Origin of the sequence: Mesorhizobium sp. B1-1-1 (genome assembly GCF_006442955.1) — a bacterium.
GTDB lineage: Bacteria > Pseudomonadota > Alphaproteobacteria > Rhizobiales > Rhizobiaceae > Mesorhizobium.
This window is the reverse complement of the sequence record NZ_VFWW01000004.1, coordinates 397233-512575: the sequence shown is the minus strand read 5'-3', so window position 1 is coordinate 512575 and position 115343 is coordinate 397233. Positions and strand designations below refer to the sequence as shown.

At 64.0% G+C, this 115343-nt stretch carries 102 protein-coding genes and 1 tRNA gene (2 of these 103 cut by a window edge); 47 read left to right on the top strand and 56 right to left on the bottom strand.

Features of this window, described 5'->3' with window-relative positions; all coding sequences use genetic code 11:
* The 12 genes from FJ986_RS10680 to puuE form a co-directional block, all read right to left on the bottom strand.
* On the bottom strand, positions 1-505 hold the 5' portion of the coding sequence (locus FJ986_RS10680) for a sigma-70 family RNA polymerase sigma factor (RefSeq protein ID WP_140512795.1). 62 nt of this gene lie to the left of the window's left edge; only the first 505 of its 567 coding nucleotides appear in the window; it begins with the start codon at positions 503-505; its stop codon lies off the left edge, out of view.
* Between the two features lie 126 nt (positions 506-631).
* On the bottom strand, positions 632-1471 hold the full coding sequence (locus FJ986_RS10675) for an alkaline phosphatase family protein (RefSeq protein WP_140558768.1): 840 nt from the start codon (positions 1469-1471) through the stop codon (positions 632-634).
* A gap of 81 nt (positions 1472-1552) precedes the next feature.
* The gene (locus FJ986_RS10670) at positions 1553-3136 is read right to left on the bottom strand and encodes an ABC transporter substrate-binding protein (protein WP_140633675.1); all 1584 of its coding nucleotides are present in this window, start codon (positions 3134-3136) and stop codon (positions 1553-1555) included.
* 114 nt (positions 3137-3250) lie between these two features.
* A complete protein-coding gene (locus tag FJ986_RS10665) occupies positions 3251-4906 on the bottom strand; it encodes an ABC transporter ATP-binding protein (RefSeq protein ID WP_140501254.1) in 1656 nt (551 codons plus the stop codon).
* Entirely contained in the window at positions 4906-5730 is an 825-nt protein-coding gene (locus FJ986_RS10660; protein WP_140512801.1) for an ABC transporter permease, read from the bottom strand. The genes FJ986_RS10665 and FJ986_RS10660 overlap by 1 nt, the downstream gene beginning before the upstream one ends.
* Before the next feature lie 11 nt (positions 5731-5741).
* Positions 5742-6701: an ABC transporter permease gene (locus tag FJ986_RS10655; protein WP_140512803.1), complete on the bottom strand. Its 960-nt coding sequence runs from the start codon at positions 6699-6701 to the stop codon at positions 5742-5744.
* A gap of 15 nt (positions 6702-6716) precedes the next feature.
* Positions 6717-8303, bottom strand: coding sequence for an ABC transporter substrate-binding protein (locus FJ986_RS10650; RefSeq protein WP_140512805.1), 1587 nt, complete (start codon positions 8301-8303; stop codon positions 6717-6719).
* 153 nt (positions 8304-8456) lie between these two features.
* Entirely contained in the window at positions 8457-10442 is a 1986-nt protein-coding gene (locus tag FJ986_RS10645) for a CocE/NonD family hydrolase (RefSeq protein WP_140650880.1), read from the bottom strand.
* Positions 10443-10534: 92 nt separating this feature from the next.
* Complete coding sequence (locus FJ986_RS10640; RefSeq protein ID WP_140650883.1) at positions 10535-11128, bottom strand: nucleoside deaminase; 594 nt, start codon at positions 11126-11128, stop codon at positions 10535-10537.
* A complete protein-coding gene (locus tag FJ986_RS10635; protein WP_140501180.1) occupies positions 11128-11631 on the bottom strand; it encodes an ureidoglycolate lyase in 504 nt (167 codons plus the stop codon). The genes FJ986_RS10640 and FJ986_RS10635 overlap by 1 nt, the downstream gene beginning before the upstream one ends.
* Positions 11628-12491, bottom strand: coding sequence for a bifunctional allantoicase/(S)-ureidoglycine aminohydrolase (locus FJ986_RS10630; protein WP_140567850.1), 864 nt, complete (start codon positions 12489-12491; stop codon positions 11628-11630). Before FJ986_RS10630 ends, FJ986_RS10635 begins: the two co-directional genes overlap by 4 nt.
* Before the next feature lie 10 nt (positions 12492-12501).
* On the bottom strand, positions 12502-13926 hold the full coding sequence (gene puuE, locus FJ986_RS10625; protein WP_140674217.1) for an allantoinase PuuE: 1425 nt from the start codon (positions 13924-13926) through the stop codon (positions 12502-12504).
* Between the two features lie 201 nt (positions 13927-14127).
* Between puuE and uraH the strand changes: the two genes are divergently transcribed.
* The 4 genes from uraH (at position 14128) to xdhC (ending at position 19402) form a co-directional block, all read left to right on the top strand.
* On the top strand, positions 14128-14502 hold the full coding sequence (gene uraH / locus FJ986_RS10620; protein ID WP_140674215.1) for a hydroxyisourate hydrolase: 375 nt from the start codon (positions 14128-14130) through the stop codon (positions 14500-14502).
* Positions 14503-14505: 3 nt separating this feature from the next.
* Complete coding sequence (xdhA, locus tag FJ986_RS10615) at positions 14506-15987, top strand: xanthine dehydrogenase small subunit (protein ID WP_140674213.1); 1482 nt, start codon at positions 14506-14508, stop codon at positions 15985-15987.
* On the top strand, positions 15987-18332 hold the full coding sequence (gene xdhB, locus FJ986_RS10610; RefSeq protein WP_140674228.1) for a xanthine dehydrogenase molybdopterin binding subunit: 2346 nt from the start codon (positions 15987-15989) through the stop codon (positions 18330-18332). The genes xdhA and xdhB overlap by 1 nt, the downstream gene beginning before the upstream one ends.
* A 62-nt stretch (positions 18333-18394) precedes the next feature.
* A complete protein-coding gene (xdhC, locus tag FJ986_RS10605; protein WP_140567843.1) occupies positions 18395-19402 on the top strand; it encodes a xanthine dehydrogenase accessory protein XdhC in 1008 nt (335 codons plus the stop codon).
* A gap of 13 nt (positions 19403-19415) precedes the next feature.
* On the opposite strand, the gene FJ986_RS10600 is transcribed toward xdhC, so the two are convergent.
* From FJ986_RS10600 to FJ986_RS10590, 3 genes are all read right to left on the bottom strand, one after another.
* Positions 19416-20672 (bottom strand): LLM class flavin-dependent oxidoreductase, encoded by a 1257-nt coding sequence (locus FJ986_RS10600; RefSeq protein WP_140633664.1) that lies wholly within the window; start codon positions 20670-20672, stop codon positions 19416-19418.
* Entirely contained in the window at positions 20669-21652 is a 984-nt protein-coding gene (locus FJ986_RS10595; protein WP_140633661.1) for an LLM class flavin-dependent oxidoreductase, read from the bottom strand. Before FJ986_RS10595 ends, FJ986_RS10600 begins: the two co-directional genes overlap by 4 nt.
* A gap of 108 nt (positions 21653-21760) precedes the next feature.
* Complete coding sequence (locus FJ986_RS10590; RefSeq protein WP_140501163.1) at positions 21761-22681, bottom strand: LysR family transcriptional regulator; 921 nt, start codon at positions 22679-22681, stop codon at positions 21761-21763.
* Between the two features lie 138 nt (positions 22682-22819).
* On the opposite strand from FJ986_RS10590, the gene FJ986_RS10585 reads away from it, so the two are divergent.
* The 4 genes from FJ986_RS10585 (at position 22820) to FJ986_RS10570 (ending at position 27399) form a co-directional block, all read left to right on the top strand.
* A complete protein-coding gene (locus FJ986_RS10585; RefSeq protein ID WP_140674211.1) occupies positions 22820-24037 on the top strand; it encodes a urate hydroxylase PuuD in 1218 nt (405 codons plus the stop codon).
* 2 nt (positions 24038-24039) lie between these two features.
* Positions 24040-25353 carry a guanine deaminase gene (gene guaD / locus FJ986_RS10580; RefSeq protein ID WP_140525601.1) on the top strand — a complete coding sequence of 438 codons (1314 nt, stop codon included), beginning with the start codon at positions 24040-24042 and terminating at the stop codon, positions 25351-25353.
* Between the two features lie 89 nt (positions 25354-25442).
* Complete coding sequence (locus FJ986_RS10575) at positions 25443-25949, top strand: heme-degrading domain-containing protein (RefSeq protein ID WP_140580611.1); 507 nt, start codon at positions 25443-25445, stop codon at positions 25947-25949.
* A 184-nt stretch (positions 25950-26133) separates the two neighbouring features.
* A complete protein-coding gene (locus FJ986_RS10570; RefSeq protein WP_140525599.1) occupies positions 26134-27399 on the top strand; it encodes a glycerate kinase in 1266 nt (421 codons plus the stop codon).
* Positions 27400-27408: 9 nt separating this feature from the next.
* Here FJ986_RS10570 and FJ986_RS10565 read toward each other — a convergent pair whose 3' ends face one another.
* From FJ986_RS10565 to FJ986_RS10545, 5 genes are all read right to left on the bottom strand, one after another.
* Positions 27409-28146, bottom strand: a complete 738-nt coding sequence (locus FJ986_RS10565) for a UdgX family uracil-DNA binding protein (protein ID WP_224647248.1) — start codon at positions 28144-28146, stop codon at positions 27409-27411.
* On the bottom strand, positions 28143-29528 hold the full coding sequence (locus tag FJ986_RS10560) for a glutamine synthetase family protein (RefSeq protein ID WP_140525625.1): 1386 nt from the start codon (positions 29526-29528) through the stop codon (positions 28143-28145). Before FJ986_RS10560 ends, FJ986_RS10565 begins: the two co-directional genes overlap by 4 nt.
* Before the next feature lie 47 nt (positions 29529-29575).
* Positions 29576-30949, bottom strand: a complete 1374-nt coding sequence (locus FJ986_RS10555; RefSeq protein ID WP_140558757.1) for an aspartate aminotransferase family protein — start codon at positions 30947-30949, stop codon at positions 29576-29578.
* A 98-nt stretch (positions 30950-31047) separates the two neighbouring features.
* Positions 31048-32022, bottom strand: coding sequence for a WD40 repeat domain-containing protein (locus FJ986_RS10550; protein ID WP_140525596.1), 975 nt, complete (start codon positions 32020-32022; stop codon positions 31048-31050).
* Between the two features lie 128 nt (positions 32023-32150).
* Positions 32151-33230: a GTP-binding protein gene (locus FJ986_RS10545; RefSeq protein WP_140501147.1), complete on the bottom strand. Its 1080-nt coding sequence runs from the start codon at positions 33228-33230 to the stop codon at positions 32151-32153.
* A 414-nt stretch (positions 33231-33644) separates the two neighbouring features.
* On the opposite strand from FJ986_RS10545, the gene FJ986_RS10540 reads away from it, so the two are divergent.
* Positions 33645-34115 (top strand): MarR family transcriptional regulator, encoded by a 471-nt coding sequence (locus FJ986_RS10540; protein WP_140501145.1) that lies wholly within the window; start codon positions 33645-33647, stop codon positions 34113-34115.
* A gap of 15 nt (positions 34116-34130) precedes the next feature.
* Here the strand turns inward: FJ986_RS10540 and FJ986_RS10535 are convergent, their stop codons facing one another.
* Positions 34131-35000 (bottom strand): AraC family transcriptional regulator, encoded by an 870-nt coding sequence (locus FJ986_RS10535; protein WP_140501143.1) that lies wholly within the window; start codon positions 34998-35000, stop codon positions 34131-34133.
* A 49-nt stretch (positions 35001-35049) separates the two neighbouring features.
* Here FJ986_RS10535 and FJ986_RS10530 point away from each other — a divergent pair, with 49 nt between their 5' ends.
* The 5 genes from FJ986_RS10530 to FJ986_RS10510 all read left to right on the top strand — a co-directional run bounded on the left by FJ986_RS10530 (position 35050) and on the right by FJ986_RS10510 (position 39076).
* The gene (locus FJ986_RS10530) at positions 35050-35457 is read left to right on the top strand and encodes a DUF2000 family protein (protein ID WP_140558756.1); all 408 of its coding nucleotides are present in this window, start codon (positions 35050-35052) and stop codon (positions 35455-35457) included.
* A 173-nt stretch (positions 35458-35630) separates the two neighbouring features.
* Positions 35631-36515, top strand: coding sequence for a DMT family transporter (locus FJ986_RS10525; protein ID WP_181165295.1), 885 nt, complete (start codon positions 35631-35633; stop codon positions 36513-36515).
* A 67-nt stretch (positions 36516-36582) separates the two neighbouring features.
* Positions 36583-37605 carry a LacI family DNA-binding transcriptional regulator gene (locus FJ986_RS10520; protein WP_140501249.1) on the top strand — a complete coding sequence of 341 codons (1023 nt, stop codon included), beginning with the start codon at positions 36583-36585 and terminating at the stop codon, positions 37603-37605.
* Positions 37602-38585, top strand: a complete 984-nt coding sequence (locus FJ986_RS10515) for a 2-hydroxyacid dehydrogenase (protein ID WP_140501139.1) — start codon at positions 37602-37604, stop codon at positions 38583-38585. Before FJ986_RS10520 ends, FJ986_RS10515 begins: the two co-directional genes overlap by 4 nt.
* Before the next feature lie 86 nt (positions 38586-38671).
* Positions 38672-39076, top strand: a complete 405-nt coding sequence (locus FJ986_RS10510) for a hypothetical protein (protein WP_140501137.1) — start codon at positions 38672-38674, stop codon at positions 39074-39076.
* Here the strand turns inward: FJ986_RS10510 and FJ986_RS10505 are convergent, their stop codons facing one another.
* A complete protein-coding gene (locus FJ986_RS10505) occupies positions 39077-39850 on the bottom strand; it encodes a gamma-glutamyl-gamma-aminobutyrate hydrolase family protein (RefSeq protein ID WP_140567890.1) in 774 nt (257 codons plus the stop codon).
* A 262-nt stretch (positions 39851-40112) separates the two neighbouring features.
* Between FJ986_RS10505 and FJ986_RS10500 the strand changes: the two genes are divergently transcribed.
* Entirely contained in the window at positions 40113-41222 is a 1110-nt protein-coding gene (locus tag FJ986_RS10500) for a TRAP transporter substrate-binding protein (protein WP_140525590.1), read from the top strand.
* A gap of 148 nt (positions 41223-41370) precedes the next feature.
* Here the strand turns inward: FJ986_RS10500 and FJ986_RS10495 are convergent, their stop codons facing one another.
* From FJ986_RS10495 to FJ986_RS10480, 4 genes are all read right to left on the bottom strand, one after another.
* Positions 41371-42399, bottom strand: a complete 1029-nt coding sequence (locus FJ986_RS10495; protein ID WP_140567815.1) for a zinc-dependent alcohol dehydrogenase family protein — start codon at positions 42397-42399, stop codon at positions 41371-41373.
* Positions 42400-42418: 19 nt separating this feature from the next.
* Positions 42419-44215, bottom strand: a complete 1797-nt coding sequence (locus FJ986_RS10490) for a TRAP transporter large permease subunit (RefSeq protein ID WP_181167623.1) — start codon at positions 44213-44215, stop codon at positions 42419-42421.
* Positions 44212-44796 (bottom strand): TRAP transporter small permease subunit, encoded by a 585-nt coding sequence (locus FJ986_RS10485; RefSeq protein WP_140501131.1) that lies wholly within the window; start codon positions 44794-44796, stop codon positions 44212-44214. Before FJ986_RS10485 ends, FJ986_RS10490 begins: the two co-directional genes overlap by 4 nt.
* A 291-nt stretch (positions 44797-45087) precedes the next feature.
* Positions 45088-45993 carry a branched-chain amino acid ABC transporter permease gene (locus FJ986_RS10480; RefSeq protein ID WP_140501129.1) on the bottom strand — a complete coding sequence of 302 codons (906 nt, stop codon included), beginning with the start codon at positions 45991-45993 and terminating at the stop codon, positions 45088-45090.
* 151 nt (positions 45994-46144) lie between these two features.
* Between FJ986_RS10480 and FJ986_RS10475 the strand changes: the two genes are divergently transcribed.
* The 10 genes from FJ986_RS10475 to FJ986_RS10430 all read left to right on the top strand — a co-directional run bounded on the left by FJ986_RS10475 (position 46145) and on the right by FJ986_RS10430 (position 58483).
* Positions 46145-46759, top strand: a complete 615-nt coding sequence (locus tag FJ986_RS10475) for a CGNR zinc finger domain-containing protein (protein ID WP_140658460.1) — start codon at positions 46145-46147, stop codon at positions 46757-46759.
* Positions 46746-47285, top strand: a complete 540-nt coding sequence (locus tag FJ986_RS10470) for a hypothetical protein (RefSeq protein ID WP_140658458.1) — start codon at positions 46746-46748, stop codon at positions 47283-47285. The genes FJ986_RS10475 and FJ986_RS10470 overlap by 14 nt, the downstream gene beginning before the upstream one ends.
* A gap of 220 nt (positions 47286-47505) precedes the next feature.
* Positions 47506-50982, top strand: a complete 3477-nt coding sequence (locus FJ986_RS10465; protein ID WP_140674209.1) for an indolepyruvate ferredoxin oxidoreductase family protein — start codon at positions 47506-47508, stop codon at positions 50980-50982.
* Positions 50983-51118: 136 nt separating this feature from the next.
* Positions 51119-53434: an EAL domain-containing protein gene (locus FJ986_RS10460; protein WP_140672528.1), complete on the top strand. Its 2316-nt coding sequence runs from the start codon at positions 51119-51121 to the stop codon at positions 53432-53434.
* Between the two features lie 340 nt (positions 53435-53774).
* Positions 53775-54542 carry a hypothetical protein gene (locus FJ986_RS10455; RefSeq protein ID WP_140501119.1) on the top strand — a complete coding sequence of 256 codons (768 nt, stop codon included), beginning with the start codon at positions 53775-53777 and terminating at the stop codon, positions 54540-54542.
* A gap of 114 nt (positions 54543-54656) precedes the next feature.
* Entirely contained in the window at positions 54657-54806 is a 150-nt protein-coding gene (locus tag FJ986_RS10450; RefSeq protein WP_140501117.1) for a DUF3096 domain-containing protein, read from the top strand.
* A gap of 209 nt (positions 54807-55015) precedes the next feature.
* The gene (locus FJ986_RS10445) at positions 55016-55240 is read left to right on the top strand and encodes an aa3-type cytochrome c oxidase subunit IV (protein ID WP_140501115.1); all 225 of its coding nucleotides are present in this window, start codon (positions 55016-55018) and stop codon (positions 55238-55240) included.
* Between the two features lie 87 nt (positions 55241-55327).
* On the top strand, positions 55328-56656 hold the full coding sequence (locus FJ986_RS10440) for a Re/Si-specific NAD(P)(+) transhydrogenase subunit alpha (protein WP_140580589.1): 1329 nt from the start codon (positions 55328-55330) through the stop codon (positions 56654-56656).
* Positions 56656-57081, top strand: a complete 426-nt coding sequence (locus FJ986_RS10435) for an NAD(P) transhydrogenase subunit alpha (protein ID WP_140512858.1) — start codon at positions 56656-56658, stop codon at positions 57079-57081. Before FJ986_RS10440 ends, FJ986_RS10435 begins: the two co-directional genes overlap by 1 nt.
* A 1-nt stretch (position 57082) precedes the next feature.
* Entirely contained in the window at positions 57083-58483 is a 1401-nt protein-coding gene (locus FJ986_RS10430; RefSeq protein ID WP_140512860.1) for an NAD(P)(+) transhydrogenase (Re/Si-specific) subunit beta, read from the top strand.
* 70 nt (positions 58484-58553) lie between these two features.
* Here the strand turns inward: FJ986_RS10430 and FJ986_RS10425 are convergent, their stop codons facing one another.
* The 3 genes from FJ986_RS10425 to FJ986_RS10415 all read right to left on the bottom strand — a co-directional run bounded on the left by FJ986_RS10425 (position 58554) and on the right by FJ986_RS10415 (position 63086).
* Positions 58554-59471, bottom strand: coding sequence for a hypothetical protein (locus tag FJ986_RS10425; RefSeq protein WP_140670747.1), 918 nt, complete (start codon positions 59469-59471; stop codon positions 58554-58556).
* A 227-nt stretch (positions 59472-59698) separates the two neighbouring features.
* Positions 59699-62170 carry a DNA topoisomerase (ATP-hydrolyzing) subunit B gene (gyrB, locus tag FJ986_RS10420; protein WP_140512864.1) on the bottom strand — a complete coding sequence of 824 codons (2472 nt, stop codon included), beginning with the start codon at positions 62168-62170 and terminating at the stop codon, positions 59699-59701.
* 346 nt (positions 62171-62516) lie between these two features.
* Positions 62517-63086: an NADPH-dependent FMN reductase gene (locus tag FJ986_RS10415; RefSeq protein WP_140497272.1), complete on the bottom strand. Its 570-nt coding sequence runs from the start codon at positions 63084-63086 to the stop codon at positions 62517-62519.
* A 231-nt stretch (positions 63087-63317) separates the two neighbouring features.
* Between FJ986_RS10415 and FJ986_RS10410 the strand changes: the two genes are divergently transcribed.
* Positions 63318-64688, top strand: a complete 1371-nt coding sequence (locus FJ986_RS10410; protein WP_140670749.1) for a cytochrome P450 — start codon at positions 63318-63320, stop codon at positions 64686-64688.
* Between the two features lie 21 nt (positions 64689-64709).
* Here the strand turns inward: FJ986_RS10410 and FJ986_RS10405 are convergent, their stop codons facing one another.
* The 7 genes from FJ986_RS10405 to FJ986_RS10375 all read right to left on the bottom strand — a co-directional run bounded on the left by FJ986_RS10405 (position 64710) and on the right by FJ986_RS10375 (position 70991).
* Complete coding sequence (locus FJ986_RS10405) at positions 64710-65684, bottom strand: complex I NDUFA9 subunit family protein (protein WP_140559777.1); 975 nt, start codon at positions 65682-65684, stop codon at positions 64710-64712.
* 279 nt (positions 65685-65963) lie between these two features.
* Positions 65964-66245, bottom strand: coding sequence for a hypothetical protein (locus FJ986_RS10400; RefSeq protein WP_140512869.1), 282 nt, complete (start codon positions 66243-66245; stop codon positions 65964-65966).
* A gap of 236 nt (positions 66246-66481) precedes the next feature.
* The gene (locus FJ986_RS10395) at positions 66482-67483 is read right to left on the bottom strand and encodes an Ldh family oxidoreductase (RefSeq protein WP_140564982.1); all 1002 of its coding nucleotides are present in this window, start codon (positions 67481-67483) and stop codon (positions 66482-66484) included.
* Positions 67484-67586: 103 nt separating this feature from the next.
* Positions 67587-68396: an ABC transporter permease gene (locus FJ986_RS10390; protein WP_140497262.1), complete on the bottom strand. Its 810-nt coding sequence runs from the start codon at positions 68394-68396 to the stop codon at positions 67587-67589.
* Entirely contained in the window at positions 68396-69061 is a 666-nt protein-coding gene (locus tag FJ986_RS10385) for an ABC transporter permease (protein WP_140497260.1), read from the bottom strand. Before FJ986_RS10385 ends, FJ986_RS10390 begins: the two co-directional genes overlap by 1 nt.
* A gap of 260 nt (positions 69062-69321) precedes the next feature.
* Positions 69322-70122, bottom strand: a complete 801-nt coding sequence (locus FJ986_RS10380) for a transporter substrate-binding domain-containing protein (protein WP_140512875.1) — start codon at positions 70120-70122, stop codon at positions 69322-69324.
* Between the two features lie 53 nt (positions 70123-70175).
* The gene (locus FJ986_RS10375; protein ID WP_140497256.1) at positions 70176-70991 is read right to left on the bottom strand and encodes an ABC transporter ATP-binding protein; all 816 of its coding nucleotides are present in this window, start codon (positions 70989-70991) and stop codon (positions 70176-70178) included.
* Positions 70992-71202: 211 nt separating this feature from the next.
* Between FJ986_RS10375 and FJ986_RS10370 the strand changes: the two genes are divergently transcribed.
* From FJ986_RS10370 to FJ986_RS10355, 4 genes are all read left to right on the top strand, one after another.
* On the top strand, positions 71203-72075 hold the full coding sequence (locus tag FJ986_RS10370) for a dimethylarginine dimethylaminohydrolase family protein (RefSeq protein ID WP_140559773.1): 873 nt from the start codon (positions 71203-71205) through the stop codon (positions 72073-72075).
* The gene (locus FJ986_RS10365; RefSeq protein WP_140497252.1) at positions 72045-72716 is read left to right on the top strand and encodes a TetR family transcriptional regulator C-terminal domain-containing protein; all 672 of its coding nucleotides are present in this window, start codon (positions 72045-72047) and stop codon (positions 72714-72716) included. Before FJ986_RS10370 ends, FJ986_RS10365 begins: the two co-directional genes overlap by 31 nt.
* Entirely contained in the window at positions 72716-74296 is a 1581-nt protein-coding gene (locus FJ986_RS10360) for a 5-guanidino-2-oxopentanoate decarboxylase (RefSeq protein WP_140674207.1), read from the top strand. The genes FJ986_RS10365 and FJ986_RS10360 overlap by 1 nt, the downstream gene beginning before the upstream one ends.
* 212 nt (positions 74297-74508) lie before the next feature.
* Complete coding sequence (locus FJ986_RS10355; protein ID WP_140512879.1) at positions 74509-75216, top strand: SDR family NAD(P)-dependent oxidoreductase; 708 nt, start codon at positions 74509-74511, stop codon at positions 75214-75216.
* A gap of 111 nt (positions 75217-75327) precedes the next feature.
* On the opposite strand, the gene rpsA is transcribed toward FJ986_RS10355, so the two are convergent.
* The 3 genes from rpsA to aroA all read right to left on the bottom strand — a co-directional run bounded on the left by rpsA (position 75328) and on the right by aroA (position 79501).
* Complete coding sequence (gene rpsA / locus FJ986_RS10350) at positions 75328-77025, bottom strand: 30S ribosomal protein S1 (protein WP_140497246.1); 1698 nt, start codon at positions 77023-77025, stop codon at positions 75328-75330.
* Positions 77026-77228: 203 nt separating this feature from the next.
* Entirely contained in the window at positions 77229-77879 is a 651-nt protein-coding gene (cmk, locus tag FJ986_RS10345) for a (d)CMP kinase (RefSeq protein ID WP_140497244.1), read from the bottom strand.
* Positions 77880-78142: 263 nt separating this feature from the next.
* Positions 78143-79501 (bottom strand): 3-phosphoshikimate 1-carboxyvinyltransferase, encoded by a 1359-nt coding sequence (gene aroA / locus FJ986_RS10335; protein WP_140580572.1) that lies wholly within the window; start codon positions 79499-79501, stop codon positions 78143-78145.
* Between the two features lie 207 nt (positions 79502-79708).
* On the opposite strand from aroA, the gene FJ986_RS10330 reads away from it, so the two are divergent.
* The 4 genes from FJ986_RS10330 (at position 79709) to FJ986_RS10320 (ending at position 81082) form a co-directional block, all read left to right on the top strand.
* A complete protein-coding gene (locus tag FJ986_RS10330) occupies positions 79709-80098 on the top strand; it encodes a TIGR02300 family protein (RefSeq protein ID WP_140674205.1) in 390 nt (129 codons plus the stop codon).
* Between the two features lie 173 nt (positions 80099-80271).
* Positions 80272-80347, top strand: a tRNA-Ala gene (locus tag FJ986_RS10325).
* A 56-nt stretch (positions 80348-80403) separates the two neighbouring features.
* On the top strand, positions 80404-80559 hold the full coding sequence (locus FJ986_RS30450) for a hypothetical protein (RefSeq protein WP_181168359.1): 156 nt from the start codon (positions 80404-80406) through the stop codon (positions 80557-80559).
* 37 nt (positions 80560-80596) lie between these two features.
* Positions 80597-81082 (top strand): hypothetical protein, encoded by a 486-nt coding sequence (locus tag FJ986_RS10320; protein ID WP_140556904.1) that lies wholly within the window; start codon positions 80597-80599, stop codon positions 81080-81082.
* Here the strand turns inward: FJ986_RS10320 and FJ986_RS10315 are convergent.
* The 5 genes from FJ986_RS10315 to FJ986_RS10295 all read right to left on the bottom strand — a co-directional run bounded on the left by FJ986_RS10315 (position 81072) and on the right by FJ986_RS10295 (position 86807).
* Positions 81072-81590 (bottom strand): hypothetical protein, encoded by a 519-nt coding sequence (locus tag FJ986_RS10315; protein WP_140674203.1) that lies wholly within the window; start codon positions 81588-81590, stop codon positions 81072-81074. The two genes, FJ986_RS10320 and FJ986_RS10315, sit on opposite strands and share 11 nt — an antisense overlap.
* Positions 81583-84465, bottom strand: a complete 2883-nt coding sequence (locus FJ986_RS10310) for a sarcosine oxidase subunit alpha family protein (RefSeq protein WP_140674201.1) — start codon at positions 84463-84465, stop codon at positions 81583-81585. Before FJ986_RS10310 ends, FJ986_RS10315 begins: the two co-directional genes overlap by 8 nt.
* Positions 84462-84728, bottom strand: a complete 267-nt coding sequence (locus FJ986_RS10305) for a sarcosine oxidase subunit delta family protein (RefSeq protein ID WP_140564976.1) — start codon at positions 84726-84728, stop codon at positions 84462-84464. The genes FJ986_RS10310 and FJ986_RS10305 overlap by 4 nt, the downstream gene beginning before the upstream one ends.
* Positions 84729-84799: 71 nt before the next feature.
* Positions 84800-86053 carry a sarcosine oxidase subunit beta family protein gene (locus FJ986_RS10300; protein ID WP_140624908.1) on the bottom strand — a complete coding sequence of 418 codons (1254 nt, stop codon included), beginning with the start codon at positions 86051-86053 and terminating at the stop codon, positions 84800-84802.
* A gap of 94 nt (positions 86054-86147) precedes the next feature.
* Complete coding sequence (locus FJ986_RS10295; RefSeq protein ID WP_181165292.1) at positions 86148-86807, bottom strand: TetR/AcrR family transcriptional regulator; 660 nt, start codon at positions 86805-86807, stop codon at positions 86148-86150.
* 266 nt (positions 86808-87073) lie between these two features.
* On the opposite strand from FJ986_RS10295, the gene FJ986_RS10290 reads away from it, so the two are divergent.
* Positions 87074-88513 (top strand): aldehyde dehydrogenase family protein, encoded by a 1440-nt coding sequence (locus FJ986_RS10290; RefSeq protein ID WP_140512893.1) that lies wholly within the window; start codon positions 87074-87076, stop codon positions 88511-88513.
* Positions 88514-88586: 73 nt separating this feature from the next.
* Positions 88587-89168 (top strand): DUF1349 domain-containing protein, encoded by a 582-nt coding sequence (locus FJ986_RS10285; protein ID WP_140497223.1) that lies wholly within the window; start codon positions 88587-88589, stop codon positions 89166-89168.
* A 31-nt stretch (positions 89169-89199) separates the two neighbouring features.
* On the opposite strand, the gene FJ986_RS10280 is transcribed toward FJ986_RS10285, so the two are convergent.
* The 4 genes from FJ986_RS10280 to FJ986_RS10265 all read right to left on the bottom strand — a co-directional run bounded on the left by FJ986_RS10280 (position 89200) and on the right by FJ986_RS10265 (position 93993).
* On the bottom strand, positions 89200-90729 hold the full coding sequence (locus FJ986_RS10280; RefSeq protein ID WP_140674199.1) for a mercuric reductase: 1530 nt from the start codon (positions 90727-90729) through the stop codon (positions 89200-89202).
* Complete coding sequence (locus tag FJ986_RS10275) at positions 90719-92062, bottom strand: glucoamylase family protein (protein ID WP_140670762.1); 1344 nt, start codon at positions 92060-92062, stop codon at positions 90719-90721. Before FJ986_RS10275 ends, FJ986_RS10280 begins: the two co-directional genes overlap by 11 nt.
* Positions 92063-92275: 213 nt before the next feature.
* Positions 92276-93028: an SDR family NAD(P)-dependent oxidoreductase gene (locus FJ986_RS10270; protein WP_140580562.1), complete on the bottom strand. Its 753-nt coding sequence runs from the start codon at positions 93026-93028 to the stop codon at positions 92276-92278.
* 185 nt (positions 93029-93213) lie between these two features.
* Positions 93214-93993 (bottom strand): helix-turn-helix transcriptional regulator, encoded by a 780-nt coding sequence (locus FJ986_RS10265; protein WP_140497217.1) that lies wholly within the window; start codon positions 93991-93993, stop codon positions 93214-93216.
* A 110-nt stretch (positions 93994-94103) separates the two neighbouring features.
* On the opposite strand from FJ986_RS10265, the gene FJ986_RS10260 reads away from it, so the two are divergent.
* The 5 genes from FJ986_RS10260 (at position 94104) to FJ986_RS10240 (ending at position 101459) form a co-directional block, all read left to right on the top strand.
* On the top strand, positions 94104-96245 hold the full coding sequence (locus FJ986_RS10260) for a hydantoinase/oxoprolinase family protein (protein WP_281406977.1): 2142 nt from the start codon (positions 94104-94106) through the stop codon (positions 96243-96245).
* A gap of 13 nt (positions 96246-96258) precedes the next feature.
* Entirely contained in the window at positions 96259-98454 is a 2196-nt protein-coding gene (locus FJ986_RS10255) for a hydantoinase B/oxoprolinase family protein (protein ID WP_140674195.1), read from the top strand.
* A 5-nt stretch (positions 98455-98459) separates the two neighbouring features.
* Complete coding sequence (locus FJ986_RS10250) at positions 98460-98966, top strand: acetone carboxylase subunit gamma (RefSeq protein WP_140674193.1); 507 nt, start codon at positions 98460-98462, stop codon at positions 98964-98966.
* 109 nt (positions 98967-99075) lie between these two features.
* Complete coding sequence (locus FJ986_RS10245; protein WP_140512906.1) at positions 99076-99903, top strand: SDR family NAD(P)-dependent oxidoreductase; 828 nt, start codon at positions 99076-99078, stop codon at positions 99901-99903.
* A 254-nt stretch (positions 99904-100157) separates the two neighbouring features.
* Positions 100158-101459 carry an O-antigen ligase gene (locus FJ986_RS10240; RefSeq protein WP_140512908.1) on the top strand — a complete coding sequence of 434 codons (1302 nt, stop codon included), beginning with the start codon at positions 100158-100160 and terminating at the stop codon, positions 101457-101459.
* Positions 101460-101666: 207 nt separating this feature from the next.
* On the opposite strand, the gene FJ986_RS10235 is transcribed toward FJ986_RS10240, so the two are convergent.
* Positions 101667-102932 (bottom strand): polysaccharide biosynthesis/export family protein, encoded by a 1266-nt coding sequence (locus FJ986_RS10235; protein ID WP_181181868.1) that lies wholly within the window; start codon positions 102930-102932, stop codon positions 101667-101669.
* Positions 102933-103041: 109 nt separating this feature from the next.
* Positions 103042-103719 carry a sugar transferase gene (locus FJ986_RS10230; protein WP_140497203.1) on the bottom strand — a complete coding sequence of 226 codons (678 nt, stop codon included), beginning with the start codon at positions 103717-103719 and terminating at the stop codon, positions 103042-103044.
* Positions 103720-104319: 600 nt separating this feature from the next.
* Between FJ986_RS10230 and FJ986_RS10225 the strand changes: the two genes are divergently transcribed.
* Complete coding sequence (locus FJ986_RS10225) at positions 104320-104595, top strand: exopolysaccharide production repressor exox (protein ID WP_140674189.1); 276 nt, start codon at positions 104320-104322, stop codon at positions 104593-104595.
* Between the two features lie 17 nt (positions 104596-104612).
* Here FJ986_RS10225 and FJ986_RS10220 read toward each other — a convergent pair whose 3' ends face one another.
* From FJ986_RS10220 to FJ986_RS10195, 6 genes are all read right to left on the bottom strand, one after another.
* On the bottom strand, positions 104613-106457 hold the full coding sequence (locus FJ986_RS10220; protein ID WP_140674187.1) for an ABC transporter ATP-binding protein: 1845 nt from the start codon (positions 106455-106457) through the stop codon (positions 104613-104615).
* Positions 106458-106463: 6 nt separating this feature from the next.
* Positions 106464-107435, bottom strand: a complete 972-nt coding sequence (locus FJ986_RS10215) for a serine kinase (RefSeq protein ID WP_140674185.1) — start codon at positions 107433-107435, stop codon at positions 106464-106466.
* Positions 107432-109339, bottom strand: a complete 1908-nt coding sequence (locus FJ986_RS10210) for a lasso peptide isopeptide bond-forming cyclase (RefSeq protein WP_140674184.1) — start codon at positions 109337-109339, stop codon at positions 107432-107434. Before FJ986_RS10210 ends, FJ986_RS10215 begins: the two co-directional genes overlap by 4 nt.
* A 3-nt stretch (positions 109340-109342) precedes the next feature.
* Positions 109343-109717: a lasso peptide biosynthesis B2 protein gene (locus tag FJ986_RS10205; protein ID WP_224618327.1), complete on the bottom strand. Its 375-nt coding sequence runs from the start codon at positions 109715-109717 to the stop codon at positions 109343-109345.
* A 118-nt stretch (positions 109718-109835) separates the two neighbouring features.
* Complete coding sequence (locus FJ986_RS10200) at positions 109836-110135, bottom strand: PqqD family protein (protein ID WP_140497191.1); 300 nt, start codon at positions 110133-110135, stop codon at positions 109836-109838.
* A gap of 166 nt (positions 110136-110301) precedes the next feature.
* Positions 110302-110454, bottom strand: coding sequence for a lasso peptide (locus tag FJ986_RS10195; protein WP_140497189.1), 153 nt, complete (start codon positions 110452-110454; stop codon positions 110302-110304).
* Between the two features lie 522 nt (positions 110455-110976).
* On the opposite strand from FJ986_RS10195, the gene FJ986_RS10190 reads away from it, so the two are divergent.
* The 5 genes from FJ986_RS10190 to FJ986_RS10170 form a co-directional block, all read left to right on the top strand.
* Positions 110977-112104, top strand: a complete 1128-nt coding sequence (locus FJ986_RS10190; RefSeq protein WP_140523548.1) for a nucleotidyltransferase family protein — start codon at positions 110977-110979, stop codon at positions 112102-112104.
* A 70-nt stretch (positions 112105-112174) separates the two neighbouring features.
* Positions 112175-113197, top strand: coding sequence for a glycosyltransferase (locus tag FJ986_RS10185; protein ID WP_140559754.1), 1023 nt, complete (start codon positions 112175-112177; stop codon positions 113195-113197).
* A gap of 223 nt (positions 113198-113420) precedes the next feature.
* Positions 113421-113822: a hypothetical protein gene (locus FJ986_RS10180; protein ID WP_140512927.1), complete on the top strand. Its 402-nt coding sequence runs from the start codon at positions 113421-113423 to the stop codon at positions 113820-113822.
* 136 nt (positions 113823-113958) lie between these two features.
* Positions 113959-114831: a family 16 glycosylhydrolase gene (locus FJ986_RS10175; protein ID WP_140556876.1), complete on the top strand. Its 873-nt coding sequence runs from the start codon at positions 113959-113961 to the stop codon at positions 114829-114831.
* Positions 114832-114904: 73 nt separating this feature from the next.
* Positions 114905-115343, top strand: partial view of a UDP-glucose/GDP-mannose dehydrogenase family protein gene (locus FJ986_RS10170; RefSeq protein ID WP_140497179.1) — the beginning only. The gene runs 893 nt beyond the window's last position; the window shows 439 of its 1332 coding nt (coding positions 1-439); it begins with the start codon at positions 114905-114907; its stop codon lies off the right edge, out of view.

Here is a 115343-nt window from a genome sequence, read left to right as displayed (position 1 = left end):
AAAACATGCGGGTCTTGACGGTCGCGACCGGGATGTCGAGCACCTCGCCGATCTCGGTCACCGATTGCCCCTGATAATAGGCGAGATCGATGACCACGCGATGCTCGCGCGGCAAGGCATCGATGAAGCGGCGCAAGGCAGTGCTCTTGTCCTCCTTCATGGCAACGATCTCGGGCGTATCGGCGCCGTCGGGCACCGCGGCTGCGGCCTCGTCGTCGATCCAGTCTTCCTTTTTCTTGCGCAACAGGGACAGCGCCTTGAAGCGGGCGATGCCGAGCAGCCATGTCGAGACTTCGGAACGTCCCTCGAAACCCGGCGCCTGGCGCCACAGTTCGAGGAACACCTCGTTCGCGATGTCGTCAGCCATCATTTCCGATCCCGTCTGGCGCGCCACGAAGCGGTATATCCGCGCGTGGTGGCGCATGAACAGGAGCCGCACGGCGGCCCGGTCGCCCTTCGCGACCCGCTCGACAAGCGCGCGATCGGTCTCCATCGCGCCGGTCATGACCGATCGAGCCGCCTGGCTCCTGCCTGCTCTGTCGCTGATCGGCTCAAAAAGGTTCATCCTCCGCCAAGGAATTTGCGGAGGCTAACCGAAGAAGATGAGCCTTGCCAGTGGGTGAAGGGGAAGCTAGCTCAGGAAAGGCTTCGCCTTCATCGTCGCCGGCACCGACACCCCCAGTCGGCTTAGAACCGTCGGCGCCAGCTGCAGCTGGTCGAGCAGTGTGTCGGCATCCGGTCCCTTGCCGGCGCCGAAATAATACAGCGCGAAATCCTGCATCTCCTCATCATGGCCGCCATGGTGGCCGCGGTCGGTCTGGCCGTGATCGGCGGTGACGATCACTTCATAGCCGGCGTCGCGCCAGCGCGGCAGGAAAGCGGCCAGCATGCCGTCCATCGCGTAGCACGCATGGTCCATCTCGTGACAGTCATGGCCGAAACGGTGGCCCATCGAGTCCAGCGTGCAAGTGTGCAGGATGCCGTAATCGATGCCGTGGCGGCTGCTCAGCATGGTCAGCGTGGCGAACAGGTCGACGTCGCTCGGCGTCATCTGGTTGCGCGCGTTGTAGCCGGTCATGGTGTGGAAGCGGCCATGCGTGATCGGCCCGCCCGGCTCGTCATACTCCATGTCCTCGACGAGGTCGAACGGGTAGGAACGGAAGAACTCCGACCAGTAGGAGTGGGTGACCGCGCCGGTTATTCCCCCGGCCCCGGTGACCTCCGAGAAGATGTCGGGCTGGCTGACGCGGAAGCGGTTCTCGTTGGAAAGAATGCCATGCGCCTGCGGCGGCACCCCGGTGTGGATCGAAGCATAACAGCAGGCCGAGGTCGACGGCAGCACCGAGCGCATCCTCCATACCCGCGCTTCGCCCGACTGCACCCAGCCTTCGAGGTTGCCCATCAGCCGGCGCCAGTTCCGGTAAGGCACGCCGTCGAGGATGATCAGCAACAGTTTGGTCTTGAGCGCCACGAGCTGCTCCATGCGATTGTGGGGGGAACGAGCACGCCGCGTGTCGCACGGACACGCGGCGTGCTCGGCAGGAACTTGATGTCAGGCGTTCAGCCAGCATTCGGCGAGCGCGTAGCCGTCCATCATCTCGCCGATCGGGCTCTTGGCGAAGCCGCCGATCTTGTTGGTGGCGGCGTCGATGAACTGGTTGAAGAAAGGCACGATCAATCCGCCTTCGTCGCGCATCAGCTCGGCCATGTCGTGATAGATCGCCTTGCGCTTGTCCTGGTCGAGCTCGCCGCGCGCCGCAAACAGCATCTTGTCGAACTCGGGCCGCTTGAAACGCGTGTCGTTCCAGTCGGCGTTCGACACATAGCCGGTGGAATACATCTGGTCCTGCGTGGCACGCCCGCCCCAGTAAGACAGCGAGAAAGGCTGCTTGTTCCAGACCTCCGACCAATAGCCGTCGCCAGGCTCGCGCTTGATCTCGATCTTGATGCCGGCCTTGGCGGCACTCTGCTGATAGAGCTGTGCCGCATCGACGGCCCCGGGGAAGGCGACGTCGGAGGTGCGCAGCAGGATCGAGCCGCTGTGGCCCGACTTCTTGTAGAGCGCTGCAGCCTTTTCCGGGTCGAACTTGCGCTGTTCGATGGCCGAAAACAGCGGATAGGCCTCGTTGATCGGGAAGTCATTGCCGACCGAACCGTAGCCGCGCAGGATCTTTTCCAGCATCTCGTCGCGGTCCATGGCGAGCTTGAGCGCCATCCTGAGATCGCCGTTGTCGAAGGGCGCGGTGTCGCAGAACATGTTGAACGGGTAATAGCCCTTGCCCGAAACGTTCTCGATGCTGACGCCGGGGATGCGCTTGACGAGATCGACCACCTTCGGCTCGACGCGATTGATCATGTGCACCTGGCCGCCTTGCAGGGCCGCCAGCCGCGCCGTCGCATCGTTGATGACGACGATCTCGACCTGGTCGGCATGGCCCGCCTTGTCGCCCTGCCAGTAATTGGCGAAGCGCTCGCCGCCATGGCGCACGCCGGGCTGGTTGACGGTCACCTTATAGGGGCCGGCGCTGATGCCCGCGTTCGGATCGTCCTTGCCGCCATTGGGCTGGATGACGAGATGATAGTCGGCCATCAGATAGGGGAAGTCGGCATCGGCGTCGGCAAGCGTGACGACGACCTCCTTGCCGTTGGCCTTGATGCCCTTGATGTTCTTGAGAATGCCGAGTGCGCCCGACTTCGACTTCTCGTCGGCGTGGCGCTCGATGGTGGCCGCGACATCCTCGGCGCCGACCGTCTTGCCATTGTGGAACTCGATGCCGTCGCGGATCTTGATCGTCCAGGTCTTGGCATCCGGGGAAGCGCCGATGTCCTCGGCGATCAGGTTGACCAACCTGTTGTCGGGGGTGAGGCGAACCAGATATTCGCCCCACTGCTTGCCGAAGCTGAAGGTGACCTGGCTGAGGTTCAGCGCCGGATCGAGGCTGTTGGTCGATTCGCCGCCCTGCAGGCCGGCCTTGAGAATGCCGCCCTTGACCGGCGTCTGCGCGAAGGCTTTCCCGGCCAGCGTCGTTGCCAGCGCCGCCGACATGCCCAGCGCCGCGGTGCGCCCGAGAAAGTCACGCCGCGATATCCGGCCTTGGCCGGCGAGTTCAGCGAGATGGTCGAGTTCAGTCTTCATGTCCTACCCCTTTTTGAAACAACCGCACACAGGCGATGCCGTCCGAAGGACGTCTGGCCCTCCAGTGTTGCATCCGGATGACGTTCGTCATCTCCTTGACTGGCGAACCGCTGGCTAGTTCCCGGCGCTCGCCATGCGTCGCCCCTTGATCGCCTTTTCCAGCCAGCCGATCTCCATTTCCGGAACCGAGGACAGCAGGAGGTCGGTATAGGCATCGAAAGGCGGTGTGAGCACCTTGCTTTTGGAACCGTAACGGACCACCTCGCCGCGATACATCACCGCGATCGAATCGGCGATCGACCTTACCGTCGCAAGGTCGTGGGTAATGAAGAGATATGCGACCTTCTCGTGCTGCTGCAGGTTCAACAAAAGCTTGAGAATGCCGTTGGCCACCAGCGGGTCGAGCGCCGAGGTCACCTCGTCGCAGATGATCAGCTTCGGTTTGGCGGCGAGCGAGCGGGCGATGCAGACGCGCTGCTTCTGGCCGCCCGACAGCTCCGCCGGATAGCGGTCGAGGAAGCCTTTGCCCATCTCGATCTCGTCGAGCAATTCGGCGACGCGCCGGTCGCGCTCACGTCCCCGCATGCCGAAATAGAACTCCAGCGGCCGGCCGATGATGGTGCCGACGGTCTGGCGCGGGTTCATGGCCACGTCGGCCATCTGGTAGATCATCTGCAGCTGCCGCAGATCCTCCTTCGGCCGGTCGGCAAGTCGGTTGGCAAGCGGGCGCCCGTCGAAGGTCACCGTGCCCTGTTCGGGCGGCAGGAGCCCTGTGATGGCGCGCGCCAGCGTCGACTTGCCGGAGCCGGACTCGCCGACCACCGCCAGCGTCTGGCCGGGATAGATATCGACGGAGACGTTCTTCAGCACCTTGACATGACCGCCGCCATAAGCGGCGGTGACGTTCTTCACGGACAGGAATGGCGAGACGCCGGGTTTCTGCTCGGCGTGTTCGATCTCGTGCACTGACACCAGAGCGTTGGTGTACTCCTGGCGCGGCTCCTTGATGATCTGGCGGGTGCCGCCCCATTCGACCAGCCGGCCGTGGCGCAGCACCATGATCTCGTCCGACACCTGGGCGACGACGGCGAGGTCGTGGGTGATGTAGAGCGCGGCCACATGCGTGTCGCGGATGGCGTCCTTGATCGCCGACAGCACGTCGATCTGCGTCGTCACGTCGAGCGCCGTCGTCGGCTCGTCGAAGACGATCAGGTCCGGTTCCGAGCACAGCGCCATCGCCGTCATCACACGCTGCAGCTGGCCTCCGGAGACCTGGTGCGGGAAACGCTCGCCGATGGTTTCGGGATTGGGCAGGCTCAGCTTCTTGAACAGCGCGACGGCGCGTTTCTCGGCCTCCGCGCGCGTCGCCCTGCCGTGCAGGAGGGTGGCTTCGACAACCTGGTCCATCAGCCTGTGCGCCGGGTTGAACGCCGCTGCCGCCGACTGCGCGACATAGCAGACCTCGCGGCCGCGCAGCCTGCGGAAACCTTCCTTGCCGCCCTTGAGGATGTCGCGGCCGTTGAGGAGCACCTCGCCGCCGGTGATGCGCACGCCGCCGCGCCCATAACCCATCGAAGACAGGCCGATGGTCGACTTGCCGGCACCGGATTCGCCGATCAGGCCGAGCACCTTGCCCTTTTCCAGGGTCAGCGAGACGTCGTGGACGAGCGTGATGGTCTTTGGCGCTTCGCCCGGTGGGTAGACCATGGCTTCGATGCGCAGGTTGCGGATATCGAGGAGCGGGCTGGATTTCGCTTTGCTGTCGGCCATCATCCGCGTCCTCCTTTCAGGCTTGTCGTGCGGTTGAGCACCCAGTCGGCGACGAGATTGACCGAGATCGCAAGCGCCGCGATCGCGGCCGCCGGTATGAGCGCCGCGGCAATGCCGAAGACGATGCCGTCCTTGTTTTCCTTGACCATGCCGCCCCAGTCGGCATCCGGCGGCTGTACGCCGAGGCCAAGAAAGGAGAGCGTCGACAGGAACAGCACGGCATAGATGAAGCGCAGGCCGAGTTCCGAGACCAGCGGCGACAGCGCATTGGGCAGGATCTCGCGGAAGATGATCCAGGCGCTGCCTTCGCCGCGCAGCTTGGCGGCTTCGACATAGTCCATGACGTTGATGTCGACGGCCACCGCGCGCGACAGGCGGTAGACGCGGGTCGAGTCAAGAATGCCCATCACCAGGATCAGCGTCACCAGGTTTGTCGGCAGCACCGAGAGCACGACAAGGCCCATGATCAGCGTCGGGATCGACATCAGGAGATCGACGAGGCGCGACAGCAGCGTGTCGAACCAGCCGCCGAACACCGCCGCCGAAAAGCCGAGAATGGCGCCAAGCGAGAAGGACAACGCCGTGGCGAGCACTGCGATGAACAGGGTGATGCGCGCACCATAGATCATGCGCGACAGCAGATCGCGGCCAAGGTTGTCGGTGCCCAGCCAATGCGCCGCCGACATCGGCTCCCAGACGTCGCCGACGATCTCGCCATTGCCGTGCGGCGCAAGCCACGGCGCGAAGATAGCCGCCAACACGAACAGGGCCGTCAGCACCAGGCCGACCAGCGCGGGCACGGGGATGCGTTTGATGTCGAGCATGCCCGCCCTCTTCATTTGGGATGCCTCAGGCGCGGATTGGCGACGATTGCCGCTATATCAGCGATGATGTTGAGGCCGATATAGACGGCGGCGAAGATCAGTCCGACCGCCTGCACCACCGGCACGTCGCGCTTGGTGACGTGATCGACCAGATACTGCCCCATACCGGGATAGACGAAGATCACTTCGACCACGACCACGCCGACGATCAGATAGGCGAGGTTGAGCATGACCACGTTGATGATCGGCGCGATGGCGTTCGGGAAGGCATGTTTGCGGATGACCGCGAAAGCCGAGAGCCCCTTGAGCTCGGCGGTCTCCACATAGGCCGATTGCATGACGTTTAGGATCGCAGCGCGCGTCATGCGCATCATATGGGCAAGCACCACCAGCGTCAGCGCCGCCGCCGGCAGCGCGATCGCCTGCATGCGTTCACCGAAAGGCATGCCGTCATAGACGGTCGAGATGGCGGGGAACCACTGATGCTGAACCGCGAAGTAGAAGACCAGCAAGTAGCCGATGAAGAATTCCGGGAAGGAGGTCGAGGCGAGCGCCAGTCCCGAGATCAGCTTGTCGACCCAGCCATTGCGGTAGCGCACCGCGATCAGGCCAAGCGTTATGGCCAGTGGAATGGCCACGATCGCCGCCCAGAAGGCGAGGAAAAGCGTGTTCCACAGCCGGCCCTTGATCGATGTCGCGATATCCTGTCCGCTCGACATGGCGGTCCCGAGATCGCCGGTCAAAACGCCGCCGAGCCAGCGGAAATACCTGATATAGGCCGGATCGTTGAGCCCAAGCTGCTCACGCAGATTGGCGAGCGATTCCGGTGTCGCCGACTGCCCTAGGATGGCTTGCGCGACGTCGCCGGGCAGGATCTGTGTGCCGGCGAAGATCAGGACCGAGACGGCCAACAAAAGGAGGATGCCCAGCGCGACGCGCTGGGCCACCAGTTTCACGATGGGTGAGGACATCTGGGCAAGGCCGGCTCAGGCTTCGAGCCAGCACTTTGCCAGGGCATAGCCATTCATCAACTCCTGGTGCGGATCGTCCACCCAGCCGCCCACCTTGGCGCCGGTGGCGTCGATGAACTGGTTGAACATCGGCAGGATCAGGCCGCCTTCGTCGCGCACCATGACGGCCATGTCGTGATACATCGCCTTGCGCTTGGCCTCGTCCAGCTCGGCGCGCGCCGCCAGCACCATCTTGTCGAAATCCGGGCGCTTGAAACGCGTGTCGTTCCAGTCGGCGGTCGACAGGTAGGCGGTCGAGTACATCTGGTCCTGGGTCGAGCGTCCGCCCCAATAGGAGGCGCAGAAGGGCTGCTTGTTCCAGACCTCGTTCCAGTAGCCGTCGCCCGGCTCGCGCTTGAGCTCGATCTGGATGCCGGCCTTGGCCGCGCTCTGCTGGAAAAGCTGGGACGCGTCGACGGCGCCGGGAAAGGCGACGTCGGAGGTCCTGAGCAGCACCGCGCCGTCATGCCCCGACTTCTTGTAGTGGAACTTGGCCTTGTCCGGATCGTATGTGCGCTGCTCGATCTCGGTGAACAGCGGGTAGGCGGCATTGATCGGGAAATCATTGCCGAGCGAACCGTAACCGCGCAGCACCTTCTTCAGCATTTCTTCGCGGTCGATCGCCAGCTTCAGCGCCATCCTGAGGTCGTTGTTGTCGAACGGCGCCGTATTGCAGTGCATGATGAAGACGTAGTGGCCCGGTCCCGCATGGTTGCGGATGGTGACGCCCGGCACGCGTTTGATCAGGTCGACGATCTTCGGCTCGACGCGGTTGACCATGTTGACCTGGCCGCCCTGCAGGGCGGCCGTACGGGCCGTAGCGTCGTTGATGACGATGATCTCGATCTGGTCGGCATGGCCCATCTTGTCGCCCTGCCAGTAATTGGCGAAGCGCTCGCCGCCATGGCGCACGCCGGGCTCGTTGGTGGTGACCTTGTAAGGGCCCGCCGAGATGCCGGCATCGGCCTTGTCCTTGCCGCCATTGGGCTGGACGATCAGGTGGTAGTCGCTGAGCAGGTAGGGCAGATCGGCATTGGCCTCCTTCAGCGTCAGCACCACTTCCTTGCCGCTGGCCTTGATGCTTTCGATGCCTTTCATGTAGCCGAGCGCGCCGGACTTCGACTTCTCGTCCGAATGACGCTCGAGCGTGGCGGCGACGTCTTCGGCGGTCACCGTCTTGCCATTGTGGAATTCGACGCCGTCGCGGATCTTCAGTGTCCAGACCTTGGCATCGTCGGACGAGCCGATCTCCTCGGCGATGCGGTTCTCGAGCTTGCCCTCTGGGGAAAGCTCGACGATCAGTTCGCCCCACATCTTGCCGAAGGCGAACGGCACCTGCGTCATGAACAGGGCTGGATCCAGGCTGTTGGTGGACTCGCCGCCAACCAGGCCTGCCTTGAGCGTGCCGCCCTTGACCGGGCCGGCTGCGCGCGCCGCGCTCGAAAGCAGTGAGTTGGCGAAGGTCGCGGTGACGCCGAGCGCTGCCGCCCGGCCGAGAAAATCCCGACGGCTGAGCTTGCCTGAGGCGACGCGTCGGCTAAGGAATTCCAGTTCGTTTGACATTTTGAGTTCCTCACTCTGTTGGTTCGACCTTAGTGGTCGTTTTCTTGTTTCTTGTGAGGGGAATAATGACCGCAAGGGAAAGCGGTAAGCAAGACCGAATGCGACATGCCGTGGCGTAAATGGCACGTCGCAATTGGACCAATGCCTTGCCGCTCAAACAAGCGAGCGCGGAACCGCCTGTTCAAAATCGCGTTCGAAGACGAGTTTTTCGCCTTCGTAAGCTTCAATTCGGGCGCTTACGATGAAGTTTTTGGCGTCCGAGCGTATTTCGGCCGATGTTTCGGTGCGCACCGACCATCCGCTTCGCGACAGGGTTTGCGTCCAATGCGTCCGTCCCCCAGCCGACAACGGATCGTCCGGATGGATCGTCCAGGTCTCGCGGGCGATGCTGCCGTTCGCCAGGCCATGTGCAAGATCGCGCACCTCGCCGAAATCGTCTTCTATGGAAAGCGTGACGATGCCGGTCTTCTCGTCGCGGTCGACGCGGCGTTCCGAATTGGCCGGGCGGATCGTCTCGGTTGCCCAGGGGGAAGCAGCCTCCGGCGCGGCGAACGTGACCTCGTCGCCCGTCGCCAGCGGGCGCAGCGGCAGCTTCAGCGTCGCCGCCGACAGGCTCAGGCGGACCGGCTCCGGCGAGGGCCAGATCATGGGCCAATAGGCGTTCGAGACGGCTATGCGCAAATGGTGGCCGGCCGGCACGCGATAGGCGCACTGGTCGAGCACGACGCGTGCCGAAACGCTCTCGCCGGGGACAAGCGCTTGCGGGAATTCGTGCGAGAGGCGATGCGTCAGGTTGAGCACGCCATAGGAGATCAGTTCGGAGGCGCCATCGGGATGCACGTCGCAAAGCCGCACCGCGATGTTGGCCTGCGGGCGGTCGCAGGATAACCGGACGTCGACTTCCGGTGCGCCGACGACGTCGATCGCCTCGGCGAGTTCCGGCTGGTCGAAACACACCGACAGCGCGTCGTCGGGACGCTGGTCGCCCGGCAATTCCGGGCCGAAGGTGAACGGGAAATACTCACCGCCGGCCAGCCCACAGCTTTGCGGCGAAGCGATGGTGACGGATTTACCGCCCGCCGGGATCAATTCGATCGTTTGCGTCTTGATGTCGGGCGAAGGCCACTGCCGCTCCGCCACCCAGCGGCCCGGCCGTTCCGGATGCCAGCGCGCCGGCCGCACGCTGTCCATCACATAGGCGCGGTAGGCCGGGTCGGCCTCGACGCCGGTCTCGACGCCCTTTAGCCAGCGGTCCCACCAGCGTAGCGCTTCCTGCAGGAAGCCGATTGCCGGCTGGGGCCCGGCATAATGCGGGTATTTGTGGATCCAGGGGCCGACGATGCCTTTGACCGGCGCCTCGATGTTGGCGACGAGATGCGAGATGGTGTTGCGGTAGCCGTCATGCCAGCCGCCGATCGACAGCACCGCGGCCTTGACGGCGGAGAAATCCTCGCAGATCGAGCCGCGTTTCCAGTAGGCGTCGCGGTGCTGGTGGCCAAGCCAGAGCGGCAAAAGGAACGACTGGTTCTCCAGTCGGCTGAGCCACAGGTCGCGCCATCTGTTGTCGCCCGCCAGCAGCGGGTCCGGCGGCCGTGACGAATAGGACAGCATTGTCGAGGCCCAGCCGAAATTTTCCAGCAGCAGGCAGCCGCCCTTGTAGTGGATGTCGTCGGCATAGCGATCAACGGTCGAGCACAGGCTGATGACCGCCTTGAGCGCCGGCGGCTGCATGGCTGCCACCTGAAGGCAGTTGAAGCCGCCCCAGGAAATGCCCATCATGCCGACATTGCCGTTGCACCAGGGTTGGGCGGCCGCCCAGGCGATGACGTCGCAGGCATCCTGCAATTCCTGCTCGGAATATTCGTCGTCCATCAGCCCTTCGGAATCGCCGTTGCCGCGCATGTCGACGCGGATCGAGGCATAGCCGTGGCCGGCGAAATAGGGATGCGTCAGCTGGTCGCGAAAGATGGTGCCGTCGCGCTTGCGGTAGGGCAGGTGCTCGAGGATGACAGGCACCGGATCGTCGCCGGCATCTTCCGGCATCCACACCCGCGCCGACAGCCGGCAGCCATCCGGCATAACGATGCCCATATCAGGGAATTCGACGACCTTGCGGGGAAACTCGGTGACGGTTTTCATGGCGCGCATAACGCCTCGCGGCGCGGCAAGTTTCAATCGCCATTCGCGACTGGAGCAGTGGAATATGCGACCTGTGCCGCTGCTTGGTGCCCTCAGTTCAGCGGAATGTCGTTCTCGGCCTTGTTGGCCTGGTAGTCGCCAGAGAGCGCTTCATAAAGTGCTGCAATCTTGCCGATGCGCGCCTCCAGCCGCCCGCGTTCCGCCTCGGGCAGTGCCCGCACCAGCCTGCGGATCGAAAAGCTCTTCCAATAGGCGTTCTCGGCATTGTAGCCGCCGGGATCGAGGGTGAAGACCTCTTTCAGGATTTTCAGATCGTGCGGGATGGCAAAACTGTCGCGCGAATCCTCGTGGCTGAACAGATAGTAGAAATTGTCGAAACCGGTCCAGGTGATCGCCGACAGACAGAGCGAACAGGGCTCGTGCGTGGCCAGGAAGATGGCCTCCGTGGTGTCGACACGTTCGGCGCTCGGCATTTCGTAGAAGCGTTTCAGGCAGTGCACTTCGCCATGCCAGAGCGGGTTTTCGATCTCGTTGTTGGTTTCGGCCAGCACCAGCGAGCGGTCGCCTTTCTTCAGGATCGCCGCGCCGAACAGCTTGTTGCCATGGGCGACGCCTTCCTGCGTCTTCGGCACGATGTCGTGCTCGATGACGTCGAGCAGGCGGTCGATCAGCGAAATGTCGGTCATCAAAGGATCTCGTCGGGGAGATGAATCTCGTAGGCGTGCGAAAAATGGAATTCTTCGAGATTGGAGCCGTCGCCGCCACGGTCGACGATCAGGAAATCCTGGGGCTCACCCAATGGCGTCAGTACGCCGTGCCATAGATTGCGTGAATAATTGATGCCTTGCCCTGGCTTGGTGATGAAGGCATGCGGCTCGGCCGGACCGTCCTTGCCGTCATGGCAGACGACGACCAGGAACGGTCGTGGCGACAGCGGGACAAAGGCCTGGCTGCCGAGCGGGTGACGCTCGACCATGGTCAGCGCCAGCGGCAATTCGTAAGGCGTGCCGCGCACCATCGAGATCAGCACGCGCGCATTCGGCCCTACCGCCTCGGCGGTCGCCAGATCATGGTAGCGCTCGGCCTTGCCGCCATTGATCGGGTAGTGGTTGTCGCCGCCCATGTCGATGACATCGCCGAACGGGGCAAAGCCCTCGCGGGTCAGCGGCCGCGCGACGATGCGGGTCACGGCGCACGCCCCGCGATCCCGGCACCGCCGAGCTTGGCGTGCCGGTTGACGTCCTTGTAGAGCAGATAGCGGAATTTTCCCGGTCCGCCGGCATAGCAGGCCTGCGGACAGAAGGCGCGCAGCCACATATAGTCGCCGGCCTCCACCTCGACCCAGTCCTGGTTGAGCCGGTAGACGGCCTTGCCTTCCAGGACATAGAGCCCGTGCTCCATGACATGGGTCTCGGCAAAGGGAATGACCGCGCCCGGTTCGAGGGTGACGATGGTCATGTGCATGTCATGGCGCATGTCGGCCGGATCGACGAAGCGCGTCGTCGCCCAACGGCCGTCGGTACCGGGCATCGGCGTCGGCCCGATGTCCTGCTCGTTGGTGAAGAAGGCTTGCGGGACCTCGAGGCCGCTGACGGACTCATAAGCCTTGCGTATCCAGTGAAAGCGGACAGCCGCATTGCTTTCGTTGCGAACAGTCCAGCCGCTCGACGGCGGCAGGAAGGCGAAGCCGCCCGGCCGCAAGACATGTCTTTCGCCGGCAAGCAGGACGGTCAGTTCGCCTTCGACCACGAACAAGGCGCCCTCGGCGCCGGCATCGGGTTCCGGCCGGTCGCTGCCACCGCCGGGCGCGATCTCGACGATGTACTGCGAAAACGTCTCGGCAAAGCCCGACAGCGGCCTCGACAATATCCAGACGCGGGTCTTGTCCCAGAATGGCAGGGCGCTGGTGACGATGTCCTGCATCACGCCCTTGGGGATGACGGCATAGGCCTCGGTGAAGACGGCGCGGCCGGTCAGAAGCTCACTCTGGCCGGAATGGCCGCCATGTGGAGCATAATAGGTTCGCTCGGGCATCCTGATCGTATCCATGGGTTCAAACCTATTGCGGAAGCATGTCCTTGAGGCGGAAGAGCGCGATGCGCTCGACCTGTTTGCAGGCGGTCTCGAATTCGACGCCGCGGCTGTTGCCGATGCGCCTTTCGAACTCCGCCAGGATTTCTTGCCTGGTCTTGCCCTTCACCGCGATGATGAACGGGAAACCGAAGGTGGTGACGTAGGCGGCATTGAGCTTGGAAAACAGCTCGCGCTCCTTGTCGGTCAGCTCATCGAGGCCGGCCGAAGCCTGTTCCCTGGCCGATTCAGCCGTCAGCCGCCTGGCCCTTGCCAGCTTGCCGGCAAGGTCGGGATGGGCGTTGAGCACGCCGAGCCGCTCCGTTTCGCTTGCGGCGCGGAAAACGCGGCAGAGCGCATTGTGCAGGCCGCCGGCGCTGTCGTGCGCCGGGCCAAGTTCCAGCCCGTAAGCGCGCTCGGCTATCCACGGTGAATGTTCGAAAACGCCGCCGAAAGCATGCACGAAGGCCTCGAATTCCATCCTCGAAGGGCGCAGCGCCGGCGGCTTGTATGGATGGGTCTCGCCCCAATGCCTGGCGATGTCGATACGCCGCGCCAGCCAGACCTTGTCGTGCGACTTCACATAGTCGACGAAGCGCTTCAGCGCCGCCACCCGCCCCGGCCGCCCGACGAGGCGACAGTGCAGGCCGATATTCATCATGCGCGGCCGCCCAGCCTTGCCTTCGGCATAGAGCGTGTCGAAACTGTCCTTCAGGTAGGCGAAGAACTGGTCGCCCGAGTTGAAGCCCTGCGGTGTGGCGAAGCGCATGTCGTTGGCATCGAGCGTGTAGGGGATGATGAGCTGTGGCCTGTCGGTCCCGTCATCCGCGAACCAGTAGGGCAGCTCGTCGTCATAAGTGTCGGAGACGTAGTCGAAGCCGCCTTCCTCCGCCACCAGCCGCACGGTGTTGACCGACGTCCGGCCGGTGTACCAGCCCGTCGGGCGCGCGCCTGTCACTTCGTAGTGCAGCCGGATCGCCTCCTTGAGGTCGCGGCGCTCGTCCTCGGCGCTGTGGTCGCGGTAGTCGATCCATTTCAGTCCGTGCGAGGCGATCTCCCAGCCGGCATCCTGCATCGCCGTCACCTGATCGGGCGAGCGGGCGAGTGCCGTGGCGACGCCGTAACAGGTCACTGGCACCTCGGCCTCGGTGAACAGGCGAAGCAGCCGCCAGAAGCCTGCCCGCGCCCCATATTCGTAGATCGATTCCATGTTCCAATGGCGTTGGCCCGCCCAGGGAGCCGCGCCGACGATTTCCGACAGGAAGGCTTCCGAAGCCTTGTCGCCATGCAGGACGCAGTTCTCGCCGCCTTCTTCGTAATTGACGACAAATTGCACGGCCACATGCGCGCCACCGGGCCATTTGGGATCCGGCGGATTGGCTCCGTAGCCGCGCATGTCTCTGGTGTAACGCATCGTCCCTCCCACGGGGCATCGCCCGAAGTATGATCAGGATATCGAAAGGGTGCTTCTCGCATTCCCCCGAAAATTTTTGAAAGTGTTTTTGTCGCACTCCGCTCGACCGGGACTTATGCATCGCCTTTAATTGGCGCACAATTCATCAGCAATGTTTGGCTGTACCGGCCGGTTTGTTCGTATTGGAATGGGAGGCGGACAATGGCAGAAACGTCGAAAATCGATGGCGGGCGTCTGACGACCCATGTCCTGGATACGGCAACCGGCAAGCCCGCGGCGGGATTGTCGATCGCGCTCTACCGGATCGATGGCCCGTCCAGGACGCATCTGAAGACGGTCGCCACCAACGCCGACGGCCGTTGCGACGCACCGCTTTTGGCCGACGCGGATTTCCAGACCGGCGAATACGAGCTGGTTTTCGCCGCTGGTGACTATCTGCGGCGCCAGGGAACGAAACTGCCCGAGCCGGCCTTCCTCGACACCGTGCCGATCCGCTTTGGCATGGCGGATGCCGTGCACTATCATGTGCCGCTGCTCGTCTCGCCCTATGGCTATTCGACTTACAGGGGGAGCTGAGACGTGGCCGAGGTCAAGATCCGCAACGACATCCGCTTTATCCTCAACGGCAGGGATGTCGTGCTGTCATCCGTGGCGCCTGACGCGACCTTGCTTGACTGGCTGCGGCTCGACCGATCGCTGCGCGGCACCAAGGAAGGCTGCGCAGAAGGCGATTGCGGCGCCTGTACCGTACTGGTCGGCAGGCTTTCCGCCGGCGAACTGGTCTATGAAAGTGTCAACGCCTGCATCCGCTTCCTGGGTTCGTTGGACGGCACCCATGTCGTGACGGTCGAGCATCTCCGTGGAACGCCGGGCCAGTTGCACCCGGTGCAGCAGGCGATGGTGGATTTCCACGGCTCGCAATGCGGCTTCTGCACGCCAGGCTTCGTCATGTCGCTTTACGGCTTGTGGATGAAATCACCGGAGCCGTCGGACGCGGCCATCGAAAAGACCTTGCAGGGCAATCTCTGCCGCTGCACCGGCTATGAGGCGATCATGCGCGCGGCTCGCGCCATCTCCAGCTACGGCAAAGCACAGAAGGATCCGCTTGCGCTGGAGCGTCAGTCGATCATGGCCAGACTCGAGGCGATGGGCGACGGGGCACGGATCGAAATCGGCGCCGGCAAGGCGCGGCTCGTCGTGCCGGCTGACGTTGACGATTTCGCCGCCGTGCTCGACAAGGAACCGGGCGCCACCATCGTCGCCGGCTCGACCGATGTCGGTCTCTGGGTGACCAAGCACATGCGCGATATTTCGCCTGTCATCTTCATCGGCAATCTCGACGGGCTGTGCGCCATTGCCGAGGACAAGGACGTGATCTCGATCGGCGCCGGCGTCACCTATTCCGATGCCTTCGCGATGCTGTCGAAACGCATCCCGGCGCTCGGGCCATTGTTCGATCGCATCGGCGGCGAACAGGTGCGCAACATGGGCACGATCGGCGGCAACATCGCCAATGGCTCGCCGATCGGCGACACACCGCCGCCATTCATCGCGCTCGGCGCGCGGCTGACGCTGCGCCGTGGAAGCAAGCGGCGCACAATCCCGCTCGAGGATTTCTTCATCGCCTATGGCAAGCAGGACCGGCAGGCCGGCGAGTTCGTCGAGGCCGTGCATGTGCCGGTTCCGGCAAACGAAACGAAGTTCGCCGTCTACAAGATCACCAAGCGCCGCGACGAGGATATCACCGCCGCCCTCGGCGCGTTTTTTCTGACCTTGGCCAGGGACGGCACCGTGGCCGATATCCGCATCGCCTATGGCGGCATGGCGGCGACGCCGAAGCGGGCTGCGAACGTCGAGAAGGCACTGCTCAGCAAGCCCTGGACCGAAGAAACAGTCGAGGCTGCGATGGCCGAATACGCAACGGATTTCACGCCGCTCACCGACATGCGGGCGAGCGCTGAATATCGGGCTTTGGCGGCGAAAAACTTGTTGTTGCGTTTCTTTGTCGAAACCACCGGCACCAGGGCACCATTCCAGGTGTCGCGCAACGAGGCGGCATGATGAACAAGCACGCCAGCGCCAATTTAAAGGCCGAAAAGATCGTCGGCGGCGTCGCCACAGACCAGCGCCATGATTCCGCGCACAAGCATGTCAGCGGCAGCGCCGTTTACATCGATGATATGCCCGAACCGGCGGGCACGCTGCATGGCTGCCTCGGCTTGGCCACGGCCACGCATGCCACCATCGCCAAAATGGACCTGTCGGCGGTGCGCGCCGCCCCCGGCGTGATCGACGTGCTCACGGCAAAGGATGTGCCGGGCGAGAACGACATTTCGCCGACCGGGCGCCATGACGAGCCGGTACTCGCCGACGGCGAGGTACAGTTTTTCGGCCAGCCGATCTTTTGCGTGATTGCCGAGACGCGCGAGCAGGCGCGGCGCGCCACGAGGCTGGCAAGGGTCGAATACGAGGAATTGCCTTTCGTCACCGACATCGGCGCGCTCGATCCGAGCAAGGACAAACTCGTCACGCCGCCTCTGACGCTGAAGCGCGGCGACGCGGCTGCTGCGATCCGTCAGGCCCCCCGCCGGCTGAAAGGAACAATGCGCGTCGGCGGCCAGGAGCATTTCTACCTCGAAGGGCATATCGCGATGGCGGTTCCCGGCGAGGATCAGGACGTCACCATCTATTCCTCGACGCAGCATCCGAGCGAAGTCCAGCACATGGTTGGTCATGCACTCGGCGTGCCGAGCAACGCCATTACCGTGGAAATGCGTCGCATGGGGGGCGGCTTCGGCGGCAAGGAAACGCAGGGCAACCAGTTTGCAGCGCTGGCCGCGATCGCCGCCAAGAAGCATCATCGGGCAGTGAAAATCCGGCCCGATCGCGATGACGACATGATCGCCACCGGCAAGCGGCACGATTTCCTCATCGACTACGAAGCCGGCTTCGACGATGAGGGCAATATTCTCGGCGTCGACTTCATGTTCGCGGCGCGCTGCGGCTTTTCTGCGGACCTTTCAGGCCCGGTCACCGACCGCGCGCTGTTCCACTGCGACAACACCTATTTCTGGCCGGCGGTGCATGCGCAGTCGGCGCCGCTCTACACCAACACGGTCTCGAACACCGCCTTTCGCGGCTTCGGCGGCCCGCAAGGCATGGTCGGCGCCGAGCGCATCATCGACGAGGTGGCGTTTGCCGTCGGCAAGGACCCGCTTGAGATCCGCAAGCGGAATTTCTATGGAACCGCCGACCGCAACGTCACGCCCTACCACCAGGTGGTCGAGGACAACATCATCCACCGCATCGTCGCGGAACTGGAAGAAAGCGCCAGCTATGCAAGGCGCCGGCGCGAGATCTCGGCCTTCAACAACAACAGCCGCTTCATCAAGCGAGGCCTCGCACTGACACCGGTCAAATTCGGCATCTCGTTTACCGCCACGCATTACAACCAGGCCGGCGCGCTGGTGCATGTCTACACCGACGGTTCGGTGCATCTGAACCATGGCGGCACCGAGATGGGGCAGGGCCTCAACGTCAAGGTGGCGCAAGTGGTGGCGCAAGAGTTCCAGATCGATCTCGACCAGGTGAAGATCACCGCGACGACCACCGGCAAGGTGCCGAACACCTCGGCCACCGCCGCGTCGTCCGGCACCGACCTCAATGGAATGGCGGCGCAGAACGGCGCCCGCCAGATCAAGGACCGGCTGACCGATTTCGCCGCCGAGAAATACCAGGTGCCACGCGACCAGGTGCTGTTCCTGCCCAACAGGGTGCGCATCGGCAACCAGGAGATACCTTTCGCCGACCTCGTCAAGCAGGCCTATATGGCCCGCATCCAGCTTTCGGCGGCCGGCTTTTACAAGACGCCGAAGATCCACTGGGACCGCGACAAGGGCGAGGGCCGTCCTTTCTATTATTTCGCCTATGGCGCCTCCTGCTCGGAAGTCTCGGTCGACACGCTGACCGGCGAATACATGGTCGAACGCACCGACATCCTGCACGAGACGGGCCGCTCGCTGAACCGCGCCATCGACCTCGGCCAGGTCGAGGGCGGCTTTATCCAGGGCATGGGCTGGCTGACGACCGAGGAACTGTGGTGGGATGACAAGGGCCGGCTGCGCACGCATGCGCCCTCGACCTATAAGATCCCGCTGGCGTCGGACCGGCCCAAGATCTTCAACGTGACACTGGCCGATTGGCCGGAGGCCGGTGAGCCGACGATCCATCGCTCCAAGGCGGTCGGCGAGCCGCCCTTCCCGCTCGGCATGTCGGTGCTGCATGCCCTGTCCGACGCGGTGGCAAGCGTCGCCGACCACAGGATCTGTCCACGTCTCGATGCGCCTGCGACACCGGAACGCGTGCTGATGGCGATCGAGCGGCTGAAGAAAGAGGCGAAGACCTGACTCCGGCAAAACGTGCAAAACAGGCCGAAAAGGCCTATATTTCCCGACAGGGAATGTAAAAAATGAACACGACTGTGCAAAGCCTGAAAGCCTTTCTTGGCCAAACCGGCCGGGTCGCGCTCGTCGAGGTCGCGGCGACGAAGGGCTCGACGCCGCGCGAGAAGGGCGCCTTCATGCTCGTCTCGCAAGCAGCGACATCGGGCACGATCGGCGGCGGCCAACTGGAATATATGGCCATCGACAAGGCACGGCAGATGCTGGGCTCTTTACCCTCCTCCTTGCGGGGAGGGTCGGCGAGCGGACGCCGCGAAGCGGCGTCAGCGAAACGGGGCGGGGGAGCGGCGTTCACAGATCCCTCGACGACGACGTCGTCCAACCCTATCCACAAGGGGGAGGGTGAAGAGACCCGCCCCGACGCCCACGTGATCCTCGACGTGGCGCTCGGCCCGGAGATCGGCCAATGCTGTGGCGGGCGTGTCGAAGTGTCGATCCGCCTCGTCGATGCGACGTTGGCGCAGGAGCTGATTTCGGCCGCGGAAGTCGAGCAGGCTGAACTGCCTTGTGTCTACATCTTCGGCGGCGGCCACGTCGGCCAGGCGCTGGCCTCCGCGGTCGCCCTTCTCCCTGTGCACCCCGTTGTCATCGAAACACGGGCAGACGCGCTTGAAGGAATGCCGCAAGCCATCGAGACGCGGCTGACCCCGATGCCTGAAGCCGAGGTGCGCAACGCGCCTGCAGGCAGCGCCTTCGCCATCCTCACCCATGATCATGCGCTGGACTTCCTGATTGTCGCCGAAGCCCTGAAGCGTGATGACACCGCCTATGTCGGCATGATCGGCTCAAAGACCAAGAAAGCGACATTCAGGAATTGGTTCCTGAAGTCGGCTGAGGGCACGGAAGCGCAGTTTGCCCGCCTCGTTTCCCCAATTGGCGGTGATGCCGTGAAAGACAAGCGCCCATCCGTCATTGCCGCGCTAGCGGCCGCCGAGATCATGACGGCGCTGGTCAATCACGGCGCCGCGGCAAATGCCGAGCACCAGGTGCCGCATGATAGGACGACGGCCGGGTAAGGTCACGTCGCGGCTATACCGGTTGCTTCAAGCCCAGATGATCGCGCAGTGTGCGGCCCTCATAATCCCTACGAAACAGGCCGCGCCGCTGCAGCTCCGGCACGACCAGGGTGGCGAAGGCATCGAGTTCGCCGGGGAAATATGACGGCATGACGTTGAAGCCGTCCGCCGCACCGCCCTCGAACCGGGCCTGGAGTTCGTCTGCGATCTGCACCGCGGTCCCGACGATGCGCCAATGGCCGCGTGCGCCAGCGAAATGGCGGGCAAGCTGGCGGATGGAAAGGCCGTCGCGGCGCGATTGCTCGATGACCAGGGCCTGCCGGCTTTTCATGCCTTCGCTCTCCGGCAATTCGGGCAGCGGCCCGTCGAGCGGATAGCGCCGAAGATCGGAGATGCTGAGATAGCTGGACAGCAGCGCTACGCCGACGTCATCGGGGATCAGCTCCTGCAGCTCCTCGTATTTCGCCCGCGCTTCCGCTTCGGTTTCCGCCACCACCGGGGCGACGCCGGGCATGATCTTGATGTCGTCCGGTTCGCGTCCATAGGCCGCCAGACGGCCCTTGAGATCGTCGTAGAAAGCCTTCGCTTCCGCGAAAGTCTGCGCGGCGGTGAACACCACATCGGCGGTGCGAGCGGCGAGATCGCGGCCGACATCCGAGGCGCCGGCCTGAACCATGACCGGGGCGCCCTGCGGCGAACGCGGCAAATCGAGTGGATCGCACACCGAAAAGCTCTGGCCGTCATGGCCGGAGGCGCCGAGCTTGCCGTGCCAAAGCCTGGTGACGACTTCGGCGAATTCTCGTGCCCGTTCATAACGATCGGCGTGGGGTCTGAGACCCGTTGCGCCGAAGTTGGCGGCCTCGATCGGGCTGGCCGACGTGACCAGGTTCCAGCCGGCGCGCCCGCCGCTCAGCTGGTCGAGCGAAAGGAAGGTTCGTGCCAGCCCGTAAGGCTCGTTGTAGCTGGTCGAAGCCGTGGAGACGAGGCCGATGCGGCTGGTCTGGACAGCGAGTGCGGAAAGCAGGCTGATCGGCTCGAAGCCGATCGAACGCGAGGTCTGGCTGGCGATGCTGACATCGGCTTCGCGCAGGCCGGCCGCATCCTCGCAGAACAACAGGTCGAATTTCGCCGCTTCCGCCGTGCGCGCCAGCGCGACGTAATGATCGATGTCGATCCCGGCCTTCACATGGGCCTGGGGATGCCGCCAGGCGGCGATATGGTGGCCCGTCGCCCACAGAAAGGCGCCGAGCTTCATCTGGCGCGGGGTCATCGGTCGCCTCCGCCGCTGAGTCCCAGATGCGAGCGCAGCGTTGTGCCCCCATAGCTCTGTCGAATCACGCCGCGCCGCCGCAGCTCCGGCAGAACGCGATTGGTGAAATCGTCGAGCGCTGAAATGTGCGCGGAGAGCCGGATGTTGAATCCGTCGCAATTGTTCGCCCGGAATTCTTCCTCCATCCTGTCGGCCAGCCCGGCGACGCCGTTGGCGGCGAGGGATATGTCAGCCAATATCCTCACGGCATCCGGTTCGCGCCCGGACGCGGAAACGCGGCGCCTGAATTCGTCATGGCGTGCCTTGCGCCGCGCTGCCTGCCTTTCGTCCAGCAGGATGACATCGGCTGTGCGCGCGGCAATGTCGAGGTCGCCTGCCGCCAGGCCGGACAGGACCAGAACCGGCGTATCCTGCGGCGAACGCGCCACGTTCAGCGGTCCGCGCACGGCGAAGAATTCGCCCTTGTGGTCGAGCTGGTGCATTTTTCCGGGATCGTGAAAGCGGCCGCTGTCTTTGTCGAACAACAGCGCGTCCGCCTCCCAGCCATTCCACAAGCCCTGGACGATGCCGATATATTCCTCGGAGCGGCGGCGAAACTCGTCGCTGGAAAATCCATCCGGCCGGCTGAAATTGGCCGCCTCGCTCGGCGCCTGCGCCATGGTTGCGTTCCATCCGGCGCGACCGTGGCTGATGATATCGAGCGAGGCGAACCGGCGCGCCAGATTGTAGGGCTGGTGGGCAACCATCGACGCGGTGGCGACCAGCCCGATCCTGCTCGTCACGGTCGCCAGTGCGGCAAGCAGGGTCGTCGCTTCGAACGGGTTGCCCGACCCGGCCCTGCCCGGCGGCGCATCGTCGAGAACAATCATGTCCAGCCCGGCCGCTTCCGCCCGCTGCGCGAAGCCGGCCAAGTCGCTGAAGGTGAGCGCGCCGGCCTGCCCGGCCGTGGAGGCAATGTTGAGCGAAACGGTGAGATGCATTGTGGCTAGCTCGTCAGTCGGCGCAAAGCCCATCGGCCATGAGGCGGCATCCGCGAACCTAAGTTCGCCTTCGCGCAAGGCAACCCTTGCGACTGGGCCAGGAGCCGCTCACTTGCCGACCAGTATGTCCTTGATCAGCCGCTGGCAGCGCTCGGCCATGAAATCCAGCAGCAGGCGCACCTTCGGGTCCTGCAGCTTCTTGTGCGGATAGACGGCGGCGAACTGCACCGGCGTCGGCGGCGTGCCGGCCAGGATGATCTTCAGCCGCCGGTCGCGGATGAACGGCTCGACCTCGAAGCGCGGCTTGTTGATGATGCCGCGCCCCGACAGCGCCCAGCCGGTCAGCACGTCGCCATCGTCCGTATCATAGGGCCCGTGCACCTCGAATTTCTGCGGCCCGTTCGGCGTCTGCAGGGTCCAGACATATTCGCGCGCGCCGGAATAGCGCAGCATCAGGCAATCGTGCTTCCTGCTGATCAGTTCCTGCGGCTCGGCCGGCTCTCCGCGCGCCTCCAGATATTTGGGTGCCGCGACCAGCACCCGCTCGCATTCCATGATGCCGCGCATCCTGAGGCTGGAATCTTCGATGATACCGAGTCGGAAGGCGACGTCGATGCCCTCTTTCATGATATCGACATTGTGATCCGAGAGCCTCAGCCGCACTTCGATATCAGGATATTTGTCGTGGAAATCGGGAATACCCGAGGCGACCAGGCGGCGGCCGAGGCCGAGCGGCGCGGTCACGCGGATGGTGCCGCGCGGCTGACCTGAAAGGGCGGAAACCGCGGCCTCCGCCTCGGTGATCGCTTCCAGCACCTGCTTGGCGCCGGTGTAGAACACCGTGCCATGCTCGGTCGGCATCAATTGTCGTGTCGTGCGGTTGAACAGCCGCACACCAAGGTGCTTCTCCAGCTCCTTGATGCGGTTGGAAGCAACCGCCGGCGAAATGCGCATGTCGCGCCCGGCCGCCGACAGATTGCCGAGCTCGACCACGCGGACGAAGACGGCGATGTTGTCGAGATAGGCCATGCGGTTCAGGGGCTTTCAATCAAGCTGTGTGCGAGCAACCTAGTATTTTCCAATTTTTTTTGAAAGTCATCGCACACCTCGCCTCTTTCCGTTTGCGCGCCACACCGTAAAGTCGCTTCATCGGCAGGGACGACTTCAATGATGGATTTCGCTATTTTCTGGGACTGGCTGAGCTTTGCCGTGCGCTGGCTGCACGTCATCACCGGCATCGCCTGGATCGGCTCGTCCTTCTATTTCGTCGCGCTTGATCTCGGTTTGCGCCAGCGACCGGGCATGCCTGTCGGCGCCTTCGGCGAGGAGTGGCAGGTGCATGGCGGCGGCTTCTATCACATCCAGAAATACCTGGTCGCGCCGGCCGAGATGCCGGAACACCTCACCTGGTTCAAATGGGAATCCTACGCCACCTGGCTGTCCGGCTTCGCCATGCTGTGCGTGGTCTACTATGCCGGGGCCGACCTGTTCCTGATCGATCCCAACGTGCTGCCGATGTCTGTGCCGGTCGGGATCGTCCTGTCGATGGCGACGATCGGCGTCGGCTGGGTGGTTTATGACCTGCTCTGCCGTTCGCCGCTGGGCAAAAGCGATACAGGCCTGATGCTGGTGCTCTACTGCGTGCTGGTGTTCATCGCCTGGGGACTGACCCATCTGTTCACCGGCCGCGCCGCTTTCCTGCATCTGGGCGCCATCACCGCCACGATCATGTCGGCCAATGTCTTCATGGTCATCATCCCCAACCAGAAGATTGTCGTCGCCGACCTCATCGCCGGCCGCAAGCCGGATCCGAAATACGGCAAGATCGCCAAGCAGCGCTCGCTCCACAACAATTACCTGACGCTGCCGGTGCTGTTTCTGATGCTGTCGAACCATTACCCGCTGGCGTTCGGCACTGAGTTCAACTGGATCATCGCCTCCCTGGTGTTCATCATCGGCGTGTTGATCCGCCACTACTTCAACACCGTGCACAAGCGCGCCGGCAACCCGCACTGGACCTGGCTGGGCGCCCTTGTCCTGTTCCTCATCATCGTCTGGTTGTCCACCGTGCCGAAGGTGTTGACCGGCGAACCGAAGGCGTCCGCCTCGGCGCAAGTCTATATCGCCTCGGCCCATTTCCCGGCCGTGCGCGACACCGTGCTCGGCCGCTGCTCGATGTGCCATTCACAGGAGCCGGTCTACGAGGGCATCTACCATGCGCCCAAGGGCGTGATGCTGGATACCGACGCCGGCATCGCCGATCATGCCCGCGAGATCTATCTGCAGGCCGGCCGCAGCCATGCCATGCCGCCCGCCAATGTCAGCCAGATCACCGACAAGGAGCGGGCGCTGCTGGTGGCCTGGTTCGAAGGCGCGGGGGAATAAGCATGACATCGACACTTCTGCGTGGCCGCACGCTGTCCTTCGTGCGCTGGCCTGAAAGCATCGATGATCATTCCGCCTGGCGCTACGAGGAGGATGGCGGCCTGCTGATCCACGACGGCGGGATCGTCGCTGCGGGCGCTTACGTCGATGTTGAAAGGAAGGCAGGCGAGACAACGAGAAGGATTGATCACCGGCCGCATCTGCTGCTTCCGGGCTTCATCGATGCCCATGTGCATTTCCCGCAGATGCAGATCATCGCCTCCTACGGCGCGGAACTGCTCGATTGGCTGAACGCCTACACTTTCCCGGAGGAGACGAAGTTCGCCAATGCGCAGCATGGCCGGCGCGTCGCGCGGCTATTCCTCGACGAGATGGTGCGCCACGGCACCACGACGGTTGCCGCCTACTGTTCCGTGCACAAGGCCTCCGCAGAAGCTTTCTTCGCCGAGTCGCATGACCGCAACATGCTCAACATCGCCGGCAAGGTGATGATGGACCGCAACGCGCCCGATGGCGTGCTCGACACGCCGCAATCGGGCTATGACGACAGCAAGGCGCTGATCAAGGAGTGGCACGGCAAGGGCCGGCAGCTTTATGCCATCACCCCTCGCTTCGCGATCACCTCGTCGCCGGAGCAGATGGAGATGGCCGGCGCGCTATGCCGCGAATACCCCGACCTGCACATCCAGACGCATCTGTCGGAAAACCATGCCGAGATCGCCTTCACGCAGGAGCTTTATCCGTGGTCGCGCGATTACACCGACGTCTATGAGCATTACGGGCTGTTGGGTAGAAAGAGCCTGCTCGGCCATTGCATCCATCTGTCGGAGCGGGAAGCGGACGCGCTTTCGGACAGCGGCTCCGTAGCCGTGTTCTGCCCGACCTCGAACCTTTTCCTCGGCTCCGGCCTGTTCGATTATCAGCGCTACCGCACCCGCGATAAAGCCCTCCGCATCGCCGCCGCCACCGATGTCGGTGGCGGCACCAACTATTCCATGCTGCGCACCATGGACGAGGGCTACAAGGTGATCGCGCTGAACGGCGAGAAGCTGAACCCGTTCCAGTCCTTCTGGCAGGTCACGCGCGGCAACGCCGAGGCGCTGTCGGTGGCGCAAAGGATCGGCACGCTGGAGGAAGGCACCGATGCCGATATCGTCGTGCTGGACGCCAGGGCGACGTCGTCGATGCGGCTCAGGATGGAGACCGTCGAGACGCTGGCGCAGGAACTCTTTCTCTTGCAGACGCTGGGCGATGATCGCGCCGTGCGCGAGGTCTATGTGGCGGGTCGGCCGGCAAAAACCGATTTGGCAATTTAGAACGTGACGGCGCGTTCCTTGCTTGACCCGGGCTTGACCCAGCGGCAACCATCCGTCAAAGCGTGCGGCGACGTTGAAAGGGGAACGACATGGCCGTTGCCGAAGACATCGCTCTGATCAAGAGACAGGAGGAAGTCCTTGTCTTTCCCGCCTTCGACGAGGCAGTCGCGTTCAGTGTCGGGTCCGCGATCCGCGACAGGGCGCTCACCGAGAATCTCCCGGTCATAGTCGACATCAGGACCTTCGACCGGCCGCTGTTCTACGCCGCCATGCCGGGCTCGAACGCTTCCAATCCCGACTGGGCGCGGCGCAAGATCAACGTCGTCAAGCGGTTCCTGAAAAGCACTTACCGCATGGTGCTGGAACAGCAGCGCCCCGACCGCACTTTCAAGATCGGCGAGGGCCTGGATATTGCTGACTACGTGCTGGCCGGCGGCGGCTTTCCCGTCACGGTCAAGGGTGTCGGGGTCATCGGCGTCATCGCCGTCTCCGGGTTGCCGGAGCGCGAGGATCACGGCGTGGTGGTCGATGCGCTGTGTAATCATTTGGGCCTCGACAAGCGCGAACTGGTATTGCCGCCGGAAGAAAAATCGTGACATCGGCGCCGCCCCTCATCCGCCTGCCCGTCCTTCGCAGCAGCTGCGCTGTAGCTGCTGCGGGTGGAAGTGAAACGCTCCACCGCTGGCTATCCCCCTATGCCCGTTCTTCACGGGGAGAGGGTCGGGGTGAGGCGCAACGTCAGCTCTGCAAGAATGCGCGAAACGCTGCTGGCTGCCGGATATGACCATTCTCGATCCCAAATCCTTCCTCACCTCCATCTTCAACGCCGCCGTCGCCGCCGCCGATCCGGAAAAGACCATCCGCTATCATTTGCCGGTCAGGCCCAAGGGCCGCACCATCGTGATCGGCGCCGGCAAAGGCTCGGCGCAGATGGCGGCGGCCTTCGAGAAAGCATGGGACGGCCCGCTCGAAGGACTGGTCGTCACCCGCTACGGCTATGACGCGAAATGTGAGCGCATTGAGATCATCGAGGCGGCGCATCCGGTGCCGGACGCCGCCGGGCTCGAGGCTTCGCGGCGGCTGCTCGGGAAGGTGCAAGGGCTGACCGCCGACGATCTGGTGGTGGCGCTGATTTCCGGCGGCGGTTCGGCGCTGCTGCCGTCACCGGCAACCGGCCTGACATTGGCCGACGAGATCGCCGTCAACGAGGCGCTGCTGGCGTCGGGCGCGCCGATCGCGGCGATGAACACCATCCGCAAGCATCTTTCCACCATCAAGGGAGGCCGGCTGGCCGCCGCCGCCTGGCCGGCCAAAATGGTGTCGCTGGTTGTCTCCGATATTCCCGGTGACAATCCGGCGCTGGTCGCATCCGGCCCGACCGTTCCCGACACCGGCAGCCGGGCGGATGCGCTGGCGTCGATATCAGCCTACGGCATGAACCTGCCGGCCTCGGTCATGGCGCATATCAATTCACCGGCCGCCGATGCACCAATTCCCGGGGATGAGCGCTTTTCGCGCAACGAGGTGCATCTGATCGCCTCCGCCGGCGTGTCGCTCGAAGCAGCCGCAGCGGAAGCGAGCCGACAGGGCATGGAAGCTGTCATTCTCTCGGATGCCATCGAAGGCGAAGCCCGCGAGGTGGGCGGGGTTCACGCGGCCATCGCGCGCGAAGTAGCGACACGCAATCGGCCTTTCTCAAAGCCGGTGCTGATCCTGTCCGGCGGCGAGACCACGGTGACGCTGCGTGCCAAGGGGAAAGGCGGCCGCAACTCCGAATTCCTGCTCGCCTTCGCCATCGGCATCAATGATGTGAAGGGCATTCACGCCCTGGCCGCCGACACCGACGGCATCGACGGCTCGGAGGACAATGCCGGCGCCTTCGCCGATGGTTCCACGGTCGCGCGCATGCGCGCGGCCGGCATCGACGCCAAGGCGATGCTGGCAGGCAACAATGCCTGGACGGCTTTCAACGCGGTCGGCGATCTGTTCGTGCCCGGTCCGACCGGCACCAATGTCAACGATCTCAGGGCCATCCTGATTCGCTAATCGTTTGGATCAGGCAGCCATCAGCCGCTTCACCTGCTTCATGTCGTCAAGGAACCGTTCTCGCTCGGCCTCCTTGTCCGCACGGTCACGGATGCGCAGGATGAAGGATGGATGGATGGTGATGAACACACGCATGCCATCTTCCCGCTCGATCGCCTGGCCGCGCATCTTCGTCACCGGAACCGCCTTGCCGAGCAGCGACAATGCCGCCGTTGCGCCAAGCGCCACGGCAAGGTTCGGTTTGATCAGTCCGAATTCCTGGTCGAGCCACCAGCGGCACGCCTGAATCTCGCCGGCGTTCGGCTTGGAATGAATGCGACGCTTGCCGCGCGGCTCGAACTTGAAGTGCTTGACCGCATTGGTGACGTAGACTTTCTGGCGGTCGACCCCGGCGTCGTCCAGTATGGCGTCGAACACCCTGCCGGCCGGGCCAACGAAGGGAGCGCCGGCGAGATCTTCCTGATCGCCGGGCTGCTCGCCGACGAAAATCACCTTGGCGCCGTCAGGCCCTTCGCCGAACACGGTCTGCGTCGCATCGCGCCACAGCGGGCAGCGGTGGCAAGCCTTCGCTACCTCACGCAGCTCCGAGATCGAGGTGACATCTGGCAGTGGCTCGTCGGACGGCCCGGAAATGCGCCTGGCCGGCCTCTTCGCTTCATGCGTTTGGCCTGTGGTCGCCATCATCCTGTCCTGTCGGTTCTGACACTGAAATGGACGGGAAGGGCGATGGTTCCTCCGAGGGCTCAGACCTCGTGCAGATAGAGGTGATAGTCCAGCTCGCTGACCGTGCGCGCCACGCGCAGGTATTCGGACTGCTTGATCGCCACGAAGGTGCGGTGCAGGTCTTCGCCAAGCGCGCCTTTGAGGAAGCTGGACGCTCTGGCCCCCTCGATCGCCGCGCGCCAGTCGACCGGCATGGTCGTGCGCGTCACCGCCGCCTCATAGCCGTTTCCGGTCGTCTCGGGGCCGGGGTCGAGGCCTTCGTCGAGCCCTTTGACGATGCCGGCAAGCACGGTTGCCGCGATCAGATAGGGGTTGGCGTCGACGCCCGACGGCCGATGCTCGATGCGCCGGTTCCTGGCGTCGCCCGCCGGCACGCGCAGCGCCACCGACCGGTTGTTGACGCCCCAGGTCGGCGCCACCGGTGCATAGGATTGGGAGACGAAGCGCCGCCAGGAATTGGCGTGCGGCGCAAACACCAGCATCGATTCCGCCATGGTCTGGATCAGGCCGCCCAGCCCGCGCAGCAGTGGCAGCGACCAACTCTCGCCACCGGCCTCCGAAAAAACGTTTCGGCTAGCCTTGTCCTGCAGCGAGACGTGGAAATGCATGCCGGAGCCGGCATATTTCTCGATCGGTTTGGCCATGAAGCAAGCGGTGACGCCATGGCGGCGCGCCTGCGCCCGAACCAGCCGTTTCAGCATGACGAGGTCGTCGGCCGCCCGCATCACATCCTTGCGGTAGTTCAGCGTCAATTCGTACTGGCCGGGCGCATATTCGGAAATCACGGTCTCGGCCGGAATGCCCTGTGCCTTGGCCGCGGCATAGATGTCGGTAAACAGCGGCTCCATGCCGTGCAGATGGTCGACCGAGTAGACCTCGGTCTTGCCCGAGACGCGGCCATCCAGCACGGCGTGCGCCGGCTGCACCTTGCCGTCGCTGTCGCGCTCATTGGCGAGGAGAAAAAATTCGAGCTCGAAGGCGCCGGCCGGGTACAGCCCCTTGGACGCCAATATGTCGACCTGCCTTGCCAGCGCCAGCCGCGGGTCCGATGACATCGGCGCGCCGTCGAGATGATACATCGCCATCAGCACCTGGCCGCGCGGCGGGTTGGTCCCGTGGAGCGGCACCAGCGTGCCAGGAATCGGCCAGGCGCGCAGATCGCCGTCGCCGGTGGTCCAGATCAGCCCGGTCTCGTGCACGTCCTCGCCGGTGATGTCGAGGCCGAGGATCGAGATCGGCATGTGCCGGCCGCCTTCGAAGATGGCTTTCAGCTCGTGCCGGCGCACGATCTTGCCACGGCCGACGCCGTTGGCATCGGTCAGCACGATATCGAAGGCTTCGATCTCAGGATGGGCGTCGAGAAAGGCCTGCGCCTCGGTGGGCGTCGAGCCCGAAGGTGAAGTCATGATGGAGCCCGGCCTGGCTTGCGCGCCTGTCTGTTGGGTGGCTTGTCTCATGCCGCAAGCTCCGCCGCAACTGCGCCGAAGGCGGTGATCAGCCGGTTGACCTGGGCGCCAGTGGTCGCCGGAGAGATCAGCATCATATTGTGGAAGGGCGCGATAAGCACGCCGCGATTGACCAGCGCGACATGGATGGCGGCTTCGAGTTCCGGCGCGTGCGCGGCCTCCGCCTCCGCCCCATTGCGCAGCGGGCCCGGCGCGCAGATGAATTCGACGCGGGCGCCGACGCGGGCGACATGCCATGGCAGGCGGTAGCGGTCGATGACCGTGGTCAGCCCGGCATCGAGCCGCCGCGCCAGATGATCCATGCGGTCGTAGTTCTCGGCCGTCATCACTTCTTCGAGCGCGGCGCGCATCGCGGCAAACTGCAGAGGATTGGCCGAGAGCGTCGTGCCCATGCCGGAATAACCCGGCTCTTTCGTCCTGTTGTAGTCGGCGTAGCGCGAGGCGACCTCTTCGCTCATGCCCCATACGCTTGCCGGTACACCACCGGCGATCGGCTTGCCTAGCACGAACAGGTCCGGCTCCAGCCCGTATTTCGCGGAATAGCCGCCCGGTCCGGTCGAGATCGTATGCGTCTCGTCGATCAGAAGCAGCGTGCCGGCCGCGCGGGTCAGCTTTCGCAGCGCCTCGTGGAAACCGGGATCGGCCAGCACCATGCAGGAATTGGTCAGCACCGGTTCGGCGATGACGCAGGCGACATCCTTGTCCCTGAGCGCTGCCTCCAGCGCGGCAACGTCGTTGAACTCGATGACCTTGGCCGTGCGGGTCAGGTCGCGGAATTCTCCGGCCAATCCGGGCCGGTTGGCCGGCTTGCCGTCGATCAGCCGCACCATCGTCTCGTCGACAGAGCCGTGATAACAGCCGTTGAAAACCAATATCTTTTCTCGCCCGGTGACGGCGCGGGCAACGCGCAGCGCGAAGCGGTTGGCATCGGTCGCCGTCGTGGCGATCTGCCAGAACGGCAGGCCGAAGCGCTGTTGCAGCAGCGGTCCAATGGCGAGCGCATCTTCCGAAGGCAGCATGTATGTCAGGCCGCGTCCGGCCTGCCGGCGGATGGCGCGCGCTATCGCCGGCGGCGAATGGCCGAACATCGATCCGGTGTCGCCGAGGCAGAAATCGTCGAGCCTGTTGCCGTCGATGTCGGTGATCGTAGCGCCTTTGGCGCTCTCGACCAGGATCGGAAACGGCGTCGGCCAGTCGTTCATCCAGTGCATCGGCACGCCACCGAAGAAGCCGGGCAGGCCGTTGCCGGCCTTGGCTTGCGATTTCGGCCGCGCCTTGCGGAAGCTGGCGCCTTCGGTATCCCGCAATGCGGCAATGCGGTCGCGGCTGACGCCGCCAATGGACGTGTGGGCGCTGTGCATGAAACCCCTCTCTGGCGCAGTAGTGGAGTAGTGGGGTAGGCGCTCAACGGCCCGGATGCTCTAAACCCGCTCCCATATTGCCCTACTCCCCTACTCCCCTAACCCGTGATGTCGATAACGCCGCAGTCGCCGGCGGCACTGCCGAAGGCGATGCGGCGTTCTTCCCTGTCCCACATCATCGAGGTGATGGCGCCCTTGCCGGGGCGACGCAACAGCACTTCCTTGGCGTCGGAAAAACGCACCGCCATCACCATGCCGTCCTCATAGCCGATGGCGACGACATCCTGGCTCGGATGGCAGGCGACTGAGGTCACCATCGCATTGCCGCGCGTACCGAGTTCCAGCGGCGCCTTGCCCATTGGCCCGTCCTTGCCTGAAAACGGCCAGACGATCGCCGCCGGCGCGCCGGAACTCGCCAGCCACTTGCCTTTCACGCTCCATGACAGGCTTTTGACCTTGGCGGGATAGCCGCTCATGCGCATGTGCTTGCCGTCCGCCAGCTTCCAGCCGTGCAACGCGTTTTCCTGCATGGTGGTGACCAGGAAGGCGCCATCCGGCGAGAAGGTGATGCCGGTATGGGCGCCGGCCCATTCGAGCTCCACCGGCTTGCCCTCGGCGGCCGGGAAATGCAGCGTCGCGCCATTGTAGCGCGCGACGCCGAAGCGCATGCCCTTGGGCGAAAATGCCAGCCCCTCGACCGAACGCGGATGGGCGAACTCTTTTGTGTGGCCGTCGGCAAAGCGCACATAGGCGGTCTTGCCTGTAGCGTAGGCGATGGCGCCTTGCGGGCCAGCGGCGACGCTGGTGACCCACTTCTTGCCCGCGCTCGCCAATTCCTTGGCCTCGCCGCCCGCTTTCACCGCAAACACCTTGCCGTCTTCGCCGCCGGTGAGCAGCCGGTCATTGGCGGCATCGTGGAAGGCCGCGAGCAGCCCGTCATTGGCCTGCACCGTCTTGTGGCCATTGTCGAGCCGATGGACGGTGCCGTCGGCCAGCGCGAAATGCGGCACGTCGCGGAGGAAGGCGGCGGCAAGGCAATGGCCTTCGAGATCAAGCGGGGCGACGGTCGGCATGTAGGACAGGTCCATTCCAGATTGTTGCTGGTCGTCTCGGGAGCCGCCAGCGCGCCAGGCGCGGCCCCACCCTCTCCCGCAAGGGGAGAAGGAAGAGCGGGCAGCGCTACCGCCATAAAGTCCGGAAATCAAGCGGCCTGGCAGGCCTCGAAGCTCTTCCTCAGCCGTTCGGGGTCCAGTTCGCGACCGATGAACACCAGCCGGCTCTCATGCTTCTCGCCGTCTTTCCAGGCGCGCTGGTGGTCGCCCTCGATGATCATGTGCACGCCCTGGATGACGTAGCGCTCGTCGTCGCCCTTCAAGGCGATGATGCCTTTCAGGCGCAGGATGTTCGGCCCCTCCATCTGGGTGACCTTCTCGATCCAGGGGAAGAATTTCTTCGGATCCATCTCGCCTCCCCGCAGCGAAACCGACTGCACCGTCACGTCATGGATGTCGGATGGGTGCGCGTGATGGTCGTGTCCATCGTGGTCATGATCGTGCCCGTCATGATCGTGGTGGTGATGATCGTGGTCGTGGTCATGATCATGATCATGACCATGGTGGTCGTCATGCGCCTCGAGGAAATGCGGGTCGTTCTCCAGCGCCCTGGACAGGTCGAAGGCGCCGCGGTCGAGCACTTCCGACAGCGCCACGCCGGCGCGGGTGGTGCGATGGATCCTTGCGGCCGGGTTGATGGCGCGGATCGTCGCTTCCACCTTGGCCAGTTCTTCTGGTGTGACGAGGTCGGTCTTGTTGAGCACGACGACGTCGGCGAAGGCGATCTGGTCCTCGGCTTCCTTGGAATCCTTCAGCCTGAGCGGCAGGTGCTTGGCGTCGACCAGCGCCACCACGGCGTCGAGCTTCGTCTTGGAGCGCACGTCGTCGTCCATGAAGAAGGTCTGCGCCACCGGCACCGGATCGGCGAGACCCGTGGTCTCCACCACGATGGCGTCGAAGCGGCCGGGCCGGCGCATCAGGCCCTCAACGACGCGGATCAGGTCGCCGCGCACCGTGCAGCAAACGCAGCCATTGTTCATCTCGTAGATTTCCTCGTCGGACTCCACGATCAGGTCGTTGTCGATGCCGATCTCGCCGAATTCGTTGACGATGACGGCGTAGCGCCTGCCGTGGTTTTCCGACAGGATACGGTTGAGCAGCGTCGTCTTGCCGGCGCCGAGATAGCCGGTCAGAACGGTTACGGGGATCTGCGTCTGTGCGTCGCTCATGGCTTGCCTCGAATGGATGGGCCTTGAAAGATTTCGGCGGCCTCGAAAGGGATTGTCGGCTCCATATAGGATGCGCGGCGGGCTTTTGCACGAGGCAAACCGCGAATGGCTGCGGTCCAATCCCTAGGTCAGCGTCTCGTCGAACTAGGCGGCTGGCGGCGCCCTGCAGGCCATGCGGTATCGGTGCGCAAAAAGAGCCTGTGGACGACCACGGCCGGCCGATCCACCGCAATCGCTTTCGCGAAAAGTCGTTTGTCATCTAACTGAAATAATCATCTGGCATTAGCCACGGCGGGTACCGCAATGCTTGCCGGCAAAGCTGTTTCAGGCGCCGGAATCTTTTTTGATCGTCGATTGCCAACCGGCCGGCTGCGTCTATGCTGCCCGCACCGGTATGGCCGAAGAGGGATGACCATGGCCAAGGCGGACAAGACTGCGACAATGAGCCGGCTGCATTCGGCGGCAAGGCTGGCAAGAACAGCGCTTGCGGCACGGCTGCTGGCGCATGGCTTCTATGCCGGCCAGGACCAGATCATGCTGGCGCTCGACCGCGAGGACGGCCAGACCCCGGGCAATCTGGCTGGCCGGCTCGGCGTGCGCCCGCCCACCATCACCAAGACCATCAATCGGCTGCAGGCACAGGGTTTTCTGCAAAAGCGCGCCTCCGACGCCGATGCCCGCCAGGCGCATATCTTTCTCACCGACACCGGTCGCGAGACCATCCGCGCCATCGAAAAGTCGGTGAAGAAGACCGAAAAGCAGGCGCTGAAGGGCCTCGACAAGAAGGACCAGAAGGCGCTGTTCAAATTTCTTGCCCGCATCGAGGCCAATCTTTCGAACGAAGAACTGGCCTTGATCGACGACGACGCCGAGTCGGACGACTGACCGCCGGTGCGGTGATCAGGCTGCCGCTGCGGCCCCACGGATCAGCGAAGACCAGCGTCCCGGCGTCATGCCGAATGCCTTCTTGAATTGCCTGTTGAAGTGGCTTTGGTCGCTGAAACCGGCCTCGGCCGCGATCTGTGCCAGCGGCTCGCCGGCGGCGATCATGCGTCGCGCGCGCTGAAGCCGGCGCATCAAAAGGAAACGATGCGGGCTGGTGGAGAAAGCGGCGCGGAAATGCCTGGACAAGGCATAGCGGTCGAACCCGGTAACCGCCTCCAACTCGTCGGATCGCACGGGCCGGGCAGAGTTTTCCGTGAGATAGTCGCGCGCCAGAGCGGCCGCCCGCCAGGCCGTTCCCGGCACCGCTCTCGCCGGCTGGCCGGCATGGCGGGCGAGCCCTTGCATCAGTTGCGCCAGGAAGTCGGCGACGAACAGCTCATCGAGTTCCTCCTCCAGCGGACCCAGCGCCGAAAGCAAGGTCGCGCGCAGGCGTTCGTCCGCCACCACGGCCTGCCTGACGAAAGGCAGCGATGCGCCGCCGAGGCAGTCCAGCATCAGTGACGGTTCCAGATAGAGGATCCTGTAGCGCAGCCCGTCCTCGGTTCCGGCGCCGCCATCATGCAGTTCGTCGGGATGCAGGACGATGATCTGGCCGGGCAGGCTATGCCGCACCGCACCGCGATAGCGAAAGCTCTGCACGCCTTGCAGCGTCACCCCGATCGCATAGGTGTCGTGGCGATGCAGGTCGAAGGCGCTGCCGTGGAATCGCGCCTCGATGCGCTCCATGCCGGCAGGATCGCAGGCGGCAATGATGCAGTTTTCCGCGGCCTCCGCGCACAAACGTCCAAGACCCTGGAACGCCTGGCTGCCTAGATCGAGCGACATCGCTTCCTTTCGCCTTGAAAGGGGCACAACCCCGAATGGTCACTGTCTCATGTTCGATACGAAATTTGCAATCGTGCTCAGGGATGATCTGCCGGTCTGGCAAAAACTCAACGTCACAGCATTCCTGACCAGCGGCGTCGTCGCGCAGTTCCCCGATCTCATCGGCGAGCCCTATCGTGACCGCGCCGGCAATGTCTACAACCCGCTGTCGATCCAGCCCGTCATCGTGCTGTCCGCCGACCAGGCGACACTCGGCGCAATCCACAGCCGCGCCCTGGAGCGCGGAGTAACGAGCTCGCTCTATGTCGAGGAGATGTTCTCGACCGGGTTCGACGCCGCCAACCGCGCCGTCTTCGCCGAATTCGCGCCGGAAGACGCCAAGGTTGTCGGCATCGCATTACGCGCCGACAAGAAGACGGTCGACAAGATCACCAAGGGTGCTCGCATGCATCCCTGACGACCCGGGCCTGAGCCTGTCCGCAGCTCTTGTTGTGCCAGCCGCTTTTGGCTTGCCGCACGCCCGCAATTGCCGCAAAAGGTGGGCCTCAGCCCAGCTTTCCATCCGGCCTGCAAGTGAGTGCTCCCCAAACATCTTCAGAAAGCGCGACGCCGCCGGTGGCGATCCTGTGCATGCTTTCCACCTATGTCTTCTTCACCTTTCTCGACACCAGCAGCAAATACCTCGTCCTAGCCGGCGTCTCCGCGCTTGTCGTCGCCTGGGTGCGCTTTGCCGTGCATGTCGTGCTGGTCGGCGCGCTGTTGCGCGGCTGGCGTGAACCGGCGCGGTTCCGTCCGGCCAACCTGCCGGCTCATGTCCTGCGCGGGCTGTTCCTGTTCGGCTCGACCATCTTCAACGTGCTGGCGCTGCGGTCCCTGCAACTGGCCGAGACGACATCGATCTATTTCTTCGGGCCGATGGTCATCACCGCACTTGCCGGCCCGCTGCTTGGCGAATGGGCGGGCTGGCGGCGGTGGCTGGCGATCCTGGCCGCGTTCGCCGGGGTTCTGATCATCACAAGGCCGGGAGTCGGCGTTTTCGGCATCGGCCACCTGTTCGCGCTCGGCTCGATGCTGTCGAACTGCTTCTATGTGATCATGACCCGGCGCATGTCGGCGACCGAGACATCGGAAAGCCTCATCCTGTTTTCGGCACTGGCCCCGGCGGTGGTGCTCCTGCCCATGCTGCCGTTCTCGTTTTCCCTGCCGCATGATGGCTGGCACTGGTTCATCCTGCTCATGCTCGGCGTCTTTGGCGGCGTCGGTCATTGGCTTCTGGTGCAGGCCTATCGCATGGCCACCACCACCGCGCTCGCCCCCTATCCCTATTCGCAGATGGTGTGGATGATCCTTTCCGGGCTCATCGTCTTCAAGCAGTTCCCCGACCGCTGGACACTCGTCGGCGCCGCCGTCATCGTCGCCAGCGGTCTCTACATCGTTCATCGCGAGCACCGGCTGCGCCTGCGCAATCGTGCGGTGCTGGACGTCGAGGCGGAAGCGCTGGCAAAAAAACTTTGATTTAGCGTCGAAGGGTGGCATAAGGCCGCCTTTAAACAGTTTAAAAAAACGACGGGGGAGGGGAAGGCTGGCACAGAAGATCAAGCTGTCGACGATCGCGGATGCGCTCGGCGTGTCCACGGCCACGGTATCGCTGGCGCTGCGCGACAGCCCGCTGGTGGCAGGCGGCACCCGTGACCGCATCAAGGAACATGCCCGCGCCATCGGCTACATCTACAACCGCCGTGCCGCCAGCCTGCGTACCTCGCGTTCGGGCATTGTCGGCGTCGTCGTGCATGACATCATGAACCCGTTCTTCGCCGAGATACTGCGCTCGATCGAAAGCGAGCTCGACCGCAGCCGCCAGACCTTCATCCTGTCCAATCACTACGACCAGCTCGAGAAGCAGCGCACTTTCATCGACACGCTTTTGCAGCTCGGCGCCGACGGCGTCATCATGTCGCCGGCCATCGGCACTCCGGCCTCGGATATTCTGATGGCCGAGGAAAACGGCCTGCCGGCGGTGCTGATCGCGCGCACCGTCGAGGGCGCCGACGTGCCGGTTTTTCGCGGCGACGATGCCTATGGCACGGGGCTTGCCACCAATCACCTGATCTCGCTCGGCCACAAGCGCATCGCCATGATCGGCGGCACCGACCAGACCTCGACCGGCCGCGATCGCTACCAGGGCTATGTCAACGCCATGGAGGCCGCCGGGCTGGAAGTGCGGCCGGCCTGGCGCATCCCCGGCCCGCGCACCAAGCAGGCTGGCTTCGAGGCCGCCGGACAGTTTCTGGCCCTGAAGGACAAGCCGACAGCCGCCTGCTGCTGGAACGACCTCGTCGCCATCGGCCTGATGAACGGCATCGCGCGCGCCGGCCTGGTGCCCGGCCTGGACATATCGGTCACCGGCTACGACGATCTCGAGGAGGCGGCAATCGCCACGCCGGCGCTGACCACCGTGTGGAACGGTCAGCGCGAGGTTGGCCGCCGCGCCGCCAGCGCCCTGCTCGACAAGCTGAACGGGCAGACGGTGCGGCCCTCTCAGGAACTGATCAAGCCGGAACTGCATGTGCGACAGTCGACCGGCAAGCCGGTGGAGCGTGCATGACAAGGCCCGAGCAACTGCAAACCGTCGCCATCCTGGTGCCGGGGCATTTCAACGACCACGCGGTCGAGCGCATCGACCGGACATTCAGGCGTGTCGGGATCGAGCGCGCCGACCCGTCCCTGGTCACCGATGAAATGCGTGACAACGTGCGCGCCATCGCCTCGTTCGGCGGCATCAGCGCGGCCTTCATGGATGCATTGCCCAAGCTTGAGATCGTCGCCAGTTTCGGTGTTGGCTACGATTCGGTCGATGCCCGCCACGCTGGCGATCACGGCATCATGGTCACCAACACGCCGGATGTGCTGACCGAGGAGGTCGCCGACACCGCCATCGGCCTGCTGATCAACACCGTGCGCGACCTGCCGCGCGCCGAAGCCTGGCTGCGCGACGGCAGCTGGCAGCGCAAGGGCAACTATCCCTTGAGCCGGCTTACCTTGCGCGGCCGCAGCGCCGGCATTTTCGGCATGGGCCGCATCGGGCTCGCCATTGCCCGCCGGCTGGAGGCGTTCGGATTGCCCGTCGCCTATCACAACCGGCGCCGGGTCGAGGGCCTGTCCTACCCCTATCATCCGACGCTGAAGGGCCTCGCCGAAGCAGTCGACACGCTGATTTCGGTGGTCCCGGGCGGCGCCTCGACGGAAAAGGCGGTCGATGCCGAGATCCTGTCGGCGCTTGGCGCCAACGGCGTCTTCGTCAATATCGGGCGCGGCAGCACGGTCGACGAGGCGGCGCTTGCGACAGCCCTCGCCAAGGGCACTATCGCCGCCGCCGGGCTCGATGTCTTCGCCGACGAACCGAACGTGCCGCGGGCGCTGCTTGACGCGACCAATGCCAGTCTGTTGCCGCATGTCGGTTCGGCGTCGGAGCACACACGTCGCGCCATGGCGGATCTGTGCGTCGACAATCTGGTGTCCTGGTTCAGCGAGCGCCGGTCGATCACACCTGTGCCCGAGACCGCGCATGTGAAGGCGCGCTGCTGAGCGGTCGGGCTGCCATATTTATTAACGTCAGCTTAACCCTTTGAAATCATTCTTCATCCTGTCCGTACGCATGGATGAGGATCACCATGAAAACGCTTTCCGTACTGATCGGAGCCGCCGCCCTGTTTGGCGGCGTTCAGCTGTTTCATGGCGGCACTGGTGAAAGCGTCGCTGAAGAGGCCGCGCCGCCCGACACCTACAGGCTGGTCGCCAATGGTGATGAGGGGGTTTGCGCAATCAAACGCGGCGCCACCGTCTCGGACGGCCTGTCGCTTTTGACGGTGGCTCCGAACTGTAGCCGACTCATGCCAGGCATCGAGCGGGCGAAATTCTGGCGCGAGCAGGAGGACGGCACGGTCGCCTTCAGCGTCAACGGCGTCGATCCGATCGTCACCTTCGCGGTCGCCGATGGCGACGGATTCGAATCCTACGCTCCCGCACTGCCGCTGCTGTCGCTGGCGGCCGCCGGGGACCCGAGCACCGACGACTGATTACTCCGCCGCCGCGCGGGCGCCGGCTTTGGCAGCCGCATGCAGGCGAACCGCGTCGCCGAAGGCCCGGAAGATCTTGGCCGAGTTACTATCCGACTTGACCCAGTATTCGGGATGCCACTGGACGCCGACCGCGAAAGCGCGGGCATCCTTTACAGAGACCGCCTCGACGGTGCCGTCGTCGGCCACGGCTTCGATCTGCAGCTTCGAACCAAGCCGGCCGATTGCCTGGCGGTGCAACGAGTTGACCTTCATGTCGCCGGCCCCAAACACACCGGCCAGGCAACTGCCCGCCTTGATCGAAACGGTCTGGTGAATCGCGAAACGTTCGTCCTGATTGTCGCTCACCGGCGCGCGGTGGTCGAGCGAGCCTTCACGCTCCTGGATTTCAGTGCCCAGCGTGCCGCCCAGCGCCACGTTCATCTCCTGGATGCCGCGGCAGATGGCAAGCAGCGGCACGCCACGCTCGATCGCTTTGCGAATCAGCGGCAAGGTGGTGGCGTCGCGTGCCGGGTCATAGGGGCCGTTCGCCTCGCTGGCATCGCCGCCATAGAGCGAGGGGTCGACATTGGATTTCGAGCCGGTCAGCATGACGCCGTCGACCGACGACAGCAGCTCATCGAAATCGAGCCGATCGCCGAACGAGGGCACCAGCACCGGAAACACGCCGGCGCCGGCGATCGCCGCCTCCAGATATTGCTGTGGGGCGGCATGCCAGGTGTAGTTGTCGAATTGACGGACGTCGGTCGATACGGCGACGAGCGGCTGCTGCATTTTGGCTTTGTTTTCCATCTGGGCCGGGGAATCCTGCCCTCAAAATAGGCGATCCCAGCACATTTTTCCATGACAAGTTTCGGTCCGTCGGATGGGCCACCAAACGGCCCGTTAGACTATAGTTGCAAGGCCCTGCGCACACGCCGTCAAATCAGGCCGCCACGCTGGACTCGACTCCTTGCCCGTGTATTGTTTCGCCCAGCCGTGCGGGGCATCGAGCATGCGCCGCACGTCGGTTTGTTGATCCAAAAGGGAGGACTTCATGGATCGTCGTTCATTCATCCGCAAGGCCGGGACGACCGGCGTTGGCGCCGCTGTGGCCGCCGCCACGCTCGCCGCGCCGGCCATAGCCCAGTCCAATCCAAAGGTGACCTGGCGGCTGGCGTCGTCCTTTCCCAAATCGCTCGACACGATCTATGGCGGCGCCGAGGTCTTCTCAAAGATGCTTTCGGAAGCCACCGACGGCAACTTCCAGATACAGGTCTTCGCCGCTGGCGAGCTGGTGCCCGGCCTTCAGGCGGCCGACGCCACGACCGCCGGCACGGTCGAGGCCTGCCACACGGTGGCATATTATTACTGGGGCAAGGATCCGACCTGGGCGCTGGGCGCGGCGGTTCCGTTCTCGCTCAACGCGCGCGGCATGAATGCCTGGCACTATCATGGCGGCGGCATCGACCTGTTCAACGAATTTCTCGCCACGCAAGGCTTGTTCGGCCTGCCTGGCGGCAATACCGGCGTGCAGATGGGCGGCTGGTTCCGCAAGGAGATCAACACGGTGGCCGACCTTTCCGGCCTCAAGATGCGCATCGGCGGCTTCGCCGGCAAGGTTGTGCAGAAGCTCGGCGTCGTGCCGCAGCAGATCGCCGGCGGCGACATCTACCCGGCGCTCGAAAAGGGCACCATTGACGCAGCCGAATGGGTCGGCCCCTATGACGACGAGAAGCTCGGCTTCTATAAGGTTGCGCCCTACTACTACTATCCAGGCTGGTGGGAAGGCGGCCCGACCGTCCACCTGATGTTCAACAAGGCGAAATACGAAGAGCTTTCGCCGACTTACAAGTCGCTGCTGCATACCGCCGCGCAAGCCGCCGATGCCAACATGCTGCAGAAATACGACTATCTCAATCCTGCGGCGGTGAAGCGGCTGGTGGCCGGCGGCGCCAAACTGCGTCCGTTCAGCCAGGAGATCATGTCCGCCTGCTTCGAGAAGGCCAATGAGGTCTACGCCGAAATGGAAGCCTCGAACGCGCCGTTTAAGAAGATCTGGGACTCGATCAAGGGCTTCCGTAAGGAGCACTATCTCTGGGCGCAGGTGGCCGAGTACAATTACGACACCTTCATGATGGTCCAGCAGCGCAACGGCAAGCTGTAAGGTTTTTCTGCCTCCTTTTCGAAGACCCCGGACTCGGTAGTCCGGGGTTTATTCGTTGGGCGTCGGTGCTGGAAACATCGATAGTCGAAGGCGTCGAAACTTGCGCCGCAGGGCCGGGGGTCGAACGGGTTCGAAGCGACAGCGGCACTCAGCCTCGGTCCGGCACCACCACCACCTTGACCTCGCCGGCGGCAGGCGGGTTGGCGATTACCGCGGCGGCCTCTTCCAGCGGCACCTGCCTGGAGATCAGCCGGTCGATCTCGATCGCGCCCGAAGCGATCAGCTCGGCGGCGCGGCGGTGCGTGTAGGGATTGAGGAAGGAGCCGAGAACCTTCAACTCGCGAAACAGAAGATCGAAGGGCTCGAACGCCGCCTTCATGCCTTGCGGCACCACGCCGACAATGACGACCGTGCCGCCGGCCCTCGCCAGCCGCAGCGACTGCTCGACCGTTTTCTGGACACCGGCACATTCGAGCACCACGTCGACACCGCCGGGCACCAGTCCCGCTGGCCCGGAGATGGCATCGATGACGTCGGCGGCGCTTGCGTCGACCGTTGCCGTCGCGCCGAGCTCCTCGGCCAGTGCGCGCCGTGAGGCCTGTCGCGTCGACAGGATGATGGTCGTCGCCCCTGCAAGCCTTGCCAGTTGCACTGTGAGCAGGCCGATCACGCCGCCGCCAAGTATGGCGACCGAGGAGCCGGGCTTGATCTCGGCCAGATCCACGCCATGCAGGCAGCAGCCGAGAGGCTCGCAGAAGGCGCCGTGCGTCGGCTTCAAGTCCGCGGGCAGGATGAAGGCCTGTTTCTGCGGCAACACGACGTAGTCGGCGAAGCCGCCGTCGCGATGGATGCCGATGGCATTGAGATTGCTGCACAAATTGATGCGGCCGGCATGGCAATGGCGGCAGCGTCCGCAGGCGATGTTGGGGTCGCCGGTGACGCGGTCGCCGAGCGAGAAGCCGCTCACCGAATGTCCCATTGCCTCGACGATGCCGGAGAACTCATGGCCGGGTGTTACCGGCGGCCGGCAGGGAAACTCGCCGTGGAAGAGATGCCGGTCCGTGCCGCAGACGCCGCAGGACTCGATGCGCACCAGCAGATCGTCAGGCCCGGGAACCGGCTTGGCGACCTCGCGCAGCGTGATGCTGCCAACCGCTTCCAGCCGTACCGCTTTCATGATTTTGCGACCTCCGGCATCAGTTGAAGTTCGGCGGCTGCGACAGATCCGGCTGTGGTGCCGCCGGTTTGGCGGGCGCCGTGTCGCCGAAGTTCGGCGGTTGCGACAGGTCGGGTGCGGCAGGCGCGGCGGGCGGCGCGGCGCCAGTGGCGGGTGCGGTTCCGGTACCGGCCGGCGGCGTGCCGAGCGGCGTCAGTCCCGGCACCTCCGGCACCGTATAGTCGATCGTGCCGGAATCGACCGCTGTGCCCTTGTAGTGCATCACCATTTGCGGGAAGGCGATGGTGAGCCCGATCATGATCACCTGGATGCAGACGAACGGCACGGCGCCCCAATAGATCTGGCCCGTGGTCACCGGCGCGATCTGCTTGCCGGTCAAGCGGTCGAGATAGGGCACCCGGGCGGCGACCGAGCGCAGGTAGAACAGCGCGAAGCCGAAGGGTGGATGCATGAAGCTGGTCTGCATGTTGACGCCCAGAAGCACACCGAACCAGATCAGGTCGATGCCGAGCTTGTCGGCGGCCGGTGCCAGCAGCGGCACGATGATGAAGGCCAGTTCGAAGAAATCGAGAAAGAAGGCAAGCACGAAGACCAGGATGTTGACGCCGATCAGGAAGCCGACCTCGCCGCCCGGCAGCGAGGTCAAGAGATGCTCGACCCAGATGTGGCCGTTGACGCCGTAGAAGGTGAGGGAGAAGACGCGCGCGCCGATCAGGATGAACAGCACGAAGGACGACAGCCTTGTCGTCGAAGCGAGCGCCTGCTTGACCACATCGAGCGACAGCCGGCCTTTGATCGCCGCCATCGCAAGCGCGCCGACAGCGCCCATGGCTCCGCCCTCGGTTGGAGTGGCGATGCCAAGGAAAATGGTGCCCAGCACCAGGAAGATCAACGCCAATGGCGGGATCAGCACGATCACGACCTGCTGCGCCAGCCGCGACATCATGTTGATTTTCAGGCGCTGATCGGCGATCGCAACGATATAGATCACGGCCACGCCGATGCTGGCGCCGAGGATGTCGGCATTGTCGCCATGGGTCGGTGCGAGATAGCGGTAGGCCGCGTAGGAGATCGCCACCGTCGCCAGCAACGCGACCAGCAGCGACACGACGCCATGGCCGAGCGTGCGTGCTTCCAGCGGCAGCGCCGGCATCGAATTCGGCCGGACGATCGTCATGATCAGGATGTAGAGCATGTAGAGGCTGGTCAGCACGATGCCGGGGATCAGCGCGCCCGCATACATGTCGCCGACCGAGCGGCCGAGCTGGTCGGCGAGCACGATCAGCACCAGCGACGGCGGGATGATCTGGGCGAGCGTTCCGGACGCGGCGATGACGCCGGACGCCAGCCGGCGGTCATAGCCGTAGCGCAGCATGATCGGCAGCGAGATCAGCCCCATGGCGATGACCGATGCCGCCACCACGCCGGTCGTCGCGGCCAGCAGCGCGCCGACGAAGATCACGGCATAGGCAAGCCCGCCGCGGATCGGCCCGAACAGCTGGCCGATCGTATCGAGCAGGTCTTCCGCCATCCCCGATCGCTCGAGCACGATGCCCATGAAGGTGAAGAAAGGGATCGCCAGCAGCGTGTCGTTCGACATCACCCGGCTGCCGTAGAAATTATCCGGCAACGCATGCAGCAGCGGCCAGGCGAGATTGATCGAGCCGCCCGAATAGGGTGAGACCAGCACGCCGATGAAAAAGAACAAAAGTCCGTTGGCGGCGAGCGAGAAGGCGACGGGATAGCCGATCAGCAGGAAGAGGACCAGCGAGGCGAACATGATCGGCGCCATGTTCTGGGCGATGAACTCGATCACGAGCGCACCTCGTCGGCCAGTGCCTTGGCTTCGAGTTCCGCCTGCTCATGCGCCGATATGAACGGGGTCGGGTCGTCCATGTCGCCGCGCATGATGGCGATCTTCTTGATGATCTCGGAGATGCCCTGCAGCGCTAGCAGGAAGAAGCCGACCAGCAGGATCGCCTTTGCCGGCCAGATGATCAGCCCGCCGGAATTGTTCGACATTTCACCGCTGCGGAACGAAAGCGACACGTAGGGGACGAAATAGATCACCATCAGCGTCACGAACGGCATCAGGAAAAAGACATGGCCGAAAAGGTCGATCCAGTGCTGCACGCGGCGCGGGAACAGGCCATAGACGATGTCGATGCGGATATGGTCGTTCTGCTTCAGCGTGTAGGCCGCCGCCAGCATGAAGGCGGCGCCGAACAGGTACCATTGCAGCTCCAGCCACGCATTCGACGAGGTGTCGAACACCTTGCGGATGGTCGCGTTAGCGGCGCTCACCAGGATTGCCAGCAGGATCAACCACGATATCCATTTGCCGATGAACTCGTTCACACGGTCGATCGTCCTGGATAGAGCGAGAAGCCCTGCCATGCATTCCTCCCTTTTGTCCGAGGCGCGACGGCTCCCCGTTGTTTTACGCCGCGCCGCTGTGGCCTAACCGTATGCCGTGCGTGGCAGGACGGGTCAACACAGGAGCGGCGCTGTCAACGCGGTTGTGAGACGAGGAAGCCGACGAAGCGCAGGGCTGCGGCGCAGGGCTCGGAAAACCGGAACCGGCTTCCGGCAGGGTTCGTGGGCAAAATCAAAGCGTTAAGGAGATCGTTTCGTTGCCGAAACAGGCTCATCGGTGGCAGGCGTCATGCAACCAAAGTCTGATGCTGATCACGCGATCTTGGTCTGGTCGCGGCCAGCGCCGATCAGCACCAGCATGGCGACGAGGAACAGGTACATCCATGCGTCGCGCCATTCCACCGGGAAATAGCCGGCCCACAGCGACTCGGCCATGCCGAAGGCGGCAGCGCCCAGGGCCGCCCGCGGCGGTGAGAGATAGCCGCCGACCGCCGTCACGAACAGGATCTTCAGCCCGTAGACGAGGCCGGAACCGAAACTGACATTGCCGTAATAGAGGCCGGCCATGACGCCGGCCAGCGCGGCGCAGAAACCGCCGAACAGCACTGCGTGGCGGAACACGGCGCGCACATCGACGCCGCACATGGCGGCCGCCTTGGGATCGTCGGAGACGGCGCGCCAGCGCCGGCCGAAATTCGAATGGGCAAAGGCCCATGCCGCAAGCGCCACCGCCGCCAGCACCACGGCGCAATCGAGCAGCTGGATCAGCGTCAATGTCGCCTTGAAGCGGGCATCCTGCGCGAAAACGACAGGCTGCGCCAGCATAGGCGGCAGCCACAGATCATGCGTGTCGGCCGCGATGCGGCTTGCTTCCGACAAAACCAGCAGGATGCCAAGCGTGGTCACCACGATCGCATTGGGCGAGCGGTCGGCCAGCGGTTCGAAGACGCTGCGCGACAGGACGCGGCTGATGAGCGCGGCGTAGAGGAAAGCCGCTGCGACGCCGAGCACCACCGCCGCCGTCAGCGTCAGCCACAGCACCTGATAGCCGAAGGCGGCGGTCAGGATCATCGTCTGTCCGCAAAAGGCGAACAGCGCGCCATAGGCCAGGTTGGTGCGGTGCAGGATGCCGTTGGTCAGCACATAGCCGAACGCCAGCAGCGCATAGAGTGCGCCTGAATGCAGCCCGTTCAGGACCTGCTGGAACAGATACAGCATGCGAAAATCCTCGGGGGCATGTCGCCCAAAGCGCATAGCGGTTTTGGGACGACGATACGCTCCAGACAGAGAGCGGCAATACCCGCTTCAGGGCAGACTTGCATCGTCGAATCTAACTTGTCAAATGCCATTTATCGGTTAGATTTCGGACATGACGGTATCCTGGACCCCGCACCGCTTCACCGGCGGCCTGCTCGCGCTCGACACGGCGAACACCGTCGTGCTGCGTGCCGATCCCGAGAGGACCTTCGACCGTTTTGACGATCCGCGCGAGATCGCCCGCTTCGCGGACGCGGCGAGCGGCTTTCGCGCCGCCGAGCTTGGCGGCAGGCGGCTGGCGGTCTCCGCGCCGGCTGCAATCGCGCCTGTCGTGCTGGCGATCCGCGAGGCGACGGACCGGTTGTTTCGCCACGCGGTGTCGAAAGGCACCGTCGCTACCGATCATCTCTCAGGCTTGCTGGGGGCCTGCGCCGGCGGTCTTGCCGGCAGCCGGACCGAGATCGCAACGCCCGGAAAGCCGTTCGGCGATCCGGCAACGCCGATCGCATTCGAAGCGGCACTGGCGGTTTCCGCCCTGTCGCTTCTGCGCGAGGACACGGTCGCCAGGCTCAGGATCTGCCCCAATTGCTCCTGGCTGTTCGTCGACCGCAGCCGCAATTCCAGCCGCCTGTGGTGCGACATGGCGGTCTGCGGCAACCGCCAGAAGGCAAGCCGCCACTATCGCCGCCGCAGGGCGGCCAATGACGTCAACAATGTCCAGGATTAGCTCTCGTTCAGCCCTGCTCGGCATGGCGCTGATCGCGGCGATGGCGCTCGGCGCCTGCCGCGACACCGCCAAGGACGGTGAAGGCAAGTTGTTCGAGATTTCGGGCAAGATATTCGTCTTCAACTATCGTCTTGCCAGGGCGACCTATGTCGTGACGCTGCGGCCCCTGCGGCCGATGGGAGAGGGCCAGGTCGCGGTCGCCAGCTTCCAGGATCCGGCCGGCGGCGCGCCGTTGGTGGTCGAGCAGAAGGTCTGGCCCAAGCTCGACAAGGTGACGCTGGAGAGCCCGGCTTTGACCTGCGTCGTCAAGAACAAGCCTTATACGATCGCCATCGCTATCAAGGGCTCCGACGGCGCGGTCCTGCAGAAGATCGACACCACGCTGATGTCCACCGAAGACCAGTCCATCCTGCCCGACCGGCCGCTCGTCATTGACCAGCTCTACACCGCCAATCCCGATCTCGTCGGCCACCCCGACGGCAAGCTGCCGGGCGAGCCGAAGCCCGACTGCTCCAAGGGCACCTGACGCTCGCCGCCAAGCCGAAAAGCAAGCGAAATTTTCGTACGCCGGACATTGCTCGCGGGGCGATTTCATACCGGGCAAGGGATGACGGCGGATCGTTCGTTGCGCGTTGCCTGGCACGTCCGATTTCGTTTGACCTGTCTTGCAAGGGGAGAAAGGATGCGTCATCCGATCCCGACGCTGGCTGCCTGCCCCCGCGCGGCCTCCGCAGAGGAAATGCCTGATGACGCTGCACGACGTCGCGCTCGACGACAAGTTCGACCTGGGGAAGGAACGCATCTTCCTGTCCGGCGCCCAGGCGGTCATCCGCATGCTGCTGATGCAGCGCGAGCGCGACCGCCGCGCGGGCCTGAACACGGCCGGCTTCGTCTCCGGCTATCGCGGTTCGCCGCTGGGCGGCCTCGACATGCAGCTGTGGAAGGCAAAAAAACAGCTCGCCCAGGCCGACATCGTCTTCCAGCCCGGCCTTAACGAGGAACTCGCCGCTACCGCCTGCTGGGGATCGCAGCAGACGGAACTGCTGGGCGAAGGCACCCATGACGGCGTTTTTTCGGTTTGGTACGGCAAGGGTCCGGGGGTCGACCGCTCCGGCGACGTCTTCCGCCACGCCAATCTGGCCGGCTCGTCGAAACATGGCGGTGCGCTCGCTTTGATGGGCGACGACCACATGGCCGAATCCTCGACCAACGCGCATGCCACCGAATTCCTGTTCGTCGACGCCATGGTGCCGATCCTCAACCCGGCCGGTGTCCAGGAGATAATCGATTACGGGCTCTACGGTTTTGCCATGTCGCGCTTCGCCGGCACATGGGCGGCCATCAAATGCGTCAAGGACAACATCGAATCGACGGCCTCGGTCGATGCCTCGATCGAGCGTCTGAACATCGTTAATCCCGAGTTCGACATGCCGCCCGGCGGCCTCAACATCCGCCACGAGATCGACATGCTCGGCCAGGAGGAGCGGCTGCATGAGTACAAGCGCGCCGCCGCGTCGGCCTTCATCCATGCCAACGGGCTGAACCGCGTCGTCTATTCGGGCGGCCGCAATCCCAGGATCGGCATCATCACCATCGGCAAAAGCTATCTCGACGTCCGCCAGGCGCTCGAGGATATCGGCATCGACGAGGCGGCCGCCGGCCGCATCGGCGTGCGGCTGTTCAAAGTCGGTTGCCCCTGGCCGCTCGATTTCCAGCACATTGCCGAGTTCGCGCGCGGCCTCGACACCATCGTCGTCGTCGAGGAGAAGCGTTCGCTGATCGAGGTGCAGCTTCGCGAGAGCCTCTACGGCACCGCCACGCAGCCCGTCATCGTCGGCAAGAAGAACGAGCGCGGCGACTGGCTGTTTCCGGCCAAGGGCGCGCTCGACCCCAACGAAATCGCCATTGCCCTTGGCGAAAGGATCGTGAAAACCATCGGTCCGTCGGAAGAGATTTCAGCGCGGGTGGCGAAGCTGCGCCAGTTCCAGGCCATGCTCGCAGACGCGTCGGACATCGGCTCCCGCACGCCCTTCTTCTGTTCCGGCTGCCCACACAATTCCTCGACCAAGGTGCCGGATGGCTCGATCGCCGCGGCCGGCATCGGCTGCCATTTCATGGCGCTGTGGATGGACAGGAACACTGTCGGCTTCACCGCGATGGGCGGCGAGGGGGCGCAGTGGGTCGGCCAGGCGCCCTTTTCCAAGCGCGACCACATTTTCCAGAATCTCGGCGACGGCACCTACAACCACTCCGGCACGCTGGCGATCCGCTTCGCGCTGTCGTCGGGCGCCAACATCACCTACAAGATACTCTATAACGACGCGGTGGCCATGACCGGCGGCCAGCCGCATGAAGGCGGCCTGACGGTGGACATGATCGCCAGGCAGGTGCGAGCCGAAGGGATCGAGCGCATCGCCATCGTCACCGACGAACCCGACAAATATGCCGGCAAGGTCGAGTTCCCGGCCGGCGCCACCATCCATCACCGCGACGATCTCGATCTCGTCCAGCGCGAACTGCGCGGCGTCAGCGGGGTTTCGATCCTGCTCTACGACCAGACCTGTGCCGCCGAAAAGCGCCGCCGTCGCAAGCGCGGAACCTTTCCCGATCCCGACAAGCGGGTCTTCATCAACGAACTGGTCTGCGAGGGCTGCGGCGACTGCGGCGTCCAATCGAACTGCGTCTCCATCCAGCCGGTGGAGACCGAGTTCGGCCGCAAGCGCCGGATCGACCAGTCGAGCTGCAACAAGGATTTTTCCTGCGTCAATGGCTTCTGCCCGTCCTTCGTCACGGTGCATGGCGCCAAGATCCGCAAGGCCGAAGGCATCGCCGGCAAGACCGATCCGCTCGACGGCGTTCCAGCAGCCGCCGAATTCCCGCTCGGCGAACAGGGCTGGGCGGCGATCATCGACGGCGTCGGCGGCACCGGCGTCGTCACCGTCGGCGCCGTGCTCGGCATGGCGGCTCATCTCGAAGGCAAGGGCTGCGGCATGATCGACATGGCCGGGCTTGCCCAGAAGGGCGGCTCGGTGTTCACCCATGTCCGCATCGCCCGCACGCCCGATGACATCCACGCCATCCGTGTCTCGGCCGGCAAGGCCGATCTCGTGCTCGGCTGCGATCTCATCGTGTCGGGAGCCAAAAAAGTGCTGGCCGCGGTGCGCGAGGGCCACACCATCTTCCTCGCCAACACTGCCGAGATCATGCCGGGCGAGTTTGCCCGCTCGGCCGATTTCTCGCTCCCCATCGAGCGCTTGAAGAAGGCGATCCGCACTGCTGCCGGCGACGACAGGGCGCATTTCTTCGACGCTACCCGCACAGCCACCGTCCTGTTCGGCAATTCGCTGGGCGCCAACATGTTTATGCTCGGCTTCGCCTTCCAGCATGGCGGTCTGCCGCTGTCGGCCCAAGCCGTCGAAAAGGCGATCGAATTGAACGGCGAGGCGGTGGGGATGAACATCGCCGCCTTCCGCTGGGGCCGCCGCGCCGCGCATCAGCCGGACTTCGTGCGTGGCCTCGTCCAGCCGGGCAAGGACGGCCAAGCCGCCACCATTGCCCAGACGCTGGACGAAGTCATTGCCCGCCGGGTCGCTTTCCTTTCCGCTTATCAGAACGCCGCCTATGGCAAGCGCTACGCCGGCAGGATCGCTGCCCTGCGCGCGGCCGAAGCCAAGGCAGCGCCCGGTTCGAGCGCCGTGACGGAAGCGGCGGCCAGGAACCTGTTCAAGCTGATGGCGATCAAGGACGAATACGAGGTGGCGCGGCTCTATACCGACGGCTCCTTCGCCGCCGAACTCGGCAAGCAGTTCCAGAGTTACGAAAAACTCGAATTCCACCTGGCACCGCCGATCCTGGGCCGTCGCGGCAGTGACGGCAAACCGAGGAAATCGAGCTTTGGTCCCTGGATGATGAAAGGGTTCCGCATGCTGGCGGCGCTGAAGGGCCTGCGCGGGACAGCATTCGACCTGTTCGGCTACACCGCCGAGCGGCGCATGGAGCGGCAATTGCTGGCGCAATATGAGGCCGACCTGCAACGCGTCGCCAACTCGCTGGCGCCGGACACCATCGAGGCCGCCACGGCCCTCGTCTCCGTGCCGGCACTCATCCGCGGCTACGGCCATGTTCGGCAAGCCAGCGCTCAAAAGGCGGCCGGCGAGCGCCAAAGGCTGCTCGAGCGCCTGTCCGGCACGTCAGCGAAGGCGGAACTCCAGGCCGCCGAGTGATGGCCTTGTTTACCTAAAGCCCAATTCTCCCAGTCTGTCCTGCTTTGCGCACCCTCGGCAAGCCGCCCAAAACCGCTGTTCTAAGCCTTTCTTAAGGCGGATGTGAGATGACGAGGCCTAGCGTTGGGCCGACGACATGGGCAGAACAAAGACCGAAAACATCCCAGCGGATGTTTATATCCAGTTTGTGCGGTCGTTGTTCGACAACGCCCACATGCTGGTGATCGGTGGCGTGTGCTACTGGATCCTCGGACTAATGATCTACTTGCGCACGAACAATCCGTTGTTCCTGGCTTTCTCTTTTGTTCTGCTGTCCATCTGCCTTTACCGCTATTTCGGCATTCGCGCCTTCCGGAAGGCAGGCGGTGTAATAGCCGACGTCCAGGAGGCGCATCGGTGGGAGCGCAACTACATCCTCAAGGGCAGCGTGCAGGGCCTCACATTGGGCGCGCTGTGCTTCATATCGATCTATGTCTATCCCGATCCCTTTGCCGAACTGGCCGCGACGTCGCTGGCCATCGCAACCTTGGTGACGGTTGTTGGCCGGAACTACGGCTCTCCCATTATGGTGCGGGTTTTTTCCGTGACCTTCATTGGTCCGGCAGCACTTGCGCTTTTGCTGCGCATGGATGTGCCTTCGGTCATTCTCGGGCTGATGATCATCCCGTTGACTTTCGTCACGATCAACAGCGCCGACCACGTCCGCGATGTGCTTTTCTCGGCCGTCATCGGCCACAAGGAAGCGAGGAAGCTCGCGCTCAGATTCGATCGCGCGCTCAATACCATGTCGCATGGCCTCGTCATGCTTGGCCCGGACGGTCGGGTGGCGGTCGCCAATGCCGAGGCCGCGCATCTGATGTCGCTCAAATCGGCCGATGCTCTGCTTGGGCGGTCAATCCATGGTCTGTTGATGCGCGGCGTCGTGGGCGGCATGCTGGCCCCAAAGGACTGCCGCTACATCGAAGCCCAGCTGACGCGTGCATTGCGCGAGGGCCGCGACCGTAAGGTCCTGGTTTCGCTCGCCAATGGCCAGCACTACGAATTCTCCGCCCGCGAAGGCAGCCAGGAACTCGGGGTCATCACCTTCGAGGACGTGACGGCGCGCGTCGAGGCGGAAGACAAGATCCGCTTCATGGCGCGCTATGACAATCTCACCGGCCTGCCCAATCGCGCCTATTTCCACGAACTGATCGGCGAGGCGATGGCGTCAGGCGACCGTGACCGCCTCTGCGGCCTTGCCGTGCTCGACCTCGACGATTTCAAGAGCGTCAACGACACGCTCGGGCATCCGATCGGCGATGGATTGATCTACGCGGTGGCCGAGCGTCTTGCCGCCATTGCGGGACAAGGCATCACCGTCAGCCGCTTCGGCGGCGACGAATTCATGGTTTTCTTCGACCGCATAGAGGATGAGAGCCATCTGACCCTTCAGATCGACGAGATCTTTGCAGCGTTGCAAGGGGAGGTGGACGTCGCCGGCCACGGGCTGCGCATCCAGGCCAGCGGCGGCGCCGTGCTGTCGCGGGTCAGGGATACCGACGTCGACGCCATGATCGTCAAGGCGGACCTGGCGCTCTATAAGGCCAAGGAGCTCGGCAAGAACGGCTGGCGGCTGTTCGAGGCCGCCATGGACGCTGCGTTCCGCAACCGCCAGCTGATGAAGGCGGATCTGCGCAGCGCGGTGGAAGGCAAGGCCCTGCGCGTCGTCTACCAGCCGATCGTGGCGATGAGCACGATGCGCATCGCCAGCTGCGAGGCGCTGTGCCGATGGGACCATCCCGACCTCGGGCCGATTTCGCCCGGCATCTTCATTCCGCTGGCGGAGGAAATGGGCATCATTTCCGAGATTAGCACCTTCGTGCTGCAGGCAGCCTGCACCGAATGCGCCAAATGGCCGGACCACACCAGCGTCTCGGTCAATCTCTCCGCCAAGGATTTCCGCAACCGGGACGTCATCCAGAAGGTTCGCGACGCTCTGGTCAGCTCCGGCCTTGCCGCCGGCCGGCTGGAGATCGAGGTCACCGAAACTGCGCTGCTCGATGACAAGTCGCTGACACGTCAATATATCGAGGAACTGAAGCAGATCGGTGTGCGCATCGCACTTGACGATTTCGGTACCGGCTATTCGAGCCTGAGCTATCTGCATAAGCTGCCGCTCGACAAGATCAAGATCGATCGCTCCTTCCTGATGGACGTCACCCAGAGCAAGCGTTCGCTGGAGCTGCTGAAGGGCATTGTCAATCTGTCGCGGCCGCTTGGACTTTCGGTGACTGTCGAAGGCGTCGAGACCTTTGAGCAGCTCAAGATCCTTGCCTTGCAAGTGAAACCGGATCTCGTGCAGGGCTTCCTGTTCGGTGCCGCGCTCAGTGCGTCGGGTATCGAGACGATGTCGAATGTCACCTGGCCATTTGCCGCTGACCTGCGTCGCACCGGTAAACGGACGGTCCGTTAGCGCCGTAATTTTCGACTTCGCTCGATTGGATTCCCCGCGCGTTGCGAATCGCACGACGCTCTTTGATGTCGAACTCGTTCAGTGTCGGGATACGGTTCCGCCGCGATTTTGCCTTTGCGCAATGCAGCTGAAAGGGTCCTCCTCAGAGTATGCAGATGTATTCGGAGGCATGATCCACGTCCTCTCAGCGGCAATCGCTCGGACGATTGCTCAGTAAGATATTCTCGGGCGACTCCCGGCCATTAAGGTTAACGGAATGTAAATCAACAAGATCTAAATTTCGGCTTGTGTCTCATTTCAACTCGAATAGCCTATCCTAGGTCGAATTCGAGGACAGACGATGGATGCTGCAACAGCTACAAGGAATGCGTCTGGCGGGGTAAGCACAGCCGGGGATTCGGTGCTGAATCGATCGATGATGCAACTGCTTGAGCATGTCGATTATCGCCTCATTACCGGGGGCGAGGATTTGGAAGCGATTTACCGGCTTCGCTATAAGTCCTATCTGCGCTCCGGTATGTGCGGCCCGCTCGCCAGCGGCATGTTCGAGGATCGCTGGGACAATCTACCCAATTCCTACCGATTCGGTGTCTATTGCTACGGCGAATTGGTGAGCACAATCCGCTTCCATTACATTTCCATCGAGCACCCGAATTCGCCCTCCGTTGATGCCTATCCGGAAATACTGATCGAGCGGCTTGCCCGCGGAGAAACCTTCATCGACGGAACCCGCTTCGCAACCGATCCTGACGCCGCGCCGGCACCCGGAGTGCTGCCGTTTCTGACACTCAGGCTTGCCATGGTGGCCTCGCTCTATTTTGGCCAGAACTCTGTGCTGACGCCGGTCAAGGTCGAGCATTCCAATTTTTATTCTCGTTACTTCAATGCCGTGCAGAGGACCGAGGCTAAGGAGTTTCCGGGCGTTCTTACCCGGATCGCCCTGTTCGAAATCCCCGCCGGCGAAAATATGCGCCTGACGCTCGAACGTTTCCCATTCTTCAGGTCGACGCCCATGGAACAGCGGTTGATGTTCGCCAATCCGGCCATCAATCGGCTGACGCCCTTGTCTATCGTGCCGACGGCGAAATATTATCGTGAGGCCGCCTGAGGCCCCTGATTTTGCAAAGCTCCGGAGCTTTCCGGCCAGATCCGCGTTTTGATGACGGCGGCGCGTTGACGCTCCGCGTCTTCATTTCGACGTATCTGCCAAAAGGACCCCGACATGCATATTTCCCAGCTCGCGCTCACGCCGCTTATCTCGCTGATCGCCGGGGTGCTGATCCTAGTCATGCCACGGCTGCTGAACTACATCGTCGCGCTCTACCTGATCATAGCCGGCCTGCTTGGATTGTTTCCGCACCTCGCCGGCTAAAGACAGCGCGGTTGACGCGCCAGCCGGCTTCGTCCGGGATTGCGCGAAAACAAGCAGCCGGAGCGGTTCGGCGATTCTGCCGAACGCAGGGGCGCTTTGCTTCAAATTTCCCTTGAGGCAGTTGTCGGCTGCGATGCGGCAATAGCGCCATTGCTCTCGGCGCGGCTTTTCGCTATGTGCCTGAAAGATGTCTTCGAAGGGGTATTCCTATGGCTGAGCACACGCCGACCGGTCCTGTCGAACTGGGCGCGAAGATGGACTATGCCGAGCACGACCGCACCTATGCGGGCTTCCTCATGCTGGCCAAATACGGATCACTCTTCTGCGGCGCCATACTTCTGGCGATGGCTTTCGGTTTCTTCGCGGGCGGCTTCTTCTCGGCGACTATCCTGTTCGTCCTGATCATGGCCGTCGGCGCCTTCATTCTGCGATAGTCTTTCCAAAACCCCATTGCCTTTGACGTCGCCGGATGCCCCGGCCGACATTTTGCGCAAACAGGTTCCAGCCGAAAGGATCATGCGGTGGGACAGACGGTTTTCATCCCTCGTGAGCTCGATGCGAACGAGCCGCGCGTCGCGGCTTCGCCCGATACGGTGAAACGGCTGGCCGGCCTGGGTCTTGAAGTGGTTGTGGAGGCCGGTGCCGGCACGCGATCGCGCATTCCCGATGAGGAGTTCGCCAAGGCGGGCGCTTCGATCGGCGAGGCCGGCGATGTTGCCAAGGCCGACGTGGTGCTGAAGGTGCGCCGGCCGACTGATGCGGAGCTGAAAAGCTACAAGTCAGGCGCTGCGGTCATCGCTATCATGGATCCCTATGGCAATGACGCCGCCGTCGCGGCACTGGCCAAGGCCGGGGTGACGGCCTTTGCGATGGAATTCATGCCGCGCATCACGCGCGCCCAGTCGATGGACGTCTTGTCCTCGCAGGCTAACCTTGCCGGCTACCAGGCGGTGATCGACGGCGCTGCCGAATACGATCGCGCGCTGCCGATGATGATGACGGCGGCCGGCACTGTTCCTGCCGCCAAGGTGTTCATCATGGGCGTCGGCGTCGCCGGCCTGCAGGCGATCGCCACCGCGCGCCGGCTCGGCGCGGTCGTCACCGCCACCGACGTTCGCCCCGCCGCCAAGGAACAGGTCGCCTCGCTTGGCGCAAAGTTCCTCGCCGTCGAGGACGAGGAGTTCAAGGCGGCCGAGACCGCCGGCGGCTACGCCAAGGAGATGTCCAGGGAATACCAGGCCAAGCAGGCGGCGCTGACCGCCGAGCACATCGCCAAGCAGGACATCGTCATCACCACGGCGCTGATCCCCGGCCGCCCGGCGCCGAGGCTGGTGTCGGCTGACATGGTCGCCTCGATGAAGCCCGGTTCGGTGATCGTCGATCTTGCTGTGGAGCGCGGCGGCAATGTCGAGGGCGCTGTGCCTGGCAAGGTCGTGACGACGGCCAACGGCGTCAAGATCGTCGGCCATCTCAACGTGCCGGGCCGCGTCGCGGCCTCCGCTTCGCTGCTCTACGCCAGGAACCTTTTTGCTTTCCTCGAGACCCTGGTCGACAAGGCGACGAAGACGCTTGCCATCAACCGCGACGACGACCTGGTCAAGGCGACCATGCTGACCGACGGCGGCAAGATCGTCCATCCGGCCTTCGCCAAGGCCGACCAGCAGCCGCCAAAGGGCCAATATATCGAGCCCCCCGCGATACCGGCCAGCACAATGGTCGCTGATGCTTCGGCGCCCAAGAAAGCCGCGCCCAGGAAAGCCGCGCCCAAGCAAGCCGCCGCATCCAAGCCCTCGCTGCCAAAGTCGCCCTCGCCAAAGTCGCCCTCGCCCAAGCCGAAAGGGACCGCGTGATGGACCAGACCTTGCAGAAAGCCCTCGACCAGCTCGACCAGGCAAGTGCCGCCGTCCGGCTGGCGGTGCAGAACCTGGCAAATGCTCCCGGAGGCGCTGAGGCGGCGGGCGACGCCGCGCACGCGCTGTCGGGCGGCGCCATCGATCCCTTCGTCTTCCGCCTGGCCATCTTCGTGCTGGCGATCTTCGTCGGCTATTACGTCGTCTGGTCGGTGACGCCTGCGCTGCACACGCCGCTGATGGCCGTCACCAACGCCATCTCCTCGGTCATCGTCGTCGGCGCGCTGCTTGCCGTCGGCATTGCCGCCTCGGGCGTCGCCGCGGGCTTCGGCTTCGTCGCGCTGATGCTGGTGTCGGTCAACATCTTCGGCGGCTTCCTCGTCACCCAGCGCATGCTGGCAATGTACAAGAAGAAGGACAAGTGACGTGACCGTCAATCTCGCCTCCTTCCTCTATCTGGTCTCCGGCATTCTGTTCATCCTGGCGCTGCGCGGCCTGTCGCACCCGACCACCAGCCGGCAAGGCAATCTCTACGGCATGATCGGCATGGGCATCGCCATCGCCACCACGCTGGCGCTGGCCACGCCATCGGCCGGACGCTTCGGCCTGATCGTGCTCGGCCTTGCCATTGGCGGCGGCGTCGGCGCCGTCACGGCCAGGCGCATCGCCATGACCTCGATGCCGCAACTGGTCGCCGCCTTCCACTCGCTCGTCGGCCTTGCCGCCGTCATGGTGGCGGCCGCCGCCATCTATGCGCCGGAAAGCTTCGGCATCGGCACGGCGGGCGACATCCACGCCCAGGCGCTGGTCGAAATGAGCCTGGGTGTGGCCATCGGCGCCATCACCTTCACCGGCTCGGTCATCGCCTTCCTGAAGCTTGACGGGCGCATGTCCGGCAAGCCGATCATGATCGGCGGCCGCCATTTCATCAACATCGCGCTTGGCATCGCCTTGGTCGTGCTGATCGTGCTTTTGGTCACCACCGAATCGAAGCTCGTCTTCTGGCTCATCGTTGCCGCATCGCTGGTGCTGGGCGTGCTGCTCATCATCCCCATCGGCGGCGCCGACATGCCGGTGGTGGTGTCGATGCTCAACTCCTATTCGGGTTGGGCGGCCGCGGCTCTGGGCTTCACGCTCGGCAATCTGGCGCTGATCATCACCGGCGCCCTGGTCGGCTCGTCGGGCGCCATCCTGTCCTACATCATGTGCAAGGGCATGAACCGCTCCTTCATCTCCGTCATCCTCGGCGGCTTCGGTGGTGAGACCGCAGCCGCGGGCGCTGATGATGGGATCGAGCGCACGGTCAAGCAGGGCTCGGCCGACGACGCCGCCTATCTGATGATGAACGCGCAGAAGGTCATCATCGTGCCTGGCTACGGCATGGCCGTCGCCCAGGCCCAGCACGCACTGCGCGAGATGGCCGACAAGCTCAAGGCCAATGGCGTCGACGTCAAATACGCCATCCACCCCGTGGCCGGCCGCATGCCGGGCCACATGAACGTGCTCTTGGCCGAAGCCAACGTGCCTTACGACGAAGTGTTCGAGCTCGAGGACATCAATTCCGAATTCGCGCAGGCCGACGTCGCCTATGTCATCGGCGCCAACGACGTCACCAACCCGTCGGCGCGGGACGACAAGTCCTCACCTATTTACGGCATGCCGATCCTCGACGTCGACAAGGCGCGCACCTGCCTGTTCGTCAAGCGCTCGCTCGGCTCCGGCTATGCCGGCATCGACAACACGCTGTTCTACAAGGACGGCACCATGATGCTGCTCGGCGACGCCAAGAAGATGACCGAGGAAATCGTCAAGGCCATGGATCACTGACCCGGTCAGATCGTCCGCATGAAGAAGCCCGGCTCTCCGGGCTTCTTCAGTTTTGGACTTGGGACGATGTTCAACGGCTGGTCAGGAACACGGCCTCCTCGTCGTCGCGCTGCCTGCCGCCGAGGGCGGCCGCGGCGCTGGCGATGAAGGCGCCGATGACCAGCGACAGGGCGCCGAGAAGCGCAAATGTGGCGCTCGCCTTCCTGGCGGTATCGGCCGCCTGCTGGGCCTTGGCCTTGGCGTCCTGCGCCTTTGCCAGCAGCGTATCGACACGCGTCTTGGCGTCTGCTTCCGACAGGCCGGTGCGTGCCGCGACCAGCTGCGACAGGTATGTCTTGTCCTCGGGCGAAACCTCGCCAGCCGCAGCGCTGGCGACCAGGATGCGCGATGCCTGCGCCGCCGCCGCCGCGTCGTTTTGCGGATTGGCTGCCGCCAGTCTCGCCGCGTCCGCCGGCCTGAACAACGAGTCCACCAGATAGGATATGGCATTGTCCGTCGATGCCCCGCCTGCATTGGCCGATGCACCGGCCGAAGCGCCCTGGGCGGCGCCGGCGGCCACGCTGGATACAGCCTGGACGCCGGAACCCACAGCCGCCGACAGCGCCGAGCCGAGCACGCCGAGGACCAGCAGCGTCGCCAGCGCCCATGCCAGGAAGCCATGAGCCGTATCCCGGAAATAAACCTCGTCGGTATGCACGCCCACCCATTTGGTGCGCAGCCGGCCGGCAAGATAGCCACCGAGGCCGGATGACAGCCATTGCACGACGATCAGCCAGACCGCGGTCGAAACCGCGAAGCTGGTGATAGAGGCGCTTGAGCCCGACCATGGCGAGACCATGCTCAACCCCAGGCCGGAGCCGAGCAGCATCAGGATGAAGGTCAATGTCGAGGCGGCGAAGGCACCGGCGATGATCGGACCCCAGCTGATAGCGGTGGCGGACGATTCCACCGCGCCGGGATCATCCGTGATCGACAGGGTGGACTGCATGACAGCCCCCTATCGCGCGAAAAGCATGATGAGAAGGATGATCGGGATTGGAACCCCGAGTAACCAGAGCAAGATGCCGCGTCCCATGGGAGCCTCCTTCGCCAGGAATTGTGATCGATACTGTCACAATGCTGGAAAGAAGCTTCCGTTCCGGCGGTTCGAATGAATCTCGCAAGGGAAACACTGGCGCGACCGACGCGCGCCAATGGTCCCGGGATGACTCCGGATTAAATGTCCAGATTGGCCACCGACAGCGCGTTGTCCTGGATGAACTCGCGCCGCGGCTCGACCTCGTCGCCCATCAGCCGCGAGAACAGGCTGTCGGCGTCGGTGGCGTCGTTTACCTTGACCTGCAGCAGCGAACGCACGTTCGGATCGAGCGTGGTTTCCCAAAGCTGCTCGGCGTTCATCTCGCCCAGGCCCTTGTAGCGCTGCATGGTCAGGCCCTTGCGGCCGGTCGCGAACACCGCGTTGAGCAGTGCCAACGGTCCCGAGATGGGTTCCGAAACATCCTTGCGGCGCAGCACGGGCGGCGCTCCATAGACGTCGCTGAGCCGCTGCGCGTAGCGGTCGAGCTGTCGCGCATCGGCTGAATTGATCAGCGCCATATCGAGATGGGCGTATTCCTTGACGCTGCGCACCGTGCGTTCGAAGACATAGCCGCCGATACCCTCATTCGAAGTCGACATCCGGCCGGTCCAGCCGCGCTCGGTGTCCTCGGCAATGATGTCGAGACGTTGCGCGATCCGCTCCGCCATCGCATTGGCGCGGCCAAGATCGGCGACGACGTCGGCATTGAGCCCGCCGGCGATCGCCGCCTGCTCCACGACGCCTCTGTTGTAGCGCGTGTGCAGGCCGTTGATCAGCTGGCGCACCGCGAGCGCATCGTCGATCGCCGCCCGCAGGTCCTGTCCGGCGCGAACCTCGCCGGAGCCGAGCGTGAGCGAGGCTTCTTCCAGTCCCGAGCCGATCAGGAATTCCTCGAACGCGCTTTCGTTCTTGATGTATTGCGAGCTCTTGCCGCGCGTCACCTTATAAAGCGGCGGCTGGGCGATATAGAGATGGCCGCGTTCGATCAATTCCGGCATTTGCCGGAAGAAGAAGGTGAGCAGCAACGTCCTGATATGCGCGCCGTCGACATCGGCGTCGGTCATCAGGATGATCTTGTGGTAGCGCAGCTTGTCGGCGTTGAATTCGTCCTTGCCGATCGAGGTGCCGAGCGCGGTGATCAGCGTGCCGATCATGTCGGAACTGAGCATGCGGTCGAAGCGGGCGCGCTCGACATTGAGGATCTTGCCGCGCAGCGGCAGGATGGCCTGGTTCTGGCGCGAGCGGCCGCCCTTGGCGGAGCCACCGGCCGAGTCGCCCTCGACGATGAAGATCTCGGACTTCGCCGGATCGCGTTCCTGACAGTCGGCAAGCTTGCCGGGCAGCGAGGTGACGCCCAGCGAGGTCTTGCGGGTGATGTCGCGCGCCTTGCGCGCGGCCTCGCGCGCCGCCGCGGCCTGGATCACCTTCTCGACCACGACCTTGCCTTCGCTCGGATGTTCTTCGAGCCAGGTGCCGAGCGCCTCGTTGACCAGCCCTTCGACCACGGGCCGGACTTCCGAGGAGACCAGCTTGTCCTTGGTCTGCGAGGAGAATTTCGGGTCGGGAACCTTGACCGACAGCACTGCCGTCAGCCCCTCGCGGCAATCGTCGCCGATCAGCGAGACCTTTTCCTTCTTGGTCAGGCCCGAGGAATCGCCATATCCGGTGATCTGACGCGTCAGGGCGCCGCGAAAACCGGCGAGATGGGTGCCGCCGTCGCGCTGCGGGATGTTGTTGGTGAAGGCCAGCACATTCTCGTGGTAGCTGTCGTTCCACCACATGGCCACTTCGACGGTGATGCCGTCGCGCTCGGCCCTGATGGCGATCGGTTTGTCGATCAGCGGTTTCTTGACCCGGTCGAGATATTTGACGAATTCCTCCAGGCCGCCATCATAGTGCAGCTCATGCCGCACGACGTCGGCGTGGCGGGCGTCGGTCAGCACGATGCGCACGCCCGAATTCAGGAACGCAAGCTCGCGCAGCCGATGCTCCAGCGTGCCGAAATCGAATTCGACCATCGTGAAGGTCTCGGACGACGGAAAGAAGGTGATCTCGCTGCCGCTGCGGCCTTCATAGGTGCCGGGCTGCTTGTCCTGTTCATAGCTGCCTGTGACGCTCAGCGGCGCGTCGGCATTGCCGTGTGTGAAGCTCATCTCGAAAATCTTGCCATTGCGGCGGATCTTGAGCTTCAGCCAGGCCGACAGGGCGTTGACCACAGAGACGCCGACGCCGTGCAGGCCGCCGGACACTTTGTAGGAGTTCTGGTCGAATTTGCCGCCGGCATGCAGCTGCGTCATGATCACTTCGGCTGCCGAAATGCCTTCGCTGGGATGGATATCGGTGGGAATGCCGCGCCCATTGTCGATGACGGTGACCGAACCGTCGGGATTGAGCGTCACCGTGACGAGATCGGCATGACCGGCCAGTGCCTCGTCGATGGCGTTGTCGACGACCTCATAGACCATGTGATGCAGGCCCGAACCGTCATCGGTGTCGCCGATATACATGCCGGGCCGTTTGCGGACGGCATCCAAGCCCTTCAAAACCTTGATGGAATCTGCGCCGTATTCGGCTTCGGCGCCGTTGGCGTTCTCAGTCTGGTCGCTCATGAAAACCTGTTGTCTAGAGGCGGCTGGTGGAGCGCGAAAAACCGCCCCCGAATCGCGCTTTCAATATTGCCTAGATATAGGCGTTAAAGGTGGTTTTTCCAAGGTTTGCAGGCATTTCCGGGCGGAAAAGCGCACCGTCGGCCAGCTATTGGCGAGAGGCTTTGACCTTAGCCAGCCGGTCGCGCAGGAATTTTGATCGTGAACTTCTATCTTGGCGCCGGCTGCCGCGATGGCGGCCATCAAAAGCATCAGCAGCAAAGCGCATGGCAAACGCAGGCCGAACCGCCCACGGTTCGGTCGTTTGCCGACATTCCGCCTGTCTACGGCGCGGGCGAGCCGGCTTGCATCAGCCGGCGCGCATCGGCTTCAGCGCCTCGCTCCAGCGCAGCAACTCCTCCAGCATGGTTCTTGCCCCGCCCTGCACCTGCTCGCTCGCTTCGAAGGAGCCGTCGGTCCCCAGCAGCTTCTGGTACAGCGGCAGCGCGATGCCTTCCGGAACCGGCATGACGCCGACGGAGGTCAGCAGCGGCTTGAGCGCCTGTGCCGCGCGCAGGCCACCGGAAACGCCGCCATAGCTGAAGATGGCGGCGGGCTTGTATTTCCATTCGCGCGAGAGATAGTCGATCGCGTTCACGATGGCCGGTGCGACGAAGTAATTATATTCCGGTGCCACGAAGACGAAAGCGTCGGCGGCATCGACGGCCTTCGACCAGGCCTTGGTATGATCGTTCAGGTAGTTGCCGAGCCTGGGATGGTGCGGCTCGTCCAGCACCGGCAGATCGAAGGCGGCGATGTCGGTCAGCACCGGTTCGAACTTGCCGTGCTCGCGCGCGAACCGCTCCAGCCAGTGAGCGAAAACCGGCCCGGCCCGGCCCGGCCGGGTGCTGCCGATGATGATGTTCAACTGGTGCTTCAAGGCGGGCTCCTTCGATTGACGGTATCTGTTGGTGACCGTGACCTACGGCAGAGCGCCGTCATGGACAAGACCGCGCCGTTTGGCGAGCGGTCACAATCAGATGATGGGAGCATCGCTCCGTCCCGTCGGGGCACGGGCTTTTATCGTCAGGCCACATGGACGCGCCGTGCGTCAGTCACTACATCGAACGGAGGCAAGGACTAGCGCGACGCGCTTGCCAGCGGAGCAGCCATGGACACTCAGCCCGCCCCCTTCGTTCCGCCGGCGCCGAGGCCGCGCACATCGCCGCCCTCGACGCTGGAGATGATGCGCATCGTCTACCGCAACCCGCTCGAGCTGTGGGGAGAGCCGACCTACAACGAGCCCTGGATCTCGGTGAACGGCGTCGGTGGACCGCTGGTCATCGCCAATGACCCGGGGCTCATTCGCCATGTCCTGGTCGACAATGCCAGGAACTACAAGATGGCGACGGTGCGCCAGCTCATCCTGCGGCCGATCCTGCGCGACGGCTTGCTGACGGCCGAAGGCGAGGTCTGGAAGCGTTCGCGCAAGGCGATGGCGCCGGTGTTCACGCCGCGTCACATCTTTGGTTTCGCGGGACCGATGCTCAAGCGCACGCTTGAATTCGCCTCCCGCTACGAGGATGGCGGCATCTCCGACATTGCCCACGACATGACGCTGCTGACCTACGACATCCTGGCCGAGACGCTGTTCTCCGGGGAAATCGCGGGGGAGCCGGGCAGTTTCGCCAAGGAGATCGACCGGCTGTTCGAGACCATGGGCCGCGTCGATCCGCTAGACCTGCTGCGCGCGCCCGAATGGCTGCCGCGGCTTACCCGCATCCGCGGCCGCAAGACCATGGCCTATTTCCGCAAGATCGTCAGCAATACGGTCAAGATACGCGAACAGAGACTCAGGCGCGATGCCGATGCCGTGCCGCAGGATTTCCTGACCCTCCTGCTCAAGGCCGAGGGGCCGGACGGGCTGACACGCTCGGAAGTCGAGGACAACATCATCACCTTCATCGGTGCCGGCCATGAGACCACGGCGCGAGCCTTGGGCTGGACGCTCTATTGCCTGGCCGAGGCGCCATGGGAGCGGGAAAAGATCGAGCGCGAGATCGATGCCGTGCTGGCGCGCGAGCCCGATCCGACCAGATGGCTGGACGCCATGCCGCTCACCCGCGCCGCCTTCGACGAGGCGCTCAGGCTCTATCCGCCGGCGCCGTCGATCAACCGCGAGCCGATCGAGCCGGAGAACTGGAGGGATCTCCACATCCCAGGGCGCGCGGCCGTGCTGGTCATGCCTTGGGTCGTCCACCGTCACAGGAAGCTGTGGGACAGGCCGGACGCGTTCATGCCGGAGCGGTTCCATCCGGGCAACCGCGAAAAGATCGACCGCTTTCAGTATCTGCCGTTCGGCGCCGGGCCGCGCGTCTGCATCGGCGCCAGCTTCGCCATGCAGGAAGCGATCATCGCGCTCGCCGTCCTGCTGTCGCGTTTCCACTTCGATTCCATCGCGCAAACCAGGCCGTGGCCGGTCCAGAAGCTGACCACCCAGCCGCAAGGCGGGCTGCCCATGCGGATCACTTCGCGCCTGTAATCGCCCGCCGTCGGCCTATGTTCAGACCGCCGGTTTGCGCTGGAACTGGCCGGCCGCGCGAAAACGCCAGAGATAGCTTGGCAGGATCGTGCCGAGCGCCTGCGGCTGGATGCCGAGGCCGGCGAGCGTGCGGTTGGCCCTGGCGGCCTCCTCCGACACGACATTGTGCTCGCGCAATTGCAGCACCTGGTCCTTGGTCAGCAGCGGGTTGGGCAAGAGGCCCAGGATCGACGCCTGCAGGTTCGCCACCCACCACGGCACCGGAACCAGTAGGCGCTTGCGCTCGATCACCGCGAGCATTTCCTGCATGCTTTCCTTGAAAGTAAGCACCTGCGGGCCGCCAAGCTCGTAGATCTGACCGCCCTTGACCTTGCCATCGACCGAGCGCGCCACCGCTTCGGCGACGTCGCCGACATAGACCAGCTGGAACTTGGTATGGCCGCCGCCGATCAGCGGCAGTGCCGGCGAATAACGCGCCATGTTGGCGAAGCGGTTGAAGAAACTATCTTCCGGTCCGAAATTGATCGACGGCCGCAGGATCACGGCGTCCTTGATCGTCTCCAGAACGGCCTTTTCACCAAGCGCCTTGGTGCGTGCATAGTTGGATGCGGCTTCCAGGTCGGCGCCCAGGGCCGAAATATGGGTCAGGCCGGCGCCCGCTGCGCGTGCCGCTTCGGCCACGGCGCGAGCGCCGAATTCGTGCACGGCCGTGAATTTCTGCCGCCCGCTCTCATGCAGAACGGCAACCAGGTTGACGACATGATCGGCGCCCTGCACGGCGCGATCGACCGACCAGCGCACGCGCACATTGGCCTGCACGGGCTGGATCTGGCCGACATTGCCGAGCGGCTGCAAATGGCCGGCGAGATCGGGCCGGCGGCAGGCGACCCTGATGCGATAGCCGCGCTTGGCCAAGGCCCGCACCACGTGGCGGCCGACAAAGCCCGACCCGCCGAAAATGACGACGAGCTTGGGGGTCTGCAGGATTTCGGTCATGGCTGGCTCCGGCGCTCGAAAGCTTGGCTGAAGCCGTTTCATAATCCGTTTCGCGTCAAACGCAAAGGGTGACGCGTCGTCGCTGCCGCCCTGGTTCTCAGAGCAATTCCAGGAAAAGTGTGAAGCGGGTTTCCCAGGAGAAACAGCTTGGGAATTGCGTCAGGACAAAAGCGCTTCAGAACGCCTTGCCTGACGCAGAAAACCCCGCCGAGGCGGGGTTTTCCGGATGACATCCATGCGAAGCCAGGGGCCAACGGAGCGGCCTGACCTGAGACGGTATCAGGAGGGCGTGAAGCAAGTACGCCCACCCCAGCCCTGGACATCCGACATGGTGCCACCGACCTTCTTGCAGGCCGCGATGAAATCGGCGCTGCAACTGGCGAATTTCGCGTGACCGTTCTTGCAATAGTGGTCCTCGGTAGCGCCGCCGCCCGGCGCGGCAATGACGCCTGGACTGGACGGCTTGACCGGCGCGGCCTTCAGGTTGGCCGCCTGGGTCGCGCCCATGAACGAGCCGAGGAGAAGGACGGCGGTCAGAATGGTGGTCTTGGTGCTGGTCATGATGGTTCCTTTTCACTGAGGTTGGTTTCTCCGGGACGCGAAGGCCATGCCTTGGCGTGGAGCAGATTTCGATGTGACGTGCTGTTCCCCGGTCTGGATCGGCAAGCTCATCCTGCCCTGGACAAGCATTGGTCGCCCCGACGCTCGAAAAGGTTCAGACCGCGCGCGAAAAAAACACGCATGGCCATGCCGCGGGCAGGCGCCGGCGGCTGATGAGCTGAAAAGAAGAAGTTACTTCAGGCCGAATAGCGCTCGGCGAATTCGGAAATGCGTTGCACCACGGCCTTGGAGACCTTGATGCCCCGTGCCGCGGCCTTCTCCGCCGCCTCGGCCCGGGAGCGGCCCGGTATGTGCACGCCGTAGCGCCGGCGCAGCCGATCGAGTTGATCCTTCATCCGCTGCTCGAAATCCGGATCGAGCAGCTTGGGCTCGACGGCCAGCACGAACAGGCCGGTGCCGGGATTGTCCGGGCCGCCGGTGAACCAGGGCGCATCGAGCGACCAGTTTGCCCCCGACAGACCCGCCGCCAGCACCTCGACCATCAGCGCGATGTTGGCGCCGCGCTGGCCACCGAAGGCGAGCATGGCGCCCTTCATGGCTGCGGCCGGATCTGTAGTGGGATTGCCGCTGGCATCGAGCGCCCAGCCTTCGGGGATCTTCTTGCCGTCCTCGGCCGCCTTGCGGATATTGACGAAGGCGGTGGCGCTCGACGACTGGTCGATGACCAGCGGCGGGCCGTCGGCGGCGGGTGCGGCGAAGGACATCGGGTTGGTGCAATAGACCGGCTTGACCGAGCCCGAACCGGCAAGCACGGCGGGACCGTTGGTGGCGGCGAAGGAGACCAGCCCCTGCGCTGCCAGCCTTCCGGTAAAGTAGCCGAGGGCGCCGCATGTATAGGCATTCTTCTGCGAAAAGATGGCGACGCCGAACAGTCTTGCCGCCTTGGCGAGATCGTCGAGCGTGCGGTCGAAGCCGGTATGCGCCAGCCCGCCTTGCGCATCGGAAAGATAGACTGCGAGCGCCGGCCGGGTGATCACCGGCTCGGCATTGCCGTCGATGCGGCCGGCCTCCAGCGCTTCGAGATAGTCGATGAAATGCGACAATCCGACGGTCGAGAGTCCTTCTGCCTCGGCCGATATGATCGAGGCGGTGAGCGATTGCGCCGCTTCCTCGTTGGCGCCCGCACCCAGCGCCGCCATGCGGCACAGCCCGGTTGCCTGTTCGAGACTGAGTTGCATGGCGACTGCCTTTAGTGAGTGGTGAGTGGTGAGTAGTGAGTAGTCAGCAATGGGTGGTGGCGGCTAGCCACTTCCTACTCACCAATCCCTACTCACTAGGTCCCTAGCCGATCTTGTTCGGAATCCGCGCCTCGATCCTGCCGAAGGCGAAGACCAGAATGCCGGTGATCGCCATATAGATCAAGGCAAGCAGCAGCAAGGGCTCATAGGTGAGGTAAGTGTCCTGTCTGACCTTCGACGAAACGGCGAAGATGTCGATGACGCTGATGGTCGCCACCAGCGGCGTCGATTTCAGCTGCAGCACGGTTTCCCCCGTCAGCGTCGGCAGCGCCCGGTAGAAGGCCTGCGGCAGCCAGATACGCCGGAAGATCTTCCAGCGGCTCATGCCGAACGCACGTGCGGCTTCGAGCTGCCCCTTCGGCACGCCGGCAAAGGCGCCGCGCATCACTTCGCCCTCGTAGCCCGCGAATGAGAGCGTCAGCGCCAGGACGGCATAAGGCCATGCCTGCCTGAGATAGGGCCACATCCAGGATTCGCGGATCCACGGATATTGCGGAAACAACGAACCCAGCCCGTAGTAGAGCAGCCACAGCTGTAACAGCAGCGGCGTTCCCCTGATGACGGTGCAGAAGACCTTCGCCGGCGCCGCGAACCAGATCGGGCCGCCAGCCTGTGCCAATCCGACCGGCACCGCGATCAGGAAGCCCAACAGGCAGGTAACGGCCAGGATCCACAGCGCGCGCCAGATGCCGAGCAGGGCCAGGCCGTAATATTGCGGCAGCCAGTCCCAGCGCATGAAGAAGGCTGCGGACAGCACCAGCCCGAGCGCAATCAGGATCAGCACGATACGATGCGGCTGCAGCCAGAGCGAGGCGCGAGCCGCGCTGTTGATGATGGCCGCTTCGCTCGCCATCAGCGCGCCTCCTTGATCGACGGCATGCCGCGCCGCGCCCATTTCTCGACGCGACCAAGGACGAGGTTCGAAAACAGCGTCACGGCCAGATAGAGCATGCCGGCCGCGAGATAGAATATCAGGTAGGCCTTGGTGACGCCCGCCGCCTGCCGCGTCGCCAACGTCAGTTCGAAGAAACCGACCACGGCCAGCAGCGCCGTATCCTTGGTGGCGATCAGCCAGAGATTGGCGAGACCCGGAATGGCGAAGGGCAGCATTGCCGGCAACGTGATGCGCCGCAAGAGAAGGCCGGGAGACATGCCGTAAGCGCGGGCGGCTTCGATCTGGCCTTGCGGGACGGCAAGGATGGCGCCGCGTATGACCTCGGTCGAGTAGGCGCCCTGGACGAAACCGAGCACCGCGATGCCGGCCACCAGCCCGCTGATGTCGACCCGCTGATAGCCCATGGCGGTCAGCATCTGGTTTATCAGGTCGGTACCGGCGTAGTAGAGGAGCAGGATCAGCACCAGTTCCGGTACCGCGCGCACGATGGTCGTGTAGACCGCCAGCAGGTCGCGCACCACGGGGCCGCCATAAAGCTTGCCATAGGCACCGCCGGTTCCGATCAACAGTCCGACGATCGTGGCGCCGACGGCGATCTCAAGCGAATGCAGCAGCCCAAGCATGAGCGTCCCGCCCCAGCCGACGGGCGCGGGCGACAGGAGTTCGATGATGCCGGCCGCAGAGGCCGGAAGAAATGAATCGATCAGCTTCGCCCCCGGATTGCTGGCTCAATCCGCCGGCGCAAGCCGCCGGCGGCAAGGGTGCGTGGGAAAGGTCGGGTTGGAGGACTTGGCGTCAGTGCCTTGTCTTCCAGCCCATGCGATGGTCGTCAGTCCGACTGCGTGGCACCGCCGCGTCAGTCCGGCTGCATGGCATCGCCACGTCAGTTCGACTGCGCGCCGCTGCCACCATATATGTCGAAATCGAAGTATTTCTTCGAGATCTCGTCATACTTGCCATTGGCGCGGATCGCCTTGATGCCGGCGTTGATCTTTTCCTTCAGCTCGGTGTCTTCCTTGCGCACGCCGGCGCCAACGCCCGGTCCGAGCACTTCGTCGTCCGGAGCCACCATGCCCTTCAGGTCGCAGCAGGCTTTGCCCTGGTCGGTCTTGAGGAACTCGCCAAGCGCGATGGAATCGGCCTGGACCGCATCGAGGCGCCCGGCGGCAAGGTCGTTGTTGGCCTCGTCCTGCGTCTGGTACTCCTTGATCTCGGATGCCGTGGCGCCGAAATGCTTCTTGGCGTAGACGGCATGCACGGTCGATACCTGGACGCCCAGGATCTTGCCCTTGAGATCGTCCGGCGCGGAGCCGAATTTCTGGTCCTTCGGTCCGATGATCGCCGTCGGCGTGTTGTAGTACTTATCCGAGAAGTCGATCGTCTTCTTGCGTTCGTCGGTGATCGACATCGAAGAGACGATAAGGTCGATCTTCTTGGTGGTCAGCGCCGGGATGATGCCGTCCCAGGCGACGGGCGTGATGACGCAGTCGAGCTTCTCCTCGGCGCAGACGGCGTCGATGAACTCGATCTCCCAGCCGACCCATTTGCCCGAAGCATCCGGCGAGGTGAACGGCGGATACGGCTCGGCGGCGATGCCGATCTTGACCGGATCGGCCTTGGCTACGCCCATGGCGGCGACGCCGAGCAGCAGCGCTGCGGCGAACGTCTTCAGAACAGTCTTCATTTCACGACTCCCAGTTTGTTGTTGGTTCCCGGTTTTCTTCCGCCCTCGGTTTGCTAGCCGATGTTGCGAATGAATTGCTTGAGCCTTTCGGATCTGGGCGCGCCGAAGATCTGCTCCGGCGGGCCTTCCTCCTCGACCAGTCCATTGTAGAGATAGACGACATGCGTCGCGACCTCGCGCGCGAACTTCATCTCGTGGGTGACCAGCACCATGGTGCGGCCTTCGCGCGCCAGGTCGCCGATCACTCTCAGCACCTCGCCGACCAGTTCGGGGTCGAGCGCCGAGGTCGGTTCGTCGAACAGCATGACGCGGGGATTGATCGCCAATGCGCGAGCGATCGCGGCGCGCTGCTGCTGGCCGCCCGACAGGTAGGCCGGATAGACATCCCGCTTTTCGGCGAGGCCGACGCGGACGAGCAGTTTTTCGGCCTGGGCGATCGCCGCGTCGCGCTTGACGCCCAGCACATGCACGGGAACCTCGATGACGTTCTCGATCAGCGTCATGTGGCTCCACAGATTGAAATTCTGGAACACCATGCCGAGCTTGGAGCGGATGCGTTCGATCTGCCTGCGGTCGGCCGGCACGGTATGGCCGTGGCTGTCCGCCTTCAGCTTGATCTCCTCGCCATTGACGCGAATGATGCCGCTGGTCGGATTCTCCAGGCAGTTGATGCAGCGCAACAGCGTCGATTTGCCTGAGCCCGAGCCGCCGATGATGGCGATGACCTCGCCGTCGCGCGCCGACAGCGAGACGCCCTTCAGCACATGCAGCTCACCGAATTTCTTGTGCAGGTTCTCGACGTGGATGGCTTCGGCGGCGCCATTTTGCGCCTCACCGGATGGGGCTGCGGCAACTCCCGCCGTGCTCAACGGGTGACCTCCGTGTAGTCGATGGCAGCTCGTCGAACGTCTACCCGGCTAATCAACATACGCTGTACTGCCCCGCTCCAGACTTCAGCATGGACCCAACAGCGCGAGCCCGTCAATCCCGCTCATTACGGCACTTGCGGCCTTGTTGTGCAAGTGTATAAATAGCCTTTCATGAAATTTTCTCGATTTTTTTCAGCTAAAAAGGGCACCGATGAGCGCTTTCGGATCACAGTCCATGGCGGCGACGCTGCGGCGCGTGCTGATGCGGTCGGCGGCCAACGCCATGCGCGATGCCGACAGATCTGCCTGGCACTATGGCCCGGGGTTCAATCCGGCGAAAGCTGCCTCGCAGCACGCGGCCCTTGCTGAGTTGGTAGCGGCTTCCGGCGCTGAAATCGAATGGATCGAAGACAAGGCCGACGGACTTTCGGATTCGGTGTTCACGCACGACCCATCGCTGATGACCGGTCGCGGCGCGCTGATCCTGTCCATGGGTAAGCCACTACGCGCCAGGGAGCCCTCGCTGCATGAGGAAACCTACACAAGGCTGGGCATTCCGATCCTCGGCCGCGTCGAGGCTCCTGGTCAGGTCGAAGGCGGTGATTGTGTCTGGGTGGACGCCCGCACGCTGGCGATCGGGCGCGGTGTCCGCTCCAACCAGGAAGGCATCCAGCAGGTTTCCAACCTGCTGACGCCGCTGGGCGTTTCCGTCTACGGCTTTGATCTGCCGCTGTGGCAGGGCGAAGAGGCGTGCCTGCACCTGATGTCGGTGATCAGCCCGTTGGCCGACGACCTCGCGCTGGTTTATTCGCCGCTTTTGCCGGCCCCGTTCTATCAAATGCTGAAGGCACGCGGCATCCGGCTGGTCGAAGGCGATGCCGAGGAGTTCGCTGCTTCCAACGGCCTCAGCCTTAACGTACTGCCGACTAGCCCGCTCAACGTCATTGCCGTTGCAGGCTTTCCCAAGACCAAGGCCGCGATGGAGGCCGCGGGCTGCATGGTTGAAGTCTTCGAGGCGGATGCGCTCTGCATCGCCTGCGAAGGTGGGCCGACATGCCTGACGCGGCCGATCCTGCGCCAATGAATGCGCCATCCCGCCGCAAGTTTCGTCGCGAGGGCGAGGAGCGGCGGCGGCAGGATCTGATCGAGGCGACTCTGGACAGCGTGGCCGAACATGGGCTGCAGGGCGCCACCTTGCGCACCATCGCATTGCGTGCCGGCGTCACCGCGGGGCTGATCCGGCACTATTTCCCCGGCAAGGAAGAACTGCTGCAGGAGGCCTATACGGCACTGGTCGGGCGCATGACCGAGCAGGCGAAAGCAGCATTGGTCATGGAAGATGCCTCGCCGCGGCAACGCCTTGCGGCTTTCGTCACCGCCAACCTCAACGCGCCGATCATCGACGCGCGGGTTTTTTCGCTCTGGGCAACCTTCATCGGCCGCGCCGGTGCGGATCCGACCCTGGCCCGTGCCCACCGCGAAGGCTATCTCGGCTTTCGCAACGAGGTGGAGGCGGTTGTGGCCGAAGTGCTCGCCGCCGAACAGTGCAAGCCGGACGCAAGCCAGTTGCGCCACCATGCCATCGCGATCAACGCGATCATCGACGGACTCTGGATCGAAGGCTGCCTGGCCGGCGAGATGTTCTCGCCCGGCGAATTGGCGGCGATTGGGATCAAGGCTGTCGAAGCCGAGCTCGGCCTCGAGCCGGAAAGGGGAGAACACTAATGACCACCATTGGCGAAGCGTTGATTTCACTGCTCGAGGCGCATGGCGTCGACACCGTGTTCGGTATTCCCGGCGTCCACACGGTCGAGCTTTATCGCGGGTTGGCGCGTTCGAGGATCCGCCATGTCACGCCGCGCCACGAGCAGGGCGCGGGCTTCATGGCCGACGGCTATGCGCGCGCCGGCGGCCGGCCGGGCGTCGCCTTCGTCATCACCGGCCCGGGTCTGACCAACACCATCACCGCCATGGCACAGGCGCGCGCCGATTCGGTGCCGATGCTGGTAATCTCGGGCGTCAACGCCACGCCGACGCTTGGCAAGGGCCTGGGCTTCCTGCACGAGCTGCCGGACCAGCGCGGCATGATGGAAAAGGTGGCGCTGTTTTCGCAACGCATCACCGAGGCCGGCGAACTGCCCGGCGCGCTCGCCCGTGCCTTCGCGCTGTTTTCCTCGTCGCGGCCGGGCCCGGTGCATGTCGAGATTCCGACCGACGTCATGGTCAAGCCTGCCGATGGGATCGCGGCGGTGCTGAGCAATGCCGCGCCACCGGCTGCCGGGGCGACGGCCATCGCCGCGGCGGCCAGCCTTTGTGCGGCGGCTCGGCACCCGCTCATTCTGGCCGGCGGCGGCGCCAGGCGCGCCGAGGATGCGCTGCGGCGCCTGGCCGAAAGGCTGGGCGCGCCGGTCGTCGAGACGACCAATGCGCGCGGCCTGCTCCACCGCCATCCGCTCTGCGTACCGGCCAGTCCCAGCCTGAAAGCCATCCGCGCGCTGATGGGCGAGGCCGATCTGGTCATTGCCGCCGGCACCGAGTTCGGCCCGACCGATTATGACGGCTATGGCGATGGCGGATTTGTCCTGCCGGCCAATCTGATCCGCATCGACATCGGCGCCGATCAGCTGGCGCGCCGTCCGGCGACGGTGGCCATCCAGGCCGACTGCGCCGAGGCGATCGAAGCCTTGCTTGCCGCGCTCGGCTCGGTCGACGCGGGCAGGCAGGACGGGAAGAACCGCGCCGCGGCGGCGCGAAAGGCGGCTCGCGCCGAACTGACTCCCGTCCATGCGGCGCAGGTCCATGCGGTGGAAGCCATCCGCGACGCCCTGCCGGGCGCGATCATCGTCGGCGACTCCACCCAGCCCGTCTACGCCGCCAACCTCTACTACGATCACGACCGGCCGGGCGGCTGGTTCAACGCCGCCACCGGCTTCGGCGCGCTGGGCTACGGCCCGCCGGCGGCGGTGGGCGCGGCGCTCGCCATGCCCGACGCGCCGATCGTCTGCCTCACCGGCGACGGTGGCTTCCAGTTCACCTTACCCGAGCTCGGCGCGGCGCTTGATGCCGCGGCACCCGTTATCTTCGTCGTCTGGAATAACAGGGGCTATCGCGAGATCGAGACGTCGATGCTCGACGTCGGCGTGGAACCCGTCGGCGTGTCCCCGGCACCGCCGGATTTCTGCAAACTGGCCGAGGCCTATGGCATCGGCGCCGAACGGATCGCCGATACCGGCGCCTTGCCACTCGCGCTGAAGCGGGCCCGGGCAACGGGGTTGCCGCGCGTCATCGAAATCACGGTCGATTGAAGCTTCACGCCGGCGTCGATTTTCCTACCTGCATCGTGGTCATTCGCCGGCTTGGCTTTTGCGCGGCAACAATCGCCGCTGCCCGACACATGCAAAGACGCGACGGCTGCCATGTCGAGATATCAATTGAGTGATCGCACGAAAGGCGCGACGCTTCGCGTCAGCGCGGCGAAACAAGCGACATAATCAAAAAAAGACAGGAGCGGTCCAGGATGACGGAAACACTTCAGGGCAGGCATATCGTTGTGACCGGTGGAACCGGTGCGCTCGGCGGCGCGGTCGTCGGCAAGCTGCTGGGCGAGGGCGCGGTCTGCCATGTGCCGAACGCCCATGCCGCGGCACCTTCGCATTTCCCTTTCACCACGCACGAGAACGTCAGGCTGGCGCACAATGTCGACCTCTCCGACTCCGCCAAGGTCGAAGCCTTCTATGCCCAGGTTCCCGCCTTGTGGGGATCGATCCATCTGGCAGGCGGCTTTGCCATGGCGCCGGTGGAGAAGATCGAATCCGCCTCCTTTGCCGAGATGATGGATACCAATGCCCGCACCGCGTTCCTGTGCAGCCGTGCGGCGGTGCGCTCCATGCTGGCGGCGGGCACCGCCGGCCGCGTCGTCAATGTCACGGCACGCGCCGGGCTTGATCCGCGCCGCGGCTCGGGCATGGTCGCCTATGCCGCCTCCAAAGCAGCGGTCGCGGCGATGACGGTGGCCATGGCGGAAGAGCTGAAGCACCAGGGCATCCTGGTCAATGCGGTGGCCCCCTCGACGCTCGACACGCCGGCCAACCGTGCCGACATGCCGGATGCCGATTTCAGCAAATGGGTCAGCCTCGAAGCGGCGGCCGAGGCCATCGCCTACCTTGCCTCGCCCGCCAACCAGGCGATGAGCGGCACGCTGGTGCCGCTCTACGGTCGCGCATAAGGCGCATAGTTGATTCCGACGATCCTCGGGCTGCGTCCGAGTTTCCGACAAAGAAAAACCCCGCCGGATCGCTCCGGCGGGGTTTTGTTTCGGGCCTGTGCGAAAGGGCGATTAGCTGCCCTGCTTCTTCAGCGCGGCGCCCAGGATGTCGCCCAGCGAGGCGCCGGAGTCGGTCGAGCCGTACTGGGCGACCGCTTCCTTCTCCTCGGCGATTTCCAGCGCCTTGATCGAGACCTGCAGCTTGCGGGTCTTCTTGTCGAAGGCGATGACGCGGGCGTCGACCTTCTGGCCGACGGTGAAGCGCTCGGGGCGCTGCTCGTCGCGGTCGCGGGAAAGGTCGGAGCGCTTGATGAAGGTCTCGATGCCGCTTTCCACCAGCCGCACTTCCAGACCGCCATCCTTGACGCCGATGACCTCACAGGTGACGACGGCGTTCTTGCGCAGTTCGCCTGACGTCGCCGCTTCGCCAACCGTGTCGCGGGCCAGCTGCTTGATGCCGAGCGAGATGCGCTCCTTCTCGATGTCGACGTCGAGCACCTGCGCCTTGACCATGTCGCCGCGATTGTACTCCTCGATCACCTGCTCGCCCGGACGGGTCCAGTCGAGGTCTGAAAGGTGGACCATGCCGTCCACGTCGCCTTCCAGGCCGATGAACAGGCCGAACTCGGTCTTGTTCTTGACCTCGCCCTCGACCTGGCTGCCGACCGGATGGCTGCGAGCGAAAGCCTCCCACGGGTTCTCCAGCGTCTGCTTGAGACCTAGCGAGATGCGGCGCTTGGCCGGATCGACTTCGAGCACCACGACATCGACTTCCTGCGTCGTCGACAGGATCTTGCCGGGATGCACGTTCTTCTTGGTCCACGACATTTCCGAAACGTGGATGAGGCCTTCGATGCCCGGCTCCAGCTCGACGAACGCGCCGTAGTCGGTGATGTTGGTGACGGTGCCCTTGATCTTCTTGCCGATCGGGAACTTGGTGCCGATCTCCGACCAAGGATCGCTCTCGAGCTGCTTCATGCCGAGCGAGATACGGTGCGTTTCCTGGTTGATGCGGATGATCTGCACCTTGACCGTCTGGCCGATGTTGAGGATCTCGGTCGGATGGTTGACGCGGCGCCATGCCATGTCGGTGACATGCAGCAGGCCGTCGATGCCGCCGAGGTCGACGAACGCACCGTAGTCGGTGATGTTCTTGACCACGCCTTCGACCACCTGTCCCTCTTCGAGGTTCTGCACGATTTCCGAACGCTGTTCGGCGCGGCTCTCCTCGAGCACGGTGCGGCGCGACACCACGATGTTGCCGCGGCGGCGATCCATCTTGAGTATCTCGAAAGGCTGCGGGTTGTGCATCAGCGGCGAGACGTCGCGGATCGGGCGGATGTCGACCTGGCTGCGCGGCAGGAACGCCACGGCGCCGTCGAGGTCGACGGTGAAGCCGCCCTTGACCTGGTTGAAGATGACGCCTTCGACGCGCTCACCCTTGGTGAACTTCTCTTCGAGACGCACCCAGCTCTCTTCGCGGCGAGCCTTCTCGCGCGACAGCATGGCTTCGCCAAGCGCGTTCTCGATGCGCTCGACATAGACTTCGACCGTGTCGCCGACCTTGAGGGTGGATTCCTTGCCCTTGGCGCCGAATTCCTTCAGCGGCACGCGGCCTTCGACCTTGAGGCCGACGTCGATGATGGCCATGTCCTTTTCGATCGCGGTGATCGTGCCCCGGACAACCTGGCCCTCGCCGGAATGGCCGGCGGTGAATGATTCTTCGAGCATGCTCGCGAAATCGTCGCGAGAGGGATTTGCTACAGACATTGTTTCTCCTGGAATACCCCGCATCTTTAGCGGGGCGTGCGCCGTGGGTTAGCGTTGCGTTGGCCTGCCGGCGTTCCGGGCAAAGAGCCCTTGGCCGCTTAAGGCGGCAAGTCCGGCGCATGAAGAATGCTGGCAGGCTGGTTCGTGCCCGATATGGGTATTTCCTTCGCCTCCAGCAACGGAAACTCGAGGGAAAACCCGGATCAGGCCTTGTTTCCCTTGGACAGCACGTCGTCGATGACAGCTCTGGCCGCGAGAAACGCGGCTTCTATAGCCATTTCGCTGGTATCAAGCAAGTGCGCGTCGGGGGCAGGCTTCAAGGGCGAGTCGGCGCGGCCCATGTCGCGCTCGTCGCGGCGCCGGATATCGGCGAGGATTTCGGTGAAATCAGCCGTGCCGCCGATGCTCTCGATCTCCGCCAGCCGGCGCCTTGCCCGTACCTCGGCGCTCGCGGTCACATAGAGTTTGATGTCGGCATCGGGGCACACCACGGTGCCGATGTCGCGACCGTCGAGCACGGCGCCTGGGGGAGATTTGGCAAACTCGCGCTGTTTCTCCACCAGGATGCGCCGCACCGTTGGAAACACCGCGACCTTCGAGGCCGCTTCGCCAACCGCATGCGCCGACAGCACGGCCCGGTCGAGCTTCGCCAGGTCGACCTGACGTGCTGCCGTTTCGGCCGCCGAGACGTTGTCGAGCGGCAGACCGAGCCGCAGCAGCGCATGGGCCACCGCACGGTAGGTGAGGCCGGTGTCGAGCAGGTTCAGCCTGTAGTGGTCGGCGAGACGCCGGGCAAGCGTGCCCTTGCCGGCTCCGGCCGGACCGTCGATGGCGATGGTGAAGACGTGTGTCATTGGCAGGCCAGCATACCTGAAACCGAACAGCGTAGCGGTCCGGAGAGAGCTTGCGATCCGTCGCGCCCCCCTCTGTCCTGCCGGACATCTCCCCCACAAGGGGGGAGATTGGCAGTTCCGATGCCTCGCTCACTTCTGCAACGCGGGCGATTTGCGAAGGCCGCTGTGACGGCTGATCTCCCCCCTCGTGGGGGAGATGTCCGGCAGGACAGAGGGGGGCGCTGTCCTGCCGGCATTTCAGTTTGGCCCCAACCCATCAACTCTCACCCGATCTCCGCCCCAAGCCCCGTCATCAGACTCATGAACTCCGGGAAACTTGTCGCGATCATGTTGGCGTCGTCGATGGTCACCGGCTTCTCGGTAGCCAGCCCCATGATCAGGAAGCTCATGGCGATGCGGTGGTCGAGATGCGTCTGCACGGTCGTGTCCGGGCCATTGGGATGGCCGCCGAGCCCCTTGCCGCCGGGCTTTCCGCGCACCGCGAGCGATGCCTCACCCTCTGTGCAGTCGACGCCGTTGAGCTTGAGCCCATTGGCGACCGCCGACAGCCGGTCGGATTCCTTTACCCTGAGTTCCTCCAGCCCCTGCATCAGCGTCTCGCCCTCGGCGAAGCTGGCGGCAACCGCCAGCACCGGATATTCGTCGATCATCGACGGCGCCCGTTCGGCCGGCACGGTGACGCCCTTGAGTTCGGAATAACGCACGCGCAGGTCCGCGACATCCTCACCGCCGGCATTGCGCGGGTTCAAGATCTCGATCTGGCCGCCCATCTCCTGCAAAGTCAAAAGCAGCCCGGTGCGGGTCGGGTTCATCAGCACGTTTTCGATCACGATGTCGGAACCCGGCACGATCAGCGCGGCCACCAGCGGGAAGCCGGCCGAGGATGGGTCGCCCGGCACGGCGATCGTCTGGCCGGTGAGCTTGCCCTGGCCCTCGATGAAGATATGGCGCACGCCGCGCTCGTCGGTCTCGACCGACAAATTGGCGCCAAAGCCTTTCAGCATCTTTTCGGTGTGGTCGCGCGTCATGACAGGCTCGATGACGGTGGTGATGCCCGGCGTGTTGAGGCCGGCGAGAAGCACCGCCGATTTCACCTGCGCGGAGGCCATCGGCACGCGATAGGTGATCGGGGCGGCATGCTTTGGCCCATGCAGCGTGATCGGCATGCGGTCGCCGGGCGTTGCCTTCAGCACCTGCACGCCCATCTGGCGCAGCGGCTCCAGCACGCGGCCCATCGGCCGGCCTGACAAGGAAGCATCGCCGATGAAGGTCGTTTCCATGTCATAGGTGCCGACCAGCCCCATGGTCAGCCGCGAGCCGGTACCGGCATTGCCGAAGTCGAGCGGCCCTTCCGGCTGCAGCAGCGCGCCGTTGCCGGTGCCGCGGATCACCCATTCGTCGCCGCGCTTCTCGATATGCGCGCCCATCGCCTTCATGGCGGCACCGGTGCGCATCACGTCCTCGCCTTCGAGCAGGCCGGTGATGCGGGTCTCGCCGGAGGCGAGCCCGCCGAACATGAAGGAGCGGTGCGAGATCGACTTGTCGCCCGGCACGCGCGCCGTACCGGAAAGCGCTTGACATTTGCGGGCGGTGGCCGGCTTGGAAGCGGCGGCGTGAGACATGGAATTTCCCTGGACGGAATGCCGGCGGGCCGGCGCTTTTCATTTGTTGCGGCGGTCTCGTATCACGGTGGGCCGAAATGGTCATCCCCCATGGTCGTCACTTGACGCTAGGCCTTCCAACGCATGGTTTTGTGACGCCGGCTTTTGGCTTTGACAGCGCTGCAAACAGTGGTTAAGGGGACCACTCTTTTATCGACGAGGCTTGCCGTGGCAAAAACCGAACTTGGCACAAAGCGTATCGACCCTGAAACGGGTCGAAAATTCTACGACCTGAACAAGGACCCGATCGTCTCGCCCTATACCGGCAAGACCTATCCGCGTTCCTATTTCGAGGAAGGCAAGATCACCGCCCTCGAGGAGGAAGAGGAAGTGGCCGAGAAGGAAGTGGACGCCGAGGACGAGGAGGGCGTTGAAGTCGTCTCGCTCGAAGAGGCTGACGAAGACGTCAAGGGCGACGATCTGCCCGATCTCGGCGACGACGAGGATGATGTCGACCTGGGCGACGACGAGGACGATACGTTCCTCGCCGACGAAGAGGAAGAGGACGACGATGTCGCCGACATGATCGGCGTCGGCGACGACGACGACGAGGTCTGACAAGGCCGGGAACGCAAGCGTTTGCCGGCTTTCGCAGCTTGTGAAGAAAAAGCCGCTGATGAAGGCTTGATATTGACGAAGGGCGGGGTTAGAAGCCGCCTGCACTAACGGCGCGGTCTCCAACCCGCGCCGGATCTCTTCGCCGGAAACGGCGCCGGTTGACTGCCGGAAGTGGGGCCATAGCTCAGTTGGGAGAGCGCTTGAATGGCATTCAAGAGGTCGTCGGTTCGATTCCGATTGGCTCCACCAAACAGTCACTTTTCCAAATTTCGGGGTTGTAGAAACCGGATTCAGCTTCGGAATTGTTGGACATCGCCGCCCGCCGCAGCCTGAAGCGCGCCGCTCAGGCGGTCGACGCGGCGGTTTCGTTCTGGCCGCCCGCTCCACTGATGCTGGGCTGCCTGCCGATTTCGCTGCCGTCGGGCGCGCCGGTGCTTACGCAATATGCGGCCATTGACTAAAACGGTTCCTGTTTGATTCGCTTTGAACGGGACCGTCATGAGCAAAGCCCTCACGTCCTTCGCCCTGGTCGCGGTGCTGACAGCGCTGCTCATGGCCTTGAGCCTGGTGGTGGCCAGGCACGGCTACCCCTACGGTGCGATCGGCGTCAGGCGCCTCGACGGCATTGCCGATGCCGGGATGTTCATACCACTCGCCGCCGTCTATTTCTTCAGCGCGCTGCTGATGATGATCCTGCCGATCAGAGCCGCCGGCATCGTGCTCACCCATGCAGCCGATGCCATCTTCTGGACCGTGATCGTGCTCCTTGCCTCCATCGTAGGCTGTCTCGTCGCCAGATGGGCATTCGGCCAGCGCGACGCCCTATGGGCGCTGCTGAACTGGCGGTTCCTGTTTGCGGCGGCTATCGTCGGTTGCCACTTCGTCATGAACGAGCTTCGCCGCAACGTGCTCTTGCGCAGTCTGTTTTTCGTTGTCTTCGCGGCGGCCACGCTGGCCTGCCTGTTCTGGTCGTTCACGCTCTGAGAGCCGTTTCGATCCACGTCCAGAGATAGGATGCCAGGCCGCGATCGATATGGATGCGCAGTCTGTCCCGGTGGCGGTAGACGATAGCACTGACGCCGGCGAAGGAAAGTGCGGCACTGGCGCTTTCCTGCTTTGGGTCAAGCGTTGATCCGCGCGCGATGAAAGCGTCGATGGCCGAGCCTTTGACCTCGAACACATGAAGTCCAGCGCTGATCGCCGTCACCGCGAAACCTTCCGCGTGCCAACCCGCGGCGATGGCGAGCGGTGTGCTCGACACGACGAGCAGGCGGTCGCGCGCCAGACGCGCCGCATAGCGGTCACCTTGCGCGCTGCCAAAGGCGCCCACGCCGTTGCCATCCATGCCGGATATCCGCGCCCAGGCGTCGAGATCGCCGCTGACCAGCAATTGGTGAAGGCCCGGGATCGTGCGCGCCTCCAGACCCGGTGCACCGATGGTTGCCGACTGCCAGTCCGGCGCTACCGGCCATTTTTGGGCGAGATCACGCATTGAGCCGGTCTCCTGCCGGGTCGAAGGCGCAAGGAGCGGCGATCGTCGCCGTCATCGCCTTGCCGAGATGTTGGATTTCGATCATTTCGCCGTGGCGGGCCGCACCGCGCTCGATCAGGCCGAGCGCAACCGGCCGGCCAAGCGTAGGGCTCCGGTAGCTCGATGTGACAAAGCCCTGGCTGCGCAGCTTGCCGCCGCTACGCTTGATGCCATGCGCACCGGTTGGCAGCGGCGCTTCGCCGGACGGCACCGTCAGCCCGACCAGCTGCATGCGGTCGCCGCGCGAAGCCTCTTCGGTGAACAGCGAGCGGCGGCCGACGAATTCGGTCTGGCGCTTTGCCCGCGGGCCCTCGACGCCGAGGTCGTGCGGCAGCGTGGTGCCGTCGGTGTCCTTGCCGATCACGATGAAGCCTTTCTCGGCGCGCAGGATCATCAGCGCCTCGAGGCCGATGACGACCGCATCGAACGCTTGCCCGGCGTCGCGCAGGCCCGCCCACAAGGACTCCGCGCGATCGGCCCGGATGGAGATCTCATAGCTTCTGTCGCCGGTGAAGCTGACGCGGGTGATGCGCAGCTCGTCGCCGGCATAGCTGCCGACGCCAACCGCCATGTGCGGCAGCTCGCCATCGTCGAGCGAAAGGCCGAGATCAACCGTCTCGAGCAGTTTCCGGGCGTTCGGTCCCGAAACGGTCAGGGTTGCCATTTCCGGGGTGGCGTTGTGGATGTAGACCGCGCCGCGCCCGAACCGGTCCTGGCGCCACTCCTCCAGCCGCGCATGCACGGCGGCCACGTGCGAGGACGAGCACGACACGACGAAGCGATGCTCGTCCAGCCGCACCAGCACGCCGTCATCGAAGACCACGCCATTCTCGGACAACATGAAGCCGTAGCGGCAGCGGCCCGGCTTCAGGGTCGACATCGTGTTGTAATAGACGAAATCGATGAACGCGGCCGCCTTGGGTCCGATCACCTCGATCTTGCCCAGCGTCGAGCCATCGAACAATGCGACGGACTGGCGGGCGCGGCGCGCCTCGTCCTGGATCGAGCGATCCGTATCGCCGCCGCCGCCGTAGTGGGCCGGGCGCAGCCAGCCGCCATACTCCTGGAACACGGCGCCGCTGGCACGATGCACGCTCTCCAGCGGCAGCCGCCGAACCGGCGCCATCAGTTCGCCGCCGCGCGCGCCGGCGAAGCTCGCCAGCGGAACCGGCGTGAACGGCGGACGATAGGTCGTGGTGCCGACTTCCGGCACCGTGCGGCCGGTGATCCCGGCCATCAGCGCCAGGCCCGGCAGGTTGGAGGTCTTGCCCTGGTCGGTCGCCATGCCGAGCGTCGTGTAGCGCTTCAGATGTTCGACCGAGACGAAATTTTCGCGCGCCGCCAGCTCTATATCCTTCACCGTTACGTCGTTCTGGTAATCGATCCAGATGCGTCCCTTCGAACCCGGCGTTGGCCATGCCGCTACTATCCCGCTGGTCGCCTCCGTTCCGCTGCTGCGCGGCACTGCTGCCTTCGTCGAACCGAGCGACGCAACGGCTTTCTGCGAGCCGGCGAATACCTCCGACAACGAAACCGCGCCGGCGGCAGCTCCGGCCACCGCCACGCCCTCGACCGGATCGCCCGGCAGGAAGGCCGCGTGCGCCTCGCTCCAGGCGAGCTTGCCCTTGGCCTGGCCGAAGAGATGGATGGTCGGCGTCCAGCCGCCCGACACCAGCACGCAATCGGCGTCGAGCCTGGTGCCGTCGTCCAGCATCACACCCTCGACGCGCAGCTTGCCGGCCGCGGCGGTGAGCGCGCGGCCCTTGAGCATCCGCACCTTGGCGGGCGCGGCGGGCATACCGTCGCGCCTGATGTCGACAAGCGTGACGTCGGCGCCGGCCTCGGCGGCCGCCTCCGCCACTTCATAGGCGCTGTCATTGTTTGCGGCGACGATGATATGGCGGCCGGCCAGCACCGCATGGCGCCTGAGATAGCTGAGCGCTGCGTCCGCCGAGAGAATGCCCGGCAGGTCATTGTTGGCGAATGGCAGGGGCCGCTCGATGGCGCCCGTCGCCAGCACGATCCGGCGCGGCCTGACCCGCCACAGCGTGTCCGGCCGGCCGTCGAAATGCCGCTGGTTAAGCCCGACCAGATTATGGTCGTAGATACCGAAAGCGGTGGTCGAAGGCAGGACCAGGTGACCGCCGGCGGAAAGCCCCGCAACCGTCTCCTCGACCCAGATGGCGGCCGGTTTGCCGTCGATCTCGCCAACTCGGTGACCGAGCGATCCGCCGGGCTTTTGCTGGTCGTCGACCAGCATGACGGACCGGCCTGCGCCGGCCGCCAGCCTTGCCGCTGCCAGCCCGGCCGGTCCGGCGCCGATCACCAGCACGTCGCAATGGTGGTTGATCTGGTCGGCCGGGCCGGGCGACGTCCAGTCCTTGTCTACCTGACCCAGTCCCGCCATGGCGCGAATGCGTGGCTCGAACATGTGCCAGTCCGGCCACATGAAGGTCTTGTAGTAGAAGGCGGCCGGAATGAAGCGGGAAAAGCGGTCGAGGAAGGCGTTGCGGTCGGCCAGCGCATTGGGTGTCGCGTTGACGCTTTTGGCGACCAGCCCGTCGCGCGCCGGCTCGGTCGTCGCGCGCGTGTTCGGCGTCGTCTGCGGGCCGCTGATATCCACCAGCGCGTTCGGCTCTTCGACGCCCGCGCCCCAGATGCCGCGCGGCCGGTGGTATTTGAAGCTGCGGCCGACGACCGCGACATCGGCGGCCAGCAGCGCGGAGGCGATGGTGTCGCCTGTGAATCCCTGCACGGTGGCGCCGTCGAAGCTGAAGCGGATCGGGCGCGAGCGGTCGATGGCGCTGCCACCCGTGCTAAGGCGCGAGGCGGTCACGCCGCGTGCTCCCAGCCCAGGGCAGCCGAAGACAGCACCTTGTGCGTAACGGTGTCCCGCTCCATGACGAAGAATTCGCCGCAGTTCATATGCACCCATATCTCGCGCGCCGCGCCTTTTGGGTTGGAGCGCAGATAGAGATAGTTGGCCCAATGCTCGATCGGCACCTCGGCGCCATCAGGCCTGACATTGCCGGCATCGCCGCCATAGTGGAATTCGGTCTCGTCGCGCGGGCCGCAGAACGGGCAAGGGAAAAGCTGCATGGCAAACCTCAGTCTTCGTCTTTATGCATGTCGTTGCCCTAAGGCCGCTCGGCGCTTTTGCGCGACATGCATCAATGCGCGATGCCGGAACCGGCCGCTTCGTCGATCAGCCGCCCGCTGGCGAAGCGGTCGAGATCGAAGGGGCGGCTGATGTCGTTGTGCCCGCCCGTTGCCAAAAGGTTCGCCAGAAGCGTGCCGCCGGCGGGGATCGCCTTGAAGCCGCCCGTGCCCCAGCCGCAATTGAGGAACAGATTGGGCAGTGGCGATTGACCGATGATCGGCGAGGAGTCCGGCACGACGTCGACGATCCCGGCCCATTGCCGCATCAGCTTCAGCTGGCCGAAGATCGGGAACATTTCCAACAGCCCCGCGATCACCCCCTCCAGCGTCGGCAGGTTACCGCGCTGGGCATAGGAGGGAGTGCGGTCGAGCCCGCCGCCGATGACGATCTCGCCCTTGTCGGACTGGCTGACATAGACGCCCGTGCCGGGCGACAGTACCACCGTGTCGAGGATCGGCTTGACCGGTTCGGTTACGCAGGCCTGCAGCGCATAGGAATTGATCGGCAGGCGGAAGCCGGCCTTGGCCGCCAGCACCGAGGAATGTCCTGCCACAGCCATGCCGATGCGGTCCGCGCGGATGGCGCCGCGCGTCGTCTGGACGCCGCGGCAGCGGCCGCCCTCGACGATGAAGTCGGTGATTTCGCAGTTCTGGATGATGTCGACGCCGAGTCGGCTCGCGGCCCGTGCATAACCCCAGGCGACCGCGTCGTGGCGCGCGGTGCCGGCCCGGCTTTGCCAGATGCCGCCGAACACGGGAAAGCGCGCATTGGCCGTGAAATTGTAGATCGGCGCCACCCGGCGCACATCCTGGGGCGAAAACAGCTCCGCATCGATGCCGTTGATCTGCATGGCATTGACTGTGCGTGCCCCGATCTCCATTTCGGCGGTCGAGTGGCACAGGCTGACCATGCCGCGCTGCGACAGCATGACGTTGTAGTTGAGGTCCTTCGACAGTCCCTCATAGAGCCGGTGCGCCAGCCCATAGAGCTCGACGCTCTGCGGATAGTAATAGTTGGAGCGCACCACGGTCGTGTTGCGGCCGGTATTGCCGCCGCCGATCCAGCCCTTTTCCAAAACCGCTACTCTGGCGATGCCGTGATTCTTTGCCAGGTAATAGGCCGTCGCCAGCCCGTGACCGCCGCCGCCGATGACGATCGCGTCGTAGGACGGCTTCGGCTCGGGCGAGCGCCAGGCCGGCTCCCAGCCGGTCTGGCCGGCGAGGCCTTCCCTCAAGAGCGACAAAGCGGAATAGCGTCTGGTCATGGCGTGCTTGAAGAGGTTGGTTCAATGACCGAGGCGTAACGCCATTGTACATGTATGTCTAGTTCTTGCCGCGGTGTGAAAGCGGCGGCTGTTGCTAACGGCTGCGCGAAAGCGTTTCCTCGACATAGCGCGAAAAATCCTCGACATCCTGCGCCGTGGGCTCCTGGCCGGTGAAGCTGCGCAGATAGGACGCGACGTGCGGCAGGCGGCTGCTCATCGGTTCGTCGAGCTCGAGCGAGTAGTAGCCGATCTGCATGAAATAGAGCACGCGGGCGCGCACGAAGGCGTCTTCCTCGTCATAGCCGTGGCGCCTGAACATGTCGCGAATGGCGTCGACGCGCTCCTCGTCGGCCTCGTCGAGAGCCCGCCTGATGGCGGGCGATCGCCGGGCCCACGCCCTGATCGCGAAATCCAGCTGCGGATCGAACAGCTTCTCGTCCACCCAGCACTCGAAGATGCTCATCACCCCGCGGATGACGGTCGCGGAAGGCCGCGCGGCGCGTTCGACGATGAACCTTGTATTGGTCTGCCGCCAATAATCCAGCAATTGGTCGAGCAGGTCCTGGCGGCTCTTGAAGTACCAATAGAAACTGGAACGCGACACATCGAGCTTCTGGCCGAGCGTCTGCACACGGACGCTTTCGACGCCGTCCGAAATCAACGTTTCAAGCGCGAGCTTGAGCCAGTCTTCCCGGGTGACCTTGATGTTGCCGGTGGCGCCGGCGCGCTGGGTTGTCGTGTCGGTGGCTTCCATCGGCACGACGCATGACACGCCGCCCGGGGCAAATCAAGACTATGGACACATATGTACAGACCCGTTTCGCGGTGATTGGAACGATGTGTCGCCGAAGCTGTTGGGCCAAGGGCGATGCCCTGCGGGCAGCAGGTCGCGCGGGGCCGCGAACCGAGAGACTTTGTCGCGGCCGTCCGCGCAAAGCGTGCTTTCCCGCAGAGCAATTGTCTGGCAAATACAAATCACACAGATGCCGCCGCGCGGCGAACCAGCAGGAAAGACACGACATGGCACCGCTTCGACAGAACCTCATCGACGGCGAGTGGGTCGGCGATGCCGGCTCCCGCAACATCAACCCGTCCGATACCGGCGACATCGTCGGCGAATACGCTTCCGCAGGTGTCGAACAGGCGGCACAGGCGATCGCCGCGGCCAAAGCGGCCTTTCCCGCCTGGTCGCGCTCGGGTCTGCTGGTCCGTCACGCGGTGCTGAAGAAGACGTCGGACGAGATCCTGGCGCGCAAGGACGAGATCGGCCGCAACCTTGCGCGCGAGGAAGGCAAGACGCTGGCCGAAGGCATTGGCGAGACCATTCGAGCCGCCCAGATCTTCGATTTCTTCGCCGGTGAGACACTGCGCCTCTCGGGCGAAGTCGTGCCTAGCGTGCGGCCGGGCGTCGGTGTCGAGATCACGCGCGAAGCGGTCGGCGTGGTTGGCATCATCACCCCCTGGAACTTCCCGATCGCCATTCCCGCCTGGAAGATCGCTCCGGCGCTTGCCCACGGCAACACCATCGTCTTCAAGCCGGCGGATCTCGTTCCCGAGAGCGCCTGGACCATCGTCGACATACTGCACCGTGCCGGCCTGCCCAAGGGCGTGCTCAACCTCGTCATGGGCAAGGGCTCGGTGGTCGGCCAGGCGATGCTTGACAGCCCGGACATCAACGCCATCACCTTCACCGGCTCGGTTGGCACCGGCAAGCGCGTCGCCGCGGCGAGCGTCGAGCACATGCGCAAGTTCCAGCTCGAAATGGGCGGCAAGAACCCGCTGGTGGTGCTCGATGATGCCGACCTCGCTACGGCTGTCGATTGCGCGATCAACGGCGCTTTCTTCTCGACCGGTCAGCGCTGCACGGCTTCGTCCCGGCTGATCGTGACGAACGGCATTCATGACCGTTTCGTCGAAGCGCTCAAGGAACGGATGGACAAACTGGTCGTCGGCGATGCGCTCGACGCGCAGACCCAGATCGGTCCCGTTGTCGATGCGACGCAGCTCAAGCAGGACGAAGACTATATCGCCATCGGCGTCAGGGAAGGCGCCACGCTCGCCTTCGGCGGCGAGCGGCTCGACCGCAAGACGCCGGGCTTCTTCCTGCGGCCGGCGCTGCTGACCGATGCCACCAACGCCATGCGCAGCTCGCGCGAGGAGATTTTCGGACCTGTCGCCAGCGTCATCCGCGTCAAGGACTACGACGAGGCGCTCGCCGTCGCCAACGATACGCCGTTCGGGCTGACGTCCGGCATCTGCACGTCCAGCCTCAAGCACGCCACGCATTTCAAGCGCAATTCGGAGGCCGGCATGGTGATGGTCAACCTGCCGACGGCGGGTGTCGATTTCCATGTTCCCTTCGGTGGCCGCAAGGGCTCGAGCTACGGTCCGCGCGAACAGGGCCGTTATGCCATGGAATTCTACACCACCGTGAAGACCGCCTACACATTCGCAGGCTGATCGGGGCGCAGGCTGATCGGGGCACCGGCTGACCGGGCCGGCGAAGCCTTCGCATGCACCAAGAGACGAGGCGATGACAGTTCAAGACAAGGATCTGACCTGGCTCAATCCGCCGCCGCATCATTCCATCGACGGCGATGCGGTTCATGTGCGCACCGGCAAGGAGACGGACTTCTGGCGCGAGACCTTTTACGGTTTCTGGCGCGACAACGGCCATTTCCTCTACAAGCGCGTAGAGGGCGATTTCACCGCGGAAGTCACCGTCAACGGACGCTATGAGGTGCTCTACGACCAGGCGGGGCTGATGCTCCGCCTCAGCGAAACGCATTGGATCAAGGCCGGCATCGAATATACCGACGGCGTGGTGTACTTCTCGGTTGTCGTCACCAACGATGCCTCGGACTGGTCGTTGGCCACCATTCCGGCCGGTCCGGATGGCGTCGCGATCCGGTTGACCCGCCATGCCGAGACCATCCGCGTCCAGTACCTGGATGTCTCCGACGGTCATTGGAAGCCGGTGCGGCTCGCCTACTTCCCGGTCTCGAAGGCGGTCGATGTCGGCATGATGTGCTGTTCGCCGCAGCGCGAAGGCTTCGAGGTCACCTTCACCGGCTTTTCGGTCGGCCCGCCGATTTCGCGGGACCTGCACGGCTGAAGCCCGCGCCAACGCCGACGGGACACAAGTGTCATCGCCTGGACCACGCCAGCCAGCGTGCCGCCAGATGCCTCCACAAAGGGGTGAACCGCGTTCGCCGGTAAGCGTCGCCGGCCATTTTGATGCCTTGCGCCTGTGTCGGGAAGGGATGGATGACGTCGGCCAGCGCGTGCAATCCCATGCCCGACCTGATGGCGAGCGACACCCCGTTGATCATCTCGCCGGCATGGGCGGCGACCACGGTCGCACCGAGGATGCGGTCTGATCCTTCCCTGACATGGATTTTGACGAAACCCTCTTCCTCGCCGTCCATCACCGCGCGGGCGACATCGTGCATCAGCACCGTATAGGTCTTGACCGGAATGCCGTCGCGGCGCGCCTCCACCGGATAGAGGCCGACATGGGCGATTTCCGGATCGGTGTAGGTGCACCACGGAACCACCAATTCGCTCAGCCTCTTGCGCCCGAGAAACAGGGCGTTCTGCACGACCATGCGGGCTGTTGCTTCAGCGGTATGCGTGAATTTGTAGTCGAGGCAGACATCGCCCGCCGCATAGATGCGCGGGTTTGAGGTCCTGAGATAGTCGTCCACCTTGATGCCTTTGGCATCGTGGGCAACCCCCGCCTCGTCGAGGCCAAGACCGTCGACATTGGGCGAGCGGCCTATGCCGGTGATGATCTCGTCGACGGAAATGGTCGTCGTGTCGCCGTCCCGCACCAGGTCGGCGAGCTTCTTGTCGCCGTCCCTGCGCACCGCCACCACTTCGGTGTTCAGTCGGACCTCGACCCCCTCGCGCGCCAGCGCTTCCGAAAGGATCTGCGCGGCGTCGCGTTCCTCGCCGGGCAGGAACATCGGATCGCTCTGCGCCAGGATGACCTTCGCGCCGAGGAGGCAGAAGGCCTGCGCTGTCTCGCAGCCAAGCGGCCCGCCGCCGATGACCAGCAGCCGCTTCGGGCAGTCGACAAGGTCGAACATCGTCTCATTGCTGAGATAGCCGGCCTCGACCAGGCCGGGAATGGATGGAAACTCCGGCCTCGCGCCTGTCGCGATCAGCGCCTTGCGAAAGCGCAGCGTCGTTCCCGCGACGGTCACGCAATCGCTTCCGTCGAACCGGGCTTCGCCGAAATGAACGTCGATGCCCAGCGCAGCAAGCGCCTCTGCGCTGTCGGCATGGCTGATCCGTTGCCGGATGCGCCGCATCCTGGTCATCGCGCGCTGGAAATCGACGCGAAGATGGTCCGGCGCATCGGCTCCGAAATTCTCGGCATCGCGCATGTCGGCATAGAGCCTGGATGTGCGGATGATCGACTTGGACGGGATGCAGCCGGTGTTGATGCACGTGCCGCCGATCAACCCGCGTTCGATCAGCGCCACTTTCGCGCCGAGGCTTGCCGCTTCGCTCGCCGCCGTCAGGCCGGCCGGCCCGGCGCCGACGACGACGAGATTGTATGCTCCGGTGGGCGGCGGGTTTCGCCAATGCGGCGGATGGGCGCCGCTGACCAGCTCGACATCATTGTGGTCGGCCGGAAAACCGGCAGCTTTCGTCCTTTCAAGCGACATCGCGGCCATCCGGGCTTGCCGACTGCGACAGCCATCCGCCTGTGAACCCCGCCTTGTTCAGGCCGCGGCGGATGTACTGGTTGGAACGCATCAGCTCCCACACCAGGCGCGAGCGGTGGTTCTCGATCATCATCACCACGATGCCTTGGTCGAGGCCGAAATGGCCTTCCGACACCCAGCCGTCGCGGCCAAATTTTCGCCGGTTGGCCAGCGTCGGGTTGAAGCCGCTCGGCAGCCGGAAATTGTCGATCACCTGGGGGTAGCGATCCGCGAGATGGCGCAGCGCCGCCATGCAGATGTCAGGCGCGAAAGGCAGCGACGCCGGATAGGACCACGGCGCGATCGTGCCGTCGTCCGGCCCGAAAGGCGCACCGCGCGCGACGTAGCCGGAAAACCGGCGCCGCCGCCGTTGTATGCTGCTGCGAAAGCCGCCCGGTCCGTCCCCGGCCGAAAGCCCCCAGAGGTTCTCTCCGTATCCATCATAGCCATGGGGGTTGTGCCGAGCATAGTCGCGGTGGAGGTAGGTCGAGCGGCGGCTGTTTTCGAAATAGTCCGAATTCTTCTCGCGCATGAAAGCGTCGCGGATGCCGGCGAAGTCGATCCAGGCGTGTGAGAACTGGTGCATGAACAACGGACCGCCATAAAGCACGTCGTAGCCGTAGATGTTTTCCCACTGATAGGTCGCCGTCCAGCCCGCGTAGCTGTCGTCGGACGTCGGGCTGTCGGGCGAGGCCATCGACAGGACATAGAGGATCGTCGCCTCATTGTAGCCTTCCCAGCCATAGTGGAGAAAGCCGCTCTTCGGTTTCCAGCCCTGTCGCAACGTCGGACTACTGCCTTGCGCCCATCGCCAGTCGACGCGCCGGTAGAGCGCCTCGGCCAGCCGGCGGATTTCGGCTTCCTCCTTATTGTCGCCCCGGAAATAGGCGCCTGCCACGAGAATGCCGGCCATCAGCAATGCCGTATCCACCATCGACAGTTCGCAGCGCCACACCCGAAGTCCGGTGCGAATGTCGAGGAAATGATAGTAAAAACCCTTGTGGCCGGTGACATCAGCGCCACTGCCTTGCGTGCTGGTCCAGAAGAAACGCAGCGCGGCGAGCGTCAGCTCCACCGCTGCTTCCCGCTCCATCCAGCCGCGCTCGACCCCGATCGGATAGCAGGAGAGCGCAAAGCCTACGACCGCGATGCTGGCCGGTGAATTCGGCCGCGACGTGTCGGCGACCAGCCCGTTTGCGGGGTTCACGTTTTCCAGAAAATAGCCGAAGGCCGCGCGCTGGAAACGATTCAGAAGGTCGTCGTCCGACAGGATGGCAGGCTCGACTTTAAGCAAATGCGGCAAGCTCCGGTCTGGTCGTCGCGATTGCCGGGGAAAGGTGCAGGAACTGCGCGCGGGCCGATCTGTCACGCCTGGTCATGTCTTCGCCCTCATTGTTGCCGTTGCCGGGTTCCGGCTTCGGCCATTGTACGCTTGTCCAGCTCCGTTGGTTGCTTCCTCACGCGCAATTGTAGTTGCTTGCCGCCAGCCGGAAAGCGCCGCACCACATCAGTAGGTGGCGCGGCCGCCGGAGACGTCGAAGACGGCAGCCGTCGTGAACGAACATTCCTCCGAGGCGATCCAGCAAATCAGCGCCGCCACCTCGTCGACCTCGCCAAAGCGCGCCATCGGTATCTTGGAGAGCATGAAATCGATATGCTCCTGGCTCATCTGCTTGAAGATCGCCGTGCGCACCGCCGCCGGCGTGACGCAGTTCACGGTTATGCCGGTCTTGGCCAGTTCCTTGCCGAGCGATTTGGTCAGGCCGATCACCGCGGCCTTGGATGTGCTGTAGGCGGAAGCGTTGGGATTGCCTTCCTTGCCGGCGATCGAGGCGATGTTGACGATGCGGCCGTAATTGCGCTCCAGCATGTGCGGGACGAGCGCCTTGTTGCAGTAGAAGACACCGTTGATGTTGATGTCGATGACCAGACGCCAGTCCTCCACCGGATAGTCCCAGGCGGTCATGTTGGGACCGGTGATGGCGGCGCTGGTGATCAGGATGTCGACCCCGCCATGCGCCTCGATCGTCGACCGCGCCGCCCGATCCACCGCCGCCGGGTCGGCGACATCGACGGTCTGGCCATGCAGCGCCGGGATCGAAGCCCTGGCCGCTTCGATCTGGGCGGGATCGCGGTCCCAAACCGAAACGCGCCCGCCTTCTTGGACCAGCCTCTGTGCGACGGCGAGGCCGATGCCGGATGCGCCGCCCGTAATCACCGCCGAGCGTCCGGCAAACCGTTCCGCGAAAATCGTCGGCATCTCATTTTCCCCTGTCCTGGCGCAAATCGGCTCCGCTCGGCGAAACCATGTTCGGGGGTGACTGTGAGGTCGCCGCCGGCCAAGTTCAAGCCGGCATGCACCTCGATCGTCTGGGCCAATCCCTGAGGCGCGTTATGCCGGGCTCCCCTCGATCTGCCTGTCCAGCGCTTGCACCAGCGCCAGGCCTATTTGTCCGAGCGGTACAGGAAGAACTGCAGGAACAATTCCCGCTCGGTGGTGATGTCGAGTTTCTCATAGATGCGCCGGCGATGGTTCTTGACCGTGCCGACGGTGATGCCGAGCCGCTCGGCAATGTTGGCGGTCGGATGGCCGGCCAGGATCAGTTGCACGAGCTCCCTTTCCCTGAGCGACAGTTCCGGCCACAGGCTCGCCGGGATTGTGGGCTGCTGGCGCGGTGAGGCGCCGGGGCTGGACGGCGCCGAGCTGCGCGAGAAATCGCTTCCGCGCGTCTTGATGTCGAGCGCGTGCAGCGCCTCGAACACCGGCAGCCGCTCAGCCAGCAGGGCGATCTCGTTGTCCTTGAACGCCGTGGTCGAACGATCGAGGAAAATGCCGAGGCACCAGTCGCCGCCATCGGCCAGCATGATGCCGACTTCATCGCAGATCTCCGATTGCGCGAGGAAGCCGGCTATGTACTGGCCGCGTTTGGCCTCGTCGTCGGCCAGCCGCTTGAGCGGCATGATGCCCAGCCGGCGCTCGCGCCGCCAGGAAGCGTAGAAGGGGTCGAACACGTAGTAATTATCAAGGTAGCGCCGCACCATCTCGTCGGAGAAGCGCCGGTGCTTGACGAATTGCGGCGTCTGCGTCGCCGAATAGCGCGTCACCGTCACCAGGTCATGCGCGATGTCGGCGCCGATCAGGTCGATCAGGCAGTCGACATGCCTGTCGGTGCCGGTGGCGGCGATCGCCATGGCGAGCGGCGCCCAGATGTTGCCCATGCGCATGCCTCTTTTTCGGCGACGAGCTCCCGCCCGTCATTGTGCCTTTAGGCATATGGCGCGATCCGGTCCCGCGAATCTAGCCTGTGGTCATGCTCGGCAAGGGAAGGCGACCCGTGGACCATATCTCTACCAATCCCATCGTCATCGGCATCGACGCCGGCGGCACCATGACCGACACCATCCTTGTCGATCAGGACGGCCGCTTCAAGATCGGCAAGTCGGCAACGACGCCGAAGAACGAGGCCGAGGGGTTCCTCGCCTCGGCCGAGGACGCGGCGGACGCCTGGGGCATCTCGCTCGAGGCCCTGTTTTCGGGCGTCAATGTGGTGCTCTATTCCGGCACCGGCATGCTCAACACGCTGCTGTCGCGCACCGGCAGGAAACTCGGCCTGATCACCACCAAGGGCCTTGAGGACATGATCCTGATGGGTCGCGGCCTGCAGGCCTGGGCTGACTATTCCTATGCCGACCGGCTGCACGCTGTGACGCATCATCATCCCGATCCGCTGGTGCCGCGCCGCCGCACTCACGGCGTCACCGAGCGCATCGACCAGTTCGGCGACATCATCCTGCCGCTCTATGAGCATGAGGTCCGTGCCGCGGCGAAAAAGCTGATCGCCGACAAGGTCGAGGCGGTCTGCATCATGACGATCTTCTCGCATGTCAATCCAGTGCATGAGAAGCGCATCGCCGAGATCTGCCGCGAGGAGATCGCCGCCGCCGGAGCCGACATCCTCGTCTACAGCAGCCATGAGGTGCGCCCGGTCATCCGCGAGCAGTCGCGGCTGAACTCGGTGCTGATCGAGGCCTACGCCACCTCGCGCGGCCGCAAGCAGCTCAAGGGGATCGAGGACGTCTCGAAGAAATACGGCTTCAGATATGGCGTCCAGACGCTGCTCTCCTTCGGCGGCCTCACCTCGATCAACCACCCGCGCCTGCACGAAACCATGATCTCGGGTCCGATCGGCGGCATTCTGGGCGCGGCTTATGTCGGCAAGCTGATCGGCAATGACTCGCTGATCTGCTCCGATATGGGCGGCACCTCCTTCGACATGGGAGTCATCACGCGCGGCCAGACACGGATCGAGAACGAGCCGCTGATGGACCGGTTCAAGCTCAATGTGCCGACGCTGCATCTCGACACGATCGGCGCCGGCGCCGGCATGATCCTCAAAGTCGATCCGCTGACGAAGAAAGTTTCGCTCGGGCCGGAAAGCGCCGGTGCCGATCCCGGCCCGATCTGCTTCGCCAGGGGCGGCACCGAGCCGACCATCGCCGATTGCGACGCCATCCTTGGCCGGCTGAACCCGCATTATTTCCTCGGCGGCAAGGTCGTGCTGCAGGTCGAGAAGGCGCGCAAGGCCTTCGAGGAAAAGTGCTCCAGCCAGCTCGGCGTCGGCGTGGAGGAAGCCGCCGAAGGCATGATCGATATGCTGGAGGCCGACGCCAACAACGCGCTGCGCCGCGTCATCTCCGGCCAGGGGATCCACCCTTCGGAGTTCACATTGCTTTCCTATGGCGGCTCGGGGCCGCTGCATCTGGCCGGCTGCTCCAGGGGCATCGGCTTCAAGGATATCATCACCTTCCAGTTCGCCGCCGCCTTCTCCGCGTTCGGCTGCACCACGGCGGATTTCATGCGCCGGCATTCGGTATCGACCCAGATCGACATCGGCGCGCGGGCGAGTGAGGCCGAGCTGCTGGCCTTCGGTGCCAGAGTGACTGCGGTCTGGGACGATCTCACCAGGGCCGCGGTCGACGAGATGGTGGCCGACGGTCATGCGCTGGACAAGATCAGGACGGTGCCGTTCCTGATGATGCGCTATACCGGCCAGCTCGAGGACGTCGAGGTGATGGCGCCGCTCTCGGCGATCAATTCGGCCGGCGACATGTGCAAGGTCATCGACGAGTTCGAGGCGGTCTACGCCAAGGTCAACCATCGCGTCTCGCGTTATGGCGAAGCCGGCTTCTCGATCACCGAGCTCGGCCTGATCGCCACCGCCGACAAGGTCAAGCCCGTGCTGCTCAAGCGGCCGCTCGGCCCCTCAAGCCCCGCATCCGCGCACAAGGGCGTGCGCGAGGCCTATATTGGCGGCCGCTGGCACAAGGCCGATCTCTACGAGATGGATCTTCTGCTGCCGGGGCATGAGGTGACCGGCCCGGCCATCATCGAACACCCCGCCACCACCCTCGTCGTCCATCCGCGGGACCGTGTCTTCGTCGACGAATGGACGCTGCTCCACTACTCCCACGCTTGAGAGGGCGAACGCCATGCTGGACAAACCCGCCTCCGCCCTGCGCCTCCGCGAGCGGCTGATCGAATCCGAACGGCTCATGGACGAGACCGGCTGCTATGACGGCATTACCGATCTCGAACTGCGCAACCAGGATCCGCTGAAATTCGAGACGCTGCACACCAAGCTGCGCGCCTACTGCGTCTCGGCGCGCGAGATGGCGCGTCGCATCTCGGCTTCGCCCGGCGTGCGCGAGGTCGGCGAGATGGTCGTCGCCATCTACACGCCCGAGGGCGACGCCATCGCGCTCTCCAACGGCATCATGGTGCATGTGCACACGATGAGCCGTTTTATCAAATGGATGATCAGACAAGGCTACGAGGAAAATCCCCGCATCGTCGACGGCGACATCTTCGCCAACAACGACGCCTTCATCGGCACGGTGCAGGTGCCCGACGTGATGGACGTGGTGCCGATCTTCCACTCGGGCAAGCTCGTCGGCTGGGCCGGCGCCGTCTGCCATGAGCTGGAGGCCGGCGGCATCACGCCGGGCGGCGACGTGGCGCTGGCCCAGGAGCGCTTCACCGAAGGCCTGTTCGTCTGTGCCGAAAAAGTCGGCCAGAACGACGAGTTGCGGCGCGACTACGTCATCCGCTGCGAGCGCAATCTGCGCATGCCCATCTACTGGGTGCTGGACGAGAAGGCCAAGGTCGCCTCCTGCATCGACATGCGCGAAAGCGTCAAGGCGCTGATCGACGAGATCGGCCTCGACTACTGGATGAAGGTGTCCAAGGAATTCATCGAGGAGGGCCGCCGCGCGCAACTCGCCCGCACGCGACAACTGACCGTTCCCGGCATCTATCGGGGGCATACTTTTTACGGTCACGTCACCAAGGGCAAGCCGGGCTACCAGCCGCTCGGCGACCCCGACTGGCTCTACAACATTCCGATCGAAATGGAGATCACCACGGGCGGCAAGATCATCATGGATTTCGAGGGCACGCAGCCCTGGGGCTACCATTCCATGAACTGCACGCCGGCCGGCATGGATGGCGGCATGTTCGTGACGCTGACCCAGCACATGAATTTCGAAGGCCTGGTCAATGACGGCGCCTGGATGGCAACGGAGCTGAAGCTGCCGCATGGCACCTGGACCAATCCCGACAATGAGATGGTGGCGACGGCCACGTCCTGGGCGCTGCTCCTGCCGGCCTATGGCGTTTTCCAGCGGCTCTTGTCGAGATCATTCATCGCCCGCGGCTTCGTCGAGGAGGCCTTCGTCGGCCAGGTCAACAGCCCGATGATCGAGATGGGGGGAACCAGCCAGTACGGCACGCTGTTCGGCATGGCGCATTTCGAATGCGCGGCTGCCGGTTCCGGCGCGCTTGCCATCAAGGACGGGCTGGACACCGCCTATGTCGGCTGGAACCCTGAATCCGACATGGGCAACATCGAGATCTGGGAACAGAACATGCCGATGGTCTATATCGGCCGCTCGATCGTTGCCAATTCCGGCGGCGCCGGCAAATATCGCGGCGGCTGCGCCTTCCTGTCGACCTGGCTGGTCAGCAAGACCGACCATCTCCGGCTGGTCACCTCGGAACACTCCTCGCGCGTCTTCGACAATGGCGGGCTCTGCGGCGGCTATCCGGCGCCGACCTGCCAAAAACACCGTGCGGTGCGCGACAGCAACATCTTCGAGCTTGCACAAAAGGGCGCGCCGCTGGCGCACCATACCGGCACCAATCCTTATCGTTCCGAACTCGAGGTCCGGCTCGAAGGCCAGCACGTGACGATGGAAGGGCCCTATATCACCGCACCCCACAAAACCGGCGACGTGTTCACCCATTCCTACAATGGCGGGGGCGGCTATGGCGACGTGCTGGAGCGCGACCCGCTCAAGACAGCATCGGACGTCGAGAACGGCTATCTCACCAGGGAAGCTGCCGGAAATATCTTCGGGATCGTGCTTGACGAGGACGAGGACGGCTATCCCGTCGCCGATCTCGAAGCCACCAAGCGCCACCGCGCCGAGATGCGGTCGCGCCGGCTCGCTCGGGCCAGGCCGGTCTCGGAGTGGATGGCCAAGGAGCGCGAGCGGGTGAAGGCGGTCGATTTCGCGCCCGAGGTGAAGAAGATGTATGCCAGCGCCATCAAGCTTTCGCCGCGCTTCACCAGGGATTTTTCAAGCTTCTGGGATGTCGATGCCAAATCGACCTTCGGCGTGGAGTAAGGACCATGACCTCATACAGCAAGGAAGTCATCGCCGATCTGGTCGCGGGCACGCTGCCCTGGCCGCAGACGCGCCGCGTCATGAGCGCCTACAAGGATGACGACCGGTTCTTCAAATATGTTTCGGTTTTGCAGGACCGTGTCGGCTGGAGCGATCCGATACTGCTCCCCGTGGGCGACCACCTCTTCATCTGCCAGAGCGGCGATGAGCGGGTAACCCGTTGCGAATGCGGCAATTCCTTCGGCGACTACCGCAAGAACTGGAAGCTGAAGGCTTCGATCATCGTGCGCGACAGCGAGGAGGCGCTGCGCGAGATCTATCCCAACAGCGACCTGCCGGATCCCGAATGGATGGAAATCCGCGAGTTCATCTGTCCGCAATGCGGCACGCTGCACGAGGTCGAGGCCGCGGCGCCGGGTTATCCCATCGTCCATGATTTCGAACCCGACCTGGAAGGTTTCTACCGCGATTGGCTGGGCAAGCCGCTGGAGCCGATGGACAAGGAAAGCTGATGGCAAGGACACAAGTTTCGTCACCGGCTCCGAAGGTTATGTTGGCCTATGAAGTTCAGATACTCTCGGGACTGATGGACCGTCCCGTGCCGCGCGGAGGCCATGCCCGATGACAAACCTTTCCGGCCGCGGCGCAATCGTCACCGGTGGCTTCTCCGGAATGGGCCTGGCGATTGCCACGGCATTGGCGCAGGCCGGCGCCAATGTCGCTGTCGGTTCCTATGTCGCACCTGGCGGCGTGGAGAGATCCGACGCCGCCTACTATCCCGGCGCTGACGAGATAGAGCGCGTGCGTTCGGCTCTCGGCGCGCATGGAACGAGGATTTACGCCGCCCATCTTGACGTGCGCGACAGCGACGTCACGAACCGTTTCGCGGCCGACGCCGAGGCGGCGGTGGGTCCTGTCGACATCCTGGTCAACGCCGCCGGCACCACGGCCGAGCAGCCGGTCTGCGGCCATTCCGACGCGCTGTGGGACAAGATCGTCGACACCAATCTCACCGGCGCCTTCCGCGCCACCCGCGCCGTGCTGCCCGGCATGATCGAGCGCGGCTGGGGCCGCATCGTCAACATCGGCTCGACCGCCGCCTCGGTCGGCTGGAAGGACAATCCCGCTTACTGCGCCTCCAAGGCCGGTCTCCTCGGCCTCACCCGTTGCGTGGCGCTCGAAGGGGCGGCGCATGGCGTCACCTGCGTCATGATCAGCCCGACCTGGGTCGAGACCGAACTGATGCGCCGCAACGTGGCGCAGGTCGTCGAGCGCGAGGGCAAGGGCCGCACGGCCGAGGACGCGATGGCCGAGATCGCCAGGGGCAACCCGCAGCAGCGCATCCTCCAGCCGCAGGAGATCGCGGCGCTGGCCGTGTTCCTCTGCTCGGATATGGCCAAGGGCATCACCATGGAAAACATACAGGTCACCGGCGGAGCACTTTGGTAGCGCGCACGGCTGGTTGCGGCCTCGATGGAGAGGCCGGCAATGGAAAGAGAAGTCCGATCCCGTCCGGGCGTGTCCCGGACCTGATCTCTCGGCGCTCGCCTGGCTGTAAGACAAGGTGACCGCATTTGCCATTGAGCGCGCGGCGCGATAGGTTATATTGCACTGCACAATGGAGATGCCGTCGATTGCACCCTTCTTACGGAGATGCCTGCCGGCTACGCGGCGGTCCGGGGTAGGCTCGGCGAGAACCTGAGATGAAGATTCCAAAGTCCTTGCTGGTCGATCCCGAGAGGAACTCGGTCTACGGCAGTTTTGCCGTTGCCGTCTCGGTCTGGGCATTCTCCTACTCCGTCATATTCGGCCAGGTGCTGATCCTGGCCTATTATGCGGTGTGGCTGCCCCTCATCATGGTCGACTACAGGCGGTTCCTGCGGCATCTGTCTAGCGCCTGGCTGCCATTGTCGTTCGCGGCCTATGTATGCTTCTCCGTCTTCTGGTCGGACGCTCCCGGCATCACCGCGAGAACGGCCGTCCAGTACTTCTCCCACATCGCCTGCGCCTATGTCGCGGCGCGAGCCGTCAGTGTGCGGACCCTGACGATCGGCGCCCTGGTCGGCATATTCGTCGTCCTGCTCTACTCTCTCAAGGTCGGGGCCTATTCCGAGGACGTCCTCGACGGCACTTATAATTTCGTCGGCGCCTTCGCCTCCAAGAACCAGATCGGCTTCGTCGCCTCCCTCGGTATCTATTTCAGCGTCGTCTTCATCGCCTTCCTCAGGCACGGCCGGCTGAGCCTGTTCCTGACCGTGCCGGTGGTGCTTTTGTCGGCCTATCTGCTGGTCATCTCGCATTCGGCCACCTCGATGGCCTCGACACCGGCGGTGCTGGCGCTGGTGATGCTGCTTGCCATGAGCAAGGTGCTGTCGCGACGCTACCGCCGGGTGATCTTCCTGGTCGGCACAGGCATGCTGGTCGTCGCTATCCTTGTGGCGCTGAATCTCGGCCTCATGGACTTCGTCCTCGGCCTGTTCGGCAAGGATTCGACGCTCACCGGGCGCACCTATCTGTGGGAGCAGGGCTGGAACGCCGCGCAGAGGGCGCCCATGCTCGGCGTCGGTTATGCCGCATACTGGGTCCAGGGCTTTGCCGAGGCCGAGCGCCTGTGGAACGAGTTCTACATCACCACCCGCACCGGCTTCCACTTCCACAACACCTACATCGAAGCCCTTGTCGAACTCGGCTTCGTCGGGGCGACGCTGGTTTCGCTGGTCATCCTGCGCACGCTCTACGGCCATGTCTCGGCGGTGGCGTTCGGGACATGGCGGGCGGATTCGGTCGTTCTGGCCGGCGTCATGGTGCTGCTCCTGATCCGCTCCTTCGTCGAGGTCGAGATCCTCAACCCCTACATCATGGGTTCCTTCCTGATGTATTTCAGCTTCTTCAAGCTGGCGCGGCTGCCCGTTGCCCGTCCTCGCCTGTCTGCGGCAAGGATCGAGGAGGCGAATGCCGCCAGAGGCTGGAGCGGGCCGGAGCCTGGCACCGATGCGGCTCGATGAGTGCGGATCGGTTTCCTGTTGGGCTTGCGTCAAGACAAGGCGATAGAGCGCTGGCGATTCGCTCAAACGCCGCCCCGCTCCAGGGTGATTTCAGGAAAAGTGTGTACCGGGAAGAGCGCGCAGCGCTTTCCGTCCGGAATTGCGCAAAAACAAACGGATAGAGCAGCTCACCGTTTTCGTGAACGGTGAACTGCTCTTATCGACCGCCTACTGGCTGGGCATTGGCGCCAGCTTGACCTTGATCACATCGCCCGGCAGCACCGGCGTGTCTTCCTTGACCGCAATCTCGCTTGTCTTGCCGTCGGCAGCGCGCAGCAGTGAATAGATCAGGGTGGGCTCTTCGTTGGTTGCGCTGGCGGCCACGGTGGCGGGATCGGTGGCCTGGGCCATCAATCCTTTCTGCATGTTGACCCTCAGCGCGGCCTCGTTCAGGTCGGCTTCGGTCTGCTGCCGATCGGCGGCGAGGCTCGAGCTCAGCGTGTTCTGGGCGTCGATGGCATCCTGCGTTGCCTTGCTGATCGCTTGCTTGGCGGTGAGGATGGCCGTTTCGTAGTCCAGGATCTTGCCCTGAAGGTCGGTGACGGACTGCTGTGAATCCAGCAGCCTTGCGTTGGCGACCAGGCCTTTCTGGGCCAGCGGACCGATGCTGGTGAGTTGCTGCTGCGCCAGGTCGACCTGCTTCTGCTGGTTGACGATCTTCTTCTGCAGCGATTCGATCTCGGCCTGCAGAACCCCTTTCAGGTCGCTGAGCGCCTCTAGCTTCAGCTTCAGCGCCTTCTGGTCAGCCGTGAGGATCGTCATCTCGTCCGCGACGATGGCCTGCAGTCTCGGGTCGCCCTCGACCTCCTTCGGCACGTCGAAGCTCGACTTGCCCTCAAGGTCGGCATCGATGCGCGCGCGCTTGACGATCAGTCGAACGCGCTGATCGTCATATATGTCGAAATTGCCTTTGGCGGTGACCAGGTCCTTGCCGAGCTGCGGACCGTAGTCGGCGCTTCGCCGGATGCCGCCGGCGATGCTGACCGCCTTCAGCACCGTAAGATCGGGCACATAGGGGAATTGCCCGGGGTTCTGCACCTCGCCCGAAATATAGAACGGCCGGAACTGCGCCATTTCCACCGATGCCTCGGGCCGGTCCGACAAGGCGAGCTTGTGCTGCAGCGCCTCGCCGATCGCCGCCGCGACTTCGGCCGTTGTCTTGCCGGATGCCGGCAGCTCGCCGACGAAAGGCACCGACAGCATTCCGGCCGGCCCGACCGTGTATACGCCATTCACCGCCGACCAGTCGCGGAACGTGCCTTCCACGGTCTGCCACTCCGCGATACGGATGGTGAGCTTGTCTTGCGATCCCAGATGATACTCGTCGGCAAGGGCGATCCGCGGCAGGGCGAGCGACAGGGCCAGGCAGCTGGCCACGAGCCGCAAACGCCGCGAGCGGCCCGAATGCGGGCCGCTGCAAAAAACTTCGAACATGTCTATCTTCAACTGAACGTTCCGATCCGCTTTGGCCCCACCAGCCCGATGAGCCTGCGCCCGATGCCTGCCGGGAGAGATCCCCCGGTGCGATCCGGTTCGCGGCTGCTCAGTAGCAGCCGCGCGACATCCAGACAGCCGGAACTGTCTTGATGATGATGCGAATATCCTCAAAAAGTGACCAATTCTCGACATAGTGGCGATCGAACGCGACGCGGCTGTCATAGGAGACGTCGTTGCGGCCGCTGACCTGCCACAGGCCGGTCAGGCCGGGGCGGGACTTCAGGTAATACACGGCGGCGCTGCCATAGATCTCCAGTTCGTCGCGCACGACCGGGCGAGGTCCGACAAGGCTCATGTCGCCCTGAAGGATGTTGATGACCTGCGGCAACTCATCGAGACTGAGTTTCCTCAGGACCGCGCCGACCCGGGTGACGCGCGGATCGTTCTTCAGCTTGCGGGTGGCTATCCATTCCGCCTTGGCTTCCGGATTGGCCGCCAGATAGGCGGCCAGCACCCTTTCGCCGTCCGGCACCATGGTGCGGAACTTGAGACAAGGGAAAACCCGTCCGCCACGCCCGATTCGCCGGTGACCGTAGAAAATCGATCCGCCATCGGAGAATTTGACGAGCAGCGCTATCATCACGAACAGCGGGCTGAGAGCGATCAGGGCGGCCAGTGAACCGGCAATATCGAAACTGCGCTTGATAAGGCCGCCGATCGGCGGTGGAAAATCGACGCCAGCCTGCGAAAACTCCGCTGTGGCCGACTTGGCAACGTCCCTCATGCCAAAACTCCATGCGTTGACCGGATGGTTTACCGCACGATACCAAAAAAATGTTGCAGCGCAACACACAATTTCCCATACCTTTGAAATAGTCACGTCATGAATTGACTAAATAATAAGCGCGCCCTGCACAAATTTCGAAATATTTAGCACATTTATGACAATAAATGGGCATCGCCGGAAAAATAGAGGCGCTTTTGAGGCAATTTCTAGGCGAGGCGTTCTTTATGCCCCTGAGCGGAGCTCGTTGGTGCTTTAGCGCAGCGCGATATTCAAGGGTATTCTAATAAAATACTATTCGATATTGTAGATTTTACTGAAAAACACCAAAGTGCCGAAGTTGCACGTAATCCCGCCGTGTGCGTTGCAGCATGAGTGAGTCGAGCGCAAAAGCTCACCTAAAAATAAATGCAGTTGCCCTTGCGGCCTTTTGCTCGCCTTAATAGAATTGCAAATTATACCTGTCAAAGTGGCGACAGGTTGAAAGGCCGGAAGCAACCGGCCGGGAGCGGGCGACTTAACAAGCCCGCATGACAAGGGACGACGCTCGGGTGGGGCAATGATTGGAATATACCCGGGCCGGTTTGTGGGCTGTTGGGTATGTCGCTTCCAAAATTCATCGTTGGGATGATTTTCGCTCTTGCGATCGTCGTTGGCTGGTCATGGCTGGGCGGCGCTTCAATAGGCACGACGCTGCTGCGCGTCATCATTTGTGCCGTGGTCATCCAGGCGGGCTACTTCGTGCTCGTCTATGCCATGATCATCAAAAGCGCGCCGACGCCGGCCGACAGGACACGCGAGGCCGAAAGAAAGCTGAGTTCGGCCGAGGTGGCCGAGGGTGAAAAGCTGGGCGGCGCCGGGCGAAGCCTTCACTGACCCAGACCAGGCTGGCCTCAGGCCACGTCGGCGGGTTCGGACTCAGATTGTTCGCCCGAAAGCATCCGGGACAACCGGCTTCCTGCTTTCGCCTTCAGCCGCCGATATTGCCCGACCTCGACGACACGGCCGTTTTCCATCGCGACCACCCAGTCGGCGAACGCGATCATCGATGGCCGGTGCGCGATGGTCAGGATCGTCATCGAGCCGCGCAGCCCGTCGATCGATTGCGCGATCAGTGCCTGGTTTTGCCAGTCGAGCGCGCTGGTCGCCTCATCGAGGATGAGCAGTGACGGGTTGCGCAGCAAGGCGCGCGCCAGCGCGATCCGCTGGCGTTCGCCCCCCGACAACCGCACGCCGCGGTCGCCGACCACCGTTTCCAGCTTGAGGTCGAGCCGTTCGACGAATTCGGCCGCATGGGCCGATCGCAATGCGGCCCACAGTTCATCGTCGCTTGCTTGCTGTGCGGCCAGGCGTAGGTTCGCCGCGATCGTGTCGTGCAGGAGAAACACGTCCTGCGGCACGTAGGCGACCTGGTCGCGCCAGCCCCGGCGATTGACGGCGTCGATCTCGACGCCATCGACGAGGATCGTGCCGGCTGTCGGCTCGAGCAGGCCGAGCAGCATGTCGGCGATCGTGCTCTTGCCTGATCCCGAAGGGCCGATAAGGGCGGTGACCTTGCCGGCCGGAAGGCCGAAGGTGATGTCGCTCACCACCGTCTTGGCGGCGCCGTCCTCGTAGGCGAAGGAGACGCCGCGAACATTCAGTCCGAAATCGAGCGACAGCTTTCGAGCGTCCTGGATCCCGGCATGGCCAGGTTCCCGCTCGGCGTCGAAACGCATCTGCAGACTACGCATCGCGGCATAGGCGGGCAGGTTGATCAGGACCTGCTGCGCCTGCGTCTGCATGTCCATGAAGCGCGGCGCGATGCGCATGAAGACCAGTAGCAGCACCACGATCTCGGCCAGTGAGAGGTCGAAGCGAACCAGCGCAACATAGATGAACAGGCTCAAACCGATCACGCTCGCCACCTGGAACAGGGCGGTGCCGGTCGAACTGTTGCGCACATAGGCGATGTTGTCGGCCTTCATTCTTTCAAGTGTCGCCTGCAACTGCGCGAAATAGGTCGCCTCGATGTTCAGGCTCTTGGCCACCTTGATGCCGCCGAGGAATTCCGAGACCGTCCGGTATTGATCCTGGCGGTTGGTGGTCAGGACCTGGCCAAAGGCGGTGGCCCGCGACCGGAATGGCCGCAGCGCGAGGAACATCAGCATGCCGATGACCACGGCGAACAGCGTCATGACCGGCGAAATGAACATGGAGATCACGAGATAGCCGGCCAGAAGCACGGCGATCTGCACCAGCATCAGCAGCGAGAAGGCCGCGCCCTGGACGCGGTCTATGTCCCCGGTCAGCGCATGGTCGAGGTCGGAGCCGCGCATGCGCGTGAAGACGCCCCATCGTGCCTTGCCGATGCTTTCGAACAGGTTCATGCGCAGGCGGTTGATGAAATCGAAGAGAAGACTGGCCATGTAGACCGACTTGAAGCGGTTGAAGGCGGCCTGCAGCGCGACCAGCGCCACCAGCATGCACAGCATCGTGGTCAGCTTCAGCGTGCCGTCCGGCACCAGCCAACGCATGAAATCATTGTCGGGCAGCTTGATCGCGAAGTCCTGGCCGGAGCGTCCGACTAGCTGCAACAGCGGAACCAGCAACAGGATGGAGATGCCTTCGGTCAGGCTGCCCATGATCAGGAAGAGCAGTGCCGTCCAGGTCCGCCGCCCGCCTATCTGGGCGATAACGGCGCCGAACCCGGCGATTTCCCGAAACAATGACGGGCGAAGGAGCGATGATTTCGACATCTCCTGCTACCCCTGTCCTGCCATCAGGTCATGCTCGACGAGGCTCACGACCTCGCCGATCCTGTCGAGGCCCGTCGGCACTTCGAGCCTGCACACGCCGACGCGATCGGCGAGCCGTGCGCAATGCCCGAGATGCGCCGCCGCGAAATCGCCGACCAGGGCGGCGCGGCCGAAACGCGTGACATATGAAAATCTGATCACGGCCGGCAAAGCGGCGATGCCGGGCATGGGCGAGATCTCAGCCTTTTGGCCGCGCTCGAGAATATAGATGCGGGTCGCCGGAACCCTGTCGCGCGAAAACGCCCCGTGCAATCGGTGCTGGGCCTTGTTGATAGCCGGATGCACCTGCGGCCGCACTTGTGCCCCTTCGAGCGAAATCGCGGCAGCCGCGTCGGCCGCCAGCTTGATCTGGGGAAAACCCGGCACGATCATCGGCTCGTCCGGATGGCTGAGATCGAGCGCCACGACGTCATCGGTGAGCAGTTCGTGTCCGGCACGAATCATGGCGCTTGCCGTCGTCGATTTGCCAGCGCCCTTGTCGCCCATGAAGATGGCGCTTTTGCCGGCAATCGCGACGGCGCTGGCATGCAGCACGAGCAGGCCGCGCTGGTGCAGGATGAGCGCCATCACCGGTCCCAGCAGCGGGAACGCGATCAGCGCATCGTCGATGCCGGGCGCCGGCTCGACCTCGATGCGGCAGGCGTCGCTGATCAGGAACGCGCCGACGGCGTGCCATGCCAGATATTGCCGATCCGGTTCGAAGCGGAAAATGGTCGCGGCCTCGGGCGAAGGCTTCGGCATATCGATCGCGCCGACGCTGATCACGATATCCGCCGCTGCGGGTTCGGCCGGCTCCAGTTCTGGCAATGTCACCTCGGAAGCGATGGTCAGGCCGTAGGCTCGATAAAAACGGCGCTGTCCGCGCGGCCAGCCTTGCGCGCGCGCGCGGAGGGCCAGCGGCTCGTTCAACGGCGTCATGCGGCACTCCCGGCGCGCTGCACCTGCCGCAGCCACAGCGACAGCGACGCCGAGCGCCAGACATACTGGACATCGAGCGGCGCCGGCCGGTCGGGCCGACTGAGCAGCCGGGCATAGGCAGCCTTCACGGCCGGCAGGTTTATGTAGGGCTCGATGCGGCCGGCGTCCGGGCCGAGCACCTGTTCCAGGAGGTCGCTGTGGTTGCGCAGCATGCCGTTGACGAGATTGCCAGTGAAATCGATCTTGTCGCGCCGCCACTGGACCGCCGCGGGCAGCACGTCTTGCATGGCGCGGCGCAGCACGTAGCGGCCAAAACCGCGGCTGAGCTTCTCCTTGCCCGGCAACGCCAGGCAGAACTCGACCAGCGGCTTGTCCCAGAAGGGATAACGAGGTTCGACGCCGAAATTGGCGGCCGCCTTGTCGAGGACTTCGAAAGCATGCGGCACATAGCCGTTGGAAAGAATCCAGCGGTGGGTCAGCGCCTCGCTGGCGCTGACGTCGGGCGGCTTGTAGCCGGCTCGGTGAACCCGCTCGATGAGCTCGGTGCGGCCGGCAAGATCGGCATTGATCAGGTCGCGCCAGCTTCCGCCCTGGGCCGGCTTTCGCAGCCTGTGCAGGAGCCGGTTCGCGGCGTGCCTGAGCCTGGCCACGCGCCAGGCAGGCCCGTAGATGGTCAGGAACTGGAAATACATGCCGAGCATGCCGTCGCCATAGGTGTTGGAAGCGCTGCGGATCTCGCGCCACAGCTCCAGCCACTTGCCTGCATTGGCAAGCTCGTGCAGATGGCCGTGCCCCTGCGATACGACTTCGTCCCCGCCATGGCCGTCGAGAAGCACCTTGACGCCTTTGGCGCCCGCCGTCCTGTAGACCTCCCGGGTGAGCGTAAGGCCCGGCGCCAGGAACGTTCCTTCCTGCTCTTCCAGCACCCGTTCGAATTCCGCGAACGGCGCGTAGTTGCCGACCGGGATCAGCGTGCCGTCGACGCGCCCTTGTTCCAGCACCGCGTCTATGAAGGGGGTTTCGTCCATCGCCGAACCGCGTTCGAAAACCAGCGAAAAGGTAGGCAGCCTCGGCTTTCCCTCGGACAGGTTTTGCCGGCCCGCCACGCAGGCGATCGAAGAGGAGTCCAGGCCGCCGCTCAGCATGGCCCCGACCGCCGCGCTTCCGCGCATGCGGTTGCGCACGGACTGCGAGAAGAGGTGGGCGAATTCCTCGGCGGCGTCCGGGCGCATAGGCCGCGACGACGGCTCGATCTGCCAGTATCGCTGCAGCGTCACGCGCTGCCCCGTCACAGTGAGGCTGTGGCGCGCCGGCAGGCGGAAAATATCGGTATAAGGCGTCGCTTGCGGATCGTCTGGCAGCCCGGCCAGGAAACCCGAGATCTGATGTTCGCTGAGGCGGGCGCCGGCCCCGGTGACGCCAAGGATCGGGCCGATCTCGGAGGCAAAGACAAAGCGCTGCCCGTCCGCGTGATAGTAGAACGGTTTGACGCCGAAATGATCGCGCGCGCAAAACAGCACCTGCCGCTCGGCATCCCAGATGGCGAAGGCGAAATCGCCTTGCAGGTGCACGGGACAGGCTTCGCCCCAGCGCAGATAGGCCCGCATCAGGAGCACGGCGTCGGCAACCGATGCGTCGCGGACGCCGAGCCGTGCCATCAGCTCGTCGCGATTGTCCAGGCGGCAATCCGCGGTGACGGCCAGTTTGCCGCCCGCTATCGTCAGCGGGCCGGGGCCGGCTTCATCGGTCGTGTTGAGCCAGGCGTGGCCGAGCGCGACAGCCTTGTCGGTCCACCACGAACTGCCGTCGCGGGCGCGATGACGCATGCGGGCCAGCATGCGCTGGATATCGGCTGCGGACTCCGGCGCCTCGTGCCCGTGCAGGATACCGGCCACGCCGCTCATCAGTCATTGACCATAGTCGACGAGAGGGACAAACCTGTCTATCGAGCCGCCAAGGACGACATGGTTGCCGCTGATCAGCCAGGCATGCGCCTTCAGCTGCCGGCCGGTGTCGCGCTCGATGCCGATGCGGATCTTCGAGGCGTTGCCCTGGCGGGCGAGAATGTACTGGCCGGCGAGCGCCTGGGTGAGGCAGCTTGCGCGCGGCACCAGGCGGGCCGCGGCGGCAACGCCCCAGGCGACACGGCGCAGCTCTCCCGTGCTGGCGCATTCACGCGCCTCCAGCCGGGTGACGATGCCGCGAAGGCGGTTGTAGGAGAACAGGGTCAGCCCCAGGCGAACGGCCGCGACCACCAGCAGGCAGCGGCAGAGGAACAGCATTTCCGGGGCACTCAGGGAGAGAGCTCGAAGCCGACGCCGCCGGTGCTTCGTCTGGTCGGGACTTTTCTCCGTCGCAGGTTCTTGCCGCAAAACCGTGACCCGCTTTTGCGGAACCTGCCTAGACAGGTTCCTCATGATGCAGCCTCGCAAGTCCGCTATCGGCCAGACCTTTCAACAGCGCGTCGACATCGGCCCTGCAGCGCTCGGCGTCGACATCATAGCGCGCGAGCACGGCCCGGCGGATTTCGGCAATTGGTTTCGGCTCCTGAATCAGCTCCCAGATGAACGTGCCTACCCCGTTGAGGCTGTAGTAGATGTTGGATTTCAGGTTGAGAAGCGCCAGGCCATTGCCGAATTCGCAGGCAACCGCTTCCTTGGTCGCACTTACGCGATCGTGGTCAGATGGGTTCCAGTTCATCCGAAAACCTCGTTTGCTACACACTGTCCGCAATGCGTGCCGACCATTCTGGCGATGAAGAAAAGCCGGGTCAGGCAATGAAGAGAAGCCGGGATTTTCACCCCGACTCCCTTTATGGTTCTTGGATTCCAGAGGCCCAACGTGTCCCTCCAGAATCAGGACAGGCTCAGGAGAACGTCAGGTCGCCAATCGGCGTGTGCGCAGGAAATGCTGCGTCGAGCGCCGTGTTGCCGCCACCGCCCTGAGTGATGGTTTCAATCGAACCATGAACCGTCAGGCTGGGCGTTTCGTACTCCTGCTTTTCAACATTCTGTTCCATTTTACACTCCATCAAGGACTGGAAACGGCCTGTCGATTGCCGGCGGCACTTTCATGCTGCGATGCAATAGCTGCATGGCAGCATTTATGAGTCAAGCCTGATTTACCGCGCATTAATCAATTATGGACTGCGCGCGCAGACACAGTCGTGAGTAACGATCTCAAGCTTTGGCCTTGATCGCCTCGAGATCCCTGCATATGGGCCTAATGCACTAGGTCAGCATAAGAAATTGATTTGCATATATAAACTTTTTAAGCCCTGTCACTTCAAGGCATGGCGACAATAATGCCCTAGCACCGGGTCTCCCGGTAGGTTTGCTACGGAACGCCGAAAAGGCCACTCGTCCCCTGGGGTCCAGCAGTTCTCCTCATCGTTCGCCCGAGCCGGTTTCGATAAACGTCGGGGCCGGATTTTTGCGCTGCAAAAGGAAAAACTGGACGGCGCAAAAGTTTTTGGCGATGCTTTGCTTCGCACCTGCAGCATAGGCGTCGCGCCGATCGCTTCTGGAGAACCGTGCGCCCGATGGCCCTGACCGAACGTTCATATGAGCGACTGCGCGCCGCCGATTGCGCCAGCGAGATCGCCTATGTGCAGGCCTGTCTGCGGCTGTTCTTCGCGGCGCGATCCGGCGCCGCGCCCGGCGATGCCTCCGGCCTCTCCGTGGCCAATGTCACCGACATAGCCAGGTTGAACAAGGTCGCGACCTTTATCCTCAAGGTGCTGTCGAGCGCACCCGCGAACGGGCCGCCGGCTCAGTTCTCCCAATGGCTCGACGCCTACCGCCGGAAGACCGTTTCGATGAACGCGTCCTGCATCATGGATTCGATGGCGATCCAGGCGGCGCTGCGCGACAGGCAGATCGATTTCGTTTTCCTGAAAGGTCCCTTCCAGCAGCATCTGCTTTACGACGATCATTTCATGAAGCCTTCGGGCGATGTCGACATATTGGTGGCGCCGGCCGGGTTTTTCAGGGCGCGCGAGGCGCTCCGCTCGATCGGATACGAGATCGCCGGCAAGTCGCGCTCCGTCTGGTGGGTCCGTTTCCTCGGCGAACAGCACATGATCCGCGGCGACGGGCCGACGCAATCCACTGTCGATCTGCATTATCGGCTCCAGCAACCCGGCTCGCCCAGCCCGCGCGACGCGGATGGCTTCCTGCGGCGCAAACGGCAGGTCGAGATCACCGGCGTCGAGGTGCCGTTCACATCGGCGGCCGACACTCTGCTGTTGTCCTGCATCAGCGTCGCCAAGGCGCTTTTCAACCGGGAACCCTGCGCCGGTTACGTCTGCGACGTGCGCGCCAGCGCCGACCGCCTGGACGAAGCCGAGCAGCAGCGCCTGCTCGATGCCGCCGCGGCGCAGGGGCTGGACGACACGCTGCTGCTTGGCCTGCGCGCCGCCGACGTGCTCCTCGGCGGCGCCGACACGCTCCTGTCGCAGCGCGCCGCGCGGATGCTGTCGCGTATCGGCAATGAGGACCTGCTCAACATGGTCATCGCGCCATGGCTGTCATCCCTGCGCTGGCCGCAGCGGCGCACCGTGTTGTGGGAGTTGTGCGGTCGTGCGCCGGTCCGCTATCTGGCGGAAGCCGGCTGGGCGGCATCGGCCGACATCAGCCGCCGCATCTTCGAACGGCAGGGCAGCCCGTGACGGGAAGCCTGTCGGGCATCGAACACGTACAGGGCGAGGGCAGAATGGAACCTGTGCAAGAGGCAAATTCATGTCGATGACAAAATCAAAGGTCTGCGTGATCATCGCGGCCCGAAACGCGGCGCGAACAATCGCGGTCGCCATCGCGTCCGCGCTGCGCGAACCGGAAGTGGCCGAAGTCGTCGTCGTCGATGACGCCTCCACCGATGACACGGCCCAAGTCGCCCGCGCCGCCGATGACGGCAGCGACCGGCTCGCGGTGATCCGTCTCGACGTCAATCGCGGCCCCTCCTTCGCCCGCAACGCCGCCATCGCCGCCTCGCAATCGCCATTCATCGCCATTCTGGACGCCGACGACTTCTTTCTCGCGGGCAGATTTCACAATCTGTTTGCCGGCGCGGACTGGGATTTCGCGGCCGACAACATCATGCTCATCAGGGACGACGCCTTGAGCGATGTCACCCAGATCGTCGCACCGCAGTTCGCGGCCGAGCCGGAATTCCTCGACCTGGAGCGCTTCGTCGAAGGCAACATCTCCAGGCGCAACGTGCGCAGAGGCGAACTCGGTTTCCTCAAGCCGGTGATCAGCCGCGCTTTTCTCGACAGGCACGGCTTGCGCTATGACGAGAGCTTGCGTCTGGGCGAGGATTACGAACTCTACGCGCGCGCGGTCGCCAGCGGCGCGCGCTTCAAGGTCATCCGCTCCTGCGGTTACGGCGCCATCGTGCGGGCCGATTCGCTGAGCGGCCGCCACAAGACCCAGGACCTGAAGCGTCTTGCCGACGCCGACCTGGCGCTGCTGGCGATCGACAGCCTGCCTGAGGGTTCCAAAGCGGTGCTGCGCCGCCACGAGCGCCACGTGCGCGACAAATACCGGCTGCGCAATTTCCTCGACGTCAAGGCCGAGCGGGGCCTGGCGTCGGCCGCGGCCTATGCCTTCGCAAGCCAATCCAACCTGGTTCCCATCGTCCAGGGCGTGGCGTCCGACAAGCTCGAGGCGCTGTTTCGCCGCGTCGGGTTCGCCTCCCGTCGTCAACATGTGCCGCCAATGCGTTTTCTCATGGCCGGCACCAGCACGGGCAAGCAGCCTTGAATGCGGGCGTCCGGCCGCGCTCTTGCCAGCCCGTCGCGCAAAGCATTTCCGGCGGATTTATGAGTTTACGAATTGGGTGGTTGCCTAGCCGGCCGGAGGATGGCAGTCTATGTTGCGGTGCAGCAATTAGGATGGCCAATGAACCGGCCTCCGATCGGACTGCCCGATATTGAACCGGTAAGGGGCCCGGCCGACGGCCGGACTACCACAGGACTTTGAACGCATGGCCTCGATATTCGGCTTCAGATCAAGGAATCCGGCCCGCGACCGCCAGACCGACATCTCGCGCCTCGACCGCCTGGCGAAGCTGTTCGAGCAGATCGCGGCCGAGATCGAGGCCGAGCGAAACGGGCTGGAGAATCGCTACAAGGCGACGGCCACCAACGCCGCCTTTCTGGTCGAGGCCATGGAGAACGGCTCGGCGTCTGCGCGCCGTTCCGCCGAGGTCGATGAATTGACGACGTCGATCCTGAATTGCGAGCGCCGCATCGCGGCGCTGTCGCGCCAGAACGGCATGGTCCGGGAGCTTCGTCATTCGCTGGATATGGTTTTCGATGAGGACGGGTCGTCCGATATGACGGCCAGCGAGGGGCTCGCCAAACCGGCAGGCGCCGGCAGAGGGTGAAGGCTGAAGGGTGGATTTGGCGCGAGGCGAGAAGGCAGCTTGGGGAGGGGCTGACGAGAGAAAGAAAGCGCCGTTTGGCAACGGCTCGAATGGCTACTTTGGGTTGGGGATGCACAGCGCAAAGGTTGAGTTTCGTATGAATGCGGATCCGAGAACCACGTTCACCGTCGCAGTTCGCGGCATATCGTCAACGCGCCAGGCCAGGCAAGCCCGCCCAGGCGATTCCACCGGACGCAGGGCTGCCCTGGTCGCGCTGGCTCTCGCTAGCCTGTTCGCCGGGCCGGCGCCATCCTGGTCGCAAGATCTGAAGTCGGCGCCCTCATTCGTCGATGATTTCACCAGCTTCAACCGCCAGCGCTGGTATGTCTCCGATGGCTGGACGAATGGCGGCCATCAGAATTGCACCTGGGCGAAGGGACAGGTCAGCCTGGCGGACGGCGTGCTGTCATTGGGTTTCGAGAAGCAGAAGACGAAGGACCGCGACTACGCTTGCGGCGAAATCCAGACCAAGCAGCGCTTCGGCTACGGCACCTACGAGGCGCGCATGAAGACCGACACCGGTCCCGGCCTCAACGCGGCTTTCTTCTCCTATATCGGCCCGTCGGACAAGCAGCCCTGGGACGAGATCGACTTCGAGATCCTGACCAAGGACACGTCCAAGGTGCAGGTCAATGCCTACATCGCCGGCAAGGGCAAGAACGAGAAGCTGGTCGACGTGCCGGGCGGCACGGAAAAGGCCTTCAACGACTACGCCTTCGTCTGGCAGAAGGACAGTTTGCGCTGGTACGTCAACGGCCAACTGGTGAACACCATCACCGATCCGGCAAAGCTGCCCAGCCATGCTCAGAAGATCTTCTTCAGCCTCTGGGGCAGCGATACGATGACCGGATGGTTGGGCGCATTCGCCGATCCCGGACGCAAGCTTTCGCTGCAGATCGAGCGCGTCGCCTTCACCGCGCAGGGCGAACCCTGCCAGTTTCCGGAATCGCTGGCATGCAGCGTAAAGTAGAACCTATTGGGAAAGTCGATTTGAACCGGCCGGGCCGACCACGGTCCGCTGCCCTGGACAGGAACAAAACAGAATGAATTTGACGGTGTTTGGTATCGGCTATGTCGGTCTCGTGCAGGCTGCTGTGCTTGCCGAAGTGGGCCACCAGGTCGTCTGCGTCGACATCGACGCGAACAAGGTCGAGCGGCTCAATCAAGGTCTCGTCCCGATTTTCGAGCCGGGCCTGGAAAGCATCGTGAGGGAGAACCATGCCGCCGGCCGCATCAAGTTCACCACCGACGCGGCCGCCGCCGTCAGGCATGGTGAAATCCAGATGATCGCGGTCGGCACGCCTCCCGGCGAGGATGGCTCGGCCGATCTCAAATATGTGCTGGCGGTCGCCGAGGCGATCGGCCGGGAAATGGATGCGCCCAAGATCGTCGTCGGCAAGTCGACCGTGCCGGTCGGCACCTGCGAGAAGATCAAGGCCAGGATCGCCGAAACGCTGAAGAAAAGAGGCCGCGAGGACCTGA

Excerpts from the sequence above, each read along its gene's own strand:
- FJ986_RS10670 (WP_140633675.1), bottom strand. The coding sequence starts at position 3,136 with ATGAAGACTGAACTCGACCATCTCGCTGAACTCGCCGGCCAAGGCCGG.
- FJ986_RS10665 (WP_140501254.1), bottom strand. The coding sequence starts at position 4,906 with ATGGCCGACAGCAAAGCGAAATCCAGCCCGCTCCTCGATATCCGCAAC.
- FJ986_RS10660 (WP_140512801.1), bottom strand. The coding sequence starts at position 5,730 with ATGCTCGACATCAAACGCATCCCCGTGCCCGCGCTGGTCGGCCTGGTG.
- FJ986_RS10655 (WP_140512803.1), bottom strand. The coding sequence starts at position 6,701 with ATGTCCTCACCCATCGTGAAACTGGTGGCCCAGCGCGTCGCGCTGGGC.
- FJ986_RS10650 (WP_140512805.1), bottom strand. The coding sequence starts at position 8,303 with ATGTCAAACGAACTGGAATTCCTTAGCCGACGCGTCGCCTCAGGCAAG.
- FJ986_RS10645 (WP_140650880.1), bottom strand. The coding sequence starts at position 10,442 with ATGAAAACCGTCACCGAGTTTCCCCGCAAGGTCGTCGAATTCCCTGAT.
- FJ986_RS10640 (WP_140650883.1), bottom strand. The coding sequence starts at position 11,128 with ATGACCGACATTTCGCTGATCGACCGCCTGCTCGACGTCATCGAGCAC.
- FJ986_RS10630 (WP_140567850.1), bottom strand. The coding sequence starts at position 12,491 with ATGGATACGATCAGGATGCCCGAGCGAACCTATTATGCTCCACATGGC.
- puuE (WP_140674217.1), bottom strand. The coding sequence starts at position 13,926 with ATGCGTTACACCAGAGACATGCGCGGCTACGGAGCCAATCCGCCGGAT.
- uraH (WP_140674215.1), top strand. The coding sequence starts at position 14,128 with ATGGCAGAAACGTCGAAAATCGATGGCGGGCGTCTGACGACCCATGTC.
- xdhB (WP_140674228.1), top strand. The coding sequence starts at position 15,987 with ATGAACAAGCACGCCAGCGCCAATTTAAAGGCCGAAAAGATCGTCGGC.
- xdhC (WP_140567843.1), top strand. The coding sequence starts at position 18,395 with ATGAACACGACTGTGCAAAGCCTGAAAGCCTTTCTTGGCCAAACCGGC.
- FJ986_RS10600 (WP_140633664.1), bottom strand. The coding sequence starts at position 20,672 with ATGACCCCGCGCCAGATGAAGCTCGGCGCCTTTCTGTGGGCGACGGGC.
- FJ986_RS10595 (WP_140633661.1), bottom strand. The coding sequence starts at position 21,652 with ATGCATCTCACCGTTTCGCTCAACATTGCCTCCACGGCCGGGCAGGCC.
- FJ986_RS10590 (WP_140501163.1), bottom strand. The coding sequence starts at position 22,681 with ATGGCCTATCTCGACAACATCGCCGTCTTCGTCCGCGTGGTCGAGCTC.
- FJ986_RS10585 (WP_140674211.1), top strand. The coding sequence starts at position 22,820 with ATGATGGATTTCGCTATTTTCTGGGACTGGCTGAGCTTTGCCGTGCGC.
- guaD (WP_140525601.1), top strand. The coding sequence starts at position 24,040 with ATGACATCGACACTTCTGCGTGGCCGCACGCTGTCCTTCGTGCGCTGG.
- FJ986_RS10575 (WP_140580611.1), top strand. The coding sequence starts at position 25,443 with ATGGCCGTTGCCGAAGACATCGCTCTGATCAAGAGACAGGAGGAAGTC.
- FJ986_RS10570 (WP_140525599.1), top strand. The coding sequence starts at position 26,134 with ATGACCATTCTCGATCCCAAATCCTTCCTCACCTCCATCTTCAACGCC.
- FJ986_RS10560 (WP_140525625.1), bottom strand. The coding sequence starts at position 29,528 with ATGACTTCACCTTCGGGCTCGACGCCCACCGAGGCGCAGGCCTTTCTC.
- FJ986_RS10555 (WP_140558757.1), bottom strand. The coding sequence starts at position 30,949 with ATGCACAGCGCCCACACGTCCATTGGCGGCGTCAGCCGCGACCGCATT.
- FJ986_RS10550 (WP_140525596.1), bottom strand. The coding sequence starts at position 32,022 with ATGCCGACCGTCGCCCCGCTTGATCTCGAAGGCCATTGCCTTGCCGCC.
- FJ986_RS10545 (WP_140501147.1), bottom strand. The coding sequence starts at position 33,230 with ATGAGCGACGCACAGACGCAGATCCCCGTAACCGTTCTGACCGGCTAT.
- FJ986_RS10540 (WP_140501145.1), top strand. The coding sequence starts at position 33,645 with ATGGCCAAGGCGGACAAGACTGCGACAATGAGCCGGCTGCATTCGGCG.
- FJ986_RS10535 (WP_140501143.1), bottom strand. The coding sequence starts at position 35,000 with ATGTCGCTCGATCTAGGCAGCCAGGCGTTCCAGGGTCTTGGACGTTTG.
- FJ986_RS10530 (WP_140558756.1), top strand. The coding sequence starts at position 35,050 with ATGTTCGATACGAAATTTGCAATCGTGCTCAGGGATGATCTGCCGGTC.
- FJ986_RS10525 (WP_181165295.1), top strand. The coding sequence starts at position 35,631 with ATGCTTTCCACCTATGTCTTCTTCACCTTTCTCGACACCAGCAGCAAA.
- FJ986_RS10515 (WP_140501139.1), top strand. The coding sequence starts at position 37,602 with ATGACAAGGCCCGAGCAACTGCAAACCGTCGCCATCCTGGTGCCGGGG.
- FJ986_RS10510 (WP_140501137.1), top strand. The coding sequence starts at position 38,672 with ATGAAAACGCTTTCCGTACTGATCGGAGCCGCCGCCCTGTTTGGCGGC.
- FJ986_RS10505 (WP_140567890.1), bottom strand. The coding sequence starts at position 39,850 with ATGCAGCAGCCGCTCGTCGCCGTATCGACCGACGTCCGTCAATTCGAC.
- FJ986_RS10500 (WP_140525590.1), top strand. The coding sequence starts at position 40,113 with ATGGATCGTCGTTCATTCATCCGCAAGGCCGGGACGACCGGCGTTGGC.
- FJ986_RS10495 (WP_140567815.1), bottom strand. The coding sequence starts at position 42,399 with ATGAAAGCGGTACGGCTGGAAGCGGTTGGCAGCATCACGCTGCGCGAG.
- FJ986_RS10485 (WP_140501131.1), bottom strand. The coding sequence starts at position 44,796 with ATGGCAGGGCTTCTCGCTCTATCCAGGACGATCGACCGTGTGAACGAG.
- FJ986_RS10480 (WP_140501129.1), bottom strand. The coding sequence starts at position 45,993 with ATGCTGTATCTGTTCCAGCAGGTCCTGAACGGGCTGCATTCAGGCGCA.
- FJ986_RS10475 (WP_140658460.1), top strand. The coding sequence starts at position 46,145 with ATGACGGTATCCTGGACCCCGCACCGCTTCACCGGCGGCCTGCTCGCG.
- FJ986_RS10470 (WP_140658458.1), top strand. The coding sequence starts at position 46,746 with ATGTCCAGGATTAGCTCTCGTTCAGCCCTGCTCGGCATGGCGCTGATC.
- FJ986_RS10465 (WP_140674209.1), top strand. The coding sequence starts at position 47,506 with ATGACGCTGCACGACGTCGCGCTCGACGACAAGTTCGACCTGGGGAAG.
- FJ986_RS10460 (WP_140672528.1), top strand. The coding sequence starts at position 51,119 with ATGGGCAGAACAAAGACCGAAAACATCCCAGCGGATGTTTATATCCAG.
- FJ986_RS10455 (WP_140501119.1), top strand. The coding sequence starts at position 53,775 with ATGGATGCTGCAACAGCTACAAGGAATGCGTCTGGCGGGGTAAGCACA.
- FJ986_RS10450 (WP_140501117.1), top strand. The coding sequence starts at position 54,657 with ATGCATATTTCCCAGCTCGCGCTCACGCCGCTTATCTCGCTGATCGCC.
- FJ986_RS10445 (WP_140501115.1), top strand. The coding sequence starts at position 55,016 with ATGGCTGAGCACACGCCGACCGGTCCTGTCGAACTGGGCGCGAAGATG.
- FJ986_RS10435 (WP_140512858.1), top strand. The coding sequence starts at position 56,656 with ATGGACCAGACCTTGCAGAAAGCCCTCGACCAGCTCGACCAGGCAAGT.
- FJ986_RS10425 (WP_140670747.1), bottom strand. The coding sequence starts at position 59,471 with ATGCAGTCCACCCTGTCGATCACGGATGATCCCGGCGCGGTGGAATCG.
- gyrB (WP_140512864.1), bottom strand. The coding sequence starts at position 62,170 with ATGAGCGACCAGACTGAGAACGCCAACGGCGCCGAAGCCGAATACGGC.
- FJ986_RS10410 (WP_140670749.1), top strand. The coding sequence starts at position 63,318 with ATGGACACTCAGCCCGCCCCCTTCGTTCCGCCGGCGCCGAGGCCGCGC.
- FJ986_RS10405 (WP_140559777.1), bottom strand. The coding sequence starts at position 65,684 with ATGACCGAAATCCTGCAGACCCCCAAGCTCGTCGTCATTTTCGGCGGG.
- FJ986_RS10400 (WP_140512869.1), bottom strand. The coding sequence starts at position 66,245 with ATGACCAGCACCAAGACCACCATTCTGACCGCCGTCCTTCTCCTCGGC.
- FJ986_RS10395 (WP_140564982.1), bottom strand. The coding sequence starts at position 67,483 with ATGCAACTCAGTCTCGAACAGGCAACCGGGCTGTGCCGCATGGCGGCG.
- FJ986_RS10390 (WP_140497262.1), bottom strand. The coding sequence starts at position 68,396 with ATGGCGAGCGAAGCGGCCATCATCAACAGCGCGGCTCGCGCCTCGCTC.
- FJ986_RS10385 (WP_140497260.1), bottom strand. The coding sequence starts at position 69,061 with ATGCTTGGGCTGCTGCATTCGCTTGAGATCGCCGTCGGCGCCACGATC.
- FJ986_RS10380 (WP_140512875.1), bottom strand. The coding sequence starts at position 70,122 with ATGAAGACTGTTCTGAAGACGTTCGCCGCAGCGCTGCTGCTCGGCGTC.
- FJ986_RS10370 (WP_140559773.1), top strand. The coding sequence starts at position 71,203 with ATGAGCGCTTTCGGATCACAGTCCATGGCGGCGACGCTGCGGCGCGTG.
- FJ986_RS10365 (WP_140497252.1), top strand. The coding sequence starts at position 72,045 with ATGCCTGACGCGGCCGATCCTGCGCCAATGAATGCGCCATCCCGCCGC.
- FJ986_RS10360 (WP_140674207.1), top strand. The coding sequence starts at position 72,716 with ATGACCACCATTGGCGAAGCGTTGATTTCACTGCTCGAGGCGCATGGC.
- FJ986_RS10355 (WP_140512879.1), top strand. The coding sequence starts at position 74,509 with ATGACGGAAACACTTCAGGGCAGGCATATCGTTGTGACCGGTGGAACC.
- rpsA (WP_140497246.1), bottom strand. The coding sequence starts at position 77,025 with ATGTCTGTAGCAAATCCCTCTCGCGACGATTTCGCGAGCATGCTCGAA.
- cmk (WP_140497244.1), bottom strand. The coding sequence starts at position 77,879 with ATGACACACGTCTTCACCATCGCCATCGACGGTCCGGCCGGAGCCGGC.
- aroA (WP_140580572.1), bottom strand. The coding sequence starts at position 79,501 with ATGTCTCACGCCGCCGCTTCCAAGCCGGCCACCGCCCGCAAATGTCAA.
- FJ986_RS10320 (WP_140556904.1), top strand. The coding sequence starts at position 80,597 with ATGAGCAAAGCCCTCACGTCCTTCGCCCTGGTCGCGGTGCTGACAGCG.
- FJ986_RS10315 (WP_140674203.1), bottom strand. The coding sequence starts at position 81,590 with ATGCGTGATCTCGCCCAAAAATGGCCGGTAGCGCCGGACTGGCAGTCG.
- FJ986_RS10305 (WP_140564976.1), bottom strand. The coding sequence starts at position 84,728 with ATGCAGCTTTTCCCTTGCCCGTTCTGCGGCCCGCGCGACGAGACCGAA.
- FJ986_RS10300 (WP_140624908.1), bottom strand. The coding sequence starts at position 86,053 with ATGACCAGACGCTATTCCGCTTTGTCGCTCTTGAGGGAAGGCCTCGCC.
- FJ986_RS10295 (WP_181165292.1), bottom strand. The coding sequence starts at position 86,807 with ATGGAAGCCACCGACACGACAACCCAGCGCGCCGGCGCCACCGGCAAC.
- FJ986_RS10290 (WP_140512893.1), top strand. The coding sequence starts at position 87,074 with ATGGCACCGCTTCGACAGAACCTCATCGACGGCGAGTGGGTCGGCGAT.
- FJ986_RS10285 (WP_140497223.1), top strand. The coding sequence starts at position 88,587 with ATGACAGTTCAAGACAAGGATCTGACCTGGCTCAATCCGCCGCCGCAT.
- FJ986_RS10280 (WP_140674199.1), bottom strand. The coding sequence starts at position 90,729 with ATGTCGCTTGAAAGGACGAAAGCTGCCGGTTTTCCGGCCGACCACAAT.
- FJ986_RS10270 (WP_140580562.1), bottom strand. The coding sequence starts at position 93,028 with ATGCCGACGATTTTCGCGGAACGGTTTGCCGGACGCTCGGCGGTGATT.
- FJ986_RS10265 (WP_140497217.1), bottom strand. The coding sequence starts at position 93,993 with ATGCGCATGGGCAACATCTGGGCGCCGCTCGCCATGGCGATCGCCGCC.
- FJ986_RS10255 (WP_140674195.1), top strand. The coding sequence starts at position 96,259 with ATGCTGGACAAACCCGCCTCCGCCCTGCGCCTCCGCGAGCGGCTGATC.
- FJ986_RS10250 (WP_140674193.1), top strand. The coding sequence starts at position 98,460 with ATGACCTCATACAGCAAGGAAGTCATCGCCGATCTGGTCGCGGGCACG.
- FJ986_RS10245 (WP_140512906.1), top strand. The coding sequence starts at position 99,076 with ATGACAAACCTTTCCGGCCGCGGCGCAATCGTCACCGGTGGCTTCTCC.
- FJ986_RS10240 (WP_140512908.1), top strand. The coding sequence starts at position 100,158 with ATGAAGATTCCAAAGTCCTTGCTGGTCGATCCCGAGAGGAACTCGGTC.
- FJ986_RS10235 (WP_181181868.1), bottom strand. The coding sequence starts at position 102,932 with ATGTTCGAAGTTTTTTGCAGCGGCCCGCATTCGGGCCGCTCGCGGCGT.
- FJ986_RS10230 (WP_140497203.1), bottom strand. The coding sequence starts at position 103,719 with ATGAGGGACGTTGCCAAGTCGGCCACAGCGGAGTTTTCGCAGGCTGGC.
- FJ986_RS10225 (WP_140674189.1), top strand. The coding sequence starts at position 104,320 with ATGTCGCTTCCAAAATTCATCGTTGGGATGATTTTCGCTCTTGCGATC.
- FJ986_RS10220 (WP_140674187.1), bottom strand. The coding sequence starts at position 106,457 with ATGTCGAAATCATCGCTCCTTCGCCCGTCATTGTTTCGGGAAATCGCC.
- FJ986_RS10215 (WP_140674185.1), bottom strand. The coding sequence starts at position 107,435 with ATGACGCCGTTGAACGAGCCGCTGGCCCTCCGCGCGCGCGCGCAAGGC.
- FJ986_RS10210 (WP_140674184.1), bottom strand. The coding sequence starts at position 109,339 with ATGAGCGGCGTGGCCGGTATCCTGCACGGGCACGAGGCGCCGGAGTCC.
- FJ986_RS10205 (WP_224618327.1), bottom strand. The coding sequence starts at position 109,717 with ATGCTGTTCCTCTGCCGCTGCCTGCTGGTGGTCGCGGCCGTTCGCCTG.
- FJ986_RS10200 (WP_140497191.1), bottom strand. The coding sequence starts at position 110,135 with ATGAACTGGAACCCATCTGACCACGATCGCGTAAGTGCGACCAAGGAA.
- FJ986_RS10195 (WP_140497189.1), bottom strand. The coding sequence starts at position 110,454 with ATGGAACAGAATGTTGAAAAGCAGGAGTACGAAACGCCCAGCCTGACG.
- FJ986_RS10190 (WP_140523548.1), top strand. The coding sequence starts at position 110,977 with ATGGCCCTGACCGAACGTTCATATGAGCGACTGCGCGCCGCCGATTGC.
- FJ986_RS10185 (WP_140559754.1), top strand. The coding sequence starts at position 112,175 with ATGTCGATGACAAAATCAAAGGTCTGCGTGATCATCGCGGCCCGAAAC.
- FJ986_RS10180 (WP_140512927.1), top strand. The coding sequence starts at position 113,421 with ATGGCCTCGATATTCGGCTTCAGATCAAGGAATCCGGCCCGCGACCGC.
- FJ986_RS10175 (WP_140556876.1), top strand. The coding sequence starts at position 113,959 with ATGAATGCGGATCCGAGAACCACGTTCACCGTCGCAGTTCGCGGCATA.